Raw genomic sequence first — 114,615 nt, 5'->3', positions numbered from 1 at the left:
AGCCCCTGCTCGCACGACCGGGCGCGGGCCAGCACGCGCAGGTGCAGGCCCACCCCGGCGCGGCCGAGTCCGACCACGAGTGGTTGCAGCATCGTTCTCCGTAGACGTCGGCGTCAATTCGGGTGAAAGGAGAAAAGGTGCGCCCGGTTGTGTTGTCGGCGGAAACCGGAACGCGGTTGGCGGGAGCCGCGAGGCGGTCCGGCCGGACACCATAGCGAGTGTTTTCCGAGGCGCCGCAACCGACTCCGGAACGAGCGACCGATCCTCACCGCAACGGGTGAAAAACCGCGTTGTGAGCGAAGTTTGCTTTTCAGTGCGAGCGGGCGTCCGCTAGCTTCGTCGGCGAAGATCAGCTACTGGGTGTGGAGTGTGGTCGAATTGTCCCGCTGGTTTCGCGGGCAGGACTCTGCTGGGTCGGACACCGAGGACGCGGAGGTCGATGACCCGGGATCGGCGGCCACCGCTGTGCGGGCCCCGGAGCCGGTTCCCTTCTTCTCGCAGGCCGCGTCGTTCGAGAGCGCGTGGGCGCTGATCCGGGAGCGGATCGGCGCGGTTTTCGACAACGGGAAATTCTCGCACGGCGCGCAGGTCGCGGAATTCGAGGAAGCGCTGGCTGCATATACCGGTGCGCGATATGCCATCGGGGTCAACAGCGGTACCGACGCGCTGGTGCTGCTGCTGCGCGCCTGCGGGCTGCGGCCCGGCGACGGGGTGGTGGTGCCCGCCTTCTCGTTCGTGGCGACAGCGTCGTCGGTCGTGCTCGCCGGAGGCAGACCGCAGTTCGCCGACATCGATCCGGCCACCTACGCGCTGGACCCCGCCGAGGTCGGCAGGACGGCCGGTCCGGACAGCCGTTTCGTGCTGCCCTCGCACCTGTTCTGGCAGATGGCGGACATGACGGGACTGGCAGAGGCCGCCGCCGCGCACGACCTGACCGTCGTCGAGGACAGCGCCGAAGGCATCGGCATGCGCCAGGGCGGGGTGCACGCGGGCCTGCACGGCGCGGGCGGTGTGCTGTCGTTCTTCCCGAGCAAGACCCTCGGCGCGATCGGCGACGCGGGCGCGGTGCTCACCGACGACCCCGAGGTCGCCGAGCTGGTCTCGGGACTGCGCCACCACGGGCGGTTCGGCCGTACGCTGGACAATTTCCCCGGAATTTCCACCGAGACCGCGCTGCCGGGGATGAACAGCAAGATGGACGACATCCAGGCCGCGGTCCTGCTCGCCAAGATGACATTCCTCGACCGCGACATCGCGCGCCGCGCGATGCTGGCCGAGGCGTATCGGCAGCGGCTGCACGACATGCCGGGAATTGTGCGGATTCCCGAATTGGCCGAACGCGGACCGGGCTCGAACGCCGTTTTCTACGTGTACCTGATCGAGGTCGAACGTCGCGACGAGCTGGTCGAGCACCTGGCGTGGCGCGGAATCGGGACCGAGACCTACTACCCGGTCCCGCTGCACCTGCAACCCTGTTTCGCCGAACTCGGCCATGCCGAGGGCGATTTCCCGCACGCCGAGGCCGCCTGTTCGCGAGCGGTCGCGCTGCCGCTCTACCCGGATCTCGGCGTGGACCAGGTCGACCGGGTGTGTGCAGCCATCGGCGAGTTCTACACCGGGAGGAACGCGTGAATTCCGACGAGATCCCGTTCTTCCCGCCCGACCTCTTCGAGGGCGACCGCAAGGTGCTGCTCAACCTGGTCCGCGAGATCGGCACCTCCCGCGACCAGCGATTCATCCTCGGCGACCGGACCGCGGCGTTCGAGGAGCAGCTGCGCGCGCAGCTCGGTGCGGCCGGCGTCGTCGCGTGCGGCAGCGGCACCACGGCCCTCACGCTCGTGCTGCGGGCGATGGGCATCGGCGCCGGGGACGAGGTGGTCGTCCCGGCGTTCGGCTGCGCCCCGCTGGCGTCGTCGGTGGTGAGCGTGGGCGCCGAGCCGGTGTTCGCCGACATCGACCCCGACGCGATGGTGCTGGACCCCGGCCACGCGGAGGAGGCGATCTCGCCGCGCACCAGGGCCGTGATGCCCGCGCACATGTTCTCGGTGATGGCCGACATGCCGCGGTTCGCCGAGCTGGCCGACCGCGCCGGCCTGCGGCTGGTCGAGGACTCGGCCGTCGCGCAGGGCGCCGTGCTGCACGGCACCCCGGCGGGGCTGTGGGGCGAGGCGGGCGTGTTCTCTTTCGTGCAGGTCAAGTCCTTCGGCATGCCAGGGGAGGGCGGCGCGGTCGTCACCCGCGACGACGAGATCGCCCGCGCGGTGCGGATGCTGCGCAACCACGGCCAGGACGGCAGGCAGCGCTTCGTGCACCACGTCGTCGGCTACAACAGCAGGTTCGACGAGATCCAGGCCGCGTTCCAGTCCTACCGGCTCGCGGGCTTCGCCGCCCGGCTGGAACGCCGCGCCGGAATCGCCGAGTACTACACCGAACGGTTCGCCCCGCTGGCCGAGGCGGGCGTGGTGCCCCCGCCGGCCGGCCGTGAGGGGCGTTGCTACTACGTGTACTCGGTGCAGGCCGAGCGCCGCGACGAGCTGCGCGAACACCTCGCGTCGCGCGGCATCGCCTCGCACGTGTACTACCCGGCGCCGCTGCCGATGCAGCCCGCGTTCAGCCGCTACTCCGCGGAGGGGCAGCGGTGGCCGAACGCGGAGCGGGCGAGCCGGCGCATCCTGGCGCTGCCGGTCTACCCGCACCTGACCGACGCTCAGGTCGAGCGCATCGCCGACGCGGTGTGCGAGTTCGCGGGCGAGCGGTCGGAGGCAGGGGCGCACGCATGGTTCACCGCTTCCGAACCGGGGCTGGCCGGTGAGCTGGTTTCCGACGGCGAACCCGGCCACGGCGCCGGAACCGCGGGGGACGACGAGGACGGCAACGGCGCCGAACCGCAGGCAGAACAGGACTTCACCACCGATCCGGCGGTCGCCGAGCCAGGCCCGTCCGGTGGTGGCCGGACACGAGCAGACCAGAAGGAACCGAGCAGCACATGACGAGCGGTACTGACGTCGCACGGCCGGACACGGCGGTGCGGCCGGAGAGCAAGGTGCGGAGCTACGCCCGGCTGGGCAAGCTCGACGTGTACGACTACTACCTGAGCTTCCTGGTGGTGCTTTCGGCGCTGGTCCTGCCGGTCGGCGCGCTCGATGCGGGTACCGCGGTGATGGTGCTGGTGTACCTGCTGGGCGCGGTCTTCACGATCGTCGCGATGGTGGCGTTCGACGACCTGACCGGTTACCGCGACGGCAGCGACATCAGGAACTACGGGCCGGACGCGCCGACCCGCAAGAAGCTGCGCAAGCCGCTGGTAGCGGGGACCCTGACCCCGCGCGAAGCCCTGTTGTTCGGCTGGATCACCGCCGCCGTCGGCGGGGTGCTGTGGGTGGCGGCGGTCGCACTGGCGCCGCATCGTCCGATGTGGACGATCGTCACCATCGCGGCCACGTTCGTCGTCTCCCTGCAGTACTCCTACGGCGTCAAGCTGAGCTACCACGGGTTCCAGGAGGTCTTCCTGGTCGCGCTGGGCGCCTCGCTCGTGCTGTCGCCGCTCGGGCTGGCCACCGGTGCGTTCTCCGGGTTCCTGCTCGTGCAGTCGGTGCTGTTCGGGCTCGGGCCGCTGATGTTCGGGGTGTACTCCAACACCAACGACGTCGAGGGCGACCGGAGTGTCGGACGGCCCACCGTGGCGTCGCTGGTCTCGCCCAGGGGCAACGCGGTGTTCATCGGCGCGCTGTCGGCGGCGGAGTACCTGATCGCGCTGGTCGCCTCGGCGACCGGGATCGCGCCGTGGTGGTTCGCGGTGCTGATGCTGCCCGCCGCCGTGCTGCGCGCCCGGCAGTTCCAGCTCGGCTTCGGCAAGGGCGACATCATGCGCGCTCGCAAGCTCGGCTTCGCCGTGCACCGCGTGACCGTCGTGCTGCTGGTCGCGGCCAACCTGCTGGTCGGACTGGGAATCGCGGTATGACGCCGGATCTGGACGTGGCAGTGGTCGGCGCCGGCATCGCCGGGCTGACCGCCGCCCACGAGCTGCAGCGGTCCGGACTCGCCGTCCGGGTCTACGAGGCCGAGCCCCACGTCGGCGGCCGGATGGCGAGCTTCCGCTACGAGGGCTACACGATCGACCAGGGTGCCGAGCAGATCTCCCCGCGCGGCTACCGCGCGACGTGGGAGCTGCTGCGCAGGCTGGGTGTGCCGCTCGACGAGATCCCGCTGATCGGCAAGTCCATCGGCATGTGGCGCGGCGGGAGAGCGCACCCCGGTGTCGCCGAACGCGGCGCGCTGCTGACCGGTGCCGGGTTGTCCGCGCGGGCCCGGCTGGACCTCGCGCGGTTCCTGGCCTGGGCGTCGCGGCGCAGGCGCGAGTTCGACCCGGATCACCCCGAGGCCACGCCCGCGGGAGAGGCCACGGTCGCCGCGTTCGCCCGGCGTTACCACCCCGACCTGCACGACTACCTGTTCCAGCCGGTGGCGGGCAGCTTCTTCGGCTGGGACACCACGCGTTCGGCCGCGGCGTCGATGCTGAGCCTGCTGGTCGCGGTCGGCGATGCCGCGTCCTGGCGCACCTACCGCGACGGCATGGACACCCTCGCGCTGCGGCTGGCCCGCGAGCTGGACGTGGCGGTCGGGCGCATGGTCGGCGAGGTGGTCGCCGACCGCGACTTCGCCCGCCTGTCTGTCGGTGGCGAGGTGGTGACGGCAAGGACGGTGCTGCTGTGCGTGCCCGCGCCGATCGCGGCGCGGCTGCACGCCAACCCGCCCCCCTCGGAACTGGCGTTCCTGCGGGCCTGCACGTTCACCCCGGCCCTGAAGGTGAGCTGCCTGCTCGACCGCCCGCTCGAGCCGGAGTCGAGCAGGCCGCTGTACGTGCTGCTGACGCCGGAGGCCGAGGACGACGTGCTCTCCGGCATCATCGTCGACCACGCCAAGCACCCCGGCCGGGCGCCGGCGGGCCGTGGCCTGCTCAGCCTGATGGCCAGTGCCAGGACGATCCCGTCGCTGCTGGAGGCGCCGGAACAGGAGGTCGTCGCGCGGCTCACCAACGCCGTCCCGCGCTACCTTCCCGGGTTCGGGGCAGCCAACGTCGCCAACTTCGTCCACGGCTTCCGCTACGGGCTGCCCGAAGCCACTCCGGCGGCGCTGCGGGCGCGCGCCGGGTTCATGGCGCGGCCCGTCGGTTCGGTCGACTACGCCGGTGACTGGGTGATGCTGCGCCCGGCGAGCGAAGGAGCCGTGCGCGCGGGCGTGCTCGCCGCGTCCCGGACCCTGAGCAGGCTGGGCACATCGCGACCGGCCACACGAACCGCCGCATGAACCGCGCAGGTCGGTCGCGACCCCCGGAGGCGCCCGAGGTCGCGCCGGGCGACCCACTGCGCAGGCCACTTCCGAAGAACCCAGGAGACGAGAGCGCGTGAAACCGCACGACATGGGTGTCCTATTCGACGAGTGCGCGCAGCGCGGGACGGACACCAGGGTGCACCTGGACCGCCCCTTCGACATCGCCCCGGACAGCGGACGAGACCACGACGTCGCGTCGCTGGCCGCGCTGGTCCGCGACGCCGCCGGCTGGCTCGCGGCGGCCGGCGCGCGGCGCGCCGACCGGATCGCGATCGTCAAGGCCGACCACTGGGACTACGACCTGCTGGCGTGCGCGGCGGTGCGGCTGGGCGCCGTCCCCGCGCAGCTGTCGGCGCACCTGTCCGGCGAGTCGCTGGGCGTGCTGCTCAAGCGCCTGGAGCCCGCGGTGCTGGTCACCGACGCCGCGATGCTCGAGCGCTGCCGCGAGCAGGGCGTGGACATCGCCTCCTTCGCCCGCGTGGTGCTGGCGCTGGGTGATCCGGTGGAAGGTGCGCTCGCGCTGCACGACGTGCTCGGCGCCCAACCTCCGGCTCCGCGCAGCCGGGACGATGCCGCTCCGCTGGTGATCCACCACACCTCCGGCACGACCGGTGTGCCGAAGCTGGTGGTGCACTCGACCCGGACGATCATCGGCAAGCTGGCGCGCTTCGAGTCCAACCGGATCCCGCGCATCGGGCTGCGCACCGACGACACGCTCCTCAACGCGAACACGTTCGCCCACGGGCGCACCTTCTGCTGGACGGCCAGCGCGATGTGCCTGGCGCCCAAGCGCATCACCATCCTCACCGACCACGACCCCGACCGCGCCGACCCTGTGCTGCGCGCGCACCCGCCGACGGTCGTGGAGGCGTTGCCGGCCACCTACGTCCGGCTCCAGCGGCTGACCGAGCGGCTGGACAACCCGTTCCGCCGGGTCCGGCTCTTCGTCAGCACCTACGACGCGATGCACCCGCCGGCGATCCGCGCCTACCTCGCCGCCAGCCGCCACCGCAGTCCGCTGTGGATGCAGGGGTGGGGGCAGACCGAGACCGGTCCGCTCACCTTCCGCTTCCACACCCGCGGCTCGATGGTGTCGAAGTACAGCCGCAAACCAGGCACCCGGAACCTCGGGCGGGCGGTTCCCTTCAAGACCGGCATCAAGGTCGTCGACCCGGACACCTTCGAACCGGTCCGGCGCGGCAGGCCCGGCCTGGTGTTCACCCGCACCGAGGCGCTGTGCCTGGGATATGTCGGGGAGATGCGGCGCTGGTCGGCCAAGCGCGTCGGGGACTGGTGGAACACCGGCGACATCGGGGTGCGCAACCGCGACGGCAGCGTGCTCCTGCTGGACCGCGAGGTCGACCGGGCCGACGGGATGAGCTGCCTGGAGATCGAGGACATCCTCGACGACCGGCTGCGGGAGGTGCAGGAGTGCGTGGTCCTGGCCTGCCAGGACCGTCCGCCGCTGCCGGTCGCGGTGACCGAGGACGGCGCGCTCGACCGGGCGGCCTGGCAACGAGCGGTCCGCGACCTGCCGCGAATGCAGGACCCGGTGCCGCTGACCTGGCAGCAGGTTCCCAGGACCGGCACCGGCAAGGTCCGCAGGCTCGACCTGCTGGAGCAGCTCACCGGGTGCGCCGACACCTACGGCTCGGGCCGCTGGACGTAGGCGCGCCGTGCCAGTCACCGACACCGGCGAGCAGGCCGGTTACGTCTTCGACAACGACAACGCGCACAGCGGCGGCCACCACCGTTTCCTCGCCTCGGCGCACGATCCGATGACAATCGCGAGGCTGGCCGAGACCGGCGTGGGCTCCGGGTGGCGGTGCCTGGAGGTCGGCGCCGGGGGCGGCAGCGTCGCGGTGTGGCTGGCCGAACGGGTCGCGCCGACGGGCAGCGTGCTGGCCACCGACGTGAAGCCGCAGCGCATCCCGCGGCGTCCCGGGCTGACCGTCGTCCGGCACGACGTGACCAGCGATCCGCTGCCGGAGTCGGAGTTCGACCTCGTCGTCGCGAGACTCGTGCTGCGCCACCTGCCGCAGCGAATCGAGGTGCTGGGCAGGCTCGTCCGCGCACTCAAACCCGGGGGACTGCTCCAGATCGACGAGTTCGACACCTCCTACGAGCCGCCGCTGGTCACGCCGGACGAGCGGTCGCGGCAGGTGTACGAGGATTTCATCGCCGCCAAGGACGCGGTGATGCGCGCGGCGGGAGTCGAGCCCGCGTTCGGCAGGCACGTCGCCGCGGCGATGCGCGACGCGGGGCTGGTCGACATCGACCCGCGGCCGTTCATCCAGCTCCGCCGCGCCGGATCGGCCGATCTGGAGCAGTTGGTCAACCACACGTTCCACCTCGGGGACGCGCTGGTCGCGGCGGGCATGACCGACGAGCGGCTCGCCGAGGTCAGGTCCGCGATGCGCGACCCGTCCTTCCTCGCCGCCTCCAGCGTCATGTACTCCGTGCACGGCACCCGCCCACTGGACGGTGCGTTCCGATGACCCTCTCACCCACGTCGAGCGGTTCCCGCTGCGCGGTGGCCTCGGAGGTCGCCGCGCGGAACCTGGCGCTGCTACCGGACCTCCCGCCCGACGAGCCCGAATGCGAGATCGACTGGGCGGGCCCCGTGGACCTGCCGCTGGGCGGCGAGACCGCCGTGCAGGCCGCGTGCGGGATCATGCACGTCCACGGTCGTGCCTTCGGCCGACCGACGCCGCTCGCGGTGGACTACGCGTCCGCGACCGCCGGCGTGCTCGCAGCCCAGGGCGTTCTCGCCGTGCGCATCGCACGGGCCAGGGGACTGGAGCTGCGCGGCGTGCGCACGTCGGTGAGCCAGGCGGCGCTGATCGCCGTGTCGCAGTACCTGGCCGCGGCCACTGCCGACGATCCCGAGGAGCCCCGGCCGGCCGGAGCACCGGATTTGCGCTCGTCCGACGGAGTCTGGTTCGAGATCGAGACCCTCGACGCACTGGACTGGCTGCGGTTCTGGAGCGTGCTGGAGGCCGACCCGGGTGCGGTGCGGCGGGGCTGGCGGCCGTTCCAGCAACGGTTCGCGACCGCCACCTGCGCGCTTCCCGCGCCGCTGCGGGAGACCGCGGCGAGCCGGACCTTCGCCGCGATCACCGAGGCTGCGACCGCCACCGGCATCAGCGTGCTGCCCGTCCGGGACCGGCCCGGCCATCCGGCAGACGTCCCCGCGTGGCGCATCACGCCGATGCCGGAAGGCGAAGTCCGCCCATCCGGGCGGCCCGGCGCGCTGCCGCTGGAGGGTCTGGTCGTCGTGGAGTCGACGCGGCGCGTCCAGGGCCCCGTCGCGGGGCATCTGCTGCGGCTGCTCGGCGCCGAGGTCGTGCGCATCGAGCCACCCGGAGGCGACCCGATGCGCGGCATCCCGCCGATGGCGGGGGACTGCTCGGCGCGCTTCAGCGCCCTCAACGCGGGCAAGCGGGTCGTCGAACTGGACCTGAAGTCCGCCGCCGGGCGGCGGGGCGTCCACGAACTCGTCGCCGACGCCGACGTCTTCCTGCACAACTGGGCGCCGGGCAAGGCCGAGCAGCTGGGGCTGGACGCCTGCGACCTGGCGCGCAGCCGGCCAGGTCTGATCCACGCGTGGGCGTCGGGCTGGGGTCCGGAGTTCGGGGAGGACCCGCCGCTGGGAACGGACTTCCTGGTGCAGGCCCACAGCGGGCTGGCCGCGGCCGTCGGTCCGGACGGCGCGGCACCGCGGCCGTCGCTGATGACCCTCACCGACGTCATGGGCGGTCTGGTGTGCGCGCAGGGCGTGCTGGCAGCACTGCTGAACCGGCTGCTGACCCGTCGAGGCGCCAGGGTCGACTCGTCGTTGTTCTCGGCCGCAGGGGTGATTCCCCGGGCGAGAACCACTTCTCGCGGTCCATTGCGGACAGCGGACGGATTCCTCGTGTTGGAGCCGGAATCGTGGGGCCAGGTCGCCGCCGCGCTCGCACCGGGCGCCGGGCCTGAAGACGTCGAGACGCGTTGCGCTGCCGCGCCGACCGTCGCACTGCAGGACGTCCTCCGCGCCGCGGGCGTCAACGCGACCGCGGTGTGCACCGACCTGCGGGCGTTGGCGGCCGACCCCCGGTTCGGCCGGGCGCTGGGTAGCGCGGAGCACGCCTTCCCACTCGCACCTTGGGAGTTCTCATGAGCACACCGTGGGTTTCGTCGAACGGTGTCGAGATCCGCGATCTCGTGCCCGCTGGGCTGCGCAGGCAGTGGTGCGACGAAGGCCGTTGCCCCGACCGGGACCTGTACTCGTCGTTCAGCGAGCACGTGCGCCGCCATCCCGATCGTCCCGCGTTGATCGACGCCCGCGGCACCCTGGACTACGCGGGTCTCGACGCCCGCGTGCGCGGCATCGCGGCAGCGTTCGCCGCGGCCGGACTGGGGGAGCGCGACATCATCGGCATCCGGCTGCCCAACGGACGCGACATGGTCGCCACCGAGCTCGCGGTCGCCGCGATCGGTGCGGTGGCCCTGCCGTACCCGGCGGGCCGCGGCAGCCGGGACACGCTGAGCCTGCTCGGCCGCTCCCGCGCCGGCGCCGCGGTCTTCGCCGACCCCGCCGACGTGGCGTCGCGTGACGAGCTACCCGACCTGCGGGCGGTGTTCACCTTCGGGCGGCCGGTCGCCGGAGCGAGGTCGCTGGGCCTGCTGCCCGCAGGCACGCGGTGGCGTCCCGGGCGCCACGACGCCGAGTCACCGGCGCGGATCCTGGTCTCTTCCGGCTCGGAGGCGGAGCCGAAGATGGTGGCGTACTCGCACAACGCGATGACCGGCGGGCGGGCGAACTACGTGCGCGCGCTGCACGGCGGAACGGAACTCGTGCGCGATCTCGTGCTCGTGCCGCTCGCGTCGTCGTTCGGCTCCTGCGGTACGTCGGTGACGATCGCCGCGCTGGGCGGCACGCTCGTGCTCGTCGACGCATTCGACCCCGGCACCGCGCTGCGCGCGATCACCGAGCACCGGCCGACCCACGTGTTCGGGGTGCCGACGATGCTGCGCAGGCTGGCCGACCACCCGCCGGCCGAAGGCGAGGACCTGTCGAGCCTGCGGGCCCTGGTCTCCAGCGGGGCGGCGCTGCCGGAGGCGACCGCGCGGGCGTGCCGGGACCGGTTCGGCCGCGAGGTTATCGCGGTGTACGGGTCGTCGGACGGCGTCAACTGCCACACGGCTCGCACCGGGCTCGCGCCGGACACCGGGACCGGACTGCCCGACCCGGCGGTCGCCGACATCCGCATCACCGACGAGCGAGGCGAGCCCGTCGCCACCGGTGAACCGGGTGAGATCTGCGCGCTGGGCCCGATGACGCCCCTGTGCTACGTCGCGAGTCCGGAGCTCGACGACCGCTACCGCACCGCCGGAGGCTGGGTTCGCACCGGAGACCGGGGTTTCCTGGACGGTCGCGGCCGCCTGCACGTGCTCGGGCGGATCAGGCAGGTCGTCGTGCGCGGCGGCCTCAACATCAGCCCCGCGGAGGTCGAACGGGAGCTCGGCACGCACCCGGCGATCGCGGACGCGGTGTGCGTGGCCGTCGCCGATCAGGAACTGGGGGAGCGGATGTGCGTGTGCGTCACCCAGCCGACCGGTTTGCCGCCCGTCACGCTCACCGAGATCACCACTTTCCTGGAGCGGGAACGCGGCCTGGAACGCAGGAAGCTCCCCGAACTGCTGCTCGCCGTCGAGGAGATGCCGCTCGGGCCGACCGGCAAGATCTGCCGCCGCACGCTGTCCGAGATGGCCGCAGGACAGCAGCGAACCTCCGAGGCCGCGGTCTGAAACGCTTTGAGTGCGTGTCTTCGACCTCGTCATGCGCGGCGGTGCTGGTAGCGGGGGCCAAGCGGCTGCGACGCTTCAGCACCCGAGGACAACCTTTCAGCGGCGGCTTTCGCGCAACGCCTGGACCTCGAGCCGCAGGGAACGCAGCTCCGCGAGCAGTTCGGACTCGCCGTGCGAGCGCGGCGCGGGGATCTCGGCTTCCTCCTCCTTGATCTGCGACTCCATCGCGTTGACCACGACCGCGATGAACAGGTTCAGCACGGTGAAGCTGGAGATCAGGATGTAGCCGACGAAGAACACCCACGCCAGCGGCTTGGTCTCCATGACGCGCTGCATGGTGTCGGCCCAGCCGTCACCGGTCATGATCTGGAACAGCGTCAGCAGCGAGGTGCCGAGGGCGCCGAAGTGCTCCGCGTCGGCCTCGGAGAACAGCTTCGTGGCCATCACGCCCGCGACGTAGAGCACCAGCACCAGCAGCCCGACGATGGAGAAGACCCCCGGCAGCGCCTGCAGCAGGGCGGCGACGATTCGCCGCATGCTGGGGACCGTGGACAGCAGCCGCAGCGCGCGCAGGATGCGCAGGGACCGCACGACGGAGAACGCCGCCGAAGCGGGCAGCAGCGACAGCGACACGATCAGGAAGTCGAAGTTGTTCCAGTGGTCGCGGAAGAACCGCCAGCCGTAGGCGTAGACCTTGGCCGCGAGCTCGAGCACGAAGATGACGAGCGCGGTGCTGTCCACCAGGCCGATCAGCCCGCCGTAGCCTGCGGTCAGCGCCGGGGACGTCTCGCAGCCGAGCGCGAGCGCGTTGACCACGATCACGGTGGTGATCGACCACTGGAACCCGCGGGACTCGAAGACCGACCGCAGGCGCGCACGCAACGTCACTGGTTCTCCTCAGGAGGGAGGAAGGATCCGGAACACTACGGGCGATACTAGTCCGCTGTGAAGGGGAATCCCGTTCCGGTGAATGTCTAGTATGGACTGTCCAGTGCGGTGACTGAACGTGTTCGTCCCGGCGATCCGGCGACCCGCGCCGCGGGTTCGGCGTGGGTGCTCGACACGGCGCCTAAGCTCGGTGCATGGCGAAGTACATCGACGTGCACCCGGAGAACCCGCAGCGCCGGGCGATCGGCCAGGTCGTCGACATCCTCGACCGCGACGGCGTGATCGTGTACCCGACGGACTCCTGCTTCGCGCTGGGGTGCCGCCCGGGCAACAAGGAGGGGATCGACCGCATCCGCTCGATCCGGGGCCTCGACGAGCGGCACCACTTCACGCTGGTGTGCCAGAACTTCGCCCAGCTCGGCCAGTTCGTGCACATCAACAACGCCGTATTCCGCGCGGTCAAGGCGTCGACGCCCGGCAGCTACACCTTCATCCTCCCGGCGACCAAGGAGGTGCCGCGCAGGCTGATGCACCCGAAGAAGAAGACGGTGGGCATCCGCATCCCCGACCACGTCGCCGCGCAGGCGCTGCTGTCCGAGGTCGGCGAGCCGCTGGTGTCGAGCACCCTGCTGCTGCCGGACCAGGAGGATCCGCTGACCCAGGGCTGGGAGATCAAGGAGCTGCTCGACCACGCGGTCGACGCCGTGGTGGACTCAGGTGACTGCGGTGTCGAGCCCACCACGGTCGTCGACTTCTCCGGCGACGAGCCGGAGATCGTGCGACGCGGGGCGGGTGACACCTCGCGGTTCGAGTGAGCGAGCCGCTGCCGGCCGGCTGCCATCGTCCCCGCGCCCGCGCATCGCTCGATGCCTTGCATCGCCGGTCGTTCGGCGGAACGTGGGTCAGATCCGCCGGATCCTGGCCAGCCAGGCGGGCAGGTCGCCCAGTTCCCGGCGGCCGGGGTCGTCGGGGTCGGTGGCGCCCACGACACCCCGGTAGGTGCTCGCGCGCACGTCCTCGACGACCCATCCCTCGCCGAAGGCCGCGCGGATCTCCTCCGCGCTGACCTGGGGCCCGTACCCGGGCCCCTCGTCGGACAGGGCCAGCACGTGGACCAGCGCGCCCGGGTGGCAGACCCGTTGGAGTGCTCGCGCGTACCGGAGGCGGTCGACGGCGTCGAAGACGTGGAAGAGGGCGCTGTCCACGACGGTGTCGAACCTCGGTGGACCCTCGAGTGCAAGCGCGTCGGAGACCTCGAACCGGGCCGAGGAACCGTGTTCCACAGCGTTCAGCCGGGCTTGTGCAACGGCGATCTCGGAGAAGTCGGTTCCCAGCACGTCGTGGCCGAGCGAGGCTAGGTGGATGGAGTTCTCCCCGGTGCCGCACCCGGGATCGAGCACCGCGCCGCTGACCCGGCCGTCGCGTGCGAGGCCGACGACGACAGGTTGCGGCTCGCCGATGACCCACGGGGCGCTCCCGGCCTCGTATGCCTGGTCGTACACCGCGGTCGGTTCCGCCTGTTGCTGCGAGTCGGCCAGTTTCTCCCGCGCTTCGGCGAGGTCGTCCTCGGTGGGGGCGTCGTCCTGGGACAGCGCGAGCCGCCAGTATCCGGCGAAGTCCACGGCCCGCTTGTCCATCCCGCGCTCGCCGACCAGGTGGCGACGCAACGAACGCACCACCCCGGCCTCCCCGGCGAGCCAGGCGAACACCGGCCCGTCCGGGATGTCGGCGGCGCGCACGGCATCGAGCAGCAGCGTCGACCGCCCGGGCGGCGTTGCTCCCCGGTGCAGCCAGTGCACGGTGAGGTCGGCGCGGGTGTCGAGGCGCTGTTCCTCGGCGTTGTCGGCCACCTCGAGGTAGGCGACCGCGCGGGCGCCTTCGGGCAGTGACTCGACGAGGGTGCCGACGGCGGGCAGGGCGGTCTCGTCCCCGGCCATCAGAACCAGGTCGCTGCCGGCGATGGTGGTGCTCAGCGGGACGCGCCGCGCGTAGTCCGCGGACGGGCCGAAGACGCCGATGGTGTCTCCGGGGCCTGCCGACAGCGCCCACCGCGTCGCCGGGCCCGCGTCGTCGTGCAGGACGAAGTCGATGGTGACCAGGTCGCGCTCGCCGTCGTGTGAACGGATCGTGTAGCTGCGCATCCACGGGCGCTGGTCCTCGGGTATCTCCAGGAACGACTGGTACCAGCGCATCACGTCGCCGTCGCCGTCCGGCTCGGGCAGGCGCGGGCGGTCCTGCCCCGGCCTGGGGAAGTACAACTTCACCTGCTGGTCGGGTTCGTCGCCGATGGCGGCGGCGAGTCCGCCCGCGGCGAAGGTGATGCGCGCCGTGCGGGGCGTGATCCTCTCGACCTCGGTGACCTCGACGAGCGAAACCGGCAAAGACTGCTGCAACTCGGTTCTCCTGTGCGCGTTGGTGCGTGCGGTATCCGGCACACGTGTGTCCACTGAGGACCGGTGCCGGACTGTGGCCGTCTCCCGCCGGGCTCCGGGGTGTGTGCAGCGTCGTAGGGTGCGCCGATCTGCGGGCGTGCGCGACCGGCACCGAGCCGCCGCGGCCCCCGGCTGATAAGCTTACAACGTAAGGAGATGACTCGGGCAACGTTACTTTATGGTGTAAGGAGTCGCAAGTGGTCGTCTACGCCGGGCAGGGGGACCCCCGTCGTTCGATGTCGCTGCTGTGGCGGGACGCCGGTCCGGCGGCGGCGCGGACCGGACCCGGCCCGAAGCCCGGTCTCAGCGTGGACCTCGTCGTGGACACCGCGATCGAGCTGGCCGACGCCGAGGGCATGCCGGCGCTGTCGATGCGCGCGGTGGGCGAGCGGCTCGGCCGCACCGCCATGGCGCTCTACACCTACGTGCCCGGCAAGAACGAGCTGATCGACCTGATGTACGACCGGGCCCTCGCCGAGCTGCCGACCGACTATCCGGCGGACGAGGGGTGGCGCGGCGCGGTGAACGCGTGGGCCGACGACCTCTGGGGGTTCTACCTGCGGCATCCCTGGGTCCTGCAGGTGTCGCAGGCGCGTCCGGTGCTCGGGCCCAACGAGTACGGCGTGCTGGAGGCGCTGGTCCGCGCACTGGACGGGACCGGGCTGGCCGCCGGTGAGCTGCGCCGGGTCGTCGGCACGCTGTTCCACGTCGTGCGGGGTGCGGCGCAGACGATCGCCGAGTCGCGCCACGCGGCGGCGGCGACCGGTGTGTCCGACGAGGAGTGGTGGTTCGCCCGCGCCGGCGTGCTGCGCGAAGTGGCGCCGGACTTCGCCGAGCGGTTTCCGATGGTGCTGCGGCTGGAGGCCGACCAGGCGGCCGGGTGGGAGGACGACGGCTCGCCGTATTTGGAGCGCGAGGCGAAGCGGACTTTCGAGGCCGGACTGGCGGTGGTCCTCGACGGAATCGAGGCCGCGATGGCAAGGACCCAACGAGACGGGGCGCGGTGATTGTCTTTCAGCCCTTCCGGGGTCGTTGCGTGCAGTAGTCGACCGCGCACCGAAAGCGGGTTCGGCGGTCTTGCCGATCATCGCGGCAAGTGCGGTGACCTGGAGTCCTGCGCTTGCACGGTGGTGTGAACGCGCGGTGACGGCCGGGTGGGCGAACATCGCGAAATCCTTTTCCGCCGTTATCGGGGGAGATTTCCGGGTAAACCTGGCCGAGTGATCGGCACCGATATTCGCTCGCGCCACGAAGCCCTGCCGGTGGAAGCGCTTCGTTCTCTGCTTCAGAAATTGTTGTTATGCCGTTTTGGGGCAGTTTCCAGCGCTGCCCACGCCGATTTGTGGTTGCACGTTTTTCGGCATCCTTTCGGTGGCTCTACTTTCGGATCCGCCCGTGTTGCGGAACCGGATCGTGCTGGCTCCTGCGGCGAGAAACATGTGGTAGATGGGTTGCGAGAGCTGTCTGGGCCTGTGGTGGCGCCTCCCGCGGTCAACTGCGGAGATCCAACCGCGCCGAACTGATCCATAGCAGGGCACCAAGTCCTGTTCGACTTGCGCCGAAGAAGTCGGGCCGCGTTGCGAAAGATTAGTCGCTCTCTGTGTTGGGTGATTGCGCAGCGTGTGCCGCCTGGGTATTCCGGTCTTTCGTTACCACTCGGACGGGTGAACCGGGAGCGCCATTGTTGCGCTGTCTTCCCGGGCGTCGACTTATTGTGCGTTACGGCTCATCGGAGCTCAGCGGAGAGAAAGTTTTAGGTTTCATGGAACCCAGGACTTTGGACCCTGGGAATGGACAACCCGTGCGCGCGACGGGGCCATCCCATGGTCGACTGCACCAATTCTTCACCGCGACCTGCGACCGGGTACCCGGCAAGGTCGCGCTGGAGGCCGGTGACGTCCGGATGACTTACCGGCAGCTCGACAGGCGGGCCAACCAGCTCGCGCACCACCTTCTGACCCTCGGTCTCGGCACGGGCTCTCGCGTGGGGATCCTGCTGGAGCGGTCCGCGTGGACCTACGTCAGCCTGCTGGGAGTGCTCAAGGCCGGCGCGGCCTTCGTGCCCATCGACGCGGTCTCCCCTTCGGACCGGGTCGGCTACATCTGCGGTGACTCCCAGCTCGACCTGGTGATCACCTCCGGTGACCTGGCCGGGAACGTGGGCGGAGCCTGCCCGGTGCTGGACGTCGACCTGGTCGAGACGACGCTGGACCACACGCCGTCCACCAGGCCCGAGCTGCCCGACACATCCGACCCGCCCGCCTACGTCATCTACACCTCCGGTTCGAGCGGCCGCCCCAAGGGTGTCGAGGTGTCGCAGTCCAGCATCTGCAACTTCATCGACGTGGTGCCCGCGATCTACGACGTGCGCGAGTCCGACCGCGTGTACCAGGGCATGTCGATCTCGTTCGACTTCTCCATCGAGGAGATCTGGCCGACCTGGGCGGTCGGGGCGACGCTGGTGGCGGGCCCCAACGACTCGCGCAGGCTCGGCGAGGAGCTCGCCGAGTTCCTCGACGACAACGGCGTCTCGGTCCTGTACTGCGTGCCGACGCTGCTGGCGACGATCCACCGCGAGCTGCCGAAGGTGCGCAGCGTGCTGGTCGGCGGCGAGGCGTGCCCGGCCGAGCTGGTGGAGCGCTGGAGCACGCCCAAGCGGCGCATCCTCAACACCTACGGGCCGACCGAGGCCACCGTCACCGCGTCGTGGTGCGAGCTGCTTCCCGGCAGGCGGGTGACCATCGGGCGCGCGCTGCCGACCTACACGGTGGTGCTGCTCGACGAGGCGTTGCAGCTGGTGCCCGACGGCGACGTCGGTGAGATCTGCATCGGCGGACCCGGCGTGGCCAACGGCTACGTGGGCCAGCCGGAGAAGACCGCCGACCGGTTCGTCGAGCACCCGCTGGCGCCCCGCGGCGGACGGCTGTACCGCACCGGCGACCTGGGCCGCACCACCGAGGACGGTGAGATCGAGTACCTCGGCAGGGCCGACGCCGAGGTCAAGATCCGCGGCCGCCGGGTCGACCTGGGCGAGATCGACAACGTGCTGCTGGAGCACCCGGCGGTCTCCGGCGCGGTGACCGTGCTGACCGCCGACGGGATGGCGCTGGCGTCCTACCTGACCGTGCGCGAGGAAGCCGGCGACGAGCTGATCGCCGACCTGCACGACCGAGCCCGGGCGAAGCTGCCGGAGTACATGGTTCCCGCATTGGTCGACGTGCTCGGCGAACTGCCGACGATGCCCAGCGGCAAGGTCCACCGCGCACGGCTGCCCGCGCCCAGCGGGAGGCGGTTCAGCGCGGTCGCCGGCGAGGTCGTCCCGCCCGAGACCGACATGGAGAAGCAGGTCGCGGTGGTGTGGGCGGAGGTCTTCGGCCTCGACCCGCGCGAGCTGTCGGTGGACGCGGACTTCTTCGGCGACCTCGGCGGGCACTCGTTGCTCGCGGCCAACGTCGTCTCGGCGCTGCGGGAACGGCGCATCGGCGGCAGCCCGGCCGTGCGCGATCTCTACGCCCATCCGACCGTGCGGTCGCTGGCCCACCACCTGGACCTCGCGCCCACGCCCGGCCCCGCACCGGCGCGCCGGGTCGAGGCGGCGGTGCACCGGCGGCGGCGCACGGTGCCCGCCGGGCTCGCGCAGCTGGCGTTCCTGTACGTGTTGCTGCTGGTCGGGGTCGTTCCGGTGGCCTTGGTCTACAGCCGCTACGACGGCGTCGTCGGGATCTCCGGAGTCCTCGGCGAGCTGGCGCTGGCGGCCCTGACGACCTACGTGGTGCTGCGGTGGGTGCTGCCGGTGCCGCTGGCCAGAGCGCTCGCGGCCGGGATCCACCCCGGCCGGTACCGGTTGTGGGGGCTGACCTACCTGCGGCTGTGGGCGCTGGACCTGGTGCTGAACCTGGCGCCGCTGCCCGCGCTGAGCGGGTCGCCGCTGTACGCGCCGTACCTGCGGCTGCTCGGTGCCCGCGTCGGACGGCGCACCCAGATCGCCACCAGCGCGATCTCGCTGCCCACTCTGCTCGACATCGGCGACGACGCGAGCCTGGGCTACGACGTGCAGGTGCAGCCCTGGGTTGTCGACGACGGCTGGGTGGTCGTCGAGCCCATCCGGGTCGGCGAGGACGCCTTCGTCGGCTCCAGCACGGTGCTGGAACCGGGGGCATCGGTGGGAGCGGGCGCGGGCATCGCCGAGCATTCGGCGGTCGGCGGCGGCCAGGCCGTGCCACCGCAGCAGTGGTGGGCCGGTTCACCGCTGGTCGAGGTGTCCGCGCCGGAACCGATGGTGCAGGCGATGGCCGAGCTGCCCACCGCGCCCGGCTGGCGGGCCGGGCCGCTGCTGGGCGCGGCGGGCGGGCTGCTGCTGCTCGAGCTCACCGTCATCGCCATGGTGCTGCCGAGCATCGTGATGGTGTGGGCGCCGCTGCTGCTGTGGGGAACGCTCGCCGGACTGGTCGCCGCGGCGCTCGTCGGGCCGGTGTTCGTGGTGACGGTCTGCCTGCTCGTGGCGTTCATCCGCCGGCTCGTGCTGCCGCGCACCGAAGTCGGCATCCACCACGCGCGTTCCGGTCTCGGGGTGCGCAAGTGGATCGGGGACAAGCTGCTCGAGGCCAGCCTGGTCGCCACCAACTCGCTGTACGCGACGCTCTACACGGTGCCGTGGCTGCGGCTGCTCGGCGCCCGGGTCGGGCGCGGTTCGGAGGTCTCCACCGCCGCGTACTTCGACCCGGCGCTGCTGACCCTCGGCGAGCAGAGCTTCGTGGCCGACATGGCCAGCATCGGGTCGGCGCGCTTCTACAACGGCTACGTCGGGTTCGCGCGGACCGAGATCGGGCGACGCTCGTTCGTGGGCAACGCCGCGTTCGTGCCGTCGGGCACCTCCACCGGCGACGGCTCGTTGCTGGGCGTGCACACCGTGCCGCCCGCGGCCGAGGTGCCCGCGGAGTCCTCGTGGCTGGGCTCGCCGGCGATCTTCCTCCCGCAACGCCAGTCCAGCGGATCCTTCTCGGAGCGCACGACGTTCCGGCCGCCACCGCGGGCCGTGGTCGAGCGGCTGGCGATCGAGTACTTCCGCGTCACGATGCCGGCCTCGGTGCTGGCCGTGGCGGTGTACCTGACCCTGCTCGGGCTCTCCGAGCTGGCGGGCGCCACCGGCGCGCTGGCCACGCTGCTGCTGGCGCCGGTGCTGTTCGCGCTGGGCAGCGTGCTGGTTCTGCTGTTCGTCGTCGCGTTCAAGTGGGTCCTGGTCGGTGCCTACCGGCCGCGCATCGAACCGCTGTGGAGCAGGTTCGTGCGGCGGACCGAGCTGGTGACCGGGGTGTACGAGGCCGCGGCGGTGCCCGCGCTGCTGGGCACGCTGACCGGCACGCCGCTGCTGCCGCCCGCGTTGCGGATGCTGGGGACCAGGATCGGCAAGTGCGCCTGGATCGGCACGACCTACGTCACCGAGTTCGACCTGGTCCACATCGGGCAGAACGCGACGGTGGGCAAGGGCGTGTCGTTGCAGACTCACCTGTTCGAGGACCGGGTGATGAAGATGTCGCAGGTGCGCGTCGGCGACGGCGCCACGGTCGGGGAGCGTTCGATCGTGCTCTACGACGCCGAGGTCGGCGTCGGCACCGCGCTGGAGTCGCTGTCGCTGGCGATGAAGGGCGAGCAGCTCACCCCGGGAACCCGGTGGCGGGGCATCCCGGCGCAGGGGGTCCTGTGATGCGCGCACCGGTCTCGCTCAACCTGATCGACCTGGACCGGGCACCGGTCCCGGCCGGTCGCGCCACCGCGCACGAGACCGGTGGCCCGGTGCCCGCGCGCCGCTCGCTCGCGGCGCGGGACGCGTTGCTGGACGTGCTGTCCGGCGTCCTCGGCCGCCGACCCGACGAGGCGGCGGTCCGGCCGGGGACGCCCTGCGACGGGGTGTACTTCAGCGAGGCCCGACGCGACGAGCGGTACCTTGTCGGGACCTCGGCGTGGTACCCGCTTGGTGTGGAGTGCAAGTCCGCGGTGCCCGGTTGCCCGCCCCCGCTGGTGGAGCGGATGCTGCCGGCCGGGGAGCGACGTGAGGTCGCCAGGCTCCCCGCTGCCGCGCGTCCGCTGGCGTTCGCGCTGTGCTGGTGCCGGATGGTCGCCGCGGTCAAGGCCTGCGGCGCGACGCTCGACGACGCGGCGCACTGCATGGCCGCGACCTCGCAATGGGCCGCGGTCGTCGCCCCGGGGCTGGTGGCGGGCGCGGCCGTGCTCACCGAGCACGGGATCGACGTGCGGTGGCGCACCACCGCGTGGGAGAAGGACGCGTCATGAGACGACCACTGGCACTGGTGTACCGGGGACCCGCGGCCAAACCGGTGGAGTGCTCCGAGGCGGCGGCCGAGCTGCTCAGCAGCTCGCCGCGGCGCTTCGACATCCGCTACGTCGGTCCCAAGGAGCGGCTGGAGCTCAGTCCGCGGACGCTGGCTTCGGCGACGCTCTACATCCAGCCCGGCGGGGGCGGGCTCAAGCGCGGCTACCGCGCGATGAAGTCCTACAAGAAGGCGATCCGTGAGTTCGTCGGGGACGGCGGCCGTTACGTCGGGTTCTGCCTGGGGGGCTATCTCGCCGGTGCGTCACCCGGTTTCGCACTGCTGCCGGGGGATACCGACCAGTACATCTCGACCTGCGGCGCGACCGTGAGGTCAACTGACGAGACGGTTGTGGAGGTGCTCTGGCGGGGCCGGGCGCGCTACCTGTACTTCCAGGACGGTGCGATGTTCCTGCTGAGCCCGGACGCCCGAGGTGTCGATGTCCTGGCCCGCTACCGCAGCGGGGAGATCGCCGCGCTGGCGGCGCCCTTCGGCGCGGGACGGGTGGCGGTGGCCGGACCGCACCCGGAGGCCACATCCGACTGGTTCGAGGACGCCGGGCTGCACATTCCGGGAGGGTCGGGCTTCGACCTCGGGCACGACCTCATCGAGGCGGTGATGGCTTGAGATGACCAGGACCTCCAGGGGGCTGCTGGCCATCGGTTCCGCCTGCTTGCTGGTGACCGCGGTCGCCTGCGCGCCGGAGGGCAATGACCAGCCGTGGCCGCAGCGGCCGGTGGTCGACCTGGACTACCGGGTCGCCGACGACCTGAGCTCGGCGACCGGGCGGGAGCGGGTCGTGTTCACCCCGGACATGCGGGTGTGCGAGCTGGTCTTCCGGCTGTGGCCCAACGAGCCGACCGCGGCGCGCACCGGTACCTCGATCGTGGTGACCGGTGCTTCCGTCGACGGCAGGCCCGTGGCGCCGCGGCCAGCGGCGGACGCCGCCGCCGGATCGCAGGGCACGCTGGTCGAGCTGCCGCTGGGCCGCTGCGTGCAGGCCGGTGACGCTGTGACGGCCGTGTTGGACTTCCGGTTGACCCTCGGCCGGGACTCCGGCGAGCGGTGGGGCTACCTGCCGTCCCGCGAGATGGCGTGGTTCGGCAACGGCTTCCCGCTGCTGCCGTGGGTGCGCGGGCAGGGCTGGGCCCGCGACGCCGCCACGGTGATCCCGGGGGAGACGGCCACCAGCGAGGACTTCGAGCTGGCATCGCTGTCGGTGACCGCGCCGTCGCGGCTCACCGTGTTCGGCACCGGGACCCGCAGGGCGGCCGAGGCGGGTCGGGCGCCCGGCACCACCATCCACCACTTCGCCGCCGACGCCGTGCGCGACGTCCTGGTGACGGTCGGGAACTTCGACGTGCTGGAGCGCACGGTCAGCGGGGTGCAGATCCGGCTCGCCACGCCGAAGCCGGGCCGCAACGGCGACGGGGACGGCAACGGCGACGGGAACGGGAACGGGAGCGAGGAAGGCGAGGGGAACGGCAACGGCAGGGGGACGAAGGTCTCCCCGCAACGGTGGATGGAGGAGATCTCCGACGAGCTGCGCGCCCTGCAACACCTGCTCGGGCCGTTGCCGTACCGGGACCTGTGGGTGACCGTCGTGCCGACGATCGGCGACGGCGTCGAGTTCCCGACCGCGCTGCTGTTCGGCGACCTGCGGCGCAAGGAGGTGCGCTCGCTGGTCGCCCACGAGCTCGGACACCAGTGGTTCTACGCGCTGGTCGGCAACAACCAGGCGCGCGACCCGTGGATCGACGAGTCCTTCACGACGTTCGTGCAGGCGCTGGTGGTCGACCAGCAGGACGACTACCGGCTGGAGGACGTCCCGCGGGGCGTGGTCGGACACCTCGGCGAGCCGATGGACTACTGGGGGCGGACCGGCGGCTACGACAACTACGTGGCCGGTGTGTACCAGCAGGGGGCGGCGGTGCTGCTGGAGGCGCGCAGGCGGGCGGGACCCCAGCGGTTCGACCGCACGCTGCGCGACTACGTGGCCCGCTCGGCGCACCGCGTGGTCGGGCCCAGGGACGTTCTCGCCGCGTTCCACGACCTGCCGCAGGTGACCGACCTGCTCAGGCAGTACGGAGTGCGTGAAGGGGGAAACAGGTGAACACGAGGCTGCTGGTGTCGGACGCGGAGCACTTCCGGATCGACTACGAGATCAACCCGTACATGACGACGGACAACCAGCCCGACACCGCGCTGGCGGTCGCCGAGCACAAGGCGATCATGGAGGCCCACCACAACGCGGGCCGGTTCCTGGAGCACGTGCCGTCGGAGCCGGAGTGCCCGGACATGGTCTACGTGGCCAACTCCGCGCTGGTGTGCGGTGGGCGCGCCGTGCTGAGCAGCCTGCCCGCGGCCCGCAGGCCGGAGACCCGCCACCACCGGCGCTGGTTCGAACGGCTGGGCCTGGAGGTGGTCGACGCGCCGTTCGCGTTCAGCGGCCAGGGCGACGCCCTGCCCTGCGGCGGGTTGCTGTTCGCGGGAAGCGGGTGGCGGACCGATCCCCGCATGCACGGCTTCCTGCGCCGCAGGCTCGGCTACGAGGTCGTGTCCCTGCGGACGGTCAGCGACCACTGGTACGACATCGACCTCGCCGTCGCGGTGCTGGACCAGCGCACCGTCGCCTACTGCCCCCAGGTGCTCGACGAGCAGAGCAGGCGACGCATCCGCGGGCTGGGCCTGGACCTCATCGAGGTGCCGGTCGCCGAAGCCGAGCGCTTCGCGCTGAACCTCGTCAGCGACGGCGCGAGCGTCACGATGGCCTGCGGCGCCCCGGAGTTCGCGGGCGAGCTGCGTGCCCGCGGGTTCACCGTGTTCGAACTGGACATCACCGAGCTGGCCAAGGGCGGCGGGGGCGTCCGCTGCACGTCGCTGACGCTGGACAACCCGTGACAGGACGGTGGGGATGAACCTGGACGAGACGACCCTCTCCGGTCGCAGCCACCCCGCGCAGCCCAAGGCCCGGCGCCTGCGCGGGGTGGACGCCACCCGCGGGATCGCGCTGATCGGGATGATGGGCGTGCACGCGCTCTACACCGGCGACCTCGATGAGGGCCCCGCTCTCTGGTACTCGGTCGCCGGTGGACGCGCCGCGGCGACCTTCGCCGTGCTCGCGGGGCTGGGCATCGCGTTCAGCACCGGCCGCCGGCGGATCGAGCCCGGCGTGCGGGGCTGGGCGACCGCGGCGTCGCTGACCGCCCGGGCGCTGGCCATCGCCTTCATCGGCCTGGCGCTGGGCTTCTCCGATCCCGACATCGCCGACGTGATCCTCACCTACTACGGCGTGCTGTTCCTGCTCGCGATACCGCTGGTGTTCCTCAGCACCCGCGCGCTGGCGGTCACCGGCGTGGCCATCGCGCTGCTGATGCCGGTGGTGAGCATGCCGCTGCGGGTGCTGCTGCCCGCGCCCCGGCTGGAGAACCCGACCTTCGCCTGGCTGTTCTCCGACCCGCTCGGGCTGCTGGTGGAGATTCTGCTGACCGGCGTCTACCCGGTGCTGCCCTGGACGACCTACCTGTGCGCCGGGCTGCTGCTGGGGCGGCTGCGGCTGTCGACGGTGCGCACCGCGTGGCGGCTGCTGGTGGGCGGCACGGCGCTGGCCGTCGGCGCGTGGCTGGTGTCCTGGTTGCTGCTGCGGCCGCTCGGCGGGCTGGAGAAGATCGCCGAAGCCGGCGAGGCCGCGGGCATGTCCTCCGGCGCCGTCGACTACGTCATCGACTTCGGACCCACGGGCAACCCGCCCACGTCGTCGTGGTGGTGGCTCGCGCTGAGCTCCCAGCACTCGGCGACGCCGTTCGACCTGCTGCACACCACCGGCGTCGCGGTCGGGCTGCTGGGTCTGATGCTGCTGCTGGCGCACGTGTCGAACCCGAACTACCGGCTGGCGCTGGACGCCTTCATCGAGCCGCTGGCCGCGGCGGGATCGATGACCCTGACCCTCTACAGCGCGCACGTGGTGTTCATGAACTCGCCGTTGGACGTCTTCGACGAGGAGCTCAGCCTCGCGATCCAGGTCCTGGTCTCGGTGTTCTTCGCGCTGCTGTGGCGGCACCACGTCGGCAGGGGGCCGCTGGAGTCCGGCGTCACCTGGCTGTCCACGAAGGCGCGCACCGCCGTCGAGCGCCGGGCATGACCCGGTCCGCCCACCGCCGGGCGCGGTGGGCGGACCGGGCGCGGCGGGTCAGGCGAGCGCCACCGCGTGCGAGGCGACCGTGCCGAACAGCGACTCCGACCGCAGAGCGGCGTAGCCGGGCTTGATGACCTCGTTGATCAGCGCGAGCCGCTGGTCGAACGGCAGGAACGCCGACTTCATCGCGTTCACCGTGAACCACTGGAGGTCGTCGAGGGTGTAGTCGAAGCACTCCACCAGCTCGCCGAACTCCCGGGACATCGAGGTCTGGCTCATCAGCCGGTTGTCGGTGTTGACCGTCACCCGGAAGTTCAGCCTGCGCAGCAGCGCGATCGGGTGCTCGGCCACCGACGGCACGGTGCCGGTGTGCACGTTGGACCGCGGGCACATCTCCAGCGGGATCCGGCGGTCGCGGACGAACGAGGCCAGCCTGCCGAGCCGGGCCGTGCCGTCCTCGCCCACGGTGATGTCGTCGACGATGCGCACGCCGTGGCCGAGCCGGGCGGCGCCGCACCACTGGATCGCCTCCCAGATCGAGGGCAGCCCGAAGCCCTCGCCCGCGTGGATGGTGAAGTGGCAGTTCTCCCGCCGCAGGTACTCGAAGGCGTCCAGCGAACGGGTGGGAGGGAAGCCCGCCTCCGGCCCGGCGATGTCGAAGCCGACCACGCCCGAGTCGCGGTACTTCACGGCGAGCTCGGCGATCTCCCTGGCGCGCGGCTCCTGGCGCATCGCGCACAGCAGGACGCCGATGCGGATGCGCCTGCCCGCGGCGGCCGCCCTGGCCGCGCCCTGGCGGAAGCCGTCCAGGATCGCCTCGACGACCTCGTCGAGGCTCATGCCGCGCTGCGTGCTGAGCTCGGGCGCGTAGCGGACCTCGGCGTAGACCACGCCGTCGGCGGCCAGGTCCTCGGCGCACTCGGCGGCGACCCGGCTGATCGCGCCCGGGGTCTGCATGACCCCGACGGTGTGCACGAAGCGCTCCAGGTACTCCTCAAGCGATCCGGCCGTGGTCGCCCCTGCGAACCATTCCGCCAGACCGTCCACATCGGAGGTCGGGAGCGCGTCGTAGCCGGTTTCCTCGGCGAGCTCGGCGACGGTGCTCGGCCGGACACCGCCGTCGAGGTGGTCGTGGAGCAGCACCTTCGGGCTGCGGCGGATCTGGTCTTCGGTCGGCACGATGTGCACGACTGCTACCTCCTGATCGTTCTCGGTGGGGTCAGTTCTCGGTTGCGGGGCGGATGAGCAGGGCGGTCAGCAGGGCCAGCGCCACGAAGACCGCCGACGACCACAAGGCGGCCTGGAAGGCACCCGCGGTCGGCGGTCCGCCCGCGGTGGCGGCGGTGACGACGCTGGAGGAGACCGCGATGCCCAGCGACGCGCCGACGCCGAAGCACGCGCCGTTGAGCCCGGGCAGCGAGCCGGGCTTGTCCGCCGGGGCGGAGGCCACGGCCAGCCCGTTGAGCGCGGTCAGGCTGTAGCCGGTGTAGGTGATGCCCAGAACGGCCAGGGCAGCGCAGGCCACCCAGGGCGACTGCGGGAACAGCACCAGCGGGACGAAGGCGGCGGCGGTGCCCACCGCGCCGATCAGCACCGAGCGCCGCCAGCCCAGCCGGGGTGCGAACTGGCCGGCCAGCGGGGCGGCCAGCAGGCCCAGCGCCGAGGCCGGGGTGAGGAACAGCAGCGCCGAGGTCGTGGCCGACATCCCGTAGCCCGCGCCGGGGGTCTGGGTCAGCAGCGGGATGGTGAAGTTGAGCATCCCGAACACCCCGGCCAGGGTGAACACGGTGGTCAGCAGCAGCGGCCACACCTGGCGCGAGGCGAGGACCGAGGTGTCGATGATGCCGTCGCGCGTGTGCTTCTGGACGAACCCGAACAGCACGAGCGAGGCCAGCCCGGCGAGCAGCAGCACCAGCGTGGCGGGGGAGGTCCATCCCCACGCACCGCCCTCGTTCAACGCGAGCAGGACACCGGTCAGCCCGATGCCCAGCAGCGCGGCGCCCCGCCAGTCCATCCGCCCGGAAGCCGGCACGCCGGATTCCGGGACGGCGAAGTGCACCGCGACGGCGGCCACCGCGGTGACCACCAGGGTGATCAGAAAGATCCCCCGGAAGCCGACGCTGTCGGCGACGGTGCCGCCGATGACCGCGTCCACCCCGGCGATGCCGCCGTTGACGGCGGTGATGACGCCCAGGGCGCGGCCGAACCGCTGCGGGGACAGCGACTCGTGCAGGATCAGGTATGCGAGCGTGAACGCGGCGGAGGAGATGCCCTGCAGCATCCGGCCGACCACGAAGACCTCGATGCTCGGGGCCAGCACGCAGACCACCTCGCCGACGATCAGGATCGCCAGCGTGACCAGCAGCATCCGGCGGCGGCCGAGGTGGTCGCTCAGGCGCGCGATCGTCACCTGGCCGATGGCGGCGAACAGGAAGAACAGCGTCTGGGACAGCCCGGCCGGGCCGCTGGTGGTGTGCAGGCGCTCGATCACGTCCGGCAGTGCGGGCGTGAGCATGGTGGCGTTGATCTGGAAGCCGGCCACCGCGAGCACCAGCGCGGCGAGCAGGCCGGCCTGGCGCGTCGGTGGCGCCGCGGGTGCCGGCTGGTTGCGGATCGTGGTCATGAGAGCCTCCGCCTCGGGGAGAGGGCATGGGAAGGTCGACCGCGTTCGGGTGGGCGAACGGCGTGGAGGAGTCGCGTTCCTGGGTCGAACCCGACCGCTCTTGTCAGACATGTGGATGTGTTGAGCGAAGGGTCTACCCGCTCCGCGGCGGCGAAGTCAATAGCCGTGCATCGGAAAATCCTGGTCGATCCCCTGAACTTCCGGTGTCCCGGTAGTTGACTTGCCCGCCCTCCGTCTTTAGCTTGTCTGACATCAACTGGAAGGCAGGGGGTGCAGCGTGGCGGCCAGAAGACCGCAGCGGCGGCCGGTCGTGGAGCTCTACGAGCGGATCGTCGACGCCATCCGGGAGGGCAGCTACCCGCCCGGCTCGACGCTGCCGTCCGAACCCGAGCTGGCAGGCGCTCTCGGCGTGAGCAGGCCCGCGCTGCGCGAGGCGCTGATCCTGCTGCAGGAGGACGGTGTGATCACCGTCCGCCGCGGAGTGGGCCGCACGGTCAGCGAGCGGCCCGCGCGGCGCGGCTTCGAGCGGTTGCAGCCGATCGAGGTCCTGCTCGGCCAGGACGCCGCCAAGGTGCGGCCGCTGGTGCGCGACATCGAGGAACCGACCGACCTGGTGATGCAGCACCTGCCGGTGCCCGCCGCCGGTGAGGTCCGGTTCTGGGAGAGCGCCGTCGACGTCGACGGCGTGCCCGCGTGCCTGGCCGAGGAGTGGTGCGTGCACGACGCGGCGCTCGCCGCCGTCGACCCGGCGCTGCCGGAGGCGATGACCGCCGGCGCGCACGAGCCGAGGACGATGCTGCACGCCCTGGCCGCGGCCGACCCCTGCCTGCCGCTGAGCGGGGCGAGCACGGTCACCGCGACCGTGCTCGGGCGGCGCCGCGGGACGACGCTGGAGCGCTCGGCCGACACCCCGGTCGTGCTGATCACCCAGGTTGTCTCGATCGAGCGGACCCCGCTGCTCGTGGCGAAGTACGTGCTGCCCAGCGGTGCCCCGGGCATCGCGGTGCACCAGTCCCGATGAGCCACCGACCCACCGACGAGTTCCACCAGAGAGGCAAGTGACCGATGGCGCCCAAGGAAACACTGATCGTCGACTGCGACACCGGCATCGACGACGCGCTGGCGTTGCTCTACCTCCTGCGGGACCCCGGCGTGGACATCCGCGCGGTGACCACCGTGTTCGGCAACACCGACGTCCAGACGGCGGCCGACAACACCCTGCGCGTGCTGGAGCTGGCCGGGCGCAACGACATCCCGGTGGCCATCGGCGCACGCAGCAACTGGCGCGGCTCCACCCACCCGGCGCCGCACGTGCACGGCGGCAACGGCCTCGGTGACGTCGGGCTTCCCGCCGCGAGCGCGAAGCCGGTCCGGGAACCGGCGGCGGAGCTGATCGTGCGGCTCGCCCGGGAGAACCCCGGCGAGCTGCACCTGCTCGCGGTCGGGCCGCTGACCAACCTGGCCACCGCGCTGCTGCTGGAACCGAAGCTGCCCGCGCTGGTCAAGCACGTCACGATCATGGGCGGTGCCGTCCACCACCCGGGAAACGTCACCCCTGCGGCCGAGGCCAACATCCACAACGACCCCGAAGCGGCTCGGATGGTCCTGGGCGCCGGTTGGGACGTCACCCTCGTGCCGCTGGACGTGACCATGACCGAGGTGATCACCGAGGAGCTGGCCGGACGGCTGCGCGCGCAAGGTTCGTCCTGCGCGGGCTTCGCGGCCGGGATCCTGACCCACTACCTCGACTTCTACGAGCGCGAGGTCTTCGGCGAGCGAGGCGCGGCCTGCCACGACCCGCTCGCGGCGGCCATCGCGGTCGGCGACGTCGACGCGGAGCTGGCGCCGACCGTCGTGGTGGACGTCGAGACCGGGGACGGGCCGGGGAGGGGTGCCACCATCGCCGACACGCGCGGGCAGTACCGCGGCTTCCCGGGTGTGGAGGGCGCGAGGGTGCGCGTGGTGCTCAGGACCGACGGGACGTTCCCGCGGCGGCTGACCGAGCGGCTGTGCGGTCCGTCCGGCGCCGGTACCCGCCACGTCGCCTAGCCGATGCCGTCGAGGGAGAGGAGGCGCGCGATGCCGCGTGCCGCGACAACCGCGCCCGAGCTGGTGGTGGTCGGTTCGCTGAACGCTGACCTGACCGCCCGGGTGCGCCGCCATCCCGCGCCGGGCGAGACCGTGCGGGGCGACGCGCTGACCGTCAGCGGTGGCGGCAAGGGCGCCAACCAGGCCGTGGCCGCCGCCCGGCTCGGTGCCCGCACCGCCATGGTCGGCCGCGTGGGCGCCGACGCCCACGGCGACATGCTGCTCGAAGCCCTGCGCGCCGACGGCGTGGACACCGCCCGCACCCTGCGCGACCCCGGCGCCCCGACCGGGACCGCGCTGATCACGGTGGCGGACTCGGGCGAGAACAACATCATCGTGTGCGCGGGCGCGAACGAGCGGCTGTCGCCCAACGACATCGAAGCCGCCAAGCCCGTGATCGGCGCGGCGCGGGTGGTGTCGCTGGTGCTGGAGGTGCCGGTCGCCACGGTCGTCGCGGCGGCCCGCGCGGCGGGCGAGGCGGGAACCCGGGTCGTGCTGAACCTGTCGCCGGTGGTCGAGCTGCCGCCGGAGGTGCTGGCGCTGGCCGACCCGCTGGTCGTCAACGAGCACGAGGCCCGGCAGCTCCTGGCCGCGGGCGCCCCGGATGACGACCGGGCGATCGCGACCGCGCTGCTCGCGCTCGGCGCCCGGTCGGCCGTGGTCACCCTCGGCGAACGAGGTGCCGTCGTGGCCGTGCCCGGCCGCGTCGAGCACGTACCGGCAGTACCCACCGACGCCGTCGACACCACCGGTGCCGGTGACGCCTTCGCCGCCACCGCGGCCTGGCGTCTGGGCCGAGGCGACGCACTGCCCGACGCGGCCCGTTGGGCGAGTCGCGTGAGCGCCTGCTGCGTGCGGAAACCCGGCGCGCAACCGTCCTATCCCACGCTGGACGCCGTGGCCGAGGCAGTGCGCTGCTGAGAAGGCGAGGCGTCCGGGACTCCCCGAAGCTGGTGATCATGACAACGAACCGCAACGCCGTCGTCCTGTCCGCTCTCGGCCTCACCGCCCTGCTGGCCTCCGGCTGCGCCGCCGCCCACGGCTCGACCGCGCAGTCGGCCGAACCGGCGCCGAACCTCTACGACCTGAAGAAGTCGATCTCCGAGTACCACGACTCGGGGCAGTGGGACGCCGACGTCGCGCGGGCGGACCACTGGCGGGCGGCCACGCGGAGCGCGGCGTGAAGCTGCCGAACCCCATCTACCGGACGCCCTGAACACGCGACGGGGGCCGGAACCAGTCCGGCCCCCGTCGGCGGCAGCGGTCAGTCCGCGGCCTTCTCACTGCTCTCGGGCAGCTCGCGCATGTGGACGGCGAGCGCCCAGATCACGGCCACGTCGATGGCGATGATCAGCAGAGACCACATCGGCTGGTAGGGAATGAACAGGAAGTTCCCCAGTGCGCTGAGGCCGACGATGATCATGCCGACGACCCTGGCCCACGTCTGCCCCATCATCAGGGCGATGCCGGTGGCGCCGACCAGGACGCCCAGGACGAGGTGCGCCCAGCCCCAGCCGGTGACGTCGTAGCTGAAGATGTAGCTGTCGGTCACGACGTAGTAGGAGCTGCGCAGGATCGCCGCGAGACCGATGATCAGGTGGAACAGTCCGACGATCATCATCATGACGGCGGCGAACAGTTCCAGCCCGCCGACCCAGGACTGCTTGGCCGTCGGGATGTGGTAGGTGCCGTGCGATGCCTGTGCCATGGCAGTCAACTCCTTCGCGTCTGTTTGCCGGGCGCGTTCGGCGACGCGCCAACCCCGCCGCGGACGCTCAGGCGTGCGCCGGGCCGGTTTGCGGCGGGAGGTCGGTGGCCGTCTGCGGCCGCATCTGGATGGCCCGCGTGGCGGCGATGGCGCCGTAGATCACCAGCAGCGCCCCGAGCAGGTAGGTCAGCGTGACCAGTCCGACGCCGGGGTAGACCAGCAGCGCGATGCCCGCCAGGATGCTCAGCACCCCGCCCGCGATCGCCCAGCCGCGCGAGGGCACGTCGCGGTGCACCAGCGCGTGGAAGGTCTCGCCGATGCCGCTGACCGTCCAGTACACGCCGAGCACCAGTGGGAACAGCGCCGCGGTGGCGATCGGGGAGCGAAGGACGAGCAGCCCGGCGATGACGGCAAGCACCGCCAGCAGGATCGGCACGAAGCCGCCCTCACCGTGGGAGCTCACCGCCCGGACGAACCAGTAGATTCCGCCGACCAGCAGTTGGACGCCGAAGATGATCGCGATGGCCAGGATCGTCGGTCCCGGCCAGAACAAAGCGAGCACACCGGCCAGCACGGTGAGGATTCCGAAAGTCAGCAGCCACCCCCAGGACCGGCCGAGCTTGCCCAACGGCTCGGCGGCCGACGTGGCGGACTGCCACTGTGCTTGGGACATGAACACCTCGCAAGAGAGCGGGTCGCGCGTCTCAGATTGCCGACCTGCTCACACGAATCCACAGAGTCGAACGACCCGGGCTCTACCCACACCCCACACAGGGCGGTGCTGTGGTTCTCATCCCGTCGACCTGGCGCCAGCCCGATCAGACCGGGTCAAGGGGGCCCACCCATGCCAACCGCAGGCTGCCTCGAAAACCGGCCCCCTTGACGCGGTCTGATAGCCCTCGTGGAGGTCGGCGGGATGAGAACCACCATCCACCCCACCGCAGGATGCCTCGAAAACCCGCTCATCCCGGAGACCTGCCGGGGGCCTGGGGGCGGCGAGCGCCCCAGAAACCCCCACTCACCGCGACCCGCAAAGTCAGGGTGGCTGCCTCGAAAACTTGTGCGCTCCCGCCCTCAGCGTGAGCGGCCGGCCCAGGCCGCTGCGCCGAAAACTTGTGCGCCCCCGCTCTCAAGGTGAGCCGCCGGGCCAGGCCGTTGCGTCGAAAACCCGCGGGTCCCCGCTCTCAGCGTGAGCCGCCGGGCCAGGCCGCTGCGTCGAAAACCCGTGCGCCCCCGCTCTCAAGGTGAGCCGCCGGGCCAGGCCGCTGCGTCGAAAACCCGCGGGTCCCCGCTCTCAGCGTGAGCCGCCAGCCCAAGGCCGCGACCCCGCAAACCCACGCGCCCCCGCCCTCAAGGCGACCCACTAGTGCCGTGTCAGGCAGGGTTTGCCCTGTTTGATCGCGACGCGCCGTGGTTGGTGCCGCATAGGTTGGTGTGATCGTTTCAGACTGTGGATCATGGCTGAGCGGGTACGGGTTCGGGAGCTCGATGACGATGAGGGCAACCGGTTGTTGCGGATCATTCGTCGTGGCAGTGGGTCGGTGGTGACCTGGCGCAGGGCGCAGATGGTGCTGCTGTCCGCGCAGGGCATGCCGGTGGCCAAGATCGCGACAGTGGCGTTCACCAGCGAGGATCGGGTTCGAGACGTGATCCACAACTTCAACACCGACGGGTTCGACTCGCTGTACCCGAAATACAAGGGTGGACGTCCGCCGACGTTCACTCTGCCGCAGCGGCGAGAGATCAAGAAGGTCGCCAAGTCCAAGCCTGCCGAGCACGGGCTGCCGTTTTCGACCTGGAGTCTGACCAAGCTGGCGGATTTCCTGGTCGCCGAGGGGGTGGTCGAGGACATCAGCCACGAGGGCCTGCGCGCGATCCTGCGCGCGGAAGGGGTGTCGTTTCAACGGATAAAGACCTGGAAGACCTCCCGGGATCCGGACTATGCGGTGAAGAAAGCTCGTATCGAGCACCTGTATGCGATCGCCGACGGCGAGATCGTCGGCGAGACCGACGATCCGACCGTGGTGTTCAGCATGGACGAATTCGGGCCACTGAACCTGCAACCCCACCCAGGACGGCAGTGGGCCGAGCGGGGTGGCAAGCACAAAGATCCCGGCCGTGACCCCCGGCCCCGGCAACGAGCTACCTACACGCGTCCCCACGGGGTCCGCCACCTGCTCGCCGCTCTCGACCTGGCCACCGACAGAATGTACGGACACGTCAAGACATCCAAGAAGCGAACCCAGTTTCTCCAGTTCTGCCGCTACCTGCGCGGTCTGTATCCACCGAAGGTGCGCATCGCGATCGTCTGCGACAACGCCAGCCCGCATCTGAGCACCCGGATCGACACCAGGGTCTCGGTCTGGGCTGAGGCCAACAACGTCGAGATCGCCTACACGCCAACGAACTCGTCCTGGATCAACCGCATCGAGGCTCAATTCACCGCGCTGCGCTACTTCACCCTCAACGGCACCGACCACACCAGCCACACCGAACAAGCCAGCATGATCCGCCGCTACATCGCCTGGCGAAACCGCAACACCGACAACCCCCGACTACGCAAGATCGTCCAACGGGCAAACGTAGCCTGACGCAGCACTAGTCCAGCCGCGACCCACAACCGCCCCACCCTCACGCCCACCTCCCCTCAGCCCCAGGCCGAAAGACCTTCCCCCCGCCCGCTCCGCGAGCGGGCCTCCTCCCCTCCCAGCCTGGGGCTGTCCCCAAGTCAGGACCAAGGGCCCGGTCGCGAGGTGCCGTTGCGCATGCATCCTCGCAGTGGTAGCCGACAGCGACCGTGGGAAGCGGTGTGTTCGGCGTTCCCCGTGTGCATCCCACGTACCGGCAGTGTTGCCCGTTTGGAGAACGATCATGACCCGTACCCGATCCGACGTGCTGTCGCCCGCGGACACCACCGGTGTGCAGGCGACGAGGCCCGGCATGGTGATCCCGGCCGCTCGCCCCTCCGAGGACCTCGTGGGTGCTCCGCAGACCCTCGAAGTCGGTGACTCGGCGTGGCTGGTGGTGAACCGGGGGCCGGACAAGGGTTCGGGGTTCGCGATCACGAGTGCCACCACGACGATCGGCAGGCACCGCGAGTGCGACATCGTGCTGGACGACGTCACCGTGTCCCGCTTCCACGCCGAGCTGGTCCGCCAGGACGGCCGCTACTTCCTGGCCGATGGCGGCTCGCTGAACGGGACCTACCTCAACCGGCGGCCGGTGGACTGGAAGCGCCTGGCCGACGGCGACGAGATCTGGATCGGCAAGGTCCGGTTCACCTTCCACATCGCCTGATCCGTCCACGCCAAGCCTCGCGTGCCCGGGCGTGGTGGGGCCCCGCTACCGCGAGACCCCGCCGCCACGCGGCCCCGCCACCGCGAGACCCCACCGCTGCGCCGAAAAGCAGGCCAGCTCCTGAGCCGACCGGCCCCAACCCGCCAGCCCCAGCGCATGGACCCCCTGCTCACTCAAAGGGCTGCTTGTCGGGGCGGCACACCTGTCCGGGCTCGGGCACCTTCAAGTCGGTCAGGTAGGCCGCCGTGATCCGGTCCGCGCAGGAGCTGTCACCGAGGATGCAGTGCCCGAAGGCGTCGACGCTCACCAGCCGGGCGTTGCCGAGCTGGTCGGTCATCCGGCGCGAGAACTCGTACTGCGTCGCGGGGTCGTAATAGTTGCCCAGCACCAGAACCGGGTTCGCCGCGCGGTGCCTCCACGGCCCGCGGTGGACGTCGGGGTTCGTCGGGGGCCAGTAGGAGCATCCCGCGAGGTCGCTGAACGCCTGGTAGCGGCCGAAGGTCGGCGACTCCCGCTCCCACTGCACGGCGATGCCGGGCACCTTCCACGGGTGCCTGGGCATAGGCTTGTCGGTGCAGTTCACGCCGAAGTAGGTGTCGTCGGTGTAGGTCTCGGCGTCGGCCGGCGGCAGTCCGTCGTGGCGGCCACCGTGGGTGAGCCTGCCGAGTACGGTCAGGGGCCGGGGTGGCACGACGGCGGCCTGTTCCGGGTGCATCGCCTGGTACAGCATCTGCAGGTCGGTGGCGATCGCGCGGAAGTCGTCGGTGTCGTAGAGCGCCCCCGAGATGCCCGCGGTGAACATGTCGAGGGTGATGGCCGAGCCGTCCGGCATGGTCACCGGACCCTGGCGCAGCCGCTCGCGCATCTCGTCGAACTTCGCCCGCGGGTCACCCGGGCTGAACGCGCACTTGTCGGCGGATTCGGCGCACCGTTTGAGGAAGGCGTCGAGGGCGAGCTCGAAGCCCCGGGCGCGTTCCCGGTCGTACTGCACGCCGTCGGAGGTCCGCAGGGCCGGGTCGACATTGCCGTCCAGGACGATCGCCCTGCTGCGCTCCGGGAAGAGGTTGACGTAGGTCGCGCCGAGCAGCGTGCCGTAGGAGAAGCCGACGTAGTTGAGCTGCTGGTCGCCGACGCCCTGGCGCATCAGGTCCAGGTCGCGCGCGACGTCCTTGGTGGACATGTGCCCAAGCAGCTCACCTGCGTTCTTCCCGCACAGCGCGCCCTGGTCGCGGTACGCATCCATGGTGCTGTCGACCTGCGCGCCGGTGACCGGCACGGCCCACATCCGCCCGAAGACCTCGTTGGCCTGCTCGGCGGAGGTGAAGCAGCGCAGCCGGGTGCTGCGGTCGACGCCTCGCGGGTCGAACCCGACGATGTCGAAGCGGTTCAGCACCGCGGGGTCGAACTTCTCCGGAGCGGTCACCGGCCGGGAGAAGCCGGCCCCGCCCGGCCCGCCGGGGTTGAGGAACAGCGAGCCGATGCGCTGGCCCGGCACGGCCGCGGCCCGCCGCATCATGGCGAGCTCGACGGTGCCCTTGCCCGGGTCGTCGTGGTCGAGGGGGACCGGGTACTTCGCGCACGAGAACAGGTGGCGCTGCCCGGGTGAGACTCCGGAGAGCGCTTCGTCGTCGCACTGGACCCAGGTGACCGGCGGTGCGGCCGCGGGCCCGGCGTGCGCCACCACGTCGGGCTGCTGCGCAGTCGCCGACGCGCCGGGCTGCTCCGCCCCCGCGAGCGGCCGCGCCGTCGCCGGCGCGCCGGCGAGGCTCGTTCCCGCGACCAGCGCGCTCACCGTGACCGACAGAACTCGGCTGATCCCCGGAACTCGGCTGACCCCCGGAACTCGGCTGACCCCCAGAACTCGGCTGACCCCCGGAACTCGGCTGACCCCCGGAACTCGGCTGACCCCCAGAACTCGGCCGCGACGGCCGGATGGCACTCCCACGCTGCCTCCTCAGCTTCGAGCGAGCATGCAGGCCGTGAGTCAACCGCCTGATCGGCCTCGCGCCACACCGCGAAAAGTAGGAACGCGATCCCACATTCCCAGTTGTCCGTGGTCGGGGCGGTGCGAGTCACCCGAATGGAAAAAAGCAAGCATGATTGCTTGCTTTTCTCCGCGGGCTGCTGCCACGATGTCCCGCATGGTGTTGGGGCGCAGTGCGGGCGCGGTCCGGCCACCCGGTCGCGCCGGTTCGACCAGGCGGCCGGGTCCGGCGGTGGTGACCGCCCAGCCGGGTCGTGCCGAAGCAACCACGGACCGCATCGAACGAACCGCGGACCACACCGAGGCAAACGCCAGGCCGTTCGCCGCGACAGCCACCCACCCGAACCGCCCCGGGGCGACCGCGTGACCGCCGGGAAGCCGGTGCGGATCGGCAACGCGTCGGGGTTCTACGGCGACCGCTTCTCCGCCGTGCGGGAGATGCTGACCGGCGGGCCGCTCGACGTGCTCACCGGCGACTACCTCGCCGAGCTGACGATGCTGATCCTCGGCCGTGACCGGATGAAGGACCCGGACCGGGGCTATGCCAGGACTTTCCTGCGCCAGATGGAGGACGGTCTCGGACTGGCTCTGGAGCGCGGCGTCAAGGTCGTGGTCAACGCCGGTGGGCTCAACCCGCGCGGGCTGCGCCGCGCGCTGGAGGAGCTGGCCTCGCGGCTGGGGCTGGACCTCGCGGTCACCCACGTCGAAGGTGACGACCTGCTCGAGCGCGCCGGCGAGCTCGGTTTCGGCGAGCCGCTGACCGCCAACGCCTATCTCGGGGCGTGGGGCATCGCCGAGTGCCTGCACGGCGGGGCCGACGTCGTGGTCACCGGCCGGGTCACCGACGCCTCGCTGCTGGTCGGCGCGGCCGCCGCGCACCACGGATGGAGCCGGGAGGACTACGACGCGCTGGCGGGCGCGGTCGTCGCGGGCCACGTCCTCGAGTGCGGCACGCAGGCCACCGGCGGGAACTACTCCTTCTTCACCGAGCTCACCCGTGCCGGCCACGACCTCTCCAGGCCGGGTTTCCCGATCGCCGAGGTCCACGCCGACGGCAGCAGCGTCATCACCAAGCACGACGGCACAGGCGGCGCGGTCACGGTGGGAACGGTCACCGCGCAGCTGCTCTACGAGATCGCGGGCGCGCGTTACGCGGGTCCCGACGTCACGGCCCGCTTCGACTCGGTCGAGCTGGAACAGCTCGGACCCGACCGGGTCCGCGTCAGCGGGGCGGCGGGAGAACCTCCGCCACCGCAGGTCAAGGTGTCGCTCAACCGGCTCGGCGGCTTCCACAACCAGGTCGAGTTCGTGTTGACCGGGCTCGACGTGGCGGAGAAGGCCGCGCTGGCGCGGGCCCAGCTCGACGCCGCGCTCGCCGCGCGGCCGCCCGCCGAGGTGCGCTGGACGCTGGCGCGCACCGAGAACGCCGACGCGGGTGTGCAGGAGGAGGCCAGCGCGGTGCTCCGCTGCTTGGTGAAGGACACCGACCCGAAGGTCGCCGGGCGGGCGTTCAGCGGTGCGGCGGTGGAGCTGGCGCTGGCCAGCTATCCGGGCTTCCACGTCACCGCGCCGCCTGCCGACGCCTCCCCATACGGTGTCTTCACCGAGTCCTATGTGGATGCGAAGCAGGTGCCGCACGTCGCCGTGCTGCCCTCCGGCGAGCAGGTGGCGATCGCGCCTCCGTCGGAAACCCGGGAACTGGAGCCGGTTTCCGGCCCCGTGCTGCCCGAGCCGCTGCCGGGCGGTCCCGCTCGCGTGGTGCCGCTCGGCCGGATAGCCGGTGCGCGCAGCGGCGACAAGGGCGGTGACGCCAACATCGGTGTGTGGGTCCGAAGTGACCAGGAATGGCGGTGGCTGGCGCATGCGCTCACCGTCGACGAACTGCGCCGACTGCTCCCGGAGACCGCCGGCCTGCCGGTCCGGCGGCACGTGTTCCCGAACCTGCGCGCGCTGAACTTCGTGGTGGAAGGGCTGCTCGGCGAAGGGGTCGCGGCACGGGCGCGGTTCGACCCGCAGGCCAAGGCGGTCGGCGAATGGCTGCGCGGACGTGAAGTGGAGATCCCGGAGGTGTTGCTGTGATCGGTCGAGCGCGCAGTGCGGGCGTTGCCGCGCCAGCCGCCGGCCGGCACGGCCGGTTCGTCCGGACCGCAACGAATCATGCGGGGGAGAGGGTATGACGGCGTTGAAGTCGCAAGTGGACACCGCCGGTGAGGCGTTCCTCGGCAACCGCGCCGCGATGCGGGAAAAGCTCGACGATCTGGCCGCCGAGCACGCCAAGGCGGTGGCCGGCGGCGGGCCCAAGTACACCGAGCGGCACCACAAGCGCGGCAAGCTGCTGGTGCGCGAGCGCATCGAGGCGCTGCTCGACGAGGACGCGCCGTTCCTGGAGCTCTCGCCGCTGGCGGCGTGGGGTTCGGACTACCAGGTCGGCGGCAGCGTCGTCACGGGCATCGGCGTGGTCGAGGGCGTCGAGTGCGTGATCACCGGCAACGATCCGACGGTGCGCGGCGGCGCGAGCAACCCGTGGACGCTCAAGAAGGTGCTGCGGGCGCACGAGATCGCGATGCAGAACCGGCTGCCGCTGATCAACCTGGTCGAGTCCGGTGGCGCGGACCTGCCGTCGCAGAAGGAGATCTTCATCCCCGGTGGCCGGATCTTCCGCGACCTCACCAGGCTCTCGGCGGCGGGGATCCCGACGATCTCGCTGGTGTTCGGCAACTCCACCGCCGGTGGCGCCTACGTGCCGGGCATGTCCGACCACGTCGTCATGGTCGCCGAGCAGGCGAAGGTGTTCCTCGGCGGCCCGCCGCTGGTGAAGATGGCCACTGGTGAGGAGTCCGACGACGAGTCGCTCGGCGGCGCGAGGATGCACGCGGGCACCTCCGGGCTTGCCGACCACTACGCCGCCGACGAGCTGGACGCGCTGCGCATCGGCCGCCGCATCGTCGCCCGCCTCAACTGGACCAAGAAGGGTCCCGCGCCGAGACACCGGGTGGTGGCGCCGCGTTTCGACGAGGACGACCTGCTGGGCATCGTGCCGACCGACCTGAAGACGCCGTTCGACCCCCGCGAGGTCATCGCGCGGGTCGTGGACGATTCGGACTTCGACGAGTTCAAGACCTCCTACGGTCCGAGCCTGGTCACCGGCTGGGCCTCGGTGCACGGCTACCCGGTCGGCATCCTGGCCAACGCGCAGGGCGTGCTGTTCAGCGAGGAGGCGCAGAAGGCCACCCAGTTCATCGAGCTGGCCAACCAGGCGAACACCCCGTTGCTGTTCCTGCACAACACCACCGGCTACATGGTCGGCAGGTCCTACGAGCAGGGCGGGATCATCAAGCACGGCGCGATGATGATCAACGCGGTGTCCAACTCGGCGGTCCCGCACATCTCGGTGCTGATGGGCGCCTCCTACGGCGCGGGCCACTACGGGATGTGCGGGCGCGCCTACGACCCGCGGTTCCTGTTCGCCTGGCCCAGCGCGAAGTCCGCGGTGATGGGACCGCAGCAGCTCGCGGGCGTGCTCTCGATCGTGGCCCGGCAGGCCGCCGCGGCCGGGGGCCGCGAGTACGCGGAGGAGCAGGACGCCGCGATGCGCGAAGCGGTGGAGAACCAGGTCGAGGCCGAGTCGCTGCCGATGTTTTTGTCCGGGCGGCTCTACGACGACGGCGTGATCGACCCGCGCGACACCCGCACCGTGGTCGGGCTGTGCCTGTCGGCGATCCACAGCGCACCGGTCGAGGGCGCCACCGGCTACGGCGTCTTCCGGATGTGAGAGGCGAGCGACCTTGACGAGCAACCCACCCGCCCAGATCCGCAGGCTGCTGGTGGCCAACCGGGGCGAGATCGCCCGCCGCGTGCTGCGCACCTGCCGCCGTCTCGGCATCTCCACCGTCGCGGTGCATTCCGACGCCGACGCCGGCGCGCCGCACGTCGGCGAGGCCGACCTCGCGGTCCGCCTGCCCGGCGACGCCGCGGCCGACACCTACCTGCGCGGCGACCTGGTCGTGGCGGCCGCGCGTGCCACCGGCGCCGACGCCGTGCACCCCGGGTACGGGTTCCTGTCGGAGAACGCCGAGTTCGCCCGTGCGGTTCTCGACGCGGGGCTCACCTGGGTCGGACCGCCGCCCGAGGTCATCGAGGCGATGGGCTCCAAGGTCACCGCGAAGCGGATGATGGCCGAGGCCGGCGTGCCGGTTCTCGGCGAGCTCGACCCGGTGGAGGTGACCGAAGCCGACCTGCCGGTGCTGGTCAAGGCGTCCGCGGGTGGTGGCGGCCGGGGCATGCGGGTGGTGCGCGCGCTGGCCGAGCTGCCCTCCGAGATCGAGTCGGCGAGCGCGGAGGCGCTGTCGGCGTTCGGCGACGCCACCGTGTTCTGCGAGCCCTACCTGGAGTCCGGCAGGCACATCGAGGTCCAGGTCATGGCCGACGTCCACGGCGCGGTGTGGGCGGTGGGGGAGCGCGAGTGCTCCATCCAGCGGCGGCACCAGAAGGTCGTGGAGGAGACGCCGTCCCCGCTGGTGGACGAGGGGATGCGGGAGCGGCTGTTCGACGCCGCCCGCGCGGCGGCCAAGGCCGTCTCCTACGTCGGGGCGGGGACGGTGGAGTTCCTGGCCACCGGCGACGGGCGGTTCTTCTTCCTGGAGATGAACACCCGGCTGCAGGTGGAGCACCCGGTCACCGAGTGCGTCACCGGCATCGACCTGGTGGCCTCCCAACTGGCCGTGGCCGAGGGGCAGCGGCTGCCCGGCGAACCGCCACCGCCGCGCGGGCACGCCGTCGAGGTCCGCCTCTACGCCGAGGACCCGGCCGAGGACTGGCGCCCTCAGAGCGGCACCCTGCACCGCTTCGAGCTGTCCGATGTGGACGCCGAGTTCGGCGTGCCGGGGACGGCGGGCGTCCGCCTGGACGGCGGCGTGCTCAGCGGCTCGCACGTGGGCGTGCACTACGACCCGATGCTGGCGAAGGTCGTCTCGTGGGCCCCGACCCGCGCGCAGGCGGTGCGCAGGTTGTCCGACTCGCTGACGCGGGCCCGCATCCACGGCCTGAAGACCAACCGCGACCTGCTGGTGCGCGTGCTGGAGCACCCGGCGTTCCGCGCGGGTGACACCGACACGTCGTTCTTCGACACCCACGGCCTGGCCGAGCTGTCCAGGCCGCTGGCCGACGAGCGGACGGAGGCGCTTTCGGCCCTCGCAGCCGCGCTCGCAGAGGCCGCGGCGAACCGGCGCGACACCACCGTCGCGCCCGGACTCCCGAGCGGGTGGCGCAACGTGGTGTCGGTGCCGCAGACCAAGCGCTTCGCCGGGCCTTCCGGGCCGCACGAGGTCGGCTACCGGCTGGACCGCGACGGCCTGCGCGCCGAGGGGTTCGACGGCGTCGCCCTCGTGCGGGCCGAGCCCGAGCGCGTTGTGCTGGAGGAGGCCGGGGTGCGCCGGACCTTCCGCATCGCCCGCTACGGGACCCGGGTCGAGGTCGACTCGGTGTCCGGCCCGGTGGCGCTGACCAGGTGCGAACGGTTCCCCGACCCGTCGGCCGACGTCCCCGCGGGATCGCTGGTCGCTCCGATGCCGGGGACGGTGACGCGCGTCGCGGTCACCGAGGGCCAGCGGGTGAGCGCCGGAGAGCCGCTGCTGTGGATGGAGGCCATGAAGATGGAGCACCGCATCACCGCCCCGGCTGACGGCACCGTGGGCGAACTGCCAGTGTCGGCGGGGCAGCAGGTCGAGATGGGCGCGGTGCTCGCCGTCGTCCGCACCGAGTGACCGCCCGACGCCCGGAGAACCAGCGTCATGACGGAGGAAGCATGGGTTTCGAGGAGACCGCCGAGCGCAGGGCCCTGCGCAGCGCCGTAGCCGAGCTCGGCGAGCGCTACGGCTACGACTACTACGTGCGCCAGGCCCGCTCGGGCGGGCAGACCACCGAGCTGTGGCGGGAGGTGGGCAAGCTCGGCTACCTCGGGGTGAACATCCCGGAGGAGCACGGGGGCGGCGGCGCGGGCATCTCGGAGCTCTCCATCGTCCTGGAGGAGCTCAGCGCCGCCGGGTGCCCGCTGCTGATGATGGTGGTCTCGCCGGCCATCTGCGGCACGGTGATCGCCCGGTTCGGCACCGACGAGCAGAAGCGCCGCTGGCTGCCCGGCCTCGCCGACGGTTCGCTCACGATGGCCTTCGCCATCACCGAACCCGACGCGGGCTCGAACTCCCACCGCATCACCACCACCGCGCGCCGTGACGGCGGCGACTGGGTCCTGTCCGGGCGCAAGGTCTTCATCTCCGGCATCGACGTCGCCGACGCGGTGCTCGTCGTGGGCCGCACCGAGGACGCCCGGACCGGCAAGCTCAAACCCGCGCTGTTCGTGGTGCCCAAGGACGCGCCGGGGTTCGAGGCCCAGCACATCGAGATGGAGCTGGTGAGCCCCGACCGGCAGTACTCGCTGTTCCTCGACGACGTCCGGCTGCCAGGTGACGCGCTCGTCGGCAGCGAGGACGCCGGGCTGCTCCAGCTGTTCGCCGGGCTCAACCCCGAGCGGGTGATGGCCTCCGCGCTCGCGCTCGGCACCGCACGCCACGCCCTCGGTAAGGCCGTCTCCTACGTCAAGGAGCGGTCGGTGTGGGGCACGCCCATCGGCTCGCACCAGGGGCTCGCGCACCCGCTCGCTCAGGTCAAGATCGAGCTGGAGCTGGCCCGGCTGATGACTCAGAAGGCGGCGCACCTCTACGACAGCGGGAACGACGAGGCGGCGGGCGAGGCGGCCAACATGGCCAAGTACGCGGCCGGGGAGGTCGCGGTGCGGTCGGTCGACCAGGCGGTGCAGAGCATGGGCGGCAACGGCCTGACCACCGAGTACGGGGTCGCGTCGATGCTGAGCGCGTGCAGGCTGGCCAGGGTGGCGCCGGTGAGCCGCGAGATGATCCTCAACTTCGTGGCCCAGAACTCGCTCGGGCTGCCCCGGTCGTACTGAGCCGGGCAGCCGCCACCCGCGACCGGCGACTTAGGCTGGTCGCAGGCTAGAGCACGAGGAGGACCGGTGATCGCGACCGCCGCGCGCGGACCCCAGCAGGACCGCAGCCGGGCGACCCGGCGACGGCTGCTGGAGGCCGCGGTCGACTCCCTGGCCGAGCACGGCTGGACCGGCACCACGGTGTCGGTGGTCGCCGAGCGCGCCGGGGTCTCCAGAGGAGCCGCCCAGCACCACTTCCCGACGCGGGAGGACCTGGTCACCGCGGCGGTGTCGCACGTGACCGACGCCCGGATCAGCGAGATCCACGAGCAGATCACCAAGCTGCCCAGGGGCAAGGGCCGCACCGAGGGCGTGGTCGACATCCTGGTGCGCCTCTACACCGGCACCGTCTTCCGCGCCGCGCTCCAGCTGTGGGTGGCGGCGTCCTCCGACGAGGCGCTGCGCGAGCAGGTCGTCCCGGTGGAGGCGCGGGTGGGCCGGGAGGCGCACCGGCTGGCGGTCGAGCTGCTCGGCGTAGACGAGTCGGTGCCGGGCGTGCGCGAGACCGTGCAGGCGACCCTGGACATGGCGCGCGGCCTGGGACTGGCCAACGTCCTGACCGACGACAGCAGGCGCCGCCGCGGCATCGTCCGGCAGTGGGCCCGCACGCTCGACGCCGTGCTGGAGGAAGGCCGCGAGCCGGAGGGCTGAGGCGAGCCTGCCGCGAGGTGGTGCTCGGCGCCTGGTGGATCCGTCCGGTGTGGACGAATCCACCAGGCGCTCCTACGCGCGTTGAGAAGTGCTCTGGTCGGGTACCAGGAACTCGCCGATGATGCCGGGTGCGGCGATGTCGGCGAAGCGCGCCGCGTCCTGCACCGCGATGTCGGGAATCCGGTATCCCTGCTCGCCGGCGGCGACCGCGGCGGTCAGGGTCTGCACCCCGGCCCGGCGGGAGAACGGCGACGAGCTGAACGTCCACGCCACGATGCCGCGCCGCTGCAACGCCACCGAGGTCCGGTGGAAGGTACCCGACCGCGCGACCACGTGCTCTCCGTCGAGGCCGTGCCCCAGGTTCCGGTACGCGTCGGCGGCCAGCCACCAGGTGACCGGAGTCGCGAGGACGAGGAAGATCCACGCGCAGTGCAGCAGGGCCACCGAGAACAGCAGGTCCCAGCACCGCGAGCGCCACCGACACCGGTAGCACGACGAACGTCATCCCGCGCACCACCCGCCAGGCACAACGCGACGCGGGGGTGGCGGCGCAGCGGCCACCGCCCGCGCGCAGCAGCAAGGGCTCGCAAAGCTGCACACCGCGAACCTGCCCGCGGTCCATCGACACCGACCGCGTGGTCAGCAGGCCGCGGCGCACCCGCAGCGTCGCCGGGCCGGTCCACTCCAGGCGGAAGCGCCACCAGTTCTCCACGTAGAGCGCGACCGCGCCCACGCTGCCGATGGCCGCGATGCCCAGCACGAGCAGGGGAATGGTCAGCCACAGCGCGCTCGCGCCGAACTCGGCGAACGCTCGCTGGACGAAACCGACCCGCCAGAGCTCGACGCCGAGCGCGTCGAAGAGCCGGTAGGTGCTGCCGAGGACGACGAAGACACCGCCGAACACCCAGAACGTCAACGGCGCGGAGCGCGTCCAGCGCGGGTCGAGCGAGGCCAGCAGCGGATCGCCCGCCACGTCGGCCCCGGCGCGGCTGAGCAGCTCCGCGCGCAGCGCCTCGGCGGCCGGCCGGGTCAGCGCGTCGATGCGCAGCTCGCTGCGGTCGCCGCTGGAGCCCACGGTGCCCGCGCGGACCACGGCGAACCCGACATTATCCCCATACGCATGACTTGGATCGGCGGGCGGCCTTTCGGAACGCGGTTGCTGTGGACGGTGGCGAACCTGGGGATGACCGTGTTCTGGGCGGTGTTCGCCTTCCGCCTCTGGCATTCGACGGGGCGGCCGGGCCGCACCGCGCGCTGGACGCGACCGGAGTCGGCGGAGAGATGGGGACGTCCGGTCACCGTCGGCGCCGCGCTGTGCCCGCTGCCGTACGCGTTGGTCCGCCTCACCTGGCTCACGCCCTTGGCCGGTCGGGATGCCTGGCGTCCACGACGGGTTCACGACCCGCATGCAGGGCGCGCTGATCGGCATCGCGGCGTTGCTGGCGTGCGTGCCGGTCCTGGGGCTGATCAGCCGGTGGGGCGAGGTCTTCCCGCGCTGGGTGCCGTGGCTGCACGAACGTCCGGTTGCCCTCCCGCTGGCAGTCGTACCCGGCGGTCTGGTCGCCCTCGCGTGCTGCATGTCGGCCCCGGGGATCGTCGTCAACGCCGTCCGGCGCGGGGAAGCGCTGACGGTGCTGTTGTTCCCGTACCCGGTGTGAAGCCCGCTGCTCGCCGCCGCCGTACTCGCCTACTGGATCCGGCGGCGGCCGGGAGCCGATCAGCCGCTGAGCACTTCGTCGAGCCAGTCGAAGACGCGCTGGTGGTAGAGGCGGCGTGCGGTGGCCTCGCAGTGGCCGCCCGCGCCTTCCGCCGCGGTGAACCGCACGAGCGCCTTGCGCGTGGCGCCGACACTGTCGTGGAGCATGCCCGCCGCGCCGGCGAGCGGGTCGTTCTCGGACTGGGTCACCAGCGTCGGACACCGGATCCGCGCGGCCACCGGCGAGAGCTGGAAGTCCATCATCGCGCGCATGTACTCGAAGAGGGTCGGCACTCCGTGGACCCACAGTCCCCGCTGGAGCAGCTTCCAGCGCATCTCCGCCGGTGCCTCGGGGCTTTCCAACCACTCCACCATGGGATCTAGCACGTGCGGGTCCACGTCGGGGAAGCGCTGCTTGGCCTCGTCGTCGACGGGCAGCATCCGGACGATCCCTTCCCGCTGGTCCCACATCCCGGGGTCGGCCACCAGGGCCGCCAGGCGGTCGTCGAAGGCGGCGGCCCTCGGGGCCAGGTAGCCGCCGAAGCTCCATCCCGACAGCACGATCGCGCTGGGTTCGATCTCGCGACGGGTCAGGGCGTAGTCGACCACGGCCCGGCCGACGGCCTCCCAGTCCGGCCGCATGTGCAGGCCCTGGTGGATCAGGGGCCTGCCCTGCCCCGGGCCGTCGTAGAGCAGCACGTTGTAACCCCGCGCCAGCGCTTCGGGTGCGTGCGCGAAGTACATCTCCTGGATCGTCGAGTCGTATCCGTTGGTGTGCACGATGGTCGGGCGCGGTGCACCCGAGTCGTCGACCGTGACCAGGTAGCCCGGCAGCGTCGTCGAACCGAACGGGATCTCCACGGGCTCGATGTCGGGCCAGACGGGCTGCCTGGCGGCCCTGAGGAAGACCTCGGTCTCCTTGTCGAAGGTCTCGCGCAGCCGCGGGTCGACCGGTGCGCCGAAGAGCGGCATGTTCGCGACCCGGTAGTAGGTCGCCGCGCGGAAGAAGGCGGACCGCGCGCTCACCGCGTGCTTGCCGCGCTCGGACTCCTCGCCCCACGCCGCGACCCGGTCCGCGGTGGCCACCCACTCGCGGTGCCAGTCATCGCCCGACCCGGCGCCGACCCGGGCACCGGTGGTCAGGCACTCGCCGAAGTCGGCGCCGCCGTAAGTGGTCAACAGCAGCGCGCGCTGACCGAACGCCTCGAACAGTGGCTGCTCACTCACCAGCCCCATGGCTACCCCCGTCGGCTCATGCGCTCGGCCAGAGTCGCACGGTCGGCCATCGCACGCATGATCGTCCTCGGGCGGTGCGCGCCCCGCGGCGGGTACGCCGAAGATGGGCAGGCTCCGTCCGCCGGGATACCCGACGATGGATTCCTACACCGCCCGGCGACTGCGCGACGATCTCGGCTGGTTCGTCGACGTGGCGCCGGAGCTCCACGAACGCGGCGAGGAACCGGCTGCACCCCGTCACCGACCAGGTCATCCCGCATTCGGCCACCTCGGGGTGGACGGTCGACAGGATCGCCGGCGTGCTCCTCGGCGGCGAGATCACAGGTCAGGTCGATTCCCACCGCAAGGACGTCCTCCAGGCCTTCGCGCTGATGTCGGTCGAGACCGTCGTGCCCGCCGGGCTCGGGCAAGTGCCGATCGACAAGATCATCGAGGCTCGGACGGGTTCGGTCCGGAATTCGACACGTTCCGCGAATACGTGACCGCACAGGTCGAAGGGCTCGCCGGAGTCGAGGACATCGAGGAGTTCAACGTTTTCCAGGAGTACGTTCGCGACGAGGTCCAGCGTACGGTCGGGCGTGAACTCGCGGGCCTGCGCGAGCGGTTGCGCAGCGTGAACCTCGAGGCGGCCAAGGCGTTCGTGAACATCAAGTCGTTCGCGCTGCCCTCGTTGCTCGCCACCGCGTCCCAGTTCATCGGGATCAGCCCGCTGCTGAGCGGGGCCGCGGGGATCGCGGCCACCATCAGCGCCGTGCCCTTGCAGGCGCGGGCACAGCGGCGCGATGCGGTCAGGGAGTCGCCGGCCGGCTACCTGTTCCAGGTTGGTCAGGAACTTGATTCTTCCGCGCTGCTTCGCAAGGTGCACAAGAGCTTGCAGTGCTGAAAAGGCCGTGGCCCCTCCGGCTCGGGGAGGGCCGGGCTCTCCGGTCAGGCGAAGACCACCAGCGGCGAACCTGCGGTGTTCGAGGCCGGACGTAGTCTTGGCAGTCGCGCCGGTCGGGCCGGCGCGACTGCGGGAAGGAGGCCCGGTGGGCCGGGAAAGCGCGGGGCAGGTGCTCGCGGCGAACTTGCGCGCGCTGCGGGAGCGGGCCGGTCTGTCGTTGTCGGAAGTGGCGCGCCGGTCCGGCATCGCGAAGGGAACGCTGTCGCAGCTGGAGTCCGGGGCGGGCAACCCGACGATCGAGACTGTGTTCAGTTTGTCGAACGCTCTCTCGGTGCCGGTGTCGTCGTTGCTGACCGAACGCCTCGACCCCGAGGTCGTGCTGGTCCGCTCCCGCGGGCTGGAGGTGCTCAGCAGCAACGCGGTGGACCTGCGCATGCTGCGGCGGATGGACCTCACCGAGACCGTCGTCGAGCTGTACGACCAGCGGGTCCGTCCCGGCGAGGTGCAGCGCTCGCAAGGCCATCCCGGCCGCGAGCACGTGGTCGTCACCTCCGGCGTGCTCAGGGTGGGGCCACCGGAGGCGCCGTTCGAGCTGGAGGCGGGCGACTACGTCTGCTTCCCCGCCCAGCAGCCGCACATCTACGAGACGGTGGGAGGGCCGGTGGTCTCGGTGCTGCTGCTGGAGTACCCGGCCGACGCCGGACCGCCCGCGCTCGGCGGTTCGTGCGCGACGTCGCAACCCGAGTGAGCAAGCCGAGTGAGCAAACCGGGGCAAGGATCAGAAGACGTCCACCGGGCTCGTCCCGGGTCCGGGGTTGACCTGGATCACACCCGGACTTAGTCTCCGATCGTTCATTGAAATGAACGTCGGGAGTCCGGTTTGCAGCATTGCGATGTCGTGGTCGTCGGCGCCGGAGTCATCGGTGCCGCGTGTGCGGAGGCGCTGAGCGCGCGGGGTCTGCGGGTGACCGTGCTCGACCGCGGCGCCCCGGCCGGCGGTACGACCGCGGCAGGCGAGGGCAACGTGCTCGTCTCGGACAAGGCCCCGGGACCGGAACTCGAACTGGCCAAGGCGTCCCGGAGGATCTGGCCGGAGCTGCTCGGTGAACTGCGCGCCGAACTCGGCGAGGCGCTGGGCGACGTCGAATGGGAACCCAAGGGCGGCATCGTCGTGGCGACCACCGGCGAGAGCGCCGGGCCGCTGGTCGAGTTCGCCCGCGCGCAGCGCGCGGTGGAGGTCCGCGCCGAGGTCATCACCGCCGCGCAGGCGACCGAACTGGAGCCGTACCTGACGCCCCGCGTCACCGCCGCCGTGCACTACCCGGACGACGCTCAGTTGCAGCCCGTGCTCGCCGCGACCACGTTGCTGGCGGCGGTGCGCGCCAGGGGCGGCGAGGTGCGTCCCGGTGTGGCCGCGCTCGGCGTTCGCCGCCGGGCCGACGGGTCGGTCGCCGAGGTGCGCACGGACCGCGGCGCCGTGCCCTGCGGCGCCGTGGTCAACGCGTGCGGGCCGTGGGCGGGCGAGTTCGCGTCCGCCGCGGGCGCACCGGTCGCGGTGCTCCCGCGCCGCGGCCTGGTCCTGGTCACTGGGCCGCTGCCGGAGGGCACGGTGCGGCACAAGGTCTACGACGCCGACTACGTCGGTGCGGTCTCCAGCGGCGACGCGGATCTGCAAACCTCCACGGTGGTCGAATCGACCAGGGCAGGGACGGTGCTGATCGGGTCGAGCCGCCAGCGGGCCGGCTTCGACGAGACCATCCGCCCCGACGTGCTGCGCGAACTCGCGCGCAAGGCGGTCGGATTGTTCCCGGGCCTCGCCGACGTGCCGGTGATGCGCGCCTACGGCGGTTTCCGCCCGTACGCACCGGACCACCTGCCCGTCATCGGCGCGGACCCCAGGGTCGCGGGCCTGTGGCATGCGACCGGGCACGAGGGCGCGGGCATCGGGCTGGCGGCGGCCACCGGCCGGCTGCTGGCCGAGCTGTTCACCGGAGCGGATCCGGTGGTCGATCCCGAGCCGTTCCGGGTGGACCGGCCGGCCGTCGTGCGGGGGGTGCCGGTGTGAACGTGTTGGTGGACGGCGCGCGGGTGCAGGCGCGGCCGGGGCAGACGGTGGCGGGACTGCTGCTCTCGCGGGGACAGGTGTCCTGGCGCAGCACTCGCCGAGGTGGGCGGCCGCGCGGGGTGTTCTGCGGGATCGGGGTCTGCTTCGACTGCCTCGTCGTGGTCAACGGGATCGCCGATGTCCGGGCGTGCCAACGGGTTCTGGAGGACGGCGACGAGGTGCGCACGCAGCGCGGAGCGGAGCTGCCGTCGTGACGGTCGTCGTCGTGGGTGCAGGCCCCGCGGGTATGGCCGCCGCTCGTGCTGCCGCGCGAGCGGGCGTGCGGGTTGTGCTCGTGGACGCCGCCGCCCGGCCCGGCGGGCAGTACCACCGGCAGAACTCCCTTTCCGCAGAAGGAGAATTCGGGCTCCCGGACGGTGTCGAGCACTGGCCGGACAGTTCCGTCTGGGCGGTCGAGCCGATCGACGGCGGACACCGGGTGCACGTCCGAACCGGCAGGGCCGACGGTCCGGGCCGCCGAGGCCGCTGCGTCGACACCCCGGCCCTGGTGCTCGCGACGGGCGCGTACGACCGCGCGCTGCCGTTCCCCGGCTGGACGCTGCCCGGCGTCTACACCGCCGGAGCGGCGCAGGCGCTGGCGAAGGGGCAGGGGGTCGCGGTCGGCGAGCGGGTACTGGTGGCCGGAACCGGCCCGTTCCTGCTGCCAGTGGCGGAGTCCCTGCTCGATGCCGGCGCGGGAGTCCTCGGCGTGCTCGAGGCGGGACGGCCGTTCTCGCGGTGGCTGCGCGACCCGCGGGGGACGCTCACCGGTCGGGGCAAGCTCGCCGAGCTGGCCCGGTACGCCCGGGTGCTCGCCGCCAACGGTGTCCCGTACAGGACGCGCACCACGGTGATCGCGGCACACGGCGCGGACCGGGTCGAGGAGGTGACGACGGCGCGGCTCGATCCCGACTGGAACGTGCTGGCGGGCACGGAGCAACGGGTCCGGGCGGATGCGGTGTGCGCCGGGTTCGGCTTCTCGCCCCAGCTCGAACTCGCCGTCGCCGCCCGCTGCAAGCTGCGCGACGGGTTCGTGCTGGTGGACGCGGCGCAGGCGACGTCGGTGCCCGGGGTGTTCGCGGCGGGGGAGATCACCGGCATCGGCGGCGCGCAGCTCTCCGCCGCCGAAGGCGAGGTGGCGGGCACCGCCGCGGCGATGCGGCTCGGAGTCCGGCCGCCCATGCCGCACCGTGCGCTGCGCGCCGTGCGGCACGGGCGCCGGTTCGCGGCCGCGCTGGCACGCGCGCATCCCCTCCGGCCCGGGTGGCGGGGACGCCTCACCGACGACACGCTGGTCTGCCGCTGCGAGGAGGTGGACCATCGGGAGCTGCGCGAGGCGGTCGGCAGGCGCGAGGCGTCCGGCGCGCGGTCGCTCAAGCTCGTCAGCCGGGCCGGGCTCGGCCCCTGCCAGGGCCGGATCTGCGGCCCCAACATCGCAGACCTGGTTGCCGGGATCGATCCCACCGCGTTCGCCCGGCGCCCCGTGGCCGTCCCGGTGCGCCTGGCCGAGTTGTCCGAAGCCCCAGCACCGCAGGAGGAAACCGAATGACGCACGAGAAGCTCGGCGGAGTCGTCGTCGCCACCGCGCTGCCCTACGCCGCCGACCCCGCCGCACCCGCCGGGCTCCGGGTCGACCTCGACCGCTACGCCGAACACTGCCGCTGGCTGGTCGACAACGGCTGCCGCGGTGTCGGGCCCAACGGCTCGCTCGGCGAGTACTCGTCGCTCACCGACGACGAGCGCCGCGCGGTCGCCCGCACCGCCGTCGACGCGGTCGGCTCGGACGGTGTGGTCGTGGTCGGCGTGCACGGCGTCGGCTCCCACCAGGCGAGGCAGTGGGCGGAGCGGGCCGCCGAGGACGGAGCGGACGGCGTGCTCTGCCTGCCGCCGACGATGTACCGCGCGAACACCGCCGAGGTGATCGGCCACTTCGAGCAGGTGGCCGCGGCCGGGCTGCCGGTGATGGTCTACAACAACCCGATCGACACCAAGGTGGACCTCACGCCGGAGGTGGTGGCCGAGATCGCCCGGATCGACGGCGTGGTGGCGGTCAAGGAGTTCTCCGGTGACGTGCGGCGGGTGCTGCGGATCCGGGAGCTGGCCCCTGAGCTGGAGGTCGTCGCGGGGGCCGACGACGTGGTGCTGGAGTCGCTGCTGATGGGGGCCACCGGCTGGTTCGCCGGCTTCCCCAACGTGTTCCCGGCCGAGTCGGTCCGGCTCTTCGAGCTGGCCAGGGCGGGGGAGCTGGAGCAGGCCCGGGCGCTGTACGAGCCGCTGGTCGCGGCGTTCCGGTGGGACTCGCGCACCGAGTTCGTGCAGGCCATCAAGCACGGCATGGAGATGGTGGGCAGGTTCGGCGGCCCCTGCCGTCCGCCGCGCGGACCCCTGCCCCCGGAGAAGCTGGCCGCGCTGGAGGCCGACATGCGCAGGGCCGTCGACCACCTCGCGGCGCGACCGGTGGTGGCCTGAGATGCGGGCGGCGAGGTACTTCTCGGCGGTCGACTCGCACACCGAGGGCATGCCGACGCGGGTCATCACCGGTGGTGTCGGCACGATCCCGGGCCGCGGCATGGCCGAGCGCCGGGAGCACTTCGTGGCCGAGCTCGACCACGTGCGCGAGCTGCTGGTGAACGAGCCGCGCGGGCACGCCGCGATGAGCGGGGCGATCCTGCAACCGCCGACCAGGCCCGACGCCGACTGGGGAGTGCTCTACATCGAGGTCTCGGGCTGCCTGCCGATGTGCGGGCACGGCACGATCGGCGTGGCCACCGTGCTGGTGGAGACCGGCATGGTCGCGGTCAGCGAGCCGGTGACGCGGGTGCGGCTGGACACCCCCGCCGGGCTGGTGGTCGCCGAGGTGGCGGTGCGCGACGGCCGCGCCGAGTCGGTCACCATCCAGAACGTGCCCGCTTTCCCGGTGCGCCTGGACGCCGAGGTCGAGGTCGAGGGCATCGGCCGGATCCGCTACGACATGGCCTACGGCGGCAACTTCTACGCGATCCTGCCGGTCAGCGCGATCGGCGTCGAGTTCGACAAGTCGCGGAAGGACGAGATCCTTTCGGCCGGACTGTCCATCATGGACGCCATCAACGCGCGGGACCGCCCGGTTCACCCGGGCGACCCCGGCATCGGCGGCTGCAAGCACGTGCAGTTCGTCGCGCCCGGCCGGGACGGCAGCCACTCCCGCAACGCGATGGCGATCCACCCCGGGTGGTTCGACCGCTCGCCGTGCGGTACCGGCACGTCGGCGCGCATGGCGCAGTTGCACGCGCGCGGCGAACTCGCGCTGGGGCAGGACTTCGTCAACGAGTCGCTGCTCGGCACCCGCTTCACCGGGCGGCTGGTCGCCGAGACCGAGGTCGGCGGCATCCCGGCGGTGGTGCCCACGATCACCGGACGCGCGTGGATCACCGGCATGGGCCAGTACCTCCTCGACCCCGCCGACCCGTTCCCGCGCGGCTTCACGCTCTGACCGGCCAGACTCCGGCGCGCCGGTCCGGATGACGCCAGGGGAAGCCTGGTTTCCCGTTGCTTCCCACCGGTGGGCGCAGGCCCTCCGGACGACCCGTGCTGCCCAGAACCCGCGCCGCCCATGAGACGGGCCGCGCAGAAGCACGAAGCCCCGGATCACATGACGATCCGGGGCTTCGTCGTTCAGCTTGGGTCAGCTGCCGTTGCACGACACGGTGGCGAACTGGCCCGAACCGCTGTTCTCGGCAACAACCTTGCCGTCCTTGATGATCCGGCACGTGATCTTGCCGCTTCCGCCGTTCATGCCGTTGGTCGCGGTGAGCGACAGGGGCATGAAGAACGACTTCTCAACGGTCAGCTCCCTGCGCCAGGGGAGAGCAGCGCCCGTTTCCTGGCTCATCTGCCCGCGAGTGTCCATGTAGGTCACTGACGCGGCGCTACCACCCTCAACCTCGAACACAACGGTACTGGTGTTCGCGGAGCCGTTGTCGGCCGGAACTACCGCGCCAGGGGCAGAGGGGGCGGTAGGAGCACTCCCGCCGCCACTCGCGGCCGAAGCGATGACGATGATCGCCACAAGACCCAGCAGCGGGAACACCACGAAGTTGCGGAACTTGTGGGTCTTCTTGATCTCCACGCGCTGACCGGTCTGCGGGTCGAGGTAGTACTTAGCCATGATCGTTCTTACCTTTTCTGTTGTGCGCCAGCTCCAGCCCTGACGACTTGTGATCGCTTGAACCTTCAACAACGTTGCTGTAGCGCTGGTCGCAACTTGGTGTTGCGCCGCGACCTGCGGGTCTATCTGTCTTGCCCGTGCTCTCGCTCGGCATCGCCACGGTCGTCTACGTGCTGGTGTGCGTGGTGCTGCTCGGCATGCAGGACTACCGGGACATCGACCCGCGCAGCCCGTTCTCCAGCGCGCTGGCGGCGGTCGGCCTGCCGTCGCTGGCGATCGTGGTGGCCGCGGGAGCCGTCCTCGGCATCACGACGTCGATGTTCGCCAACATGCTCGCGGTGACCAGGGTGTGGTTCGCGATGAGCCGGGACGGGCTGCTGCCCGCGTGGTTCGCCCGGACCCACCCGGTCCGCAAGGTGCCGCACCGGGTGACGTGGGTGGTCGGGGTGGTCTCCGCGCTGATCGCGGGGCTGCTGCCGATCAGGGAGGCCGCCGAGCGGACCAACGTCGGCATCCTGGCGGCGTTCGTGGTCGTCTCGGTCGCGGTCGTGGTGCTGCGACGCACGCGGCCCGATCTGCCGCGCGGCTTCCGCTGCCCGTGGGTGCCGTTCGTGCCCGCCGTCGGCGTGCTGTTCTCGCTCTGGCTGGTCAGCGAGCTGACGTGGGTGACGTGGGCGCGCTTCGTGTCGTGGCTGGTCGTGGGGATGGTGGTCTACCTGGCTTACGGCTACCGGCGGTCGGCGCTGCACGGCCGCTCCGGTCGTGCCGGCGCCGAGGTGGGGTGAGATCCGCGACGGCCGGAGCGCAGTGCCGCCAGGCGGTCGCGCTGTAGGCTGGTCGACTGGAGCTGTGACGAGGAGTGATGCCGGTATGCCAGCGGCGACGTCGACGGAGGTGGACGCGGTCGCAATGCTGCGCGCCATCGCGCATCCGACCCGTCTGTCCATCGTGCGGCGGCTGGCCGTCGAGCCGGAGACCTGCGCCTGCGACTTCACCGAGGTCTTCGGGGTGAGCCAGCCGACGGTCTCGCAGCACCTCAAGGTGCTCCGCGACGCCGGGCTGGTCACGGCCTCGCGCCGGGGTACCAACATCTGCTACTCGGTCCGCGCCGGGGCGGTCGACGCTCTGGCGGAGGTCGTGGAGAGCCTGCGGGGTGCGGCCCCGGCGGGCTGAGCGGTGCGGGCACCGGCGGGTGACGCCTCACCGAACCGTCCACTTGGGACACAGGGCGGCCGTGGCGGCGACACCCCGCGGCTTCAGGCTGGTGCCGCACCACGGCCGTTCCGCCGCCCGGCCCTTGTCGGTGCGGAGCAACACATCTACTTTCGGGTCGGGGAGAACCGGTCTCGATTCCCGTCACGTCGCCACGCATGGCTGCGGGGCGGCAGTGGAGGAAGGGGTGGATCCGTGCGGCTCGGGATGCTCACCGCCTGCCTCCCCGAGTGGACCCTGCCCCAGATCGCCGCCTGGGCGTCGCGCGCCGGCTACGAGGCACTGGAGGTTGCGGTCTGGCCGGGTGCCGGTGGACGCGACTTCGAGGCGAGCCACCTGCCCGTCGCCGACTTCGGCCCGCGCGAGGTCGACCAGACGCTCGCGCTGTTCGACCGGCACTCGCTGAGCCTGTCCGCGCTGGCCTACTACGAGAACAACCTGCACCCGGACCCGGCTCGGTGGGAGGAGATCCGCACCCACCTGCGGCACGCCATCGACGCCGCGCAGGCGCTGGGCGTGCCCTATGTCGGCACCTTCGTCGGCCGCGACTGGACGAGGACGGTCGCAGACAACCTCGCCGAAGCCGAACGTCTACTGCCTGAACTGGTCGACTACGCGGGCGAGCGCGACGTCGGGCTCGTCGTCGAGAACTGCGTGATGGAGGTCTGGCACCCCGACGGCTACCCGGGCAACCTGGCGTACTCGCCGCAACTGTGGGAGTGGGTGTTCTCGCTGGGCTTCCGCCTGAACTGGGACCCGTCGCACCTGCTGCGGATCGGCATCGACCCGGTCGCCACGATCGCGCCCTACGCCGATCGCATCGTGCACGCCCAGGCCAAGGACGTCGAGACCGACGCGTCCGCGCGGCAGCGCTACGGGTTCTTCGGCAGGGTCGGCGACCGCGAGCGCCCGTGGGAGGCGGGCTGGTGGCGCTACCGGGTGCCGGGACTCGGGGAGATCGACTGGGTCCGCGTGGTCGACCGCCTCCACGAGCACGGTTTCACCGGCACGCTGTCGGTCGAGCACGAGGACCCGGTCTGGAGCGGCGATCCCGACCGCGTCACCCGGGGTCTGCGCATCGCCCACCGCACGCTGCTCCCGCTGGTCGCCGGCTGAACAGGAGACCCGATGCCCGCCCCCAAGCTCTCCGCTCAGCTCTACAGCCTGCGCGACCGGTTGGCCGCCGACCGCGACGCGACGCTGCGGCGCCTGGCCGACATCGGTTTCGGGCACGTCGAGCCGTTCGGCCTCGGTGCGCCGGACCGCACGCGCTCCGAGCGTTCGGCGTCGGCGCGCTCCCTGAAGTCGGCTCTCGACGCGGCGGGGCTGGCGGTCTCCGCGGTCCACGCCGCTCTGCCGCGCGATGTATCCGAACTGGCGGAGGAGTGCGCGATCCTCGGCACCGCGACCGCGTTCGTCCCGCATCCGCGCCTGGTGGACGGCTTCGACGAGGACACCTTTGCCGACCCAGGACGCGTCGACGCCTTCGCCGACGTGCTCGGCACCGCGGCCGAGGCCCTCACGCCGCACGGCGTGCGGCTCGGCTACCACAACCACTGGTTCGAGTGGGCCCGGTTGCCTGACGGCACGACCGGCCACGACCGTTTCTGGTCCAGGGCAGGCGAGCGGCTCGCCGCCGAGGTGGACCTCTACTGGGCTGCCACCGGGGGAGCCGAGCCGGCTGCGGTGCTGGCCAACCTCGGCGACCGCGTGCTCGCCGTGCACCTCAAGGACGGTCCCGCCGAACCCGGGGCACCGCAGACACCGCTCGGCAGCGGTGCCGTCGACATCCTCGCCGTGCTGCGTGAGCACGGCGGGATCGGTTGGCACGTGGCCGAGATCGACACCACCGAGCTGGACCCGTTCGCCCTGCTCGAGGCCAACGCCACAACGCTGGTGGAGGCCGGGCTGTCGTGCTGGTGAACACCGGTGCGGCCGCGGTCCGACCTGGTTGCTCGTGGGCGGGACGCGAACCTAGGATTGCGATCAAGGGGTCTCGCGGCCCGGGGGAAGCCGTTCGAAGAAGGTAGCGCGTGGCGAATCTGGGTCCTGACGGGCAGAGCTGGTTCCGGCGTTTCCACACCGCCCCGCAGGGCGCGCCCCGGTTGGTGTGCTTCCCGCACGCGGGCGGCTCCGCCAGCTCCTACCTCCAGCTCTCCAAGGAGCTCTCCGCCTCGCTGGAGGTCTTCGCGGTGCAGTACCCGGGCAGGCAGGACCGCCGTGGCGAGCCCGGGTTCGCGAGCATGACCGCGCTGGCCGAGCGGATCGCCGAGGTCATCGCCCCGCTGCTGGACCGGCCGTTCGCGTTCTTCGGCCACAGCATGGGCGCCATCGCCGCGTTCGAGGTCGCCCGCCTGCTGGAGGCGACGGGAGGCCGCACGCCCCGCGCGCTGTTCGCGTCCGGCCGCAGGGCCCCGACGACCAGCCGGGACGAGTCGGTGCACAAGCGCGACGACAAGGGGCTGATCGACGAGATCAGGCAGCTGAGCGGGACCGACAGCAGGCTCTTCGACGACGAGGAGATCGTGCAGATGATCCTGCCCGCCCTGCGCAGCGACTACACCGCCATCGAGACCTACGAGTACCGGCCGGGCCCGGACGTGAGCTGCCCGATCGTCGCGCTGGCCGGGGACGCCGACCCCAGGGTGAGCATCGAGGAGGCCCAGCAGTGGAAGCAGCACACCGCTGACGTCTTCCACCTGGAGACCTTCCGCGGCGGGCACTTCTACCTCAACGACCAGGTGGCGCAGGTGGCGCGGACGGTCACCGAGCACCTCGGGTCCGCCGCGGGCAGCTGATCCCGCTGCCCGGAACCGCGCGCGAGCGGCGGGATTCGTCCATCCGAACCGCACGCCGATCAGTGGAGTTCGTCTCCAGGTGCCGACGCGCGCGGGATCAGTGCGATTCCCTCCCGGGTGTTGACACGCGGGAGCGGTCGGATTCACTCTGCCGGGCGTTGATCTCACCGATTCCGCCGACCGGACAACGTGAATTTTGCGTCCGACGCAATTTTCGCGGATATGGCGGCGGTATTCGTTGATGCTGCGCCGGTGAATGGTGAATTCGGGTTCCGGCGTTCTCCTGCTCGGGCGGCCGATCCGGCCAACCTCGCGTCATGCGTCCGGAACCAGCAGTCGAAAGGACGGAAAATGGGTCCGGACGGCGGATTTCCCACTCTTTTGGCATATTCCGCGGAACACCTGGACGGCGGAACTGCGGGCTTGCGGCTTCGCGCTTGTAGTAGGGTCCGTTCCCGTAGCTGCTCGCCACGGCATGCACTGGGGAATCTGTGGTCGGAAAAGGGTTTTTCGCGCGCGCTCCGGGAAACAGGTCATTTCGTCGGATAACCGCCGCGGCGATGGTGCTGCTGCTGGTCGAGATCACCGTCGCGGGCAGCGGCGTGCTCGGCTGGTCCGGCTCGATCGCGCTCAACAAGCTGTGGGAGGTCGCGGCCTCGGTCGCGGCGCTGGGGGCGTGGACCTGGTCGGCGATCCGCCACCGGGGACCGCAGCGTCGCTGGCGGCAGTGGATGAGCGCGGCCATGGCGTGCTTCCTGATCGGTCTGGTCGCCTGGAGCTGGGACCAGGTCGTCGTGGCGGTCCCGCTGCCCACCGCGACGCTCGGACCGGCCGGGTTCCTGCTGACACCGGTGATCGCGCTGCTGGCGCTGGTGATCCACGCCTACGAACGCGGACCCGGGCCGCGCTCGCCGCTGGGAGACCCCCGCAACCTCGCCATCAAGGCGCTGGACCTGGTGATCATCGCCGGTTCGGTGGTGCTGTTCGTCTCGGTCACGCTCGGCACGCACCTGTCGCAGGGCTGGGACGCCTCGGGGCCGATCCTGACGCTGCTGGCCGCGCACCCGCTGGCGTACCTGTGGCTGGCGGCGGGGACGGTGGCGCTGGCCACTCTCCGCCGCGGCGCGCGCGAACTGCCGGTGCTGTTCATCGCGCTCGCCGCGGTGTCCTACATGGTCTCCAGTGCGCTGTTCGGCCATTACGTCGACACCGGGGCGGAGACGGTCCCGCCGTGGCTGGAAGCGGGGTTCATGGCCTGCCCGGTGTTCTTCTTCCTGGGCGCGCTGGCACCGAGCACCGGACGCCGCGAACAGGAGGGCCGCGCGCACCGCGCCGTGCGCGAGGTCGTCCAGCTCGCGGTGCCCTACCTGCCGCTGATCGCCACCGCCGTGTTCATAGCCGCGGGCCTGCTGGCCGGGCTCACCCTCACCCGCTTCCAGGAGTGCGTGTTCGTGGCGCTGATGGGGCTGGTCATCCTGCGCCAGCTCGCGACGCTGCTGGAGAACAACCGCCTGCTGCGCAGAGCCGAGTACGAGGCGCTGCACGATCCGCTGACCGGGGTGGCCAACCGGACGCTGTTCCTGCACTGGCTCGAACGCAGCCTCGCCGACTGCCGCAGGCCGATCGTGCTCGCCTTCTGCGACCTCGACGACTTCAAGGAGGTCAACGACAACTTCGGGCACGCCGCCGGGGACCTGGTGCTGACCGGCGCGGCCCGGCGGCTCACCCGCTGCGCGGGGGCCGACGACCTGGTGGCGCGGCTGGGCGGAGACGAGTTCGCGGTGGTGCTGCACAACGTCCACGAGCCGCTGGAGGAGGCGGGGCAACGCCTGCTGCGAGCCCTGCAGGAACCCTACGACGTCAACGGGCGTCCGCTGGTGGTCAGCGCGAGTGTCGGCATGACCTACCTGAGTCCGGACCAGCCGGTCGCGGGCACCGACACCCTGATGCGCTGGGCCGACAGCGCCATGTACGTGGCCAAGCGGCGGGGCAAGAACACCCTCGCCCACACCTTCGAGTTCCGGGAGGAGCACATCCGATGACCTCGGCGTCCGAGCAGATCGTGCGGACCCTCGACCTGCGGCCGTTGAACGTGTGCAACGGCTACTTCCGCGAGACCTGGCGCGACGACAACGCCACGATGATCTACTGGCTGCTGCCCCGCGAGCACCACGCCGGATGGCACGCCGCCGCGCACCCGGAGATCTTCACCCACCACTCCGGCGACCCGCTTCGGATCACCCTGCTCGACCCCGCCGAGGGCGAGCCGCGCGACCACGTCATCGGGCCGGACATCGAAGCGGGCCAGCACCCGCACTTCGTGGTGCCCGGCGGCGTCGTGCAGGCCGCGCGCACGCTCGGGGACCACAGCCTCACCAGCGTCGTCGTGTCGCCACCGTTCACGCCCGACATCGTCTCGACGCCGGACGTCGAGGACCTCTGCGCGCAGTACCCCGACCACGCCGAACGCATCCGCGCGCTCGCCTGAGCACGGCGAGTCCTCCGCGACGCCCCCTGAACGGCCCGGCTGACCGCCGGGCCGTTCAGTGTTTGCGCTGGTCCACGCGGTATGGCGGCATGACGCCGGAGTGTGGCGCCATCATTTGCGCCAAAGTGCTTGCGATGGCGCCATAGTGGTGCCATATTGGCACCATGGACTTGACGCCCTTCGTCGACAACCTCCGCCGGGAGCTGGCCGTCGCCGCCGACGCCGGCGGTGAGGAAGCCCGCGCGCTCGCCGAGCGGCTCACCGCGCCGCTGGAGTCCGCCGCGCGCCTGACGCTGCTCAACGCGCTCACCGCGGCGGCGGAGGAGATCACGCGCGACCTGGCACCGGGCTCGGTCGACGTCCGGCTGCGGGGCCTCAGCCCGGACTTCGTCGTGACCGCGCCGGGTTCCGATCAGCCATCCGGCGACGAGCCGGACGGTCCGGCGGCGCCCGGTGGCCCACCGTCGGCGGAGCCGGGAGCAAGCCCGCACGCCGGGACGGCCGCCGAGGACGGCCCCACGTCGCGCATCAACTTCCGCCTGCCCGAGCAGCTCAAGCTCCGCGTCGAGGAAGCCGCCGCACGGGAGGGTCTGTCGGTCAACGCGTGGCTCACCCGCGCCGTCGCCACCACGCTGCGGGGCGACGAACACGCAAGCCGCTCCAGGAAGCGCGACCGCTGGGGCGGGCAGCGCTACACCGGCTGGGTTCGCTGACGGCCGGGGCCGGCAGCCCGCAAGCGCAGCCGGCCGTTGAGGGCCCGGACCGGGTGATCGCCGCCGGTCGCAGGTCGACCTGACACCACACGCGTTCCACCTGCGAGAACGCGGAATCGAACACGCAGAAGGGGATCACCATGCCTGTTTTCTCCACCCCGGAACCGATTTCGGCCACCGTCGACATCGTCCTCGGAACCGCCCGGATCGTCGCGAGCGACCGCACCGACACCGTCGTGGAGGTCCGCCCGAGCAGGGCGGGCAACAGCGCGGACGTCAAGGCCGCCGAGCAGACCCGAGTCGAGTTCTCCAACGGCGTGCTGCTCGTCAAGGCGCCGAAGCAGTACGGGTTCTTCACCAGGGCGGGATCGATCGACGTCGTCGTCGAGCTGCCCGCGGGGTCCGACCTGCGCGCCGAGGCCGCGGCCGGGAAGTTCCAGTGCGAGGGCCGCTTCGGCGAGGGCCGGATCGCGACCGCGTCCGGCGACATCCGCATCGAGGAGGGCCGGACGCTGCGGCTGGAGACCTCCAGCGGAGACATCGCGGTCGAGCGTGCGGTGGGCCACACCAAGGTCACCGGGGCGGGCGACCTGCGGATCCGCGAGATCGACGGCACCGCGGAGATCAAGAACATCGCCGGTCAGACCTGGGTCGGCGATGTCTCCGGCGACGTGCGCCTGAGCTCCGCCGCCGGAGACATCGTGGTCGACCGCGCGGGGTCCGGGGTGCGGGCCAAGACCGCGTCGGGTGACATCCGCCTCGGCGAGGTCGTGCGGGGCTCGGTGACGCTGGAAACGGCGTCCGGAGAGCTGGAGGTCGGCATCGGCCAGGGCACCGCCGCGTGGCTGGACACGACCTCCATGGCCGGCACCGTGCGCAACCACATGGCGGAGTCCGATGGCCCCGGCCGATCCGACGAGACCGTCGAAGTCCGGGCGCGCACCTTCCACGGCGACATCGTCATCCGCCGGGCCGTGGCGGCGGACTGACCGCAACGGTTCCTCTTCGGCGGTTCGTCCTGCCTACCGTGACCCGGCAGTCGCGAACCGGTCGCCGGAGCTCGCCCAGAATCGAGGGAAGATGAACACAACCAGGCCGAAACCGGCTGTCGCGGCGGCCGGTCTGCGCAAGACCTACGGCACGCGCACGGTGCTCGACGGCGTCGACCTGCTCGTCCCGCAGGGCGGTGTCTTCTGCCTGCTGGGGGCGGCCGGGGCGGGCAAGACGACCGTGGTGCGGCTCCTGTCCGCGCTGAGCGTTCCCGACTGCGGCGAGGTGCGCGTCGCCGGACACGACGTGGTGCGCGAGCCCGCTTCGGTGCGCTCGGCCGTCGGGTTCTGCGGGCTCACGGAGCTGGACGGACTGCTCACCGTCGAGGAGAACCTGCTGCGGACAGCGGACGTGCACCGGCTGGGCCAGGACGACGGCCGGAGCCGGGCGGCGGACCTGCTCGAACGGTTCGACCTGGTCGGCGTGGCCGGGGCACTCGCCGCCCGGTGCTCGCGAGGGGAGCGTCGCAGGCTCGAACTTGCCATGACCGTGGTGGGGTTGCCGCCGGTGCTGCTGCTGGACGAGCCGACCGCCGGCCTCGACCCCGGCGACTGCCATGCCGTCCGGCGGATCATTCGTCAGCTCGCCGACGCCGGGGTCACCGTCTTCCTCGCCACGCGGTCCCGCGCGGAGGCTGGTGCGCTGGCGGACCGGGTCGCGGTCCTGCACGGGGGCAGGCTGGTCGCAGACGGAATGCCGGACATCGAGGCTGATCCGCGCCGCGGGGAGATCGGGGCGACGCCGGTGCGCGGCTTCGGCCGCGACTTCTTCGCCGGGAACACAGCAGTCAGGTGCGTTGTGTCGAGGTGCTGACCGGCGGGCTGGGGGTGGGGTGGGAGCCGCGGGGGTATCGGCGACTCCCACCCCAAGTTCGGGGTGTGTCCGATGTGGATGACGTGGATACCGTCCACATCGGACACTCGGGACGGGGGAGCCCGGTCAGCCGGAGAGTCCGACCTTCTTCGAGCAGACCGGCCACGCCTTGGCGCCCTGGGCCTTCAGCACCTTCTCGGCGACGGCGATCTGCTGCTCGCGAGTGGCGTCGGACGCCTTGGAGGCGTACTGGGTGCCGCCGTAGGCCGCCCAGGTCGAGGCGGTGAACTGCAACCCGCCGGAGAAGCCGTTGCCGGTGTCGGCGTTCCAGTTCCCGGTGCTCTCGCACTGCGCGAGGCGGTCCCAGGTCGAGGCCGAGGCGGCGCCGGCGGGCACCGCCGCGGCCAGCGGTGCGGCGGCGATCGCACCGGCGAGCGCGACGCGGGCGAGGACACGGGTGCTGAAGAGGTTTCGCGCCATGGATCGTTCTCCTGCCGCGCCTGCGAGAGGACGGGCGCCGGGTTCGGCGCGTGGTGCGCTCTCCGGCCCGTGCCGTCGGGGGCGGCATCGGTCGTCCTTCGGGGGGATCTCGTTCCTGCCCGGTGCTCGTCGTTTCGGGGGCGGGAAGCTCGCCGGGCAGGTCCGGCGCTGCGAGCTTCCGGTTTATGGCTTTGCCGGTTCGGGGCCGACAGCCGGAAACGCTACGTAGCCACCGGCGGCTCGCCAACCTGAGCAAGCCGTGACGGCCGTCATGAAGACGAAACGGTGATCGCACGGAATTCTGCGTTTTCGCAGGTCGAGTGACCATGGCGGGCGAATGAGGGGTGCTACGCTGAGTCAGCCATGTCCGTAGACCTCACCCGCGTGGGTTACGCACGATAGTGGGTCCTGCGGGCAAAGCCGATCTTGGTTGACACCTGGCCGGCCCGCCGGGCGGTGGTCCAGACCGGGTGGAGGCGCAGGCCGCGAATCGGCCGGAGACGTAGAAGATCCCCGGCCGTGGGCCGCGAAACGGCACCGCCGTGGACCGCGAAAGGCGACGGGCCTGGACGGCGGAACGGCACCCCCGTCGACCGCGAAACTGCAACGGGGGGCGTGGGCCGCGAAGCGGCGACGGGGGCGTGGACCGGAAACCTGCCGGCCCACGCCCGGCCGGTACTACGACGAGCAGGTGTTGAGCATGCTCTGCAGCGCCGACTTCTCCGCCGACTGCAACCGCAGGCCCCAGTGGTGCTTCACCCTGATCCACATCTTGGAGTAGGTGCAGTCGTAGGAGCTCACGGGCGGCTGCCAGGACGCGGGGTCCTGGTCGCCCTTGGCCTGGTTGACGTTGTCGGTCACCGCGATCAGCTGCGGACGGCTGAGGTCGTTGGCGAACGACTCCCGCTTGCTGTCGGTCCACGAGGAGGCGCCGGAACGCCACGCCTCGGCCAGCGGGACCACGTGGTCGATGTCCACATCCGACGCCGCGCTCCAGGTGGCCCCGTCGTACGGGCTGTACCAGCGGCCGGAGGTCGCCGCGCACGAACCGTCGACGACGACGTTGGTGCCGTCGCGCTTGAGGACGGTCTCGCGGGTGTTGCAGGCGCCCGAGACGGTGCTCCAGTGCGGGAACCGGTCCCGGGAGTAGCCGTCCATGGAGCCTTCGCCCGCGACGGTCAGCGCGTTGAGCTCCGACTGCGCGGTGGCCTTGCTCGGGATGCCGGGTGGTGTGGCGTTCGCGGGCGGCGCGACCAGCCCCGACAACGCGGTGGTGGCGACGAGTACACCGAGGGCACCGGCCCGGCGGCGTCGTCCGGATGAGCGGAACACGGGACCTCCCAGGGGAAGGTGAGTGGGGCTCCCACGGTCCTCGCTCCCGGTATCCGAATCGCCGCTTTCACATGTCGGTACCGCGACGATGCCGTGAAGGCTTCCCGCCGACGGCCCGCAAACGCGGGCCCGCCTTCGCGATCCGCGAGGGCGGGCCCGGTTTCACCACGACGTCGTCACACCGCTTCGACGGAGCCCGTGCGGCGTTCGTGGCGGACCAAGGCGCCGAGGGCCAGCAGCGCGACCGCGGAGCCGCCGGTCATGGTGAGCGCCATCGCCGGGCCGTCGTTGCCGAGCAGGCCCACCAGCGGGGCGATCAGCGCCCCCAGCCCGAACTGGCCTGCGCCCAGCAGCGCCGCCGCGGTGCCCGCTGTCTCGCCATGCCTGGACAGCGCCAGCGCAGGCGCGTTGGGCAGCACGAACCCGAACGCACCCAGCAGGAACCACAGCGGGACGACGAAGCCGAGCAGGCCACCCGTGCCGGTGGTGGTCACCGCGACGAGGACCACGCCGAAGGCGGTGGCCCCCGCAAGCGACCACAGCACGATCTGGCGTTCGGTCCACCGGTTCAGCAGCACCACGTTCAGCTGCGAGGCGCCGATGAGCGCCACCGCCCCGGCGCCGAAGACCAGCGCGAACTCCTGCTGGTCGAGCCCGAACTGCTCCTGCAGCACGAACGAGGAGCCCGACACGTAGGAGAACAGCCCGGACATGCCGAGTGCGGCCACCAGGGCCATGACCAGGAACTTGCCGTCGGTCAGCAGCGTGCGGTAGGCGCGCAGCACCGGGCGCACCTCGCCGGGCAGGCGCCGTTGCGGCGGCAGCGTCTCGTCGAGGGCGAACACCGCGATCAGCAGCAGGATGCCGCCCAGCACCGCCAGCGCCGCGAACACGCCGCGCCAGGAACCGGTGAGCAGGATCGCGCCGCCCAGCGTGGGCGCCAGGATCGGCGCGGCACCCATCACGAGCATGAGGCGGGAGAGCGCGGTGGCGGCGGCGCGCCCGGAGTACAGGTCGCGGACCACCGCCAGCGCGACGACCATGGTCGCGGCGGCGCCGACCCCCTGCAGCGTCCGCAGCAGCCCCAGGACCGCGATGTTGGGCGCCACGATGCAGAGCAGCGAGGACGCGATGTGCAGCACCGTTCCCAGGATCAGCGGCAGCCGCCTGCCGACCGCGTCGGAGAAGGGGCCGACGAGCAGCTGCCCGAGCCCCAGGCCGAGCAGCGTCCCGGTGAGGGTGAGCTGGACGGCCGCCGACGTGGTGAGCAGGTCGGTGCCGATGGCGGGCAGCGCGGGCAGGTACATGTCGATGGTCAGCGGACCGAGGGCGACCAGCGCCCCCAGGACGACGATGACCCGGACCCGTTCGAGCCCGCTCGCAGCGGAGGTCGCCTGCTCCGCCCGGGGTGGCGTGGACTCGGCGTCCAGGGTTGCGTGATTCATCTCGGCCTTTCGAGCTGAGGGGTTCGAGATCGGGATCTGGCAAAGGGATGAGCAACCCGGGAGATCGGTTTGTTCCCGTCGCTCCCAACATTCTCAAAATCCGGTGGGAGGCGGCCCGGCGCCGTATAATGTGCGCAGTCCCGTGCGGGAGCCTGGCGTGCCTGCGAGGTTCGTCCCAAGTCGAGGGGCGCGGGAATGTTCCTGCCGCGCAAGGTGTTGAAGCTTGTCCGTCCTGCGGCCCACGGTGTCGAGGGCCGGGGTGGCGGTGGAGTTGATCAGCCGTCGCGGGCCGCGGAAAAGCCGAGTTCGCCGCGATGTGCGTCAGTTCCTGAACTCCGAGTGAATTGCACTGAGCGACATCGTGTGCACGACTGGTAATGGCGGATTTCGGCGCATTTTCGGCCAAGGGATGTCAAGTTGTTTTCCTGCGCCGGTCCTCGTTCCCGGAACGCTCGCGCGGGAGATCCGCCTGCCCGTCGAGTGCGCGGGGCACATCCGGGCCCAGCCGGTCCAGCAGACGCTGTCCGATCCACGCCAGCACCGCGACCGCGGCCTGCCGGGCGAGTACGAGCACCGGCGACACCCCCTCGGCTCCGGCTACCCGGCCGGGTGCGGAACGACACATCAGGCCCGGAAGTCCAATGTGGATGATCAGTGCGATGTGCCACGCAGCGCGCGTGGCGCAGGCACCCGTGTCAGGGTGGAGGCATGGTTGGCTTCGGATACACGCTGATGACCGAGCAGTCCTCACCGCGCGACCTGGTCACCCACTCCGCCGCCGCCGAGCGCGCGGGCTTCGACTTCGAGGTGATGAGCGATCACTACTTCCCGTGGTTGAAGGAGCAGGGCCACTCGCCGTACGCCTGGAGCGTCCTCGGGGCGGTGACCCAGGCGACCGAGCGGGTCGAGCTGATGACCTACGTCACCGCGCCGATCATGCGGTACCACCCCGCGGTGGTGGCCCAGAAGGCGGCGACCGTCGGCCTGCTCTCGCAGGACCGGTTCACGCTGGGTGTGGGGTCCGGTGAGAACCTCAACGAGCACGTGATCGGCGAGGGCTGGCCCCCGGTCAACGTGCGCCACGAGATGCTGTCGGAGGCGCTGCGGATCATCCGGTCGCTGTTCGACGGCGGATACGTCAACTTCGCGGGCAGCCACTACCGGGTCGACTCGGCCAAGCTGTGGGACCTGCCCGAACGCAGGGTGCCGATCGCGACCGCGGTTTCGGGCGACCAGTCGATCCGCCGGTTCGCGCCGCTGTCGGACGCGATGATCGCGGTGGAGCCCGACGACGCGTTCTGCCGCGCGTGGGACTCGGTGGCGAACCGGGGTGCCACCCGCAAGATCGGTCAGATCCCGATCGCCTGGGACCCCGACCGCGACGCCGCGGTCCGGCGCGCCTGGGAGCAGTTCCGCTGGTTCGCGGGCGGCTGGAAGGTCAACGCCGAGCTGCCCGGCCCGCAGGCCTTCGCCGCGGCGACCCAGTACGCCCGGCTCGAGGACGTCGGCAGCGGCATCCCGTGCGGGCCCGACGTCGAACCGATCGTCTCGGCGGTCGCCAAGTTCTGGGAGGCCGGGTTCACCGACATCGCGCTGGTCCAGGTCGGGGTCGACAAGGACCCCGACGGCTTCTTCCGGTTCGCCGAGAACGAGTTGCTCCCGGCGTTGCGCGAGGCCGCGCCGGAGTAGCGGTTCGGGCAGGCGGTCAGCGCACGGTGATCGCGTTGTAGCGCAACGTGATCACCGTCCGGTCGTCTCCGTCACCAGTCGTCGCCGCGACGCGCGCGCGTCCGGCTCGGCGCGGGCCTGCGGGCGGGGGCGCGGCCGGGGCGCCGCGCGTCCTCGGGGCGGGGACGGTTGACCCAGGAGTCGAAGACCAGGACGAGGGCCGCGATGCAGACCAGCCCGATCCCGATCTGCAGCACGCCCAGGAGGATCGCCGCCGCTCCGACGAGGAGCATGGGCACCACCAGCACCCAGCAGAAAGGGTCGATGCGACCGAAGGTCGCAGACCGGGCCGCGTCACGCGCCATCGCCAGAACTCTCTTCCACTCAGGTTTTCGGGAGGCGATCGTATCCCGGGGCGTTCCGGGCCCTCGTCGCAGATCGGTCAGAGCGGGCCGGCGACTGTACCGATGACGAACCGCGCCCGGCGACGGCGTCGATGACGGGCCGTGCTCGACGGCCGGATGTGGCAGCCGTCTCAAAGCGGTGGCCGTGCCCCGGCGGCCGACCTGGACGCGGACTGACCACAATGGACTCCCGCGTCGTGGCCGGTGCGAGTTGCGGGTGCTGCCACCCCCCCGTAGCGTGGGCCGGAACCCGAGGTCCGGTGGCCGGGGGCGAGTGGCGGGCGCCGGCGGTGCGCCGCCTTGTCCCGCGACGGGTCGACACCTCGGTCCTGCCCAGGAAGGCGCGGGATCGCGATGAGCCGAGTCGAGCTGGACGCAGCGGGTGTGCGCGATCCCCGGCTCCGCGCCGCCTACCGGCGCTGCCGGGACCTCAACGCGCGCCATGGGCGCACCTACTTCCTGGCCACCAGGCTGCTCACCCCCGCACAGCGTCCGGCCGTGCACGCGCTGTACGGGTTCGCGCGGTGGGCCGACGACGTGGTCGACACCCCACGGCCCGGGGCGGACGACCTCGCGCGGGAGCGGCGCCTGGACGTGCTCGCCCGCGAGCTGTTCGCCGGACTGGACCGGGGCGGCAGCGACGACCCGGTGCTCGCCGCGGTCGTCGACACCGCGGTGCGCCACGGCATCGACCGGCGGCTGTTCGAGGACTTCCTGCACTCGATGCGCATGGACCTGACGGTCACCGACTACCCGGACCGCGCCGCGCTGGACACCTACGTGCGCGGCTCGGCCGAGGCTATAGGGCTGCAGCTCCTGCCGGTGCTGGGCACCGCCAGCCCGCCCGGCGTCGCCGCACCGCACGCCGCGGCCCTGGGCAAGGCGTTCCAGCTGACCAACTTCCTGCGCGACGTCGCCGAGGACCTCGACCGCGGACGGGTCTACCTGCCCGCCGACGAGCTGGCCGCCTTCGGCGTCGACCGGCCGCTGCTGCGGTGGTGCCGGCTGCGGGAGCGCACCGACCCCCGCGTGCGGTCCGCCCTGGCCGCCCAGCACGCCACCACCAGGGAGATCTACCGGTTCGCGGCCAGGGGGATCGCGATGCTGCACCCGGTGTCGCGGCCGTGCGTGCGGACCGCGCTGGTGCTCTACTCCGAGATCCTCGACCGGATCGAGGACGCCGACTTCGCGGTGTTCGCCCGCCGGGCGCGGGTCGGCAACCTGCGCAGGCTCCAGGTGGCGGGGATGGCGGTGCTGCGGGTGGCGTGGGCTCGGTCCGGCCACCGGCCGGGTCCGGTGGCCTGCGCGCGGGCAGGTGGTCCGTAGCCATGAGCAGGTCGTCGGACGCGGCGGCGCTCGGCTCGGCGCCGCGGGGCAGGGCCGTGCCGCGTGCCTTCGACTCCGGTGCGCGGTGCTACGACCGGCTGGTCGGCGCGAACCCCGGCTACCACGAGCACCTGCGGCTCTCCGCGCGCCGGATGCGGCTGCCCGGCGACGGTGCCGGCCTGCGCCTGCTGGACGCGGGCTGCGGCACCGGTGCCTCGACGGCGGCCCTGCTGTCGGTCGCACCGGACGCCGAGATCGTGGCGGTCGACGCCTCGGAGGGCATGCTGGCCAGGGCTCGCGGCAAGCCGTGGCCGCCGTCGGTGACCTTCGTCCGCACCGACGTCGAGCACCTCGCCGAGGCCGGTGTACGCGGTCCGTTCGACGGGGTCTTCGCCGCCTACCTCGTCCGCAACCTCGACGACCCGGACAGCACCCTGCGCGAGTTCTGGTCGCTGCTGCGCCCGGGGGGGACGCTGGCGGTGCACGAGTACTCGGTGCGCGACTCGCGGCGGGCGCGGGTGGTGTGGCACGCGGTGTGCTGGAGCGTCATCATCCCCGCCGGGCGGCTGCTGGCCAGGGACGCCTCGCTCTACCGCTACCTGCGGCGCAGCGTCGCGGCGTTCGACGGCGCCGGCCGCTTCCGCCGCAGGCTGCGCGAGGCGGGCTTCACCGCCGTGCACAGCGAGACGATGACCGGCTGGCAGCGCGGCGTCGTGCACACCTTCCTCGCCGACCGGCCGGACGGGGGTGGGCCGTGGACGAGGTGATCGGCGCGGACCGCCGGATGGTCCGCCACCCCGCTCCGACCGGTGCCCTCGACGCCGGTGCGCTGCCGCGGCGGCCGCACGTGGTCGTGGTCGGTGGCGGGATCGCGGGTCTGGCGGCGGCGACCGGGCTCGCCGAACGTGGTGTCGGGGTCGAGGTCGTCGAGCGCGAGCCGTACCTGGGCGGCCGCGCGGGCGGGTGGACAGAGTCGTTGCCCGACGGCACCGAGGTGCCGATGAGCCGGGGCTTCCACGCCTTCTTCCGGCAGTACTACAACCTCCGCGGGCTGCTGCGCCGCGCCGATCCGGGACTGGAGCGGCTGGTCGCGCTGGAGGACTACCCGCTGCTGGACGCCGACGGCAACCAGGACTCCTTCCGCGGCCTGCCCCGCACCCCGCCGTGGAACGCGTTGGCCTTCGCCCTGCGCAGCCCCACCTTCGGCGTGGCGGATCTGCTGCGGATCAACGCCCGCACGGCCGCGTCGCTGGCCGCGGTGTCGGTGCCGCGCACCTACGCCGAGCTCGACGACCACGACGCCGAGAGCTTCCTGCGCGACATCAACTTCCCGAGCGCGGCGCGCGCCCTGGCGTTCCGGGTGTTCTCCCGCAGCTTCTTCGCGCCGCCTGCGCGGATGTCGGCCGCCGAGCTGGCCACGATGTTCCACATCTACTTCCTGGGATCCAGCGAGGGACTGGTCTTCGACGTCGCCGACGCCGGCTTCGACAGCGCGCTGTGGGAGCCGCTGCGCGAGTACCTGCGCGCGCTCGGGGCCGGGTTCCGGACCCGGACGGCGGTGACCGGGGTGCAGACCGCGGATGGGGGCTTCCGCGTGCACGACGACACCGGAGGTGCCGTCGAGGCCGACGGCGTGGTGCTGGCCACCGACGTGCGCGGTCTGCGCGAGGTCGTCGAAACCTCGGCGGGCCTCGGGGACCCGGAGTGGCGGGAGTCGGTGCGCTCGCTGCGGACGGCGCCGCCGTTCCTCGTGCAGCGGCTGTGGCTCGACCGCCCCGTGCACGCCGACCGCCCGGCGTTCCTCGGCACCGCCGGGTTCGGTCCGCTGGACAACGTCAGCGTGCTGGAACGCTTCGACGGCGACGCGAAGGCGTGGACCCGCCGCACGGGCGGCTCGGTGGTGGAGACCCACGCCTATTCCGCCTCCGGCGGAGCCGCCGAGACGACCACCGCTCTGCGGGAGCAGTTGCGGCGCGTCTACCCGGAGACGGCATCGGCACGCGTCGTCGGTGAGCTGACGCGATGGGGCGCGGACTGCCCGCTGTTCGGGGTCGGAGATTTCGCCCGCCGCCCCGGCGTGCGCACCCCGCACGACGGGCTCGTGCTGGCGGGGGACGGGGTCCGCATCGACCTGCCGGTTGCACTGATGGAACGCGCGGCGACCACCGGCTGGCACGCGGCGAACTGCCTGCTCGCCAGGTGGGGCCTGGCGGGGCACCCGGTGTACGCGGTGCCCAACGCAGGACGGGTCGGGCCGCTGCGGTGGCTCGCCGAACGGACCAGGCAGGCATGACCGAGATGGCCGGAAGGGCACGGATGACCCGAACACGCGAGGCACACCGGACGGGGCCGCGACGAGACGGGGAGGGCGGATGCGCGAGCTGAGCACGGGCCGAAGGCGGTGGCCCCGGCGCTGGCCGCTGCAACCGGTGCCCCGCTCCCGCTGGGAGCAGCAGAAGCCGACCTTCCGGCAGGCGCGGCCGACCCTCATCGACGCCGCGCTCAAGCGCGCCGAGGCACGCCGCTCCGGCAACTGGTACGTCTTCGCCGCCAGCCGCGACGTCCGCGCCGAGCGGCCGCACGGCGCCAGGGTCGCCGGTGTGGAGCTCGTCGCGTGGCGGGACGCCGACGGGCGGCTGCGCGCCGGGCCGGGTGCGTGCCCGCACATGGGAGCGCCGATGAGCCAGGCCAAAGTGGACTGCGGTGACCTGGTGTGCCGCTGGCACGGCCTGCGGGTCGGGGCAGGCGGCGGCCACGGCTGGCGGCCGTACCCGGCCTACGACGACGGGGTGCTGGCCTGGGTGCGGCTCGACGAGGCAGGCGGCGAGGAGCCGACGGACCGGCCGGTCGTGCCGCGGCGGCCTCCCGCGGAGTCCGCGGTGGACTCCGTGATGGCGTTGACCGGGACCTGCGAGCCCTCCGACGTCGTGGCCAACCGCCTCGACCCGTGGCACGGCGCGTGGTTCCACCCCTACTCGTTCACCCACCTCGAAGTGCTCGAAGCACCTCCTGAGGTCGACGTCGAGGAGGACGAGGACCGCTTCCTGCTGGCCGTCACCTTCCGGGTGGGCGCGGGTCTCGGCGTGCCGGTGCGGGCCGAATTCATCTGCCCCGAACCCCGGACCGTCGTGATGCGCATCGTCGAAGGCGAAGGTGCCGGGAGCGTGGTGGAGACCCACGCGACACCGCTCGGCCGCGGACCCGACGGCAGGCCCCGCACCGAAGTGATCGAGGCCGTCGTCGCCGACTCCGACCGCCGCGGCTTCGCGCTCGCCCGCGCCGCGGCCCCGGCGCTGCGGCCGCTCATGCGCCGCGCCGCGAGGAGGCTGTGGCGCGACGACCTGGCCTACGCCGAGCGGCGGTTCGAACTCCGCTCCTGACGTCCGTCGGTCGCGGGCCGCCGGGCGCGGTCGCGAGTGAACCGGATCGTGTCAGGTCGGGTATGGTCGGCCCGCCGACGCTGTCGGCCGCGACGCCGTCGCGGCGCGCGTCGGCGCAGGTCGGCGTGGTGTTCGAACACGCGGGTGCGGAAACCGGGTGCCCGGTTCGTGCGGGAGGTGGTGTCGTGGCGACCGTCCTCAGCGGCCTCGCGCGTCGTCCCCGCGCTTCAGGTGGGCTCCCGCCCGGCAGGCGACCGTCCCGGCGGCCCGGAGGCGCTCATGCCTGAATGGCGTCCGCTGCGCCGGTCGAGGCGCTACCGCAGGGGCGAGGAGGCGCCGAGCCAGACTCCGGCACCCGAGCACTCGATGGACCCGCGATCGGACGAGGACGTCCCGCTGGCCGACCGGCCGCTGATCGACACCGCGATCTACCGCGACGGGCACCGGACGGCCACCCCGGTGAGCCTGGCGCAGACCTACCGCGAGCTGCCGCGCCAGGACCGCGCCATGGCCTGGATCGGCCTCTACCGCCCGGCCGAGGACGAGCTGCTGGCCGCGGCCGAGGAGTTCGACCTGCACAAGCTCGCCGTCGAGGACGCCATCGTCGCCCACCAGCGGCCCAAGCTGGAGCGCTACGGCGACACCCTGTTCGTGGTGCTGCGCGCGGCCCGCTACCTCGACGAGGCCGAGGAGGTCAGCTTCAGCGAGCTGCACCTGTTCATCGGGCCGAACTTCGTGCTCACCGTCCGCCACGGGCTCGCACCCGACCTCGCCGCGGTCCGGCAGCGGATGGAGGACGACCCGGAGCTGCTGGCGCGCGGTCCGGAAGCGGTGCTCTACGCGGTACTGGACAGCGTCGTCGACGGCTACGCCCCGGTGATCGCGGGACTGCAGAACGACATCGACGAGATCGAGACCGAGGTCTTCGGCGCGGACCCGCACGTGTCCCGGCGGATCTACGAGCTCTCCCGCGAGGTCATCGAGTTCCAGCGGGCGACGCGGCCGCTGCTGGGCATGCTGCAGAGCCTGGAGGCGGGGTTCGAGAAGTACGGCATCGACGAGGAGCTGCAGCGCTACCTGCGCGACGTCGCGGACCACGTCACGACCGTGGCCGAGCGGGTCGACGGCTTCCGCCAGATGCTCGACAGCATCCTCACGGTCAACGCCACGCTGGTCACCCAGGCGCAGAACGAAGAGATGAAGAACATGACCCAGGCCAGCTATGCGCAGAACGAGGAGATAAAGCGGATCTCCTCCTGGGCGGCGATCCTGTTCGCGCCCACGCTGATCGGCACGGTCTACGGCATGAACTTCGACACGATGCCCGAGCTGCACTGGGCGTTCGGGTACCCGTTCGCGATCGCCCTGATGGCGGCGGTCTGCCTCGCGCTCTACGCGGTGTTCAAGCGCCGCGACTGGCTCTGACCACCTCCCACGAGCGCCCCGGCACTTTCGGTGCCGGGGCGCTCGCGTCTCCGCCGACGGCCGAGACTGCAAAGTGTTTCGACGGTCCCGTCGGGCTCGGGGAGACGGATTCCCATGTATACGTGTGACTCCTCGTCTGTCCGCTGACCTGGAACGGGCGCGTGCGGAGGGTGTTGCAAACCGTTGCAAGCGCTCTCGTGCACCTTGACCGGTCAAGGTGCCGCTGCTTCAATCGCCCACCGGCTGTGCCGCGGATCACCGACGAAGGAGTCCCCATGTCCGAGCACGTGATCAACCGACGGACCTTCGCCAAGGCCACCGGGCTGGCGACCGGCATGCTGGGCGTCGCGAGCTGGGTCCCGGCGACCGCGGCCCACGCCGCAGGCGAGCCGGTCACCACCACCTCGCCCGACGGCTCGGTCAGCGCGCACTTCCGCGTGCGCGCAGGAAGGCCGGAGTACTCGGTCGGCAAGTCGGGCCGCACCGTCATCGACTGGTCGCGACTGGGTTTCGAGCTCGGCGACGGCGGCAGGCTGGGGGAGTCGGCCGAGCTGGAGGCGGTCGCCCGCCACGAGTTGGACGAGACCTGGCACCCGGTCTGGGGTTCCGCCTCGGAGATCCGCAGCCACTGCGCCGCCGTCGTCCTCAGGCTGCGCGAGACCACCGAACCCGTCCGCCACTTCGAGATCGAGTTCCGCGTCTTCGACGACGGCGTCGGCTTCCGCCACGTCTTCCCCGATCAGCGCCACCTGGGTGACTTCGAGGTGCTCGACGAGCTCACCGAGTTCCGCTTCACCGCCGACCACACCGCGTGGTCGAGCCCGGCGAACTACGACTCGGTGGAGTACCTCTACAGCCAGACTCCGCTCACCGGAGCGGGTGTGGTGCACGAGTGGCAGGAGCCGCGCGGCGAGGAGGGCGAGAAGCTCGGGACGCTGGCGACCCCGCTGGCGGTGCGCGTCGCCGACGACATCTACCTCGGGCTGCACGAGGCCGCCCTGCTCAACTACCCGGACATGACGCTGGCCAAGATCGACGGCGGACCGCACCTGCGCAGCGCCCTGGTGCCGCGCAAGGGGGAGGGCCGGGTCAAGGCCCGGCTGCGGGCGCCGTTCCCGACCCCGTGGCGGGCGCTGATCATCGGTGACCGCCCCGGCGCGCTGGTCGAGTCGCACCTGGTGCTCAACCTCAACGAGCCCTGCGCGATCGAGGACACCTCGTGGATCGCGCCCGGCAAGTTCGTCGGCGTGTGGTGGGAGATCCACAAGGGACGCAACACCTGGACAGAGGGCCCCGACCTGGGCGCCACCACCGAGAACACCATCCGCTGCATCGACTTCGCCGCCGAGAACGGCATTCCCTACGTGCTGGCCGAGGGCTGGAACGAGGGCTGGGAGTCCGACGGTTTCGGCGACCGGCAGAACTTCACGAAGGCCAACGCGCAGTTCGACCTGCGGCGCGTGGTCGACCACGCCCGGCAGCGGGGCGTGGCGTTCCTCGCGCACAACGAGACCGGCGGCGGAATCGACAACTACGAGCGCCAGCTCGACGATGCGTTCGCGCTCTACGAGCGGCTCGGGATGCCCGGCGTGAAGACCGGCTACGCCGGGGACATCAAGGAGCACTACCACCACGACCAGTGGATGGTGAACCACTACCAGCGGGTCATCCACAAGGCCGCCCAGCACCGGCTGATGATCAACGCCCACGAGCCGATCAAGGGCACCGGCATCGAGCGGACCTACCCGAACTTCGTCAGCCGCGAGGCCGCGCGCGGGATCGAGTACGACGCCTGGTCGCGCGGCAACCCGCCGGAGCACACCGTGACCCTGCCGTTCACGGTGATGCTCGCCGGCCCGCTGGACTACACGCCGGGGATCTTCGACATCACCTGGTTCCCGGAGCAGTCACCGGAGGACTCCTTCGGCGCTGAGAACGACCGCACCCGCGTGCACACCACCCGGGCGCACCAGATCGCGCTGTACCCGGTGCTGCTCAGCGGGCTCCAGCAGCTCGCCGACGTGCCGGAGAACTACCGCGGCGCACCGGAGTTCGAGTTCCTGCGCGAGGTGCCGGTCACCTGGGACGAGACCCGCGTCGTGCAGGGTGAGATCGGCGACTACATCACCATGGCCCGGCGCAGCGGCGACCGCTGGTTCGTCGGCAGCCTCACCGACGAGCAGGAGCGGGTGCTCGACGTGCCGCTGGACTTCCTCGGCGCGGGCGCCTTCGTCGCCCACGTCTACGCCGACGCGCCGGAGACCGACCTCGACACGAACCCGAACGCGGTGCGGATCGACCGGTGGCTGGTCGACTCCGCAGCGGTCGTGCGCGCCGAGCTCACCCGAGGCGGCGGCCACGCCATGCGCATCGTCCCCGCGACCGACGAGGACCGCGGGTCGCTGCGCCGCTACCCGCGCTGACGAACCGGCGCCGGTTCACCGATGCTGTTCGGGCGGGGCCGTGGTGGTGGAGCGGGCGACCAGCTTCGGTTGCAGGAGGTGGCGCACCGGCTCGGTGCGTCCCTCCCGCACCCGCTGCAGCAGGGCCTCCGCGGCCAGCCTGCCCATCTCCCGCCGCGGCTGGTCCACAGTGGTCAGCGCGACGTGCGAGAGCGCGGCCAGCGAGGTGTTGTCGTAGCCGATCACAGAAATGTCCCGCGGCACCTTCAGCCCGGACTCCTCCAGCGCCGAGATCGCGCCCACCGCGTTGAAGTCGTTGGCGGCCACGATGGCGGTGGGCAGGTCCTCGACGCGCTCCAGCAGCCGCCCGGCGGACTTGGCTCCCGCGATGTCGGTGTACTCGCTGGGCAGCACGACCGGTTCGAGGCCGTGTCGGCGCATCGCCCGGGTGTAGCCGCGCTTGCGCGGGGCGGCCTGCGAACCATGCCCGCCGTCGAGGTGGGCGATGCGGGTGTGGCCGAGCCCGACGAGGTGGTCCACGGCCAGCTGCGAGCCGGCCTCGCCGTCGTCGTTGACGGTGTCCACGGTGCGCAGCCGGGAGGACCGCGCGACCAGCACGACCGGCGCCCGGTCGGCGGCCGAGGCGATCGCGGCGGCCGGGACCGCGGGCCCCAGCAGCACGAGTCCGGCGGGGCGGAACGAGAGCAGGCTCTCGACCGCCCTGCCCTCGCGCGAGGCGCTGCGGCCGCCGGTGTTGATGATCAGCTCGAAGCCCTCCGCCCGCGCGGCCGCGTCGAGGCCGTCGACGATCTCGGCGAAGAACGGGTTGTGCAGGTCCGAGAGCATCACGCCCAGCACCGTGGACGTGTGCGAGGCCAGCGAGCGGGCCATCGCGTGCGGTGAGTAGCCGAGCTCCTCGGCCGCGCGCAGCACCGCCTCCCTGCGGTGCGGGCTGACCTTGGGCGACTCCCGCATCACCAGCGAGACCAGCGCGCGCGAGACGCCCGCCCGCGCCGCGACATCCTCCATGGTCGGCCGCTGCACGAACGCGCTCCTTTCCCTGCCCGCCGGGGTGTTGACATCGCTGTGAACCAGCATACAGCATTGGAGCGCTCCAAATTTTTAGAGCGCTCCAATAGACCCCACCGCAACGGAGGCTGTGCGCAGAGATGGACATCGGAGTAGCCGGAGTCGGCCGGATCGGCTCCATGCACGCGGCGAACCTGGCCGCGGTGGACGAGGTGGGCGAGGTCCTGCTGTACGACCCCGTGCCGGGCCGGGCCGCGGAGGTCGCCGCGCGGCTGGGCGGTGGCACCAGGGCGGTGGACACCGTCGAGGACCTGCTGGAGGCGGACGGCGTGGTGGTGGCCACGCCCACCGACACCCACCCGGACATGGTGCGCCGCGCGATCGCCGCGGGCACGCCCGTGCTGTGCGAGAAGCCGCTGGCCGCCGACGTGGCGACCAGCGCGGCGCTGGTGGAGGAGATCGAGGCGTCGGGCGTACCGGTGGTGGTCGGCTTCCAGCGCCGGTTCGACCCCGCGACCGCCGAGCTGCACCGCAGGCTGCGCGCGGGCGAGGCGGGGTCGGTCTACCTGGTCCGCGCGGTGTGCAACGACCACATGCCCCCGCCGAGCGAGTTCGTGGCCACCTCGGGCGGGCTGTTCCGCGACTGCCTGATCCACGACCTGGACGCGGTGCCGTGGCTGGTCGGCGAGACGGTCACCGAGGTCTACGCCGCGGGCTCGGTGCTGGTCGACGAGGCGTTCGCCGCGGCGGGCGACGTGGACAACGCGATCGTGACCCTGCGCTTCGCCGGGGGAGCGCACGCGCTGCTGTCGGCGGCCCGCCACGACCCGGTGGGCTACGACTGCCGGACGGAGGTCTTCGCCTCGCTGGACACCCTCGCGGTCGGCGTGGACGACCGCACCCCGCTGAACTCCTTGGAAGAGGCCGGGCCCCGGCCCGCGCGGGCGTGGGAGTCGTTCACCGAGCGCTACCACGACGCCTACGTCAACGAGATGCGCGTGTTCTGCGAGGTGATCGCCGGCCGGGCCGAGAACCCCTCACCGGCGCGGGAGAGCCTGGTGAGCCTGCGGCTGGCCGACGCCTGCGAGCAGTCCGTGCGCACCGGGCGGCCGGTCGCCGTCGAGGAGCGGGAGGTGGTCGCGTGAGCACCGGGTTCCGTGTCGCCGCCGCACCGATCTCCTGGGGCGTGAGCGAGGTGCCCGGCTGGGGCACGAAGCTCGACGCCGACCTCGTCCTCGCCGAGATGGCCGAGCTGGGCGTGGGCGCCACCGAGCTCGGGCCGCCCGGCTACCTCTCCGACGACCCGAAGCGGCTGCTCGACCGCTACGGCCTGGAACTCGTCGGCGGGTTCCTCGCGGTGCCGCTGCACGACGCCGAAACCACGCAGGAGAGCGTGCAAGCCGCGGAGCGCTCGGCGGCGCAGTTCGCCGAGTGCGGCGGTGACGTGCTGGTGCTGGCGGCGGCCACCGGGCTCGACGGCTACGACGAGCGTCCCGACCTCGACGACGAGTCGTGGGCCAGGCTCGTCGAGACCGCCGGCCGCATCGCCGAGGTCGCGGCCGCACGCGGGCTTCGGACCGTGCTGCACCCCCATGTCGGCACCCACGTGGAGACCGAGGCCGAGGTCGAGCGCTTCCTCGCCGACTCCCCGATGCCGCTGTGCCTGGACACCGGCCACCTGATGCTCGGCGGGACCGATCCGGTCGCGCTGGCCGCCAAGCACCCGGAGCGCGTCGGCCACATCCACCTCAAGGACGTCAGCGCCGACCTGTGCGAGCAGGTCCGCGCGGGCAGCGTGGCGTTCACCGACGCGGTCGCCGGAGGGCTGTTCGTGCCGCTCGGCGAAGGCGACGTCGACACCGGGGCGATGGTGCGCGCCGTGCACGAGGCGGGCTACCGGGGCTGGTACGTGATCGAGCAGGACACCGCGCTGAGGCCGGGTTCCTCGACGTCGGCGCCTCGCCGCGACACCGAACGCAGCCTCGCGCATCTGGACCAGGTGTTCTCCCGGCTGTAGACAGCGAGGACGGACGATGAGGTAGGTGGACCGGCTCGGCGCCGGTGACCGCGGCCGGCACTGCCGGCGGTGGTGCCGGCGCCGGCCGGTTGCACCGGCCCGACGGGCGTCTTCGCTGCGGGGCTGTGCACGTGCCGGGCATCGGGTCCGGGCCGGGCCACGATTCGGCGGGTTTCATCTTCACCTCCACTGTGGACTTCATCGGCACCGTGTTCCGGACGTGTCGGCTCCGCGCCGGGAAGCCGTGCGTTCCCAGGGTGTGGACGCCGCACCGGTGCCGGAATAGCGACGCCCGGTGATCCCTTGCAGCCGTTGTCGGCGGCAGACCGCAGAAGGGATCACCTGCATGGCACCGGAATCGGGAATGCACCTGGCAGTGGCGTTGGACGGTGCGGGCTGGCATCCGGCCGCCTGGCGGGAGCCGGACGCCCGGCCGCACGAGCTGTTCAGCGCGCGGTACTGGGTCGACGTCGTCGGTGCGGCCGAACAGGGCCTGCTGGACTTCGTCACCATCGAGGACTCGCTGGCCCCGCAGTCCTCGCTCGACGACGGCTTCGACGACCGCACCGACCAGGTGCGCGGCAGGCTCGACGCGGTGCTGGTCGCGTCCCGGGTCGCGCCGCGCACGAGCAACATCGGGTTCGTTCCCACCGCGGTCGTCACCCACACCGAGCCCTTCCACCTCTCCAAGGCGATCGCCACGCTCGACTACGTCAGCACCGGACGCGCGGGGATCCGCGCGCGGATCGCGCCGCGCCCCAGCGAGGCGGCGCACTTCGGCCGCCGCGAGTTCCGGCCGGGAGCGCCGGACCGGCACGTCGCCGAACTGCTGGAGGAGGCGGCCGACTACGTCGAGGTGCTGCGGCGGCTGTGGGACAGCTGGGAGGACGACGCGGAGATCCGCGACATCGCCACCGGCAGGTTCATCGACCGCGACAAGCTGCACTACATCGACTTCCGCGGCAGGTGGTTCAGCGTCAAGGGACCGTCGATCACGCCTCGGCCACCACAGGGCCAGCCGCCGGTGGCGGTGCTCGCGCACGGCGCCGACGCCTACCGGCTGGCGGCGCGGTCGGCCGACGTCGTCTTCGTGACACCACGCGACGTGGCCGAGGCCGGCTCGATCGGCGAGCAGGTGCGCGGCGAGCTGGAGGCGGCGGGGCAGTCGAGGGAAAGCGCCCACCTGTTCGGCGAGCTGCTGGTCTTCCTGGACGAGTCCCGCGCGGCCGCGGAGGCGCGCAAGGCGCGCCTGGACGAGCTCGACGGTGCGCCGCTCTCCTCCGACGCGCAGGTCTTCACCGGCACGCCGGCGCAGCTCGCCGACCAACTGCTCGAGTGGGCCGGCGCGGGACTGTCCGGGTTCCGGTTGCGTCCCGCCGCGATCCCGCACGACCTGGCGGCCATCACCCGCGGGCTGGTGCCCGAACTTCAGCGCCGCGGCGCGTTCCGCCACCGGTACGAGGCAGCCACCCTGCGGGGCCTGCTCGGCCTCGCCCGTCCCGCCAACCGCTACGCCGGAGTGTGAGATGACCAAGCCGCTCAAGCAGATCCACCTGGCAGCGCATTTCCCCGGGGTCAACAACACGACCGTCTGGAGCGATCCGCAGGCGGGCAGCCACATCGAGTTCGGCTCGTTCGCGCACCTGGCGAGGACCGCCGAACGCGCCAAGTTCGACTTCTTCTTCCTCGCCGAGGGACTCCGGCTGCGCGAGCAGGCGGGCAAGATCTACGACCTCGACGTCGTCGGCAGGCCGGACACGTTCGCGGTGCTCTCCGCGCTCGCTGCCGTGACCGAGCGCATCGGTCTGGCGGGCACCATCAACTCCACGTTCAACGAGCCCTACGAGGTCGCCCGCCAGTTCGCCACCCTCGACCACCTGTCCGAAGGCCGGGCGGCGTGGAACGTGGTCACCTCGTGGGACGCCTTCACCGGGGAGAACTTCCGGCGCGGCGGTTTCCTCCCGCAGGAGCAGCGCTACGAACGCGCCGAGACGTTCCTGCGCACCGCGTGGGAGCTGTTCGACTCGTGGCGGGGACACGAGATCCTCGCCGACCGGGAGTCCGGGACCTTCCTGAAGGAGCCGGACGCCGGCGCGTTCGCCCATCACGACGCGCACTTCGACATCTCCGGCCGGTTCAACGTGCCGCGCTCCCCGCAAGGGCGGCCGGTGATCCTGCAGGCGGGCGACTCCGAAGAAGGACGGGAGTTCGCCGCCGCGACCGCCGACGCGATCTTCACCAGGCATGCGACCCTGGAGGCGGGGCGGAAGTTCTACTCCGACGTCAAGGGGCGCCTGGCCCGCCACGGCCGCACGCACGACCAGCTCGTGGTGCTGCCCGCCGCGACGTTCGTTCTCGGCGACACCGATGCCCAGGCGCGGGAGCGCGCCGAGGCCGTGCGGCGCACGCAGGTCAGCGGGCAGACCGCGGTCAAATTCGCCGAGCAGCTGTGGAACCGCGACCTCTCCGGCTACGACCCGGACGGCCCGCTGCCGGAGGTGGACCCGGTCGTCGGGGAGAACACGATCTCGAAGGGCCGGGCCGGCGTCCGGATGTACCGGGACCCGCTGGCCACGGCGAAGCAGTGGCGGGAGCTGGCCGAGACGAAGAAGCTGTCGCTGCGCGAGCTCATCATCGAGGTCACCGCACGGCAGACGTTCGTCGGGTCGGCGGCCACCATCGCCGCCTCCATCAACGAGTTCGTGCAGGCCGACGCCAGTGACGGCTTCATCCTGGTCCCGCACGTCACCCCGGGCGGGCTGGACGAGTTCGCCGACACCGTCGTGCCGTTGCTCCAGGAACGTGGCGTGTTCCGCACCGAGTACGAGGGTCCGACGCTTCGCGACCACCTCGGCGTCGGTGCCGTGGACTGAGCGCTCGCGGCGCGGTGGTGCCCGCCGGCCGACATCGACCGGCGGGCACCACCGCGCTCCGCGTCAGCTGTTGGGGTTCGGCCTGCCCTGCTCGCCGATGATGCCGTGCCTGGGCGGCGGTCCGCTCGGCCCCCGGCCGCTGCCGGGGGCCACCGGCGACCCGCCGCGGGTGTGGCCGGGCGTCTCGGGCATCGACTCGGGCGAACCCGGTGACGGCTCGGCGCCCTCCTCCAGCTCCTGCAATCGGGCGGTCAGCAGCTCCTCGACGGGCAGGCGGTGGCCGTGCCGCTGCTCGTGCTCCAGCAGCTCCCGCACCTGCTCCGGTTGCAGGGACCGGATGCGGTGGCGGAGCTGCCCGATCGGGAGCTCGTCGTAGTCGGGTAGGGGCAGTCGGTCTGCGGGCATCGCTGGTCCTCCTGGCCTTCGCGGGACGGTCGTGGTCACACCGCGACGACCGGTGCGATCCATCCGTCGTCGGTGGTGCTCCACTGCGCGCTGCGGACCCACCCGGCCGCGCGCAGTTCCTCCTCGGCCTGGTCGGGCGTGGTCACCGTCTCCGGCAGGGCCAGCTCGGTGACCTCGGCCCCGCGGTCGTCCCGCACGCTGACCACCGGTTCGGTTCCCCGTCGGGCGGGCATGAAATGTGCATTGTGGACCATGGTGTCCACATCACCTCCCACTGTGCCGCTCGCGTTCTCGCGAGGTCGTCGTTGGCAGTGGCCTACCCGGTGAGCGTTCGTGTCAATCATCGTTCCGAATCGGTTCAGGTCCAACCGGTGCGGGCGTGTGCGCATGCGGCGTCCTCCGGTCGGCGGGTGCGGGGCACCGGCGGGAGAATCCAGTTAGGACGGATGATGTCGCGCCGGACGGGTCGACGCGCCCCGCGCGGTTCTTACGGAGTGGAACACCGGATCGCGAGCGTGACACGCCGGTCACCGAGCGGCAGGCTCGTGGGCACAGCGTCCGCGCCCACCGCTCACAACTCCGCCACAGGAGCAGCCATGAGCTCGTCGCCGCACCACACGGACCCGACCTTCTACCGCACCCCGGCGGAGGCGATCGCCGCGCCCGCCGAGAAGCTGGCCTACGTCGTCGCCTACGACCGCACCGCCCAGCGCCCCGACGCCCTGACCGCCATCGACACCGACCCGGAGTCCGACGGCTACGGCCGGGTGGTGGGGTGGACGGACCTGCCCACGCGCGGGGACGAGCTGCACCACTTCGGCTGGAACGCGTGCAGCAGCTCCATCGCACACGCCGAGCACCACGCCGGGGGGCTGCACCGCAGGTACCTGCTGCTGCCGGGACTGCGGTCCTCGCGCATCCACGTCTACGACACCCACGCCGACCCGGCCCGCCCCGCGCTGGTGCGCACCATCGAGGCCGCCGAGCTCGCCGAGCGCGCGGGATACTCCCGGCCGCACACGCTGCACTGCGGTCCGACCGGCATCTACCTGTCGTGCCTGGGCGGCGCGAACGGGTCGGACGGCCCCGGCGGCATCGCGGTGCTGGACCACGACACCTTCGACGTCGTGCGCGCGTGGGAGACCGACCGCGGTCCGCAGCACCTGGCCTACGACGCGTGGTGGCACCTCAACCACAACACGCTGATCACCAGCGAGTGGGGAACGCCCTCGATGATCGAGGACGGGCTGAACCCCGAGCTGCTGCTCGGGAACCAGTACGGCCACGCGCTGCACTTCTGGGACCTCGACGCCGGCAGGCACGTCCAGCGCGTCGACCTCGGCGAGGAGCACCAGATGGTGCTGGAGCTGCGCCCCGCCCACAACCCCGACGCCACCTGGGGCTTCGCGGGTGTGGTCGTGAGCACCGCGGACCTGTCGGCCTCGGTGTGGCGCTGGTACCGCGACGACGACCGCTGGCACGCGGAGAAGGTCGTCACGATTCCCGCCGAGCCGGCCGACCCGGAGGACCTGCCCCCGGCGCTCAAGCCGTTCGGCGCCGTGCCGCCCCTGGTCACCGACATCGCGCTGTCGGTCGACGACCGGTTCCTCTACGTCTCGTGCTGGGGAACCGGGGAGCTCAAGCAGTACGACGTCGGCGAGCCCTCGCGGCCCAGGGAGGTCGGCTCGGTCCGCCTCGGCGGCATCACCCGCCGCACGCCGCACCCCGCCGCCCCGGACGAGGCGCTGTCGGGTGGGCCGCAGATGGTGGAGGTCAGCCGGGACGGCAGGCGGATCTACCTGTCCAACTCGCTCTACGGGGCGTGGGACGACCAGTTCTACCCCGACGGTGTCGGTGCGTGGCTGGCCAAGCTCGACACCGACCCGGACGCGGGGGGAGGGCTGACGCCGGATCCGCGGTTCTTCCCGCGCGGTGCGGAGTTCCACGGCCTGCGGGTGCACCAGGTCCGGCTGCAGGGAGGGGACGCGTCCTCGGACTCCTACTGCTACGCCTGAGCCGCGGCATCACCCCGGCGGCTGTTCCTTGCAACGAGGCCGAGGCGGGCCGCGCGAGGGCTTCGCGGCCTGCCGGATCGTGGCGGCGTCGCTGCGGCAGCGAGCCCGCCGGTCGCCGGGGTGGCGCCGTCCTTCATCGGGTTCGCGTCCGGTTTGGTGCAGTAGTCCAATTGGGCCATGGATGCGTTACGACTTCTGCTCTGCGCCGGACTGGCCGTCGCGGCCGCCGGCTGCGCCGTGCAACAGGACTCCGCCGCCCCGGTCGGCCCGGCCCCGCCGGTGGCCGCACCGGCACCCGACCGCGCCGAGCGGGCCACGATCAGCGGCACGATCGCCTCCGGTGTCGAATCGGGGTGCTACGTGCTGCGTTCCGGCGGCCGGCTCTACCAGCTGATCGGGGACGACCCGGACATCCGCAGGCCGGGACTGCACGTGGTGGTCCGCGGTGAGGCGCGACCGGGCGCGCCCACGACCTGCATGCAGGGAATTCCCTTCTACGTCACCGACGCCCGCCCGGCGTAGCTCCGCCGGCGGTCTGGGGTCTGGGGCTGGGGGTTTCCGGGGGACGTCACTGCACGTCGTCAGCCGATCGACCGGTTCTGCTGCGGAGGGGCAATGCTTTCCGGCACGCCGCTGGGGCGCAGCAAGGTGCGCAGCAGGTGCGGCAGGAGGTCGCGGCCGCGGCTCAGCAGCCACGGAATTCCCTTGAACACCAACCACCCCAGGTGGTCGAGCCGCCGGACGCGCACTCCGCCGGAGCACTGCAACGAGACCTCTCCGGAGACGGTCACGCCCGCTTCGGCGAACTGGCGCGCGAAGGCGTGCGCGAGCAGCCGGTGCCCGAGCTCGCAGGGGTGGAGTCGGTCGACGCTCCAGATCGAGGGGTGGTACGCGCCGGGCAACCGGTCGAGGTCGACGATTCCGGAGCCGTTGCGGTGCGCGGCCGCCTCCAGCGCGGAGTTGAGCTCGGCGATGCGCGCGGCGAGCAGCCGGCGCAACGGCCCCGGCAGCCGGAACACCCTGCCGTGGTCGTGGTAGCGGATGGTCACCACGGCCGCGCCCGCCGCGGTCAGCGACGACAGCACGCGGTCGAGGTCGGCGTGCATGCGCTCGGCGTCGAAGTCCGACCGCATCGTGTCGTTCATCCCCACGATCACCACGGCGAGGTCGGGCTCCTCCCGCAGCGCCAGCGGCAGCTGCTGGTCGCGGACGTCGGCCACGCGTGCCCCGCTGGTGGCGACGTTGGTCAGGCGCACGTCCATCGCCGCGGCCAGCAACGGCGCGAAGCCGCGCCATGCGCCACCCCGCACCGGGTCGCCGATGCCCACGGCGATGGAGTCGCCCAGGACGGTCAGCGTGGTCGGCTCACCTCGCGCCGACGGGACCGGAGTGATCGCCTCTGCGTGCACGCGCACATGATTCTGAGCGATGCTCCACATCCGGTGAGGTGTCGGTGGCGATCCGGCGACCGTCAGGCGAAGACTCGGCGAGGGCGGCGACGCGGACTCGCGGGTGCGGCGGTCCGCAAGCCCGGTGGCGTTGCGCGATGGTTCTCGGTGCCGAGCGGACCCACGACCACGGCAGGGTCGCCGGCACTTTCGAACCACGACGAAAGTAGCGTTGCGTGACCACGATCTGCTTGCCGTGTCGTTCTCCCTGGTGTTGTTCGCCTTGATCATCACTCTCGGACACCGAACTGCTCCGTTCGGTTCACTCGATGGAGATCGTTCTGTGGCACGCTCCCGGAAAGACAGCAGCCCGGGGGCACGCGGCGGCGCTGTCCGCGGCGCTCCCCGGCTCGCCGGGAGAGGACAACGCCTGTGCACAACGCCCGCTGGAAACCCTTACCCCTGCTGCTCGGCTTCGCGCTGGTGGCCGTCGCGCCCCAGGCATCGGCCGCCGAGCCCGTCGAACCGCACTCCGGTGCCCCCGCGGTCGCCGCCGACGACTACTACCAGGACGCGATCGGCAAGACCGGTGAGGAGCTCAAGACCGCCCTCCACCAGATCATCGGCAACGGCACCACGACGCTTTCCTACGACGGGGTCTGGGACGCGCTCAAGGTCACCGACGAGGACCCGCGGAACCCGGCCAACGTCGTCCTGCTCTACACGGGGCGTTCGCAGAGCAAGGACACCAACGGCGGCGGCCCCGAGGACTGGAACCGCGAGCACGTCTGGGCCAAGTCGCACGGCGACTTCGGCACCGCCCCCGGCCCCGGCACCGACGTCCACCACCTGCGCCCGACCGACGTCTCGGTCAACAGCACGCGCGGCAGCAAGGACTTCGACATGGGCGGCTCGGAGGTCGGGGAGGCGCCCGGCAACTTCACCGACGACGACTCCTACGAGCCGCGCGACGAGGTCAAGGGTGACGTCGCGCGGATGATCTTCTACATGGCGGTGCGCTGGCAGGGCCAGGAGGGCTTCGCCGACCTTGAGCTCAACGACAACGTCGACAACGGTTCGGCGCCGTTCATGGGCCGGTTGTCGGTGCTTCGCCAGTGGCACGCCCAGGACCCGCCGGACGAGTTCGAGAAGCGCCGCAACCAGGTGATCTTCGACCAGTTCCAGCACAACCGGAACCCGTTCATCGACCACCCGGAGTGGGTCGGCGAGATCTGGCGCTGACGTGTCCGGCGCCGGCGGCTCCCCGGCCGCCGGCGCCGCCCGCCGCGGCTTGTGCTTTCCTACAACGCCGGCGGCCGCTGTTGGAGGATCACCCGCTTCCCGGCCGCGACGGCGACGGCACATCCTGGCTGATCACAGCAGCGCGCGTGCGGGAGGGCAGAGCGATGTCGAACGAGGTGGCACCGCCACCGGTCACCGCGGTCGAGCAGAACGGCGTGGAGCGGATCCCGGACCACGAACGCACCGCGCGGCCCCTCGACCTGTTCCGGCTCAGCTTCGGCGGCGCCAACACCTTCTCGACCGCCGTGCTCGGCGCGTTCCCCATCCTGTTCGGCCTGTCCTTCTGGCAGGGGCTGGCCGCGACCGCGCTCGGCCTGACCGCGGGGGCGCTCGTGCTGTGCCCGATGGCGGTGTTCGGCCCGGCGAACGGGACCAACAACGCGGTCTCCTCGTCGGCGCACCTCGGAGTGCACGGCCGGATCGTCGGCTCGTTCCTGTCGCTGCTGACGGCGGTGACGTTCTTCGCCATCTCGGTGTGGAGCTCCGGTGACGCGCTGGTCGGCACCGCGAGCCGGGTGCTGCACGTGCCCGAGACGCCCGTCGCGTTCGCCGTCGCATACGCGGTGTTCGCCGGGCTGGTGCTGGTGGTGTGCGTCTACGGCTTCCGGTTCATGCTGCTGGTCAACAAGATCGCGGTGCTGGCGGCCACGACGTTGTTCGTGCTGGGCGCGTTCGCGTTCGGCGGGGCCTTCGACCCGTCCTACGCGGGAACGCTCGACACCTCCGGCCCGTCGGCGTTCTGGCCGTCGTTCATCGGTGCCGCGCTGATCGTGCTGGCCAACCCGGTCTCCTTCGGCGCCTTCCTCGGCGACTGGTCGCGCTACATCCCGGCTTCGACGCCCCGGCCGCGGGTGGTGGCGGCGGCGCTGTTCGCCCAGCTCGCCACGATCGTGCCGTTCGGGTTCGGGCTGGCGACCGCGACCGTGATCGCCACCGCGGCGCCGCAGTACCTGGCTGCCGAGGCGCCGAACTACGTCGGCGGGCTGCTCGCGGTCGCCCCCGGCTGGTACTTCGCGCCGCTGTGCCTGATCGCGCTCATCGGCGGCATGTCGACCGGCACCACCGCGCTCTACGGCACCGGCCTGGACTTCTCCAGTGTCTTCCCGCGGTTCTCCCGGGTGCAGGCCACCGCGCTGGTCGGCGCCGCGGCCATCGCGCTGATCTTCGCAGGCCGGTTCGGGCTGAACCTGGTGCAGAGCATCTCCACCTTCGCCACGCTGATCGTCACCTGCACCGCGCCGTGGATGGTGGTCATGACCCTCGGCTACCTCACCCGGCGCGGCTGGTACGACCCGGACGCGCTGCAGGTGTTCAACCGGCGCCAGCATGGTGGCCGGTACTGGTTCGACCACGGCTGGAACTGGCGCGGCATGTCGGCGTGGCTGCTGTCGGCGGCCACCGCGCTGATGTTCGTCAACAGCCCCGGCCAGTTCGTGGGTCCGTTCGGCCACCTGGCGGGCGGTGTCGACATCGGCCTGCCGCTGTCGCTGGTGCTGGCGGCCGTCGTCTACCTCGCGCTGCTGCGGATCTTCCCGGAACCGCGCGGCGTCTTCGGCCCGGACGGCCCGCGGTGGGTGCCCGCCGCCGACACGCCGGTGCCGCCGATCGTGGACCCCGCCGACGTCGTCGTGGGCAGCACGACGGTCTCCACATCGGACTGAGCCACCACCGGTCATCGCCGAGGCGGCGGCCGTCGATCCCGAGGTGCTGTCGGCGCTGTCGGACCCCGGCTCCGATGTGGGGGCTTTCGCCCGGCGGGCCCTCGGCGATCTCGTGGAGGCGCGCGGTTCTTGACCGATGCCGGGCGGCAGCGCGTGCGGCGAGTTGTCACCGCGGTCCGCTCGCGCGTGAGACGATCGTGGCCATGACTGCTTCGGCACGTGCCCTGCTGGAGTCTGTGCAGCAGGATCTGGCGCCCCAGGACGACGACAACCGGCTGGTCCCGCTGGTGCGGGACGGCAGGGCGCCGCGGGCGGTACTCGCCGCGCTCGCCGCCGAGGAGCACCGCATCGTGGCCAGCGACTGGCGCAGCTTCCTGACGCTGGCCGGGCGGGCCACCGACGAGCCGACCCGGGAGTTCTTCGCCGGGCTGGCCCAGGGCGAGGGCGTCGCCCTCAAGGCGCTGCCGGTGCTCGCCTCGGCACTGGGCATGGACCGGGATGCGGTTCGCGCCTACCGGCCGCAGGCAGGCTGCCAGGCGTACCCGGCGTACGTGGCGTGGCTGGCGCTCAACGCCGAGCCTGCCGACGCCGTGGTCGGCGTGGTGGCCAACTTCGCCGCATGGGGCCAGTACTGCGCGAGCATCGCCAAGGCGCTGCGCGGTCAGTACGGCCTCGACGACGACGCGTGCGCGTTCTTCGACATGTTCGCCTCACCGCCTCCGGAGGCGCAGGAGCAGGCCCTCGCCGCGGTCCAGGCAGGCATCGACGCCGACCGCGTCACCGACGCGGCCCGGGAGTACGGGCGGCTGTTCCAGAGCTACGAGCTGATGTTCTGGAACACCCTCGCCGACCAGGCAGGCTGACCGGCCCGCTGGGCTTGCGGCGAGTGGCCGCGTGGCCCGCGGCTTTCCGGATCCGGGACACGGCGGTGGACGGCGTCGACCGGGGGAGCGACGTGGTCGATCGCGTTGCGGCCGCCCGGCATCCCGCTACGCGCGCAGCGGACGGCCGCTCTCGGTGGTGAGCTCGTCGATCCGGCCCTGCTCGACCAGTTCGACGAACGCGTCGACGACCTGTGGGTCGAACTGGCCGCCGCTGCCGTCGCGAAGCTGGCGCAGCGCTTCCTCGGTGTTCAGAGGTGACTGGTACGGGCGGTCCGAGCGCATCGTCGCCCACGCGTCGCACACCGCGATGACCCGCGCCTCGAACCTGATCTCGGCGCCGGCCAGCCCCCTGGGGTAGCCGGTGCCGTCGAGCCGCTCGTGGTGCTCGCGCACGATCTCGGCGATCTCACCCATGCCCGCCACCGTGCGGATGAGCCGGTACCCGTGGTCGGGGTGCCTGCGCATCAGCGCCCACTCGGCTTCGCTGAGCGCGGCGGGTTTGGCCAGGATGTTCTCCGGGACGACGATCTTGCCGATGTCGTGCAGCCGACCGGCGAGTTCGGCGTTGGCGCAGGTCGCCTCGCCGGCGCCGAGCCGCTGGCACACCAGCCGCGCCCAATGGCCGACGGGACGGCTGTGCGGCTGGTTGGACAGCAGCCGGTCGACCCGGTCGGCCACGGCGTGCAGGTAGCGCAGTGCGGCGGCGCGGTCCACCGCGGGTGTGTGCTCGAGCTCGTCGCCGAGCGCGACGCGGTCGCGGCCCATCGCCTTGGCCGCGTACAGCGCGCGGTCGGCGTCGGCGATGAGCTGCTCGGGACTGCGTCCGACGCCGTCGCCGCCGGCCACACCGACCGACACCGTCACCCAGGTTCGGTCCGCCCCGGACAGCTCCACTGGCAGGCCGCCGACCGCGGCGCGCAGCCGTTCGGCCATGCCGGTGACCGCCGTCCGGTCCACGTCCAGCGCCAGTAGCGCGAACTCCTCGCCGCCGTAGCGGGCCAGCACGTCGCCTTCGCGCACCGCCCGCCGCAGCCGCGTGGCGGTCTCGACCAGCACCCGGTCGCCGACGGGGTGCCCGTAGCGGTCGTTGATGGACTTGAAGTGGTCGATGTCGATGATGAACACCGCCAGCGGCCGTCCTGCCCGCTCGCAGCGCGCCATCGCCTGCGGCAGGAGCGCCTCGAAGTAGCGCCTGGTGCACAGCCCGGTCAGCACGTCGGTCACGGCCAGCCGCCGCTGCTCGACGACCATCACCACCAGCCGCGCGATGGTGAGCAGGAACAGCACCGCGCACGCCGCGGCGATGACCGGGATGTCGTGGAACGCGCCGCGGCCGTGCTGCACCAGCAGCATCGTGGGAGCGACGAGCGCGGCGGCGGTCAGCGCCGCGACCCGCGACGGGCCGAGGCTCTGATCCTTGGCCGGGCCGGGCTCGCCGAGCACCGCCATCGACGGGTGCAGGCCCGCGGCGCCCAGCGCGATGTTGCCCGACAGCCAGATCGCGTCGAGGAAGTTGCCCGCGCCGTAGGTGCCGCCGAGCTGCTGCAGGACGTAGATCGAGTCGGCGGCCATGAACGCGAGCAGGTTGTAGGCCAGCAGGAAGAACGAGGTGGGACGCCGCCCGGAGCCCAGCACCAGCCGCAGCGCGACCGCGAACAGCGCGAGGTCGAGCACCGGGTAGGCCAGCGAGGCCGCGGTGACCAGCGGCGGTGACTCGGTGCGGACGCGCGGCTCGATCAGGAACAGCCAGGACAGCATCGCCGCGACCACGGCCAGCAGGGAGGCGTCGAGCAGGTTGGGCACGTCGCGGCGGGGCGACCGGCGCTCGATGAGCAGCAGGAGCCCGGCCACGATCGCCGGGTAGTGGGCGATGTAGAAGATGTCGGCGACGAACGGGAACGTCGTCACACCGAAGATGTAGTGCGCCGTGTAGAAGCTGGCGTCGGCTACGGCGTAGACGACCTGGCTGATGCCGATGATCAGCCAGGGCAGCCTGGGCACCGGCCGGTAGCGGGCCAGCCCGACCGCGATCGCCGCTACCGCCGAGGCGCTGATCAGGCAGTACAGCACGAGCCGGACCACGAGCCAGTCGCCTTCGGCGGGTACCGCGTAGTAGGCCAGTGCCGTCGCCGAGCCGCCCATGACGTAGTACAGCCACGCGCGGTCGCCGGGCCGCTGCCGGGGAGTTTTCGCCATCGCACCCTTTCGCCCCGAGAAGGCGCATGACCGCGTCCGGTCATGTCCCGACCCGGCGCCACGTGGGGGAGCGGGGCCGTGGCGTTCAGCCTAGCCGGACTGCGGGTCGGTGGCTGCGCTTTCTCCGGGCGGCACCCGGCGTGGCGTCCGCAGCACAGGGCGGCGCATGCGAACAGGCGCGGGACTCGGCCGAATCCTGACCCGGGGCACTTGCCCGGACGGCCCTCGGGGGAACCAGGACGACAGCCCGGCGCTCGGTGGCCGAGGTGGCCGCCGAGCGCCGGGAACGCGGTCGCGGGTCAGGAGACCTCCGAGTAGTGCGAGGCGTCTCCGGTGCGGATCGTGCTGCGCACGCCGTCGATGCTGACCGGCACGTCGCCGGCGAGCGTGACGCGGTGCAGCCGCCGGGGCAGGTCGTCGTAGTCGGCGATGGCGTAGTGCTGAGTCGCCCGGTTGTCCCAGATGGCCAGGTCGCCGTCGGACCAGTGCCACCGAACCGTGTTCTCCAGCTGCGTGACGCGGCTCTGCAGCAGCTGGAGCAGGGTGTGGGACTCCGAGCTGGTGAGGCCGACCAGCCGCTTGACGAAGTGGCCCAGCAGCAGGGCGCGCTCGCCGGTCTCGGGGTGCACGCGCACGACCGGATGCTCGGTCTCGTAGACGTCGGAGACGAACTCCTCGCGGTACTCCTGGAACTTGACGTCCACTCCGCCGACGCGGGTCTCGTCGATGTTGGCCGCGTAGTCGTAGGCGTTGGTGTGCACCGCCCACAGCGAGTCGACCAGCGCCTTGAGCGGCGCGGGCAGCTTCTCGTAGGCCGCCACCGTGCTCGCCCACGTGGTGGTGCCGCCGTAGTCGGGCAGCTGCACCGCCCGGAGCACGCTGATTGCGGGCACCCGGTCGACGAAGGTGACGTCGGTGTGCCAGCTGTTGGCCTTGGAGTAGTCGGAGTCGATCGGCAGGATGCTGGCGTTGTCCCGGCCTCGCACGGTCGGGTGGGCCAGGGTGAGGTCGCCGAGCAGGCGGGCGAACGCGAGCTGCGACTCGTCGTCGAGGTGGCCCTGGTCGCGGAAGAAGATCACCTTGTGGCTGAGCAGGGCCGAGCGGATCGCCTCGACCGTCCCGGCGTCGAGGTCGCCCCCGAGCCGGACGCCGTCGACACGGGCGCCGATGTGCGCGCCGAGCTTGACGACCCGGACACCGGACTCCGTGCGGGTGGTGTCGGATGCGTGTTCGAGCTGAGCGGTCATGTCGAGTTTCCTTTCGGCGCAAGGTGAAGCGCGCGCGGTGCGGGGGTGAACGGTGAAACGGTGGGGAAACGCGGGGGTGCGGAAACGGTGCTAGAAGCGCGCCGCGCACCCGTCGCGACAGCGGAGCGCTGTGCGGAGGTTTCCCTTCGATGCCACGATCGCACCGTAAGGACGCCGCGAACGGCGCGGCAACCGGTCGTGCGGGACTGAAAATAAGTCGGGCGTGCGATCCCGCATCGCGGGCGGCTTTGACACCGGCACCCCCCGCGGCGGAACCTCGCACCATGCAGAAGATCGATGCGTACGGGTCGCACGGTTGCGGCGCTGTGCAGCGCACATCCGTCGCGCCGTGCTGTCGGCACTGCTGATCCACCTCAGCGCCGCTCTTGCGACCGGAAGCGCGCTCGGCAGGCGGGTTTTCCCGCCCAGCCGCACTTTTCTCCCCGCCCAAGCGAAAGCAACCACCACCGCGGTGCATCCGCGGCGGTTCGACGTAGTCGAATCCGGCTGTCCCGAGGTAGGACGTGACGATCATCCTGAGCCCGGTCGGCCCGCCGCGGCCACGCCCCGGCGGTGTGCGCGAGGCCAACGCGGCCCTGGTGCTCGCGGCCATCCGCAGGGAGGGCCCGCTGTCCCGAGCCGCCATCGCGCGCCGGACCTCGCTGAGCATGGCGACGGTGAGCAGGCAGGTGTCCGCCCTCGCCGAGCTCGGCCTGGTGCGCGAGGTTCCGGAGCTGACCTGGCACGGTGCCATCGGGCGTCCGAGGGTGCCGGTGGACGTCGACGACAGCGCGATCGCCGCCTGCGGCGTCCACATCGGAGTGACCACGACGACCTTCGGGCTGGCAGACCTGCGGGGCAGACTCCTGTGCAGCGAAAGCGTTCCGACGCCTCGGAGCGGTCCGGAGGATGCGCTGGCCACGATCGCCGGGCGGGCGCGCGCATTGCTGCGGCGCCGGCCGGAGCGGACGGTGGTCGGACTCGGGCTCGCCACCGGCGGCCGGGTCGACATCGCCGAGGGCCTCGTCGACCACGACCGGCTCGGCTGGCGCGCGGTGCCCGCCCGGGCGCTGCTGGAGCGCGCCACCGGGCTGCCGGTGCACCTCGACGGCCACGTGCCCGCGATGGCCACCGCCGAGGTGTTGTTCGGCGGCGGCCGGGCTCCGCGCAGCCTGCTGTACTTCTACGCCCGCGAGGTGGTCGGTGTCGCGATCGCGTTCGACGGGCGGCCGCCCCGCGACCCCGGACGGTCCGGCGACGTCGCTCACCTGCCGGTCGGCGGGGACCAGCGCTGCCGTTGCGGCCGCACCGGCTGCCTGGAGGCCACGGTGTCGGAGGAGACCGTCACGCGCCGGGCGGTCGAGGCGGGCGTCATCGCCGAACCCGACATCGTCCTGCTTCGCGAAGCCGACGACGCCGGAGACCCCGTCGCCTCGCGGCTGCTGGCCGAGCGCGCCCAGGCCATCGGCCGCGCGGTGGCGATGCTGCGCGACGTCGTCGACCCCGACGCGGTCGTGCTGGGCGGGCAGGCGATCACCGACGCGCCGGACTACACCGACGAACTCCTGCACAGCTTCGCGGCCAACACGGCTCTGCCCGGCGGCGAGCTGCCTGCGATCACCCGGTTCGGACCGGACGTGCAGGCCGTCGCCGCCTGCACCGGAGTCCTCGGACGGCTTTACGACCGGCCCTACGCACTGCTCGGAGCCGGGAACCCGTGAGTGGGGTTGCCATACCGTCCCGAAGACTCCCGGCGGCGTCAGCGCCGTCGCAACAGCGCACGGCCGCCCAGCCCGACTGCGAAAACCGCCAGTCCGGACACGACGGACTGCCAGGGCAGCGTGACCGCGAGCAGCAGGCATCCCGCCAGCCCGAGCACGGGCACCCACCGGCGCATGTGCCGCTCCCCGGCGGGCAGCGTGTACGCGGCCGCGTTGGCGATCGCGTAGTAGACCAGGACCCCGAACGACGAGAACCCGATCGCCTCGCGCAGGTCGAGGGTGAGCACCAGCGCGCACACGACCAGCGCCAGCGCCAGCTCCGCGTGCCGGGGCACCTGGTAGCGGGGGTGCACCGTGGCCAGCCGGCGCGGCAGGTCGCCGTTGCGGGCCATCGCCAGCGCGGTCCGGCCGATCCCGGTGACCAGTGCGAGCAGCGCACCCAGCGCGGCCACCGCCGCGCCGACCGTGGCGGCGGGAGCGAGCGCGCCCAGGCCCCCGGCGCGGGCGGCATCGGCCAGCGGCGCCCGCGACCGGGCCAGCGCCTCCGGGCCGAGCGCCGCGAGGAGGCCGACCCCGACCACGGCGTAGACCACCAACGCGGCACCGAGCGCGATCGGGATCGCCCGCGGGATGGTCCGCTGCGGCTCGCGCACCTCCTCGCCCAGCGTCGCGATCCGGGCGTAGCCGGCGAAGGCGAAGAACAGCAGTCCGGCCGACTGGAGCACGCCCGCCGGGTGCGCGGTGAGCGGCATCGCGCCGACGTGGTCGGCGGCGAACACAGCCGTGAGCGCCACCGCGAGGGCCAGCAGAGTGGCGGCGAGCAGCACACGCGCCACACCCGCGGTCTTGGTGATGCCGAAGCAGTTGACGGCGGTGATCCCCAGCACGGCCAGGACCGCCGGCGGCCGGGAGAACTCCGGTGCCACGTAGGCGGCGAAGGTCAGCGCCATCGCCGCGCACGAGGCCGTCTTGCCCACCACGAAGCCCCAGCCCGCCGCGAAGCCCCACCACTCGCCGAGCCGCTGCCGTCCGTAGACGTAGGTGCCTCCGGAGCGCGGGTACCTGGCGGCCAGCGCAGCGGAGCTGGTCGCATTGCAGTACGCCACCACACCGGCGATCGCCAGGCCGGCCAGCAGACCGCTGCCCGCGGCGGCAGCGGCCGGGGCGAAGGCCGAGAAGACGCCGGCGCCGATCATCGAACCCAGGCCGATGACGACGGCGTCGCCGGTCCCGAGCCTGCGGGCCAGCCGCGGGCCGGGCTGCTGGTCGTCGCTCACCGCGTTGCCTCCAGCGCGTCGCTTGCGGGCGCGCACAGGCTAACCGGCCGCCGCCGCTTCGCCCGGTGACGCCGTCTCGCCCGGACGCCACCGGCGAGGTCACGCCGGGTCAGCAGTTCGGCACCGCGACATGCTCCGGTCACCTGCCAGGAGTAGAACGGAAGCGTCAACGGCACTGCGCAGAGCAGGAGGCGAGCATCCGCATCGACAGGCCCGCTACGCGGGCGGCCGTGGTGGTCAACGTCCACGCGCGCAACGGCGGCAAGGCCTACGCCTACGCCGTGGACCGCCTGCGCTCGCTCGGCCTCCCGGTGGGCAGCACCCTCCCGCTGCGCGACCCGTCGCGGCTGCCGGAGACGGTCGCGGCGGCCATCGACGCCGGCCACGACCTGGTGGTGCTCGGCGGAGGCGACGGCAGCGTCAGCTCGGTGGTCGACGTGCTCGCGCACCGCGACGTGCCGCTGGGGCTGCTGCCGCTGGGCACCGCCAACGACTTCGCGCGGACCATGCACATCCCGGGCGACCTCGAACAGGCGTGCCGCACCATCGCCGACGGCCACATCGTCGACGTCGACCTCGGGCTATGCGGCGACAACTACTACGTCAACCGGGCCTCGGTCGGGATCGGCGCGCTGGTGGTCGAGTCGATGTCGCCGTGGCTCAAGCGCCGCGTCGGCGCCCTCGCCTACCCGGTGGCCACGGTGAAGGCGTTCGTCCGGCACCGGCCGTTCCGGGCGCGTCTGCGCTTCCCCGACGACGACCACCCACCCGTGGAGTACGAGCGCCTGCTCCAGGTCTCGGTGGCCAACGGCCGCTACTTCGGCGGTGGCCAGATCGCCGCGCCGGACTCGGGCATCGACGACAGCACCCTGGACGTGTCGGTGATCAGGCAGGGCGGGGTGCTCGACCTGCTCGCCGTCGCGCGCAACCTGCGGACCGGCGGCGGGGGTTCGCACGTGGAGCACTTCCGCACCACGCGCGTCGAGCTGGAAACCGCTCCGGACCTGCCGGTCAACGTCGACGGCGAACTGGTCGCCCACACCCCGCAGCGGTTCCGCGTCGCGCGAAACGCGCTGCACGTCGTCGTACCCCGGACCTGGGCCGACGCGCAGGGGCCGGACTCGGCATGAGGGGCGCGAGCGCGGTCCGGCTGTCAGGTCAGCCGAAGCCGACCCGTTCCAGCCAGAAGTCGAGCAGGCCGGTGTCGCCGACGACCTCGACGCTTCCGGCGTACGGCGACCGCCGCCTGTAGACGACCAGCAGCAGGTCGGTCAGCGGCCCGCGCACGGCGACCGCGCACTTCTCGTGTGCCCGCCGCCACGTGATCGCGTCGCCGGTGAGGTCCACGACCCACTCGGCGCGGGCCTCCGGCGCGGTGTCGGTGGCGTGCAGGTGCAGCGTCCGGCCCGGCCCGAGCAGTTCGCGCTTCTCGGGGTGGAACTCGAACATCTGCGGCAGCGACCCGAGCTCCATCCACTCGTCGAGGCAGTCCAGCGCCACCTGCTCCCGGACCTCGAACGCCTTCCCGAGAGCGAGGGTCGCGTCGGCCCGGTGGACGACGGTCTCGTGGGCCATGCGGCGGGCGAAGAACGCGGTGCCGCCCGCGGGCACGGGGCTCCAGATCCGCGCATCCGGGCCCGCCGCGCGCAGCGCGCCGGCCAGCAGCGCCGCGCCTTCGGCGAGCCACCCGTCGAGCACCGTCGCGTCCTCGTCGGTGTACGGGGTGAGATCGCGGAAGTCGTCGTCGGGCAGGAACTCGGCCGAGCGCGTGCGCACGATCCGCTCCACCCAGCGGTGGCACCCGCCCAGGTGCCGCAGCAGCTGACCGACGTTCCACCCCGGGCAGGACGGCACCGGCGTGGTCATGTCCGCCTTCGCGGTGGTGGTCCGCAGCAGATCCGTCTGAACAACGATCTCGTCGCAGTACCGCACGTAGTCCAATACCGGCATGGTCGCCAAACTAGCCCGTACCCCCGACGGCGGCCCGCGACGATATTGGTGGGACCAAGCCGGTCCGCCGCGTGCATACTTGCGGATCATGAGCGCATTCGTTCTGGTGCACGGGGCGTGGCACGGCGCGTGGTGCTGGGAGCGGCTGACCCCGCTGCTGGCCGAGCACGGGCACACCGCCACGGCCGTCGAGCTTCCGGTCACCGATCCCGATGCGGGACTGACCGAGTACGCGGACGCGGTGTCGGAGGCGGTGGGCGACGGCGGTGACGTGGTGCTGGTCGGTCACTCGCTGGGCGGCCTGCCGCTTCCGCTGGTGGCATCCCGGATCCCGTTGCGGCACATGGTTTTCGTCTGCGGACTCATCACCCCCGCCGGGATGTCGATGCGCGAGCTGACCCGCGGTGAGGACGTCTTCGCCGCGGGCTGGCCCGAGTTGGCCCGCCGCCAGCTCAGGCCAGGTGACGGTTCCAGCGAGTGGCCCCCGGATGCGGCGATCGAGGCCTTTTACCACGACTGCGCCGACGAAGTGGCGCGCGCGGCCGCCGCCAGGCTCAGCCGCCAGTTCTGGCGTTTCCAGACCGAGCCGAACCCGGTGGCCGCCTATCCGGACACACCGGCGACCTACGTGCTGTGCCGCCAGGACCGGGTCATCAACCCCGACTGGTCGCGGCGCGCCGCCCCGGCGTTGCTCGGCACACCCGCCGTGGAGATGGCGGGAGGCCATTCGCCGCAGCTCTCCAGGCCCGCGGAGCTGGCCGGCCTGCTGCATTCGCTGGTGAGCTGACGGCGCCACCTCCTGAACGCGTTTCGGAGGTGGCCTGCGTGGGTGGGCGCTTGGCGGAACCTCAGCCGCCTTCTCGCTCCGGGATCTCCGGCTGGCGTATGTCCGGTTCAGCGCGGTGCCGGGCTGGGTACGCCAGTGGCGAGGAGGTCGACGTGGGAAGATCCGGCAGCCAAGACCGTCGTGACGTCACGGTCGTCGATGAGCGCAAGGCACGCCGTGCGGTGGCCGCAGCCTCCATCGGCAACACCATGGAGTGGTTCGACTTCGGCGTCTACAGCTACATCGCGGTCGTCATCGGGCAGGTGTTCTTCCCGGCGGGCAACCAGGTCGCCCAGCTGCTCGCCACCTTCGCCACCTTCGCGGTGGCCTTCGTCGTGCGACCGCTCGGCGGGTTCGTGTTCGGGCCGCTGGGGGACAGGTTCGGCAGGCAGCGCATCCTCGCGATCACCATGCTCATGATGGCGCTGGGCACCTTCGCCATCGGGGTGATCCCCAGCTACCAGACGATCGGGGTGTGGGCGCCGGTCCTGCTGCTGCTCGCCAGGCTGGTGCAGGGCTTCTCGACCGGCGGGGAGTACGGCGGTGCGACCACGTTCGTCGCGGAGTTCTCCCCGGACCGCCGGCGCGGGTTCATGTCGAGCTGGCTGGAGTTCGGCACGCTGCTCGGCTACTCGCTGGGCGCCGCGGTGGTGACGGTGCTGACCGCGCTGCTGCCGGCGCAGGACCTGCTCTCGTGGGGCTGGCGGATCCCGTTCCTGGCAGCCGCGCCGCTCGGCTTGATCGGGCTGTACCTGCGGTTCCGGCTGGAGGACACGCCCGCCTACAGCAAGCACTCCGAGGGGGAGGAGGCCGAGCAGGCCGCCACCTTCGCCACGGTGCCCAAGGTGTTCCGCGAGCACCGGAGGGCCATGCTGATCTGCATCGGGTTGGTGATGGCCTTCAACGTCACCAACTACACGCTCACGGCCTTCATGCCCACCTACCTGTCGTCCGTGCTGGGCTTCGCGCACACGCAGTCCCTGGTGCTGGTGCTGGTCGCCATGGTGGTGGTGATGGGCGCGATCGTGGTCCTCGGCAGGTTCTCCGACCGGGTGGGCAGGTTGCCCATCGCGGGGACGGGTGCCGCCGGTCTGGTCCTGCTCTCGGTACCGGCGTTCCTGGTGATCTCGATGGGCAGCGTCCCGGCGGTGATCGGCGGGTTGCTGGTGATCGGGCTGATGCTGGTCTGCTTCAGCAGCACCATGCCGTCCACGCTCCCCGCGCTGTTCCCCACCGGGGTCCGCTACGCCGGAGTCTCCATCGGCTACAACATCTCGGTCGCGGTTTTCGGCGGCACCACACCGCTGCTCGCCGAAGCGCTCATCGCCTGGACCGGCGTGAAGTCGATCCCGTCGGCGCTGCTGATCGCGGCCGGGATCGTCGGTGCGATCGCCCTTTACGCCATGCGGGAGCCCGCGGGCAAGCGGCTGCCGGGTTCGCCGCCGACCGCTGGCGGCCAGCAGGAGGCCGAGGAGCGGGCCCAGGAGAACGACTGAGCCCCGCGCCTCTTCTGGTTGCCATAGCGGGCAAAGGACGCACGGCTGATCCTCAGTGCGTGAAGCGCAGCACGGACAGCATCCCGTTGTCGATCAGGCCGTCGTCGCCGCCGGGCTGGTCCACCGCGCAGGATTGCAGGCGCTCGCGCAGGGAACCCGGGTCGATGCCAGTGCCGATCGCGACCAGCTGCGTGCGCCGGGATTCGCCGCTCTCCCACCGCGTCCGGTGGAACCGCAGGTAGTTGCCGACGGTGTGCAACGCGAACTTCTGCCGGTGACCGGGGAGTCCGAAGTAGACGAACCCCTTCATGCGGTAGACGCCCGCCGGGCGGTCGTCGAGGAACCCCATGAGCGCGCGGGGATCCAGCGGCCGGTCCGACTCGAACTCCACGCTCTGGTACTGGGTGTGCATGTGTTCGTCACAACCGTGCGCGTGTTCGTCTTCCCGCAGCAGCTCGTCGAAGGAGAGCTGTCGCGGCACGTCGTCCCGCTCGGTTCGCGGCTGCGCTTCGAAGAGCAGCGACGGATCGACGCGGCCGTGCGAGGTGGGCAGCACCGGTGTGCCGTCGGCCAGTTCGCCGACGGTCGCGTGCAGCCGGTCCAGCTCGGCCTGCTCGACGCGGTCGGTCTTGTTCAGAACCACCAGGTCGGCGAAGCGCAGGTGCTGTTCCAGCTCGGGGTGGCGCGCCCGGCTCGTCTCGAACTCCGCGGCGTCGACGACCTCGACCAGGCCGCCGTAGGCAACGCGCGGGTCCGAGCACGCCAGCACGAGCCGGATCATGCCGCGGGGGTCGGCCAGCCCGCTGGACTCCACCACGATGACGTCGAGGTCGGAGCCGGGCCTGGCCAGCCGCGACAGCATGCTCTCCATGCCGCTGGCGTCGACCGCGCAGCACAGGCAGCCGTTGCCCAGCTCGACCATGGAGTCCACCTGGCCGGCCACCGACATCGCGTCGATGCCGATGCTGCCGAAGTCGTTGACCACCACGCCGACGCGGGCGCCCGCACCGTTGCCGAGCAGGTGGTTGAGCAGAGTCGTCTTCCCCGAGCCGAGGAAGCCGGCCACGATGACGACCGGGATCGGCTGTTGCACTCGGACCTCGTCTTCGACTGCTCGGGCTGCGGCCAACGACCGCCGCCGAGGATAGCCGAGCCCCGGCTGCGCCTCCGGGCCCGGATGAGAGGTCCGATTACCGCCAGCCGGTCACCGGTTCGCCGGACCAGACTCGGACCCGTGGAAGCGATTCGATCGACGCATACCAGGCTCGAACCGGGAATTCTGTACTTCGGCACCCCGGTGGTGCTCATCTCCAGCCGCAACGAGGACGCCTCGGCGAACCTGGCGCCGATGTCGTCGGCGTTCTGGCTGGGCTGGCGGGCGATGCTCGGACTCGGCGTCCGCTCCAAGACCGCGCAGAACCTCCTGCGTACCGGTGAGTGCGTGCTGAACCTGCCGTCGGACTCGATGGCCCCGGCCGTCGACAGCCTCGCCCTGACCACCGGAACCGACCCCGTGCCCGCGAGCAAGCAGCGGCGGGGCTACCGCTACGAGCCCGACAAGTTCGGCCGCAGCGGCCTCACCCCGGTGGAGTCGGAGACCGTCGAGCCGCCGCGGGTGGCCGAGTGCCCGGTCAACATGGAGTGCGTCGTGCAGGCCGTGCACCCGATCGCCGACCAGGACGACGCACTGCGCGGCGCCACCGCGGCGTTCGAGGTGCGCGTGCAGCGCGTGCACGTGCACGAGTCGATCCGGATGGCCGGGACCGGCGACCGCATCGACCCGGACGCCTGGCGGCCGCTGATCATGAGCTTCCAGAAGTTCTACGGCCTGGGCTCGCAGCTGCATCCGTCCACGCTGGCGAGCATCCCCGAACGCCTTTACCGGACCCCGGACGTCGATCGGTCCCGCGAGGCGCCGCTGGTCGGCTGACCGGCGCGTCGGGAGCAGCAGTGATCCGCCCGAATCCCGCTCGGGCGGATCACTCGGGCAGCGGGCCGCTGTCGAGGTCCTGGCGGTGGGTCGCGGCGATGACGCGGTTCAGCGCGGCGTTGAGGCGTTCGAGCTCGGAAACCTCGATGCCCAGCCGCTCGACGATCCGGTGCGGGATCTTCTCGGCTTCGGACCGCAGCTCGCGGCCCTGCGCGGTGAGGTCGACGGTGAGCAGCCGCTCGTCGCTGGTGCTGCGCCGGCGGGTCAGGTAGCCGATCGCCTCCAGCCGCTTGAGCAGCGGTGACAGCGTGGCCGGCTCGGCCCGCAGGGTGAGCGCGATGTCCTTGACCGAGCGCGGGCTGTGTTCCCACAGCGCCAGCATCACCAGGTACTGCGGGTGCGTGAGCCGCATCGGCTCCAGCAGCGGCCGGTACAGCGCGATGACGTTGCGCGAGGCGACCGACAGCGCGAAGCAGACCTGGCGTTCCAGGGCGAGCGGGTCCTCTCCCAGGTCGATCGAGCTCATGCGCGCCCCTCCGGTTCCGGCGCGGTCCCGGAACCGCACCCGTGCTGTACTAATGATTAGCGTACTAAATGTTAGCGTGGACAGGTACGCGGTCGTCTGGCGGAAGGAGCCGGCCTTGGACGGCGCCGGGAGGGTTCGTCCGAACCCGCTGCGATGGGTCTGGTACGCCTTCGGCGGGCGGCTGCCGCAGCGCCACCGGGAGTGGGTGCTGCACGACGTCACCTGCCGCACGTGGGTGCTGCGCCACCTGGCCAGGGCGCTGGTGCAGGTGAGCCCTGGAGCGCTGTTCCTGCTGGCTCCCGGCCCGCTGTGGGTGCGGGCGATGTCGGTGCTGGGCGGCGTGCTCATCGCGCTGTGGTACTCGCTGGCCTACATGGAGCACACCTGCGAGCACCGGCTGTTCAAGCACGGCTACCCCTTGGGCACCGGGCGCGAGACCCGCGAGGAGGCCAAGGCGGAGGAGCGGGCCCGCAGCGCCGCCCGCTACGCGGCGCTGTACCGCAACACCGGTACCGAGTGAGTCCGCGGCACCGGCGCCGGGTCATCGCCTGGCCCGCGTCCGGATCGCGGTGCGCGGGGCGGGCCCGCGGACGATGATGGAGCCGCGCCGGTAGCGGTGCGGCGCGCTGCCCGGCGTCGGGGGGTGAACGGCATGGGCCAGGTCACCCTCTTCCTGTGCGGCGACGTGATGCCGGGCCGGGGCGTCGACCAGATCCTGCCGCATCCCGGCGATCCGCGGCTGCGCGAGCGGGGCGTGCACGACGCGCGCCGCTACGTCGCCGAGGCCGAGTCGGTCAACGGCCCGATCGACCGCCCGGTCGGCTACTCCTGGCCGTGGGGCAGCGCGCTGCGCGAGATCGCCGCCGTCTTGCCGGACGTGCGGTTGATCAACCTGGAGTGCGCCGTGACCCGTTGCGGGGAGTTCGCCGCGGGCAAGGGCGTGCACTACCGCATGAATCCGGACAACATCGGCGTCCTGTCGGCATGTGGCCCGGACGTCTGCGCGCTGGCCAACAACCACCTGCTCGACTTCGGCCGCCGTGGCCTGACCGACACGCTCGACGAGCTCACCGCCGCCGGGCTGGGCTGGGCCGGCGCCGGTCGCGACGCCGCCGAGGCCAGGCGGCCCGCGATCGTGCCGATCTCCGGCGGCGGGCGGGTGGTCGTCGTGGCAGCCGGGGCCGAGACCAGTGGAATTCCGGCATCCTGGGCCGCCACCCCCGAGCGGCCCGGCGTCAACCTCCTGCCCGACCTCACCGAGGCGACCGCGGACGTGCTCGCCGACCGCGTGCGGGCGGTGACCCTGCCCGGCGACGTCGTGGTGGTGTCGATCCACTGGGGACCGAACTGGGGTTACCGCGTCAGCGGGGAGGAGACCGCGTTCGCCCACCGGCTGGTCGACGGCGGGATCGACGTCGTCCACGGGCACTCCTCGCACCACCCGCGACCGATCGAGGTGTACCGCAACCGCCTGGTCCTCTACGGCTGCGGCGACTTCATCGACGACTACGAGGGGATCGGCGGCTACGAGAGCTACCGGGACGACCTGCGGCTGCTGTACTTCGCGACGATCGACGCGGCGACGGGCGAGCTCGCCGAGCTGCGGATGGCGCCGATGCGCGTGCAACGCATGCGGCTGCGTCCGGCGGGCCGCGAGGACGCGCGCTGGTTGCGCTCGACGCTCTCGCGCGTCAGCCGCCCGTTCGGCACCCGCGTCGAGCTGCGCCCGGACGGCGTGCTGGTCGCGGGGTGGTGAGTCGGCCAGTACCGCGGCCTGGCTTCTGCGGGCTCGAACGTCCGAGCGGGACGGGCGCGGTGGTGCTGTGAGCGGCGGCCCACCGCCGGCTCAGGTGTGCGTCCGGGCCGCCAGTCCGCACAGCAGCAGCGACCAGACGGCCTCGAACTCCTCCGCGAGCGCGGGGTCGTCCCACTCCGAGGCGTGGACCGGGTTGTGGAACCGGGCGGTCGCGGTCAGCACCGCCCGGGCCGCCGACTTCGGGTCCTCGGTCGCGAACTCCCCACGAGCCACGCCGTCGCCGATGATCGCCGCGAGCTGTTCGGTCAGGACGCCGAGGTGCGCGCCGATCACGTCGCGCGACTCCACCACGATGGCGTGGTAGGTGGCGAACAGCTCCGGATCCTCCCGCGCCATGCGCTGCTTGGTCCCGCTGAGCGCCAGGAGCCATTCGCGCAGGCGCCGGGCGGCGGTGTCACCGCCGTCGCGGAACTCCTCCAACGGGGCGGAGACGCGGTGCAGCCAGCGCTCGGCCACCGCGTCGCGCAGCGCCGCCTTGCTCGGGAAGTGCCGGTAGACGCTGCCGTGGCTGACCCCCAGGGCGCGGGCGACGTCGACGACGGTGGTCTTCGCCGGACCGAACCGGCGCAAGGTGTCCTCGGCGGCGTCGAGGATCCGCTCCGGGGTCAGAGGTGGTTCGTTCATCGGCGACAGCCTAAGGGCGCTCGCTGTCCAGCATCGCCATCTGGTCGCGGTCGTAGCGCTCGCCCGCCGCCGCGCCCGCGGGCACGGCCTGCTCGATGGCGGCGAGGTCGGCATCGGACAGGTGCAGGTCCAGCGACCCCAGCGCCTCGGCGAGCCGGTCGCGGCGGCGCGCTCCGACGAGCGGGACGATGTCCGTGCCGCGCGAGAGCACCCAGCCGATGGCGACCTGCGCGACCGCGACGCCCCTGGCGGCGGCGACCTCCCGGAGCGCTTCCACCAAGGCGAGGTTGTGGTCGATGTTCTCCTCGGCGAAACGCGGGCTGTGGGCGCGGAAGTCCCGCGCAGCGGCGGTGCGCTCCCGGGACCAGTTGCCCGAGAGCAGTCCCCGGGACAGCACGCCGTAGGCGGTGACCGCGGTTCCCAGTTCGCGGGCCGCGGGCAGGATCTCGCTCTCGATGCCCCTGGACAGCAACGAGTACTCGATCTGCAGGTCGGCGATCGGATGCACCGCCGCGGCGCGGCGGAGCGTCTCGGCGCCGACCTCGGAGAGGCCGATGTGGCGCACGTACCCGGCGTCGACCATCTCGGCGATCGCCCCGACGGTGTCCTCGATCGGCACCGCCGGATCGAGCCGTGCGGGCCGGTAGACGTCGACGTGGTCGGTGCCGAGACGCCGCAGCGTCTGGGCGAGCGAGTTCTTCACGGCCGCCGGACGTCCGTCGAAGCCGAGGAAGCCGCCGTCGGGGTCGCGCAGGGCGCCGAACTTGACGCTGATCCGCACCTGGTCGCGGTCGCGTCCCTCCAGCGCCCGGCGGAGCAGCAGCTCGTTGTGGCCGCTGCCGTAGAAGTCGCCGGTGTCGAGCAGCGTCACGCCCGCGTCGAGCGCGGCGTGGACGGTGGCGATGCTCTCGGCCTCGTCGGCCGGGCCGTAGAAGTCCGACATCCCCATCAGCCCGAGGCCGAGGGCCGATACCTGAGGTCCTGTGGTTCCAAGCGTGCGGGTGAACATGCCGTCGAGCGTAGGAGTTGGAATGACAGATGTCAAAACTTGTCAGCTCATTGAATCCATCCGATCGTCGTCAACTCGATGTTGACGACTTCTGGTCGTCAACTTATGGTTGACGCATGACGGATCCAGTGCAGATGACGAACCACGTCCGCCTCGACGACCTGATCGAGGCCATCAAGAAGGTGCACCCCGACGTCCTGGAGCAGCTCTCCGGTGCGGTCGTCGCGGGCGAGCACCTCGGCGAGGTCGCCGACCACCTGATCGGCCACTTCGTCGACCAGGCGCGCCGCTCGGGCGCCTCCTGGACCGAGATCGGCAGGAGCATGGGGGTCAGCAAGCAGGCGGCGCAGAAGCGCTTCGTGGCCAAGGGCGAGGCGCTGGACCTCGACCCGAGCCAGGGTTTCAGCCGCTTCACCGACCGCGCGAGGAGCGTCGTGGTGGCGGCGCAGAGCGCGGCGCGCGCCGCGTCGAACGACGAGATCCAGCCCGCGCACCTGGTGCTGGCCCTGCTGGGGGAGTCCGAGGCGCTGGCGGCCAAGGCGGTCGTCGCGCAGGGCGTCGAGCTGGAGGCGGCCAAGCGGGATGTGAGCGCGGCGTTGCCGCCGGCCGTCGAGCGGGTTCCCGACCTGATCCCTTTCGACCCGCAGGCGCGCAAGGCGCTGGAGCTGACGTTCCGGGAGGCCCTGCGGCTCGGGCACAACTACATCGGTACCGAGCACATCCTGCTGGCGCTGCTGGAGCTGGAGGACGGCGCGGGTGTGCTGTCCCAGCTCGGCGTGGACAAGGCCGCCGCCGAGGCCAACATCGTCGCCGCTCTCGACGAGTTGCGGAAACGCGGCTGAGGTACTGGTGGTCCGCGGGCAGATGGCCGCGGCCTGCCCGCGGACCAGCAGGGAGTCGACGCTGGTCGTCCTATTTGGTCACATCGCCGCGCCAGCGGCCGATTTCGGCCAGCCAGGCCGGAAAACGCCGCTCCTCGGCTTGGCCCTCCGCCTCCGGGGGCTGTGGTTCCTGTTCGGGCGGGGCTTCTGCTGTGGTGGTCATCGGTCCTCCGTCGGGATTTCTTCCACGGCAAGTCTGCGTCGGCCCAATGGTGAGGACAAGTGAACGTATCTAACGCATCGGTTAGCTGAGCTGTACGATCGCCGTGTGCTGGACACAAGGCGAATGGAACTGCTGCGCACCGTCGTGAGCAGCGGGTCGGTGAGGGCGGCGGCTACCAACCTCGGCTACACGCCGTCGGCGATCAGCCAGCAGCTCGCGGTGCTGGAACGGGAAGCGGGGATCGCGCTGCTGGAGAAGTCCGGGCGCGGGGTCGTGCCGACCCCGGCCGGGCGGATGGTGGCCGAGCGCTCCGCGTCCGTCTCGGCGATCCTCGCCCGGACCGAGAGCGACCTGGCGGCGCTGCGGGCAGGCCGGGCGGGACGCTTGCGCATCCGGTTCTTCGCCACCGCGGGCGCGGCCATCGTGCCGCCCGCCGTGGCCGCGTTCCGCCGCGACCACCCGGAGGTCCGCCTCGAGCCGTGCGTCAGCGACGACCCGCTGCGCGAGGTCGTCGACCGCGACGCCGACATGGCGATCGTGGCCGACTACGGCGCCCGGCTCGAAGCCCCGCCCGGTGTCCGGTTGACGCATCTGGCCGACGACCCGCTGCGCGTGGTGCTGCCCGAGGGGCACCGGCTGGCGGGCGAACCGGTCGTCGACCTGGCCAAGCTGGCCGACGACGAGTGGATCGAGCTGCAGGGCTGCGGCGGAGTGCTGGAGCGCATCTGCGCGCCCGCCGGGTTCACCCCGCGGGTCGCGGTGAAGGCCGACGACTTCATGACCGCGCAGGGCTTCGTGGCGGCCGGCCTCGGCGTGCGCCTGGCGCCCGCGCTGGGGCTGACGGCCGCGACCGCCGCGGGCGTGGTGGCGCGCAGGCTGCGCAGGCCGGAGCCGCTGCGCCGGCTGTACGTGGCGGTGCACGAGTCGGTCGCCGGGCACGCGATCACGGGCGAGATGCTGGCACTGCTCCGCAGATCCGTCGCGGGCCCCGGCGCTTTCTGAGCGGCAGCGGCGTTCCCGGCGCGGTACCGGCGGCCGCCGGGGCGGATCAGCTCGGGTGCTCGTCCCGTCCGTGCACCTGGGCAGGCGGGTGGGTGGCCTCCACGGCGGTGAAGGGTTCCAGGATCTGGTAGCGGTGCCGCGCCCCCTTGGGTATGACCCAGGAGTCGCCGGCCTCCAGCAGCACCGTCTGCCCCTCGCAGTGCAGCTCGGCACGGCCGCTGATGACGTAGCCGACCGTCTCGTAGTCGCGCGCCGCCTCGGGCTTGCCGGTCTCGGGCGGCTCCTCGCGCCACAGCCGCATGCTCAGCCCGACGCCTTCGGCGAGGTAGTACTGCCCCAGGGCGCCTTTCGGCGAGTGCGCGCCGTCCACCTTGATGATCGTGGTGTCGCTCATCGTGCACCTCCAGCCACCGGCGTGCGGTGGCGCGGGTTGCGCTTCGGCGGGACGGGCCCATCGTCCCGCAACGGCGCGAAGCTCGCCGGTCCGGCCGCCGCATCATCCCTTGTGGACTGGAGGGAGTGCTCAGGGCGTGAGTGCGATCCATACCTGCCCGGGGGCGAACACCAGCGGCTCCCCGGACCGCGAGGTGTAGGTGGTGCCCGCGTCGGCCGACAGCCGCGACCACGTCCCCTCGAACACCTGTCCGTCGCGCAGCACCTGGACCTCCCCGGCGCCGATCGACTCGGCGAACGGCGAGGGGTTGCCCGCGGCGTCGCTGATCGCGGACTGGCGGACGTGCACCTTCTGGATCACCACGGTCGCGGGCCCGAGCCTGCCGGTGTCCACGGCGGAGTAGGGCTCGCCGTCCATCGACACCAGCCAGCGGCGCTCCTGCGGCGACCAGTCGAAGCCGACCGTGGCCTCGGGGTAGCGGACCTCGTGGTGCTCCGCGGGTTTCCCGCCGGACGGCGTGGGGCCGGACTTCGGAAGTGAGCCCGGCGACCAGTCGGCACCCGGTGGGAGCCGGTCCGGTCGCAGGAAGAGGTTGTGCGGCACGGGGCGGGAGTTGTCCCGGAAGTAGGCGGCGGGGTCGTGCTTGTCGGAGGCGTCGTTGACGGGCGCCTTGGCGATCAGCGGCAGCAGTTCCGGCGCCGCGCCGGAGTAGGCCAGGGTCGGCCTGCCGAACTGCGGCAGCATTTCCAGGTCGGTCTCCCGCGCGCTGCGCACCGGTCCCACGGTGGGCGGCTTCCTCGATCCGAAGATCGCCAGCAGCCTGCTGTAGCCGCCTTCCACGGGCTCGACGTAGATCAGGTCGGCGGCGGCCAGCCCGATCGGGGGCCGGGCGTCGGCGACGTTGTCGATCTTGACGGCCAGCACCGGGGGCCCCGGCGCCGGGGGTTCGGACGTGGGGGACGGCGGCGCTGGTGCCGGACCCGCAAGCTGCGGCGACGGAGGAGTCCGCGACGCCGGGAGGACGGCCAGTGCGATCGCCGCTCCCAGCGCCGCGAGCACGATGACCGCGGTGAGCACCGCGGTGCGGGTTCGTCCGAGCGGCATCGGGACTCCTGGTCACGAATGACACAACCAGGCTACGCCGCTCTGCTTCGGACGGCTGACGCAAATCCGCATGCGTCGTAGCGTCGGTACGGAGAGTGTTCTCGATCGTCCCGAGTGCGTGAACCCTCAGTTGAACCGCAAGGGCAGCGACTCCGGACCGTGGATGCCGATCGGAGGGCGCCACGTGACCGGTCCGGCCGGCGTGGGCGCACCGAGCCGCCGCGCGAGCACGGGCAGCGCCTCGGCGAGCTCGGCACGAGCGGTGGCGGCGCCCAGGCAGAAGTGCGGACCGCCGCCGAACACCATTTGTGCCGCCCCGCGTTCGGTGGCCGGGTCGAAGGACTCCGCTTCCGGCCCGAAGGCCCGGACGTCGCGGTGCGCGGACTGCACGCACAGCATGACGAACGTGCCGGCCGGTATCGCAATGTCCCGGTACTCGAGGTCTTCCGTGGCGAAGCGGAAGATGGCCGGCACAGTCGGGAACAGGCGAAGCAGTTCCTCGACGATCGCGTCCGCCCGCCGCGGTTCGTCGCGCAGTGCGGTCCACTGCTCGGAGTGCGCGCAGAGGGCCACCATCGCGCGCCCGAGCTGGTGCCTGGTCGTGTCGTGACCGGCGAACACCAGGGCGACGACCAGGTTGCGCAGCTCCTCGGAGCTGAGCCGCGCGTCGTCCTCGTGGGCCGAGATCATCCGCGAGACGAGGTCGCCGGTGGGGGCGGCCCTGCGTCGCGCGATCAGCGAGTCGACGTAGGCGTACAGCTCCACCACGCCGCGTTCGACGCGCTCGCGCACCCCGTCTCCCTGCGAGAGGGAGAACACCAGTCCGATGTCGGTGCTGCAGCGGTGGAACAGCTCGTAGTCCTGCGGCGGCACACCCAGCAGCTCGCACATCACCGCGACCGGGTACGGATCGGCGAACGCCTCCACGAACTCGCACGCGCCCTCGGCGGCGATCCGGTCGGCCAGCCGCTCGGCGGTCGCGCGCATGAACGGGCGCAGGTTGTTGACCACGCGCGGTGTGAACGACTTCTGCACCACCCGGCGCAGCCGGAGGTGGTCGTCGCCGCTGCGGTGCAGGATCAGCGGCACGAACCAGTCGTGGACCGGGCCCGAGGTGATGCCGTGCATCGCCAGGTAGCGCGCGCCGTCCTGCACCAGCCGGGGATCGCGGATCAGCTCCTGCACCTCGGCGTGGCGCAGCACGATGGGGCCGACCGGTGTCCGCGCGTACCAGTGCCGTTCGCGGGCTCGCGCCACCTCGGGTGCCTCGAACGTGAAGCCGGGGTCGGTCACGTCGAGGAAGGGGGCCTGGGAGGCGGACTCGGTGGAGGTCGGCATGTCGGTCAGCTCCATGTCGGTGCGGCCGTCTGCGGGCGGCACCCATCGTTCACCTGTGCGGGTCGTCCAGGACACCGCCACGTGGCTGGTTCCGGTGTCATCGGCCCCACCCCGGTGCGTGCTTCCCAGAAGTCCGATGTAGACGATTGCTGATCCGGCGTGCCGACGGCGCTTTCAGGACCGAGTCGCGCGTGCGCCTCGCCCACCATGCGTCCCGCGTCTTGGGGCGCTCCCCACCGGGAACTGGGGCCGTCCCCCCTCAGCACGCCCGGTCGACGGCGCCGCACGACGGTCCGCCCCCGGCCGCGGCGGGGGACGGCACCACCGGGATCCGGTGGTTCTTCGACCTGGATCCGGGGGCGCGCTCCATCGAAGACGAGCCCGCGCGGGAGCAACATTTCAGGTAACAGCAAGGACACCCGGCGAAAGTCGCGAAGACCACCACCGGCACCGCCGGGACCCCGCGAGAGGCGAGACGATGAGCAACCCCAGGCAAGACCACATCACCCAGGCCCTCCAGGCGCTCACGACGACCGCCGACCACCACGAGTCCCCGTCCGACGAGCAGGACATGGCGCTGGGCATGTCGGACCTGGCGGTCATCGCCGACCTGCTCGGCAGGCTCGCGGAGCAGTCGCGCACCGACCTCGCGTCCTGGGGAACCGTCGGCCCGCACCTGGAGCAGGCGCAGCACCACGCCCAGCGGCTGGCGCGCAGCCTGCGCCACGCCACCGGCACGCTCGCCTACAACGCGGGGCTGCAAGCCGCGGCGTGAGGCCGCGGCCCGGCTGTCTCGACATCGGCGGCCCGCGGGTCGACACTCGTGGCGGGGCGACGAGTGCGGGGGGCCGGACACTCGATGGACGAGCGCGATCCGGTGGCCGGGGCGCCCAGTCCCGCCGCCGCGGGAGCCGAGGCCGGGGCACCGGCGGTGCGCCATCGGCCGGTCTTCGGCGTCTACTACACCGCGCTGGTCGCCTACACCGCGGTCACCATGGCGTGGCTGATGATCGGCGCCGTCGCCGCCACCGCCCACTACTGGCCCTATTTCAACTGGGCGTTGCGGGCCGTCACCCAGGCGCCCACGGCCGCCCGCTGGCCGGTGATGTGGGCGCAGGGGTTCGTGACCGCCTCGGCGCAGAGCGAACCGCTCGGCCAGGCCGTCCTGGACTACGTGCTCAGCATCCTCAACCTCGTCGTCGCGGGCGCGCTGCTGTGGTCCTGGCGCAGCAACTGGTCGACGCGGCTGCTGGTGCTGGCGCTGGTGGGCTCGGCGGGCGCGTTCAACCTCCAGGCTCACGTGGCGCCCAAGGTCGTCCAGGCCGCGTTCGGCATCAGCATCGGCTGGTGGCACGTGCTGCTGCTGCACGGCATCGGCGGCGTCACCTACGTGCTGGCCCTGCTGCTGTTCCCGACCGGGCGGTGGGACCGCGCCGGGCCGACGTCGTGGCTGTCCAGGATCGCGGTCGGGGTCAGCATCGCCGGGGTGGTCAGCCTGCTGGCGCTGTCGACCGCCGACTACCCGCACACCGTGAGCTTCGTGGTGTTCTTCGGGATCCTGGTGCCGGTGGTCGGCCTGGTGGCGCAGCGGCGGCAGGCGCGGCACGGGACCACTCCGGACGCACGCAGGCAGTCCCGGCTGCTGTTCGCCACGCTGACGGTCGCGGTCGCCGTCGTCGCCGTGCTCGCGCTGGTGAGCCTGTGGCTGCTGCTGCTGGGCGCGCCGGGCCTGACCATGTTCGACCCCACCGCGCGCAAACCGGGCGAGCCGTTCGAGGAGCCCAGCGCGGTGGTGTTCTGGCCGGTCCGGTTCGTCTTCGCCGCGGTGCCCTGCGCGCTCATCATCACCGCCGCGCGGACCCGGCCGTGGGACATCGAGCGGCTGTTCAGCCACGCCCTGGCCTTCACGGTCGTGCTGGTGGCCATCGGCTCCGGCTACGTGCTGGTGTCGGCGACGCTCGACGCGCTGCTCGGCGGCACGTGGGGCAGCGTGCTGTCGGCGGTGGTGGCGGTGCTGGTGGTGGCACTGGCCTTCGTCCCGGTGTGGTCGGTGGCCGAACGCGTGGTGGACCGGCTGATCTACGGCACCCGCCCCGCTCCGGCGGCGGTGCTGACGCAGGTCGCCGACCTCTCGGGCGCCACCGACCACCCCGACCTCTCCGAGCTGGCCAAGGTCGTCGCGCGCGGGCTCGGCGCGGCCTACTGCAGGCTGACCGTGCGCCTGCCCGAGCTCGGAGACCGCGACTACCAGTGGCCTGACGAGCCGGGCGAGCTGGCCGA

The 114,615-nt window shown here is 71.9% G+C and carries 104 protein-coding genes and 2 pseudogenes (2 of these 106 running past the window's edge); 74 read left to right on the top strand and 32 right to left on the bottom strand.

Annotated elements, in window-relative coordinates; translation table 11 throughout:
* Positions 1-92, bottom strand: partial view of a Gfo/Idh/MocA family oxidoreductase gene (locus HUO13_RS22895; RefSeq protein WP_211897154.1) — the start only. Its footprint begins 916 nt before the window's first position; the window shows 92 of its 1,008 coding nt (coding positions 1-92); it begins with the start codon at positions 90-92; its stop codon lies off the left edge, out of view.
* A 277-nt stretch (positions 93-369) separates the two neighbouring features.
* Between HUO13_RS22895 and HUO13_RS22890 the strand changes: the two genes are divergently transcribed.
* The 8 genes from HUO13_RS22890 to HUO13_RS22855 all read left to right on the top strand — a co-directional run bounded on the left by HUO13_RS22890 (position 370) and on the right by HUO13_RS22855 (position 11,124).
* Positions 370-1,632 (top strand): DegT/DnrJ/EryC1/StrS family aminotransferase, encoded by a 1,263-nt coding sequence (locus tag HUO13_RS22890; RefSeq protein WP_432757763.1) that lies wholly within the window; start codon positions 370-372, stop codon positions 1,630-1,632.
* A complete protein-coding gene (locus tag HUO13_RS22885; protein ID WP_211897153.1) occupies positions 1,629-2,990 on the top strand; it encodes a DegT/DnrJ/EryC1/StrS family aminotransferase in 1,362 nt (453 codons plus the stop codon). Before HUO13_RS22890 ends, HUO13_RS22885 begins: the two co-directional genes overlap by 4 nt.
* Positions 2,987-3,961: a UbiA family prenyltransferase gene (locus tag HUO13_RS22880; RefSeq protein WP_211897152.1), complete on the top strand. Its 975-nt coding sequence runs from the start codon at positions 2,987-2,989 to the stop codon at positions 3,959-3,961. Before HUO13_RS22885 ends, HUO13_RS22880 begins: the two co-directional genes overlap by 4 nt.
* A complete protein-coding gene (locus HUO13_RS22875; RefSeq protein ID WP_211897151.1) occupies positions 3,958-5,307 on the top strand; it encodes a protoporphyrinogen/coproporphyrinogen oxidase in 1,350 nt (449 codons plus the stop codon). Before HUO13_RS22880 ends, HUO13_RS22875 begins: the two co-directional genes overlap by 4 nt.
* A 112-nt stretch (positions 5,308-5,419) precedes the next feature.
* Positions 5,420-7,000, top strand: coding sequence for an AMP-binding protein (locus tag HUO13_RS22870; protein ID WP_211903062.1), 1,581 nt, complete (start codon positions 5,420-5,422; stop codon positions 6,998-7,000).
* 7 nt (positions 7,001-7,007) lie between these two features.
* On the top strand, positions 7,008-7,829 hold the full coding sequence (locus HUO13_RS22865) for a class I SAM-dependent methyltransferase (protein WP_211897150.1): 822 nt from the start codon (positions 7,008-7,010) through the stop codon (positions 7,827-7,829).
* On the top strand, positions 7,826-9,493 hold the full coding sequence (locus tag HUO13_RS22860; protein ID WP_211897149.1) for a CoA transferase: 1,668 nt from the start codon (positions 7,826-7,828) through the stop codon (positions 9,491-9,493). The genes HUO13_RS22865 and HUO13_RS22860 overlap by 4 nt, the downstream gene beginning before the upstream one ends.
* On the top strand, positions 9,490-11,124 hold the full coding sequence (locus HUO13_RS22855; RefSeq protein ID WP_211897148.1) for a class I adenylate-forming enzyme family protein: 1,635 nt from the start codon (positions 9,490-9,492) through the stop codon (positions 11,122-11,124). Before HUO13_RS22860 ends, HUO13_RS22855 begins: the two co-directional genes overlap by 4 nt.
* Positions 11,125-11,220: 96 nt before the next feature.
* Here HUO13_RS22855 and HUO13_RS22850 read toward each other — a convergent pair whose 3' ends face one another.
* On the bottom strand, positions 11,221-12,012 hold the full coding sequence (locus HUO13_RS22850) for an ion transporter (protein ID WP_211897147.1): 792 nt from the start codon (positions 12,010-12,012) through the stop codon (positions 11,221-11,223).
* Between the two features lie 194 nt (positions 12,013-12,206).
* On the opposite strand from HUO13_RS22850, the gene HUO13_RS22845 reads away from it, so the two are divergent.
* Entirely contained in the window at positions 12,207-12,827 is a 621-nt protein-coding gene (locus HUO13_RS22845) for an L-threonylcarbamoyladenylate synthase (RefSeq protein WP_211897146.1), read from the top strand.
* Between the two features lie 87 nt (positions 12,828-12,914).
* Here HUO13_RS22845 and HUO13_RS22840 read toward each other — a convergent pair whose 3' ends face one another.
* Positions 12,915-14,405, bottom strand: coding sequence for an SIP domain-containing protein (locus tag HUO13_RS22840; RefSeq protein ID WP_211897145.1), 1,491 nt, complete (start codon positions 14,403-14,405; stop codon positions 12,915-12,917).
* A gap of 236 nt (positions 14,406-14,641) precedes the next feature.
* On the opposite strand from HUO13_RS22840, the gene HUO13_RS22835 reads away from it, so the two are divergent.
* The 7 genes from HUO13_RS22835 to HUO13_RS22805 all read left to right on the top strand — a co-directional run bounded on the left by HUO13_RS22835 (position 14,642) and on the right by HUO13_RS22805 (position 24,914).
* Positions 14,642-15,451, top strand: a complete 810-nt coding sequence (locus HUO13_RS22835) for a TetR/AcrR family transcriptional regulator (RefSeq protein WP_211897144.1) — start codon at positions 14,642-14,644, stop codon at positions 15,449-15,451.
* A 794-nt stretch (positions 15,452-16,245) separates the two neighbouring features.
* Positions 16,246-20,148: a Pls/PosA family non-ribosomal peptide synthetase gene (locus HUO13_RS22830; protein ID WP_249123960.1), complete on the top strand. Its 3,903-nt coding sequence runs from the start codon at positions 16,246-16,248 to the stop codon at positions 20,146-20,148.
* Positions 20,148-20,735 carry a 4'-phosphopantetheinyl transferase family protein gene (locus HUO13_RS22825; RefSeq protein WP_211897142.1) on the top strand — a complete coding sequence of 196 codons (588 nt, stop codon included), beginning with the start codon at positions 20,148-20,150 and terminating at the stop codon, positions 20,733-20,735. The genes HUO13_RS22830 and HUO13_RS22825 overlap by 1 nt, the downstream gene beginning before the upstream one ends.
* Positions 20,732-21,400, top strand: a complete 669-nt coding sequence (locus tag HUO13_RS22820) for a BPL-N domain-containing protein (protein WP_211897141.1) — start codon at positions 20,732-20,734, stop codon at positions 21,398-21,400. The genes HUO13_RS22825 and HUO13_RS22820 overlap by 4 nt, the downstream gene beginning before the upstream one ends.
* A gap of 1 nt (position 21,401) precedes the next feature.
* Positions 21,402-22,886: a M1 family aminopeptidase gene (locus HUO13_RS22815; protein WP_211897140.1), complete on the top strand. Its 1,485-nt coding sequence runs from the start codon at positions 21,402-21,404 to the stop codon at positions 22,884-22,886.
* Positions 22,883-23,674 carry a dimethylarginine dimethylaminohydrolase family protein gene (locus HUO13_RS22810; protein ID WP_211897138.1) on the top strand — a complete coding sequence of 264 codons (792 nt, stop codon included), beginning with the start codon at positions 22,883-22,885 and terminating at the stop codon, positions 23,672-23,674. Before HUO13_RS22815 ends, HUO13_RS22810 begins: the two co-directional genes overlap by 4 nt.
* A 13-nt stretch (positions 23,675-23,687) precedes the next feature.
* Positions 23,688-24,914 carry a heparan-alpha-glucosaminide N-acetyltransferase domain-containing protein gene (locus HUO13_RS22805; protein WP_211897137.1) on the top strand — a complete coding sequence of 409 codons (1,227 nt, stop codon included), beginning with the start codon at positions 23,688-23,690 and terminating at the stop codon, positions 24,912-24,914.
* 48 nt (positions 24,915-24,962) lie between these two features.
* On the opposite strand, the gene HUO13_RS22800 is transcribed toward HUO13_RS22805, so the two are convergent.
* Both HUO13_RS22800 and HUO13_RS22795 read right to left on the bottom strand, forming a co-directional pair.
* On the bottom strand, positions 24,963-26,096 hold the full coding sequence (locus tag HUO13_RS22800) for an adenosine deaminase (RefSeq protein WP_211897136.1): 1,134 nt from the start codon (positions 26,094-26,096) through the stop codon (positions 24,963-24,965).
* Between the two features lie 31 nt (positions 26,097-26,127).
* The gene (locus HUO13_RS22795; RefSeq protein ID WP_211897135.1) at positions 26,128-27,531 is read right to left on the bottom strand and encodes an MFS transporter; all 1,404 of its coding nucleotides are present in this window, start codon (positions 27,529-27,531) and stop codon (positions 26,128-26,130) included.
* 277 nt (positions 27,532-27,808) lie between these two features.
* Here HUO13_RS22795 and HUO13_RS22790 point away from each other — a divergent pair, with 277 nt between their 5' ends.
* From HUO13_RS22790 to HUO13_RS22775, 4 genes are read left to right on the top strand one after another with little or no spacing between them, the layout of a single operon-like run.
* Positions 27,809-28,552: a GntR family transcriptional regulator gene (locus HUO13_RS22790; RefSeq protein ID WP_211897134.1), complete on the top strand. Its 744-nt coding sequence runs from the start codon at positions 27,809-27,811 to the stop codon at positions 28,550-28,552.
* A 44-nt stretch (positions 28,553-28,596) separates the two neighbouring features.
* Complete coding sequence (locus HUO13_RS22785; protein ID WP_211897132.1) at positions 28,597-29,580, top strand: nucleoside hydrolase; 984 nt, start codon at positions 28,597-28,599, stop codon at positions 29,578-29,580.
* 30 nt (positions 29,581-29,610) lie between these two features.
* Positions 29,611-30,540: a ribokinase gene (locus tag HUO13_RS22780; RefSeq protein WP_211897131.1), complete on the top strand. Its 930-nt coding sequence runs from the start codon at positions 29,611-29,613 to the stop codon at positions 30,538-30,540.
* 38 nt (positions 30,541-30,578) lie between these two features.
* Positions 30,579-30,803 (top strand): hypothetical protein, encoded by a 225-nt coding sequence (locus HUO13_RS22775; RefSeq protein ID WP_249123959.1) that lies wholly within the window; start codon positions 30,579-30,581, stop codon positions 30,801-30,803.
* An 80-nt stretch (positions 30,804-30,883) separates the two neighbouring features.
* Here the strand turns inward: HUO13_RS22775 and HUO13_RS22770 are convergent, their stop codons facing one another.
* Positions 30,884-31,327, bottom strand: coding sequence for a DUF7144 family membrane protein (locus HUO13_RS22770; protein WP_211897130.1), 444 nt, complete (start codon positions 31,325-31,327; stop codon positions 30,884-30,886).
* A gap of 67 nt (positions 31,328-31,394) precedes the next feature.
* Complete coding sequence (locus HUO13_RS22765) at positions 31,395-32,000, bottom strand: HdeD family acid-resistance protein (RefSeq protein ID WP_249123958.1); 606 nt, start codon at positions 31,998-32,000, stop codon at positions 31,395-31,397.
* A 784-nt stretch (positions 32,001-32,784) separates the two neighbouring features.
* Here HUO13_RS22765 and HUO13_RS22760 point away from each other — a divergent pair.
* Together HUO13_RS22760 and HUO13_RS22755 are read left to right on the top strand one after the other, a co-directional pair.
* Positions 32,785-33,918 carry an IS630 family transposase gene (locus HUO13_RS22760; protein WP_211897129.1) on the top strand — a complete coding sequence of 378 codons (1,134 nt, stop codon included), beginning with the start codon at positions 32,785-32,787 and terminating at the stop codon, positions 33,916-33,918.
* A gap of 280 nt (positions 33,919-34,198) precedes the next feature.
* Positions 34,199-34,624, top strand: coding sequence for an FHA domain-containing protein (locus HUO13_RS22755; protein WP_211897128.1), 426 nt, complete (start codon positions 34,199-34,201; stop codon positions 34,622-34,624).
* A gap of 169 nt (positions 34,625-34,793) precedes the next feature.
* Here the strand turns inward: HUO13_RS22755 and HUO13_RS22750 are convergent, their stop codons facing one another.
* Entirely contained in the window at positions 34,794-36,428 is a 1,635-nt protein-coding gene (locus tag HUO13_RS22750) for an alpha/beta hydrolase (protein WP_211903060.1), read from the bottom strand.
* Positions 36,429-36,971: 543 nt separating this feature from the next.
* Here HUO13_RS22750 and HUO13_RS22745 point away from each other — a divergent pair.
* The 5 genes from HUO13_RS22745 (at position 36,972) to HUO13_RS22725 (ending at position 44,259) form a co-directional block, all read left to right on the top strand.
* Positions 36,972-38,687: an acyclic terpene utilization AtuA family protein gene (locus HUO13_RS22745; protein WP_211897127.1), complete on the top strand. Its 1,716-nt coding sequence runs from the start codon at positions 36,972-36,974 to the stop codon at positions 38,685-38,687.
* Between the two features lie 94 nt (positions 38,688-38,781).
* A complete protein-coding gene (locus HUO13_RS22740) occupies positions 38,782-40,380 on the top strand; it encodes an acyl-CoA carboxylase subunit beta (RefSeq protein WP_211897126.1) in 1,599 nt (532 codons plus the stop codon).
* Positions 40,381-40,393: 13 nt separating this feature from the next.
* Positions 40,394-42,370, top strand: a complete 1,977-nt coding sequence (locus HUO13_RS22735) for an acetyl/propionyl/methylcrotonyl-CoA carboxylase subunit alpha (RefSeq protein WP_211897125.1) — start codon at positions 40,394-40,396, stop codon at positions 42,368-42,370.
* A gap of 41 nt (positions 42,371-42,411) precedes the next feature.
* Positions 42,412-43,569: an acyl-CoA dehydrogenase family protein gene (locus tag HUO13_RS22730; protein WP_211897124.1), complete on the top strand. Its 1,158-nt coding sequence runs from the start codon at positions 42,412-42,414 to the stop codon at positions 43,567-43,569.
* A 66-nt stretch (positions 43,570-43,635) separates the two neighbouring features.
* Positions 43,636-44,259 carry a TetR/AcrR family transcriptional regulator gene (locus HUO13_RS22725; RefSeq protein ID WP_211897123.1) on the top strand — a complete coding sequence of 208 codons (624 nt, stop codon included), beginning with the start codon at positions 43,636-43,638 and terminating at the stop codon, positions 44,257-44,259.
* Between the two features lie 72 nt (positions 44,260-44,331).
* Here the strand turns inward: HUO13_RS22725 and HUO13_RS22720 are convergent, their stop codons facing one another.
* Positions 44,332-44,703 (bottom strand): PH domain-containing protein, encoded by a 372-nt coding sequence (locus HUO13_RS22720; protein WP_249123957.1) that lies wholly within the window; start codon positions 44,701-44,703, stop codon positions 44,332-44,334.
* Positions 44,704-45,128: 425 nt separating this feature from the next.
* Here HUO13_RS22720 and HUO13_RS22715 point away from each other — a divergent pair, with 425 nt between their 5' ends.
* The gene (locus HUO13_RS22715) at positions 45,129-45,383 is read left to right on the top strand and encodes a hypothetical protein (RefSeq protein ID WP_211897122.1); all 255 of its coding nucleotides are present in this window, start codon (positions 45,129-45,131) and stop codon (positions 45,381-45,383) included.
* Positions 45,384-45,632: 249 nt separating this feature from the next.
* Complete coding sequence (locus HUO13_RS22710; RefSeq protein ID WP_211897121.1) at positions 45,633-45,917, top strand: hypothetical protein; 285 nt, start codon at positions 45,633-45,635, stop codon at positions 45,915-45,917.
* Positions 45,918-45,976: 59 nt separating this feature from the next.
* Here the strand turns inward: HUO13_RS22710 and HUO13_RS22705 are convergent, their stop codons facing one another.
* Positions 45,977-47,182 (bottom strand): alpha/beta hydrolase family protein, encoded by a 1,206-nt coding sequence (locus HUO13_RS22705; RefSeq protein WP_211897120.1) that lies wholly within the window; start codon positions 47,180-47,182, stop codon positions 45,977-45,979.
* Here HUO13_RS22705 and HUO13_RS37650 point away from each other — a divergent pair.
* From HUO13_RS37650 to HUO13_RS22665, 8 genes are all read left to right on the top strand, one after another.
* Positions 47,167-47,673, top strand: a complete 507-nt coding sequence (locus tag HUO13_RS37650; protein ID WP_349253328.1) for a DUF6236 family protein — start codon at positions 47,167-47,169, stop codon at positions 47,671-47,673. The genes HUO13_RS22705 and HUO13_RS37650 overlap by 16 nt on opposite strands.
* Positions 47,670-48,074, top strand: coding sequence for a hypothetical protein (locus tag HUO13_RS22695; RefSeq protein WP_211897118.1), 405 nt, complete (start codon positions 47,670-47,672; stop codon positions 48,072-48,074). The genes HUO13_RS37650 and HUO13_RS22695 overlap by 4 nt, the downstream gene beginning before the upstream one ends.
* Positions 48,075-48,219: 145 nt before the next feature.
* Positions 48,220-48,822 carry a helix-turn-helix domain-containing protein gene (locus HUO13_RS22690; protein ID WP_211897117.1) on the top strand — a complete coding sequence of 201 codons (603 nt, stop codon included), beginning with the start codon at positions 48,220-48,222 and terminating at the stop codon, positions 48,820-48,822.
* A gap of 132 nt (positions 48,823-48,954) precedes the next feature.
* The gene (locus tag HUO13_RS22685; RefSeq protein ID WP_249123955.1) at positions 48,955-50,139 is read left to right on the top strand and encodes an NAD(P)/FAD-dependent oxidoreductase; all 1,185 of its coding nucleotides are present in this window, start codon (positions 48,955-48,957) and stop codon (positions 50,137-50,139) included.
* A complete protein-coding gene (locus tag HUO13_RS22680) occupies positions 50,136-50,393 on the top strand; it encodes a (2Fe-2S)-binding protein (protein WP_211897116.1) in 258 nt (85 codons plus the stop codon). Before HUO13_RS22685 ends, HUO13_RS22680 begins: the two co-directional genes overlap by 4 nt.
* On the top strand, positions 50,390-51,727 hold the full coding sequence (locus tag HUO13_RS22675; protein WP_211897115.1) for an NAD(P)/FAD-dependent oxidoreductase: 1,338 nt from the start codon (positions 50,390-50,392) through the stop codon (positions 51,725-51,727). The genes HUO13_RS22680 and HUO13_RS22675 overlap by 4 nt, the downstream gene beginning before the upstream one ends.
* The gene (locus HUO13_RS22670) at positions 51,724-52,647 is read left to right on the top strand and encodes a dihydrodipicolinate synthase family protein (RefSeq protein ID WP_211897114.1); all 924 of its coding nucleotides are present in this window, start codon (positions 51,724-51,726) and stop codon (positions 52,645-52,647) included. The genes HUO13_RS22675 and HUO13_RS22670 overlap by 4 nt, the downstream gene beginning before the upstream one ends.
* Before the next feature lies 1 nt (position 52,648).
* Complete coding sequence (locus HUO13_RS22665; RefSeq protein WP_211897113.1) at positions 52,649-53,650, top strand: proline racemase family protein; 1,002 nt, start codon at positions 52,649-52,651, stop codon at positions 53,648-53,650.
* Positions 53,651-53,842: 192 nt separating this feature from the next.
* On the opposite strand, the gene HUO13_RS37645 is transcribed toward HUO13_RS22665, so the two are convergent.
* Positions 53,843-54,325, bottom strand: a complete 483-nt coding sequence (locus tag HUO13_RS37645) for an MmpS family transport accessory protein (protein WP_249123954.1) — start codon at positions 54,323-54,325, stop codon at positions 53,843-53,845.
* Positions 54,326-54,462: 137 nt separating this feature from the next.
* Between HUO13_RS37645 and HUO13_RS22655 the strand changes: the two are divergent.
* The 10 genes and pseudogenes from HUO13_RS22655 to HUO13_RS22610 all read left to right on the top strand — a co-directional run.
* A pseudogene (locus HUO13_RS22655) lies at positions 54,463-55,110 on the top strand (amino acid permease); the annotation flags it as partial.
* 85 nt (positions 55,111-55,195) lie between these two features.
* A complete protein-coding gene (locus tag HUO13_RS22650) occupies positions 55,196-55,498 on the top strand; it encodes an ArsR/SmtB family transcription factor (RefSeq protein WP_211897112.1) in 303 nt (100 codons plus the stop codon).
* A 234-nt stretch (positions 55,499-55,732) separates the two neighbouring features.
* Positions 55,733-56,653, top strand: a complete 921-nt coding sequence (locus tag HUO13_RS22645; protein ID WP_249123953.1) for a sugar phosphate isomerase/epimerase family protein — start codon at positions 55,733-55,735, stop codon at positions 56,651-56,653.
* Positions 56,654-56,665: 12 nt separating this feature from the next.
* The gene (locus HUO13_RS22640; protein ID WP_211897111.1) at positions 56,666-57,460 is read left to right on the top strand and encodes a sugar phosphate isomerase/epimerase family protein; all 795 of its coding nucleotides are present in this window, start codon (positions 56,666-56,668) and stop codon (positions 57,458-57,460) included.
* A gap of 110 nt (positions 57,461-57,570) precedes the next feature.
* Positions 57,571-58,335, top strand: a complete 765-nt coding sequence (locus tag HUO13_RS22635; RefSeq protein ID WP_282974202.1) for a thioesterase II family protein — start codon at positions 57,571-57,573, stop codon at positions 58,333-58,335.
* Between the two features lie 560 nt (positions 58,336-58,895).
* Positions 58,896-60,377: a GGDEF domain-containing protein gene (locus HUO13_RS22630; RefSeq protein WP_249123952.1), complete on the top strand. Its 1,482-nt coding sequence runs from the start codon at positions 58,896-58,898 to the stop codon at positions 60,375-60,377.
* Positions 60,374-60,823: a cupin domain-containing protein gene (locus HUO13_RS22625; RefSeq protein ID WP_211897109.1), complete on the top strand. Its 450-nt coding sequence runs from the start codon at positions 60,374-60,376 to the stop codon at positions 60,821-60,823. The genes HUO13_RS22630 and HUO13_RS22625 overlap by 4 nt, the downstream gene beginning before the upstream one ends.
* Before the next feature lie 164 nt (positions 60,824-60,987).
* Entirely contained in the window at positions 60,988-61,536 is a 549-nt protein-coding gene (locus HUO13_RS22620; RefSeq protein WP_211897108.1) for a toxin-antitoxin system HicB family antitoxin, read from the top strand.
* Positions 61,537-61,676: 140 nt separating this feature from the next.
* The gene (locus tag HUO13_RS22615; protein ID WP_211897107.1) at positions 61,677-62,525 is read left to right on the top strand and encodes a DUF4097 family beta strand repeat-containing protein; all 849 of its coding nucleotides are present in this window, start codon (positions 61,677-61,679) and stop codon (positions 62,523-62,525) included.
* Positions 62,526-62,616: 91 nt separating this feature from the next.
* Positions 62,617-63,399 carry an ABC transporter ATP-binding protein gene (locus HUO13_RS22610; protein ID WP_211897106.1) on the top strand — a complete coding sequence of 261 codons (783 nt, stop codon included), beginning with the start codon at positions 62,617-62,619 and terminating at the stop codon, positions 63,397-63,399.
* Positions 63,400-63,528: 129 nt separating this feature from the next.
* Here HUO13_RS22610 and HUO13_RS22605 read toward each other — a convergent pair.
* The 4 genes and pseudogenes from HUO13_RS22605 to HUO13_RS22590 form a co-directional block, all read right to left on the bottom strand.
* A pseudogene (locus HUO13_RS22605) lies at positions 63,529-63,879 on the bottom strand (transglycosylase family protein); the annotation flags it as partial.
* Between the two features lie 678 nt (positions 63,880-64,557).
* Complete coding sequence (locus HUO13_RS22600) at positions 64,558-65,211, bottom strand: HNH endonuclease family protein (protein WP_249123951.1); 654 nt, start codon at positions 65,209-65,211, stop codon at positions 64,558-64,560.
* Positions 65,212-65,387: 176 nt separating this feature from the next.
* Positions 65,388-66,656 (bottom strand): multidrug effflux MFS transporter, encoded by a 1,269-nt coding sequence (locus HUO13_RS22595; RefSeq protein ID WP_211897104.1) that lies wholly within the window; start codon positions 66,654-66,656, stop codon positions 65,388-65,390.
* Positions 66,657-67,068: 412 nt separating this feature from the next.
* Positions 67,069-67,230, bottom strand: a complete 162-nt coding sequence (locus tag HUO13_RS22590; RefSeq protein WP_211897103.1) for a hypothetical protein — start codon at positions 67,228-67,230, stop codon at positions 67,069-67,071.
* A 134-nt stretch (positions 67,231-67,364) separates the two neighbouring features.
* Here HUO13_RS22590 and HUO13_RS22585 point away from each other — a divergent pair, with 134 nt between their 5' ends.
* Positions 67,365-68,345: a TIGR03557 family F420-dependent LLM class oxidoreductase gene (locus HUO13_RS22585; protein WP_211897102.1), complete on the top strand. Its 981-nt coding sequence runs from the start codon at positions 67,365-67,367 to the stop codon at positions 68,343-68,345.
* Positions 68,346-68,416: 71 nt separating this feature from the next.
* Here the strand turns inward: HUO13_RS22585 and HUO13_RS22580 are convergent, their stop codons facing one another.
* Positions 68,417-68,689: a hypothetical protein gene (locus HUO13_RS22580; protein ID WP_211897101.1), complete on the bottom strand. Its 273-nt coding sequence runs from the start codon at positions 68,687-68,689 to the stop codon at positions 68,417-68,419.
* Between the two features lie 393 nt (positions 68,690-69,082).
* Between HUO13_RS22580 and HUO13_RS22575 the strand changes: the two genes are divergently transcribed.
* The 6 genes from HUO13_RS22575 (at position 69,083) to HUO13_RS22550 (ending at position 77,282) form a co-directional block, all read left to right on the top strand.
* The gene (locus HUO13_RS22575) at positions 69,083-70,054 is read left to right on the top strand and encodes a phytoene/squalene synthase family protein (protein WP_211897100.1); all 972 of its coding nucleotides are present in this window, start codon (positions 69,083-69,085) and stop codon (positions 70,052-70,054) included.
* Positions 70,055-70,056: 2 nt separating this feature from the next.
* Positions 70,057-70,821, top strand: coding sequence for a class I SAM-dependent methyltransferase (locus HUO13_RS22570; protein WP_211897099.1), 765 nt, complete (start codon positions 70,057-70,059; stop codon positions 70,819-70,821).
* Positions 70,809-72,347 carry an FAD-dependent oxidoreductase gene (locus tag HUO13_RS22565; RefSeq protein ID WP_211897098.1) on the top strand — a complete coding sequence of 513 codons (1,539 nt, stop codon included), beginning with the start codon at positions 70,809-70,811 and terminating at the stop codon, positions 72,345-72,347. Before HUO13_RS22570 ends, HUO13_RS22565 begins: the two co-directional genes overlap by 13 nt.
* 79 nt (positions 72,348-72,426) lie before the next feature.
* Positions 72,427-73,434 (top strand): DUF5914 domain-containing protein, encoded by a 1,008-nt coding sequence (locus HUO13_RS22560; RefSeq protein WP_211897097.1) that lies wholly within the window; start codon positions 72,427-72,429, stop codon positions 73,432-73,434.
* A gap of 279 nt (positions 73,435-73,713) precedes the next feature.
* Positions 73,714-74,859: a magnesium and cobalt transport protein CorA gene (locus HUO13_RS22555; protein WP_211897096.1), complete on the top strand. Its 1,146-nt coding sequence runs from the start codon at positions 73,714-73,716 to the stop codon at positions 74,857-74,859.
* A gap of 275 nt (positions 74,860-75,134) precedes the next feature.
* Positions 75,135-77,282: a glycoside hydrolase family 97 protein gene (locus tag HUO13_RS22550; protein ID WP_211897095.1), complete on the top strand. Its 2,148-nt coding sequence runs from the start codon at positions 75,135-75,137 to the stop codon at positions 77,280-77,282.
* Between the two features lie 15 nt (positions 77,283-77,297).
* Here HUO13_RS22550 and HUO13_RS22545 read toward each other — a convergent pair whose 3' ends face one another.
* Positions 77,298-78,305 (bottom strand): LacI family DNA-binding transcriptional regulator, encoded by a 1,008-nt coding sequence (locus tag HUO13_RS22545; RefSeq protein WP_211897094.1) that lies wholly within the window; start codon positions 78,303-78,305, stop codon positions 77,298-77,300.
* Between the two features lie 125 nt (positions 78,306-78,430).
* On the opposite strand from HUO13_RS22545, the gene HUO13_RS22540 reads away from it, so the two are divergent.
* From HUO13_RS22540 to HUO13_RS22525, 4 genes are all read left to right on the top strand, one after another.
* Positions 78,431-79,435: a Gfo/Idh/MocA family protein gene (locus HUO13_RS22540; RefSeq protein ID WP_211897093.1), complete on the top strand. Its 1,005-nt coding sequence runs from the start codon at positions 78,431-78,433 to the stop codon at positions 79,433-79,435.
* Positions 79,432-80,307, top strand: a complete 876-nt coding sequence (locus tag HUO13_RS22535; RefSeq protein ID WP_211897092.1) for a TIM barrel protein — start codon at positions 79,432-79,434, stop codon at positions 80,305-80,307. Before HUO13_RS22540 ends, HUO13_RS22535 begins: the two co-directional genes overlap by 4 nt.
* 346 nt (positions 80,308-80,653) lie before the next feature.
* The gene (locus tag HUO13_RS22530) at positions 80,654-81,832 is read left to right on the top strand and encodes an LLM class flavin-dependent oxidoreductase (RefSeq protein WP_211897091.1); all 1,179 of its coding nucleotides are present in this window, start codon (positions 80,654-80,656) and stop codon (positions 81,830-81,832) included.
* A 1-nt stretch (position 81,833) separates the two neighbouring features.
* A complete protein-coding gene (locus HUO13_RS22525; protein WP_211897090.1) occupies positions 81,834-83,180 on the top strand; it encodes an NtaA/DmoA family FMN-dependent monooxygenase in 1,347 nt (448 codons plus the stop codon).
* A gap of 63 nt (positions 83,181-83,243) precedes the next feature.
* Here HUO13_RS22525 and HUO13_RS22520 read toward each other — a convergent pair whose 3' ends face one another.
* Together HUO13_RS22520 and HUO13_RS22515 are read right to left on the bottom strand one after the other, a co-directional pair.
* Positions 83,244-83,585 (bottom strand): hypothetical protein, encoded by a 342-nt coding sequence (locus HUO13_RS22520; RefSeq protein ID WP_211897089.1) that lies wholly within the window; start codon positions 83,583-83,585, stop codon positions 83,244-83,246.
* A 35-nt stretch (positions 83,586-83,620) separates the two neighbouring features.
* Entirely contained in the window at positions 83,621-83,818 is a 198-nt protein-coding gene (locus tag HUO13_RS22515; protein WP_249123950.1) for a hypothetical protein, read from the bottom strand.
* 363 nt (positions 83,819-84,181) lie between these two features.
* Between HUO13_RS22515 and HUO13_RS22510 the strand changes: the two genes are divergently transcribed.
* Together HUO13_RS22510 and HUO13_RS22505 are read left to right on the top strand one after the other, a co-directional pair.
* Positions 84,182-85,600, top strand: coding sequence for a selenium-binding protein SBP56-related protein (locus tag HUO13_RS22510; RefSeq protein WP_211897087.1), 1,419 nt, complete (start codon positions 84,182-84,184; stop codon positions 85,598-85,600).
* A 177-nt stretch (positions 85,601-85,777) separates the two neighbouring features.
* Positions 85,778-86,122 (top strand): hypothetical protein, encoded by a 345-nt coding sequence (locus tag HUO13_RS22505; protein ID WP_211897086.1) that lies wholly within the window; start codon positions 85,778-85,780, stop codon positions 86,120-86,122.
* A gap of 59 nt (positions 86,123-86,181) precedes the next feature.
* On the opposite strand, the gene HUO13_RS22500 is transcribed toward HUO13_RS22505, so the two are convergent.
* On the bottom strand, positions 86,182-87,015 hold the full coding sequence (locus HUO13_RS22500; protein ID WP_211897085.1) for an SGNH/GDSL hydrolase family protein: 834 nt from the start codon (positions 87,013-87,015) through the stop codon (positions 86,182-86,184).
* Positions 87,016-87,420: 405 nt separating this feature from the next.
* On the opposite strand from HUO13_RS22500, the gene HUO13_RS22495 reads away from it, so the two are divergent.
* From HUO13_RS22495 to HUO13_RS22485, 3 genes are all read left to right on the top strand, one after another.
* Positions 87,421-88,230, top strand: a complete 810-nt coding sequence (locus tag HUO13_RS22495) for an endonuclease I family protein (RefSeq protein WP_211897084.1) — start codon at positions 87,421-87,423, stop codon at positions 88,228-88,230.
* Positions 88,231-88,394: 164 nt separating this feature from the next.
* On the top strand, positions 88,395-89,951 hold the full coding sequence (locus HUO13_RS22490) for a purine-cytosine permease family protein (protein ID WP_211897083.1): 1,557 nt from the start codon (positions 88,395-88,397) through the stop codon (positions 89,949-89,951).
* A gap of 203 nt (positions 89,952-90,154) precedes the next feature.
* Positions 90,155-90,814, top strand: coding sequence for a transcriptional regulator (locus HUO13_RS22485; protein WP_211897082.1), 660 nt, complete (start codon positions 90,155-90,157; stop codon positions 90,812-90,814).
* A 126-nt stretch (positions 90,815-90,940) separates the two neighbouring features.
* On the opposite strand, the gene HUO13_RS22480 is transcribed toward HUO13_RS22485, so the two are convergent.
* On the bottom strand, positions 90,941-93,031 hold the full coding sequence (locus HUO13_RS22480; protein ID WP_211897081.1) for a diguanylate cyclase: 2,091 nt from the start codon (positions 93,029-93,031) through the stop codon (positions 90,941-90,943).
* Positions 93,032-93,330: 299 nt separating this feature from the next.
* Entirely contained in the window at positions 93,331-94,278 is a 948-nt protein-coding gene (locus tag HUO13_RS22475; RefSeq protein WP_211897080.1) for a TauD/TfdA dioxygenase family protein, read from the bottom strand.
* A gap of 524 nt (positions 94,279-94,802) precedes the next feature.
* On the opposite strand from HUO13_RS22475, the gene HUO13_RS22470 reads away from it, so the two are divergent.
* Positions 94,803-95,999: an ROK family transcriptional regulator gene (locus HUO13_RS22470; RefSeq protein WP_211897079.1), complete on the top strand. Its 1,197-nt coding sequence runs from the start codon at positions 94,803-94,805 to the stop codon at positions 95,997-95,999.
* A 38-nt stretch (positions 96,000-96,037) separates the two neighbouring features.
* On the opposite strand, the gene HUO13_RS22465 is transcribed toward HUO13_RS22470, so the two are convergent.
* Positions 96,038-97,276, bottom strand: coding sequence for an APC family permease (locus HUO13_RS22465; RefSeq protein WP_211897078.1), 1,239 nt, complete (start codon positions 97,274-97,276; stop codon positions 96,038-96,040).
* 65 nt (positions 97,277-97,341) lie between these two features.
* Between HUO13_RS22465 and HUO13_RS22460 the strand changes: the two genes are divergently transcribed.
* On the top strand, positions 97,342-98,406 hold the full coding sequence (locus HUO13_RS22460) for a lipid kinase (RefSeq protein ID WP_249123948.1): 1,065 nt from the start codon (positions 97,342-97,344) through the stop codon (positions 98,404-98,406).
* A 28-nt stretch (positions 98,407-98,434) separates the two neighbouring features.
* On the opposite strand, the gene HUO13_RS22455 is transcribed toward HUO13_RS22460, so the two are convergent.
* Complete coding sequence (locus HUO13_RS22455; RefSeq protein ID WP_211897077.1) at positions 98,435-99,226, bottom strand: maleylpyruvate isomerase family mycothiol-dependent enzyme; 792 nt, start codon at positions 99,224-99,226, stop codon at positions 98,435-98,437.
* Positions 99,227-99,314: 88 nt separating this feature from the next.
* On the opposite strand from HUO13_RS22455, the gene HUO13_RS22450 reads away from it, so the two are divergent.
* On the top strand, positions 99,315-100,013 hold the full coding sequence (locus HUO13_RS22450; protein ID WP_211897076.1) for an alpha/beta fold hydrolase: 699 nt from the start codon (positions 99,315-99,317) through the stop codon (positions 100,011-100,013).
* Between the two features lie 152 nt (positions 100,014-100,165).
* Positions 100,166-101,548 carry an MFS transporter gene (locus tag HUO13_RS22445; protein ID WP_211897075.1) on the top strand — a complete coding sequence of 461 codons (1,383 nt, stop codon included), beginning with the start codon at positions 100,166-100,168 and terminating at the stop codon, positions 101,546-101,548.
* A gap of 52 nt (positions 101,549-101,600) precedes the next feature.
* On the opposite strand, the gene HUO13_RS22440 is transcribed toward HUO13_RS22445, so the two are convergent.
* On the bottom strand, positions 101,601-102,641 hold the full coding sequence (locus HUO13_RS22440) for a CobW family GTP-binding protein (protein WP_211897074.1): 1,041 nt from the start codon (positions 102,639-102,641) through the stop codon (positions 101,601-101,603).
* Positions 102,642-102,782: 141 nt separating this feature from the next.
* Between HUO13_RS22440 and HUO13_RS22435 the strand changes: the two genes are divergently transcribed.
* Positions 102,783-103,478, top strand: coding sequence for a flavin reductase family protein (locus HUO13_RS22435; RefSeq protein WP_249123947.1), 696 nt, complete (start codon positions 102,783-102,785; stop codon positions 103,476-103,478).
* A gap of 49 nt (positions 103,479-103,527) precedes the next feature.
* Here HUO13_RS22435 and HUO13_RS22430 read toward each other — a convergent pair whose 3' ends face one another.
* The gene (locus tag HUO13_RS22430; RefSeq protein WP_211897072.1) at positions 103,528-104,004 is read right to left on the bottom strand and encodes a MarR family winged helix-turn-helix transcriptional regulator; all 477 of its coding nucleotides are present in this window, start codon (positions 104,002-104,004) and stop codon (positions 103,528-103,530) included.
* Between the two features lie 76 nt (positions 104,005-104,080).
* On the opposite strand from HUO13_RS22430, the gene HUO13_RS22425 reads away from it, so the two are divergent.
* Entirely contained in the window at positions 104,081-104,524 is a 444-nt protein-coding gene (locus HUO13_RS22425) for a DUF5313 family protein (RefSeq protein WP_211897071.1), read from the top strand.
* A 132-nt stretch (positions 104,525-104,656) separates the two neighbouring features.
* The gene (locus HUO13_RS22420; protein ID WP_211897070.1) at positions 104,657-105,760 is read left to right on the top strand and encodes a CapA family protein; all 1,104 of its coding nucleotides are present in this window, start codon (positions 104,657-104,659) and stop codon (positions 105,758-105,760) included.
* Between the two features lie 90 nt (positions 105,761-105,850).
* Here HUO13_RS22420 and HUO13_RS22415 read toward each other — a convergent pair whose 3' ends face one another.
* Complete coding sequence (locus HUO13_RS22415) at positions 105,851-106,444, bottom strand: TetR family transcriptional regulator (RefSeq protein WP_211897069.1); 594 nt, start codon at positions 106,442-106,444, stop codon at positions 105,851-105,853.
* Positions 106,445-106,454: 10 nt separating this feature from the next.
* On the bottom strand, positions 106,455-107,453 hold the full coding sequence (locus HUO13_RS22410) for an aldo/keto reductase (RefSeq protein WP_211897068.1): 999 nt from the start codon (positions 107,451-107,453) through the stop codon (positions 106,455-106,457).
* 116 nt (positions 107,454-107,569) lie between these two features.
* Here HUO13_RS22410 and HUO13_RS22405 point away from each other — a divergent pair, with 116 nt between their 5' ends.
* Complete coding sequence (locus tag HUO13_RS22405; protein ID WP_249123946.1) at positions 107,570-108,295, top strand: Clp protease N-terminal domain-containing protein; 726 nt, start codon at positions 107,570-107,572, stop codon at positions 108,293-108,295.
* Between the two features lie 70 nt (positions 108,296-108,365).
* Here the strand turns inward: HUO13_RS22405 and HUO13_RS38135 are convergent, their stop codons facing one another.
* Complete coding sequence (locus tag HUO13_RS38135; RefSeq protein ID WP_282974168.1) at positions 108,366-108,497, bottom strand: hypothetical protein; 132 nt, start codon at positions 108,495-108,497, stop codon at positions 108,366-108,368.
* 123 nt (positions 108,498-108,620) lie between these two features.
* Here HUO13_RS38135 and HUO13_RS22400 point away from each other — a divergent pair, with 123 nt between their 5' ends.
* The gene (locus HUO13_RS22400; RefSeq protein WP_211897067.1) at positions 108,621-109,499 is read left to right on the top strand and encodes a LysR family transcriptional regulator; all 879 of its coding nucleotides are present in this window, start codon (positions 108,621-108,623) and stop codon (positions 109,497-109,499) included.
* Between the two features lie 46 nt (positions 109,500-109,545).
* Here the strand turns inward: HUO13_RS22400 and HUO13_RS22395 are convergent, their stop codons facing one another.
* The 3 genes from HUO13_RS22395 to HUO13_RS22385 form a co-directional block, all read right to left on the bottom strand.
* On the bottom strand, positions 109,546-109,893 hold the full coding sequence (locus HUO13_RS22395) for a cupin domain-containing protein (protein ID WP_211897066.1): 348 nt from the start codon (positions 109,891-109,893) through the stop codon (positions 109,546-109,548).
* A 129-nt stretch (positions 109,894-110,022) separates the two neighbouring features.
* Positions 110,023-110,997 carry a DUF3048 domain-containing protein gene (locus tag HUO13_RS22390; RefSeq protein WP_211897065.1) on the bottom strand — a complete coding sequence of 325 codons (975 nt, stop codon included), beginning with the start codon at positions 110,995-110,997 and terminating at the stop codon, positions 110,023-110,025.
* 126 nt (positions 110,998-111,123) lie between these two features.
* Positions 111,124-112,377 (bottom strand): cytochrome P450, encoded by a 1,254-nt coding sequence (locus HUO13_RS22385; RefSeq protein WP_249123945.1) that lies wholly within the window; start codon positions 112,375-112,377, stop codon positions 111,124-111,126.
* Positions 112,378-112,813: 436 nt separating this feature from the next.
* On the opposite strand from HUO13_RS22385, the gene HUO13_RS22380 reads away from it, so the two are divergent.
* Both HUO13_RS22380 and HUO13_RS22375 read left to right on the top strand, forming a co-directional pair.
* Entirely contained in the window at positions 112,814-113,110 is a 297-nt protein-coding gene (locus HUO13_RS22380; RefSeq protein WP_211897064.1) for a hypothetical protein, read from the top strand.
* Positions 113,111-113,194: 84 nt separating this feature from the next.
* Positions 113,195-114,615 carry the 5' portion of a sensor histidine kinase gene (locus HUO13_RS22375; RefSeq protein WP_211897063.1) on the top strand. 835 nt of this gene lie beyond the right edge of the window, so only the first 1,421 of its 2,256 coding nucleotides appear in the window; the start codon lies at positions 113,195-113,197; the stop codon falls past the right edge of the window.

It is taken from the genome of Saccharopolyspora erythraea (assembly GCF_018141105.1).
Lineage (GTDB): Bacteria > Actinomycetota > Actinomycetes > Mycobacteriales > Pseudonocardiaceae > Saccharopolyspora_D > Saccharopolyspora_D erythraea_A.
The sequence above is the reverse complement of the archived record's forward strand: the minus strand, read 5'-3'. Positions and strand labels throughout refer to the sequence as shown.

Bases quoted from the DNA above. Each gene is read 5' to 3' on its own strand.
- HUO13_RS22880 (WP_211897152.1), top strand. From the start codon at position 2,987: ATGACGAGCGGTACTGACGTCGCACGGCCGGACACGGCGGTGCGGCCG.
- HUO13_RS22875 (WP_211897151.1), top strand. From the start codon at position 3,958: ATGACGCCGGATCTGGACGTGGCAGTGGTCGGCGCCGGCATCGCCGGG.
- HUO13_RS22870 (WP_211903062.1), top strand. From the start codon at position 5,420: ATGGGTGTCCTATTCGACGAGTGCGCGCAGCGCGGGACGGACACCAGG.
- HUO13_RS22860 (WP_211897149.1), top strand. From the start codon at position 7,826: ATGACCCTCTCACCCACGTCGAGCGGTTCCCGCTGCGCGGTGGCCTCG.
- HUO13_RS22855 (WP_211897148.1), top strand. From the start codon at position 9,490: ATGAGCACACCGTGGGTTTCGTCGAACGGTGTCGAGATCCGCGATCTC.
- HUO13_RS22845 (WP_211897146.1), top strand. From the start codon at position 12,207: ATGGCGAAGTACATCGACGTGCACCCGGAGAACCCGCAGCGCCGGGCG.
- HUO13_RS22825 (WP_211897142.1), top strand. From the start codon at position 20,148: ATGCGCGCACCGGTCTCGCTCAACCTGATCGACCTGGACCGGGCACCG.
- HUO13_RS22820 (WP_211897141.1), top strand. From the start codon at position 20,732: ATGAGACGACCACTGGCACTGGTGTACCGGGGACCCGCGGCCAAACCG.
- HUO13_RS22815 (WP_211897140.1), top strand. From the start codon at position 21,402: ATGACCAGGACCTCCAGGGGGCTGCTGGCCATCGGTTCCGCCTGCTTG.
- HUO13_RS22805 (WP_211897137.1), top strand. From the start codon at position 23,688: ATGAACCTGGACGAGACGACCCTCTCCGGTCGCAGCCACCCCGCGCAG.
- HUO13_RS22795 (WP_211897135.1), bottom strand. From the start codon at position 27,531: ATGACCACGATCCGCAACCAGCCGGCACCCGCGGCGCCACCGACGCGC.
- HUO13_RS22785 (WP_211897132.1), top strand. From the start codon at position 28,597: ATGGCGCCCAAGGAAACACTGATCGTCGACTGCGACACCGGCATCGAC.
- HUO13_RS22780 (WP_211897131.1), top strand. From the start codon at position 29,611: ATGCCGCGTGCCGCGACAACCGCGCCCGAGCTGGTGGTGGTCGGTTCG.
- HUO13_RS22775 (WP_249123959.1), top strand. From the start codon at position 30,579: ATGACAACGAACCGCAACGCCGTCGTCCTGTCCGCTCTCGGCCTCACC.
- HUO13_RS22770 (WP_211897130.1), bottom strand. From the start codon at position 31,327: ATGGCACAGGCATCGCACGGCACCTACCACATCCCGACGGCCAAGCAG.
- HUO13_RS22765 (WP_249123958.1), bottom strand. From the start codon at position 32,000: ATGTCCCAAGCACAGTGGCAGTCCGCCACGTCGGCCGCCGAGCCGTTG.
- HUO13_RS22760 (WP_211897129.1), top strand. From the start codon at position 32,785: ATGGCTGAGCGGGTACGGGTTCGGGAGCTCGATGACGATGAGGGCAAC.
- HUO13_RS22755 (WP_211897128.1), top strand. From the start codon at position 34,199: ATGACCCGTACCCGATCCGACGTGCTGTCGCCCGCGGACACCACCGGT.
- HUO13_RS22740 (WP_211897126.1), top strand. From the start codon at position 38,782: ATGACGGCGTTGAAGTCGCAAGTGGACACCGCCGGTGAGGCGTTCCTC.
- HUO13_RS22730 (WP_211897124.1), top strand. From the start codon at position 42,412: ATGGGTTTCGAGGAGACCGCCGAGCGCAGGGCCCTGCGCAGCGCCGTA.
- HUO13_RS22710 (WP_211897121.1), top strand. From the start codon at position 45,633: ATGCCTGGCGTCCACGACGGGTTCACGACCCGCATGCAGGGCGCGCTG.
- HUO13_RS22670 (WP_211897114.1), top strand. From the start codon at position 51,724: ATGACGCACGAGAAGCTCGGCGGAGTCGTCGTCGCCACCGCGCTGCCC.
- HUO13_RS22665 (WP_211897113.1), top strand. From the start codon at position 52,649: ATGCGGGCGGCGAGGTACTTCTCGGCGGTCGACTCGCACACCGAGGGC.
- HUO13_RS37645 (WP_249123954.1), bottom strand. From the start codon at position 54,325: ATGGCTAAGTACTACCTCGACCCGCAGACCGGTCAGCGCGTGGAGATC.
- HUO13_RS22650 (WP_211897112.1), top strand. From the start codon at position 55,196: ATGCCAGCGGCGACGTCGACGGAGGTGGACGCGGTCGCAATGCTGCGC.
- HUO13_RS22640 (WP_211897111.1), top strand. From the start codon at position 56,666: ATGCCCGCCCCCAAGCTCTCCGCTCAGCTCTACAGCCTGCGCGACCGG.
- HUO13_RS22630 (WP_249123952.1), top strand. From the start codon at position 58,896: ATGGTGCTGCTGCTGGTCGAGATCACCGTCGCGGGCAGCGGCGTGCTC.
- HUO13_RS22625 (WP_211897109.1), top strand. From the start codon at position 60,374: ATGACCTCGGCGTCCGAGCAGATCGTGCGGACCCTCGACCTGCGGCCG.
- HUO13_RS22620 (WP_211897108.1), top strand. From the start codon at position 60,988: ATGGACTTGACGCCCTTCGTCGACAACCTCCGCCGGGAGCTGGCCGTC.
- HUO13_RS22615 (WP_211897107.1), top strand. From the start codon at position 61,677: ATGCCTGTTTTCTCCACCCCGGAACCGATTTCGGCCACCGTCGACATC.
- HUO13_RS22610 (WP_211897106.1), top strand. From the start codon at position 62,617: ATGAACACAACCAGGCCGAAACCGGCTGTCGCGGCGGCCGGTCTGCGC.
- HUO13_RS22595 (WP_211897104.1), bottom strand. From the start codon at position 66,656: ATGAATCACGCAACCCTGGACGCCGAGTCCACGCCACCCCGGGCGGAG.
- HUO13_RS22585 (WP_211897102.1), top strand. From the start codon at position 67,365: ATGGTTGGCTTCGGATACACGCTGATGACCGAGCAGTCCTCACCGCGC.
- HUO13_RS22580 (WP_211897101.1), bottom strand. From the start codon at position 68,689: ATGGCGCGTGACGCGGCCCGGTCTGCGACCTTCGGTCGCATCGACCCT.
- HUO13_RS22575 (WP_211897100.1), top strand. From the start codon at position 69,083: ATGAGCCGAGTCGAGCTGGACGCAGCGGGTGTGCGCGATCCCCGGCTC.
- HUO13_RS22570 (WP_211897099.1), top strand. From the start codon at position 70,057: ATGAGCAGGTCGTCGGACGCGGCGGCGCTCGGCTCGGCGCCGCGGGGC.
- HUO13_RS22560 (WP_211897097.1), top strand. From the start codon at position 72,427: ATGCGCGAGCTGAGCACGGGCCGAAGGCGGTGGCCCCGGCGCTGGCCG.
- HUO13_RS22555 (WP_211897096.1), top strand. From the start codon at position 73,714: ATGCCTGAATGGCGTCCGCTGCGCCGGTCGAGGCGCTACCGCAGGGGC.
- HUO13_RS22550 (WP_211897095.1), top strand. From the start codon at position 75,135: ATGTCCGAGCACGTGATCAACCGACGGACCTTCGCCAAGGCCACCGGG.
- HUO13_RS22540 (WP_211897093.1), top strand. From the start codon at position 78,431: ATGGACATCGGAGTAGCCGGAGTCGGCCGGATCGGCTCCATGCACGCG.
- HUO13_RS22530 (WP_211897091.1), top strand. From the start codon at position 80,654: ATGGCACCGGAATCGGGAATGCACCTGGCAGTGGCGTTGGACGGTGCG.
- HUO13_RS22525 (WP_211897090.1), top strand. From the start codon at position 81,834: ATGACCAAGCCGCTCAAGCAGATCCACCTGGCAGCGCATTTCCCCGGG.
- HUO13_RS22520 (WP_211897089.1), bottom strand. From the start codon at position 83,585: ATGCCCGCAGACCGACTGCCCCTACCCGACTACGACGAGCTCCCGATC.
- HUO13_RS22515 (WP_249123950.1), bottom strand. From the start codon at position 83,818: ATGCCCGCCCGACGGGGAACCGAACCGGTGGTCAGCGTGCGGGACGAC.
- HUO13_RS22510 (WP_211897087.1), top strand. From the start codon at position 84,182: ATGAGCTCGTCGCCGCACCACACGGACCCGACCTTCTACCGCACCCCG.
- HUO13_RS22505 (WP_211897086.1), top strand. From the start codon at position 85,778: ATGGATGCGTTACGACTTCTGCTCTGCGCCGGACTGGCCGTCGCGGCC.
- HUO13_RS22490 (WP_211897083.1), top strand. From the start codon at position 88,395: ATGTCGAACGAGGTGGCACCGCCACCGGTCACCGCGGTCGAGCAGAAC.
- HUO13_RS22485 (WP_211897082.1), top strand. From the start codon at position 90,155: ATGACTGCTTCGGCACGTGCCCTGCTGGAGTCTGTGCAGCAGGATCTG.
- HUO13_RS22480 (WP_211897081.1), bottom strand. From the start codon at position 93,031: ATGGCGAAAACTCCCCGGCAGCGGCCCGGCGACCGCGCGTGGCTGTAC.
- HUO13_RS22475 (WP_211897080.1), bottom strand. From the start codon at position 94,278: ATGACCGCTCAGCTCGAACACGCATCCGACACCACCCGCACGGAGTCC.
- HUO13_RS22455 (WP_211897077.1), bottom strand. From the start codon at position 99,226: ATGCCGGTATTGGACTACGTGCGGTACTGCGACGAGATCGTTGTTCAG.
- HUO13_RS22450 (WP_211897076.1), top strand. From the start codon at position 99,315: ATGAGCGCATTCGTTCTGGTGCACGGGGCGTGGCACGGCGCGTGGTGC.
- HUO13_RS22430 (WP_211897072.1), bottom strand. From the start codon at position 104,004: ATGAGCTCGATCGACCTGGGAGAGGACCCGCTCGCCCTGGAACGCCAG.
- HUO13_RS22420 (WP_211897070.1), top strand. From the start codon at position 104,657: ATGGGCCAGGTCACCCTCTTCCTGTGCGGCGACGTGATGCCGGGCCGG.
- HUO13_RS22415 (WP_211897069.1), bottom strand. From the start codon at position 106,444: ATGAACGAACCACCTCTGACCCCGGAGCGGATCCTCGACGCCGCCGAG.
- HUO13_RS22410 (WP_211897068.1), bottom strand. From the start codon at position 107,453: ATGTTCACCCGCACGCTTGGAACCACAGGACCTCAGGTATCGGCCCTC.
- HUO13_RS22405 (WP_249123946.1), top strand. From the start codon at position 107,570: ATGACGGATCCAGTGCAGATGACGAACCACGTCCGCCTCGACGACCTG.
- HUO13_RS38135 (WP_282974168.1), bottom strand. From the start codon at position 108,497: ATGACCACCACAGCAGAAGCCCCGCCCGAACAGGAACCACAGCCCCCG.
- HUO13_RS22400 (WP_211897067.1), top strand. From the start codon at position 108,621: ATGGAACTGCTGCGCACCGTCGTGAGCAGCGGGTCGGTGAGGGCGGCG.
- HUO13_RS22395 (WP_211897066.1), bottom strand. From the start codon at position 109,893: ATGAGCGACACCACGATCATCAAGGTGGACGGCGCGCACTCGCCGAAA.
- HUO13_RS22390 (WP_211897065.1), bottom strand. From the start codon at position 110,997: ATGCCGCTCGGACGAACCCGCACCGCGGTGCTCACCGCGGTCATCGTG.
- HUO13_RS22380 (WP_211897064.1), top strand. From the start codon at position 112,814: ATGAGCAACCCCAGGCAAGACCACATCACCCAGGCCCTCCAGGCGCTC.